Annotated in this window: 77 protein-coding genes, 3 tRNA genes, 1 rRNA gene and 1 pseudogene; 49 read left to right on the top strand and 33 right to left on the bottom strand. The window is 71.4% G+C overall.

What is annotated here, in order from left to right:
* Positions 1 to 294 (top strand): hypothetical protein (locus EXE50_RS17800; protein ID WP_241982688.1); only part of this gene is annotated, 294 nt, incomplete at its 5' end.
* A 141-nt stretch (positions 295 to 435) separates the two neighbouring features.
* Positions 436 to 1,152: a hypothetical protein gene (locus EXE50_RS15520; protein ID WP_137705500.1), complete on the top strand. Its 717-nt coding sequence runs from the start codon at positions 436 to 438 to the stop codon at positions 1,150 to 1,152.
* Positions 1,153 to 1,166: 14 nt separating this feature from the next.
* Here EXE50_RS15520 and azf read toward each other — a convergent pair whose 3' ends face one another.
* From azf to mutS, 3 genes are all read right to left on the bottom strand, one after another.
* Positions 1,167 to 2,069: an NAD-dependent glucose-6-phosphate dehydrogenase Azf gene (azf, locus tag EXE50_RS15515; RefSeq protein ID WP_137705499.1), complete on the bottom strand. Its 903-nt coding sequence runs from the start codon at positions 2,067 to 2,069 to the stop codon at positions 1,167 to 1,169.
* A 121-nt stretch (positions 2,070 to 2,190) separates the two neighbouring features.
* Positions 2,191 to 2,541: a cell division protein SepF gene (gene sepF / locus EXE50_RS15510; RefSeq protein WP_053770178.1), complete on the bottom strand. Its 351-nt coding sequence runs from the start codon at positions 2,539 to 2,541 to the stop codon at positions 2,191 to 2,193.
* Between the two features lie 49 nt (positions 2,542 to 2,590).
* Positions 2,591 to 5,386 (bottom strand): DNA mismatch repair protein MutS, encoded by a 2,796-nt coding sequence (gene mutS / locus EXE50_RS15505; RefSeq protein WP_137705498.1) that lies wholly within the window; start codon positions 5,384 to 5,386, stop codon positions 2,591 to 2,593.
* Positions 5,387 to 5,528: 142 nt separating this feature from the next.
* Here mutS and EXE50_RS15500 point away from each other — a divergent pair, with 142 nt between their 5' ends.
* Positions 5,529 to 6,422, top strand: coding sequence for a hypothetical protein (locus EXE50_RS15500; protein ID WP_137705497.1), 894 nt, complete (start codon positions 5,529 to 5,531; stop codon positions 6,420 to 6,422).
* Positions 6,423 to 6,450: 28 nt separating this feature from the next.
* Here EXE50_RS15500 and EXE50_RS15495 read toward each other — a convergent pair whose 3' ends face one another.
* Positions 6,451 to 7,026, bottom strand: coding sequence for a hypothetical protein (locus EXE50_RS15495; protein WP_053770181.1), 576 nt, complete (start codon positions 7,024 to 7,026; stop codon positions 6,451 to 6,453).
* A gap of 273 nt (positions 7,027 to 7,299) precedes the next feature.
* On the opposite strand from EXE50_RS15495, the gene EXE50_RS15490 reads away from it, so the two are divergent.
* A complete protein-coding gene (locus EXE50_RS15490; protein ID WP_137705496.1) occupies positions 7,300 to 8,169 on the top strand; it encodes a hypothetical protein in 870 nt (289 codons plus the stop codon).
* 120 nt (positions 8,170 to 8,289) lie between these two features.
* Here EXE50_RS15490 and EXE50_RS15485 read toward each other — a convergent pair whose 3' ends face one another.
* Positions 8,290 to 8,820 (bottom strand): hypothetical protein, encoded by a 531-nt coding sequence (locus tag EXE50_RS15485; RefSeq protein ID WP_137705495.1) that lies wholly within the window; start codon positions 8,818 to 8,820, stop codon positions 8,290 to 8,292.
* Positions 8,821 to 9,211: 391 nt separating this feature from the next.
* On the opposite strand from EXE50_RS15485, the gene EXE50_RS15480 reads away from it, so the two are divergent.
* From EXE50_RS15480 to EXE50_RS15440, 10 genes and pseudogenes are all read left to right on the top strand, one after another.
* Positions 9,212 to 10,714, top strand: coding sequence for a VWA domain-containing protein (locus tag EXE50_RS15480; RefSeq protein ID WP_137705494.1), 1,503 nt, complete (start codon positions 9,212 to 9,214; stop codon positions 10,712 to 10,714).
* A 123-nt stretch (positions 10,715 to 10,837) separates the two neighbouring features.
* The gene (locus EXE50_RS15475; RefSeq protein WP_137705493.1) at positions 10,838 to 12,166 is read left to right on the top strand and encodes a choice-of-anchor W domain-containing protein; all 1,329 of its coding nucleotides are present in this window, start codon (positions 10,838 to 10,840) and stop codon (positions 12,164 to 12,166) included.
* 97 nt (positions 12,167 to 12,263) lie between these two features.
* Positions 12,264 to 13,718: a SipW-dependent-type signal peptide-containing protein gene (locus tag EXE50_RS15470; protein ID WP_137705492.1), complete on the top strand. Its 1,455-nt coding sequence runs from the start codon at positions 12,264 to 12,266 to the stop codon at positions 13,716 to 13,718.
* A gap of 126 nt (positions 13,719 to 13,844) precedes the next feature.
* Entirely contained in the window at positions 13,845 to 15,551 is a 1,707-nt protein-coding gene (locus EXE50_RS15465; protein ID WP_137705491.1) for a vWA domain-containing protein, read from the top strand.
* A 202-nt stretch (positions 15,552 to 15,753) separates the two neighbouring features.
* Positions 15,754 to 16,536, top strand: coding sequence for a hypothetical protein (locus tag EXE50_RS15460; protein ID WP_053770186.1), 783 nt, complete (start codon positions 15,754 to 15,756; stop codon positions 16,534 to 16,536).
* Positions 16,533 to 17,594: pseudogene (locus tag EXE50_RS15455) on the top strand (hypothetical protein); the annotation flags it as partial. The gene EXE50_RS15460 and the pseudogene EXE50_RS15455, both read left to right, overlap by 4 nt.
* Before the next feature lie 368 nt (positions 17,595 to 17,962).
* Complete coding sequence (locus EXE50_RS15450) at positions 17,963 to 18,997, top strand: signal peptidase I (protein ID WP_137705489.1); 1,035 nt, start codon at positions 17,963 to 17,965, stop codon at positions 18,995 to 18,997.
* Entirely contained in the window at positions 18,994 to 19,659 is a 666-nt protein-coding gene (locus tag EXE50_RS15445; protein WP_137705488.1) for a hypothetical protein, read from the top strand. The genes EXE50_RS15450 and EXE50_RS15445 overlap by 4 nt, the downstream gene beginning before the upstream one ends.
* Before the next feature lie 2 nt (positions 19,660 to 19,661).
* Positions 19,662 to 19,820 carry a hypothetical protein gene (locus EXE50_RS17220; protein ID WP_158293557.1) on the top strand — a complete coding sequence of 53 codons (159 nt, stop codon included), beginning with the start codon at positions 19,662 to 19,664 and terminating at the stop codon, positions 19,818 to 19,820.
* Between the two features lie 88 nt (positions 19,821 to 19,908).
* A complete protein-coding gene (locus EXE50_RS15440; protein WP_053770190.1) occupies positions 19,909 to 20,706 on the top strand; it encodes a ZIP family metal transporter in 798 nt (265 codons plus the stop codon).
* 25 nt (positions 20,707 to 20,731) lie between these two features.
* Here the strand turns inward: EXE50_RS15440 and thiD are convergent, their stop codons facing one another.
* A complete protein-coding gene (gene thiD, locus EXE50_RS15435) occupies positions 20,732 to 21,574 on the bottom strand; it encodes a bifunctional hydroxymethylpyrimidine kinase/phosphomethylpyrimidine kinase (RefSeq protein ID WP_053770191.1) in 843 nt (280 codons plus the stop codon).
* Positions 21,575 to 21,684: 110 nt separating this feature from the next.
* Between thiD and EXE50_RS15430 the strand changes: the two genes are divergently transcribed.
* Positions 21,685 to 22,344, top strand: coding sequence for a DsbA family protein (locus EXE50_RS15430; protein ID WP_053770192.1), 660 nt, complete (start codon positions 21,685 to 21,687; stop codon positions 22,342 to 22,344).
* A gap of 43 nt (positions 22,345 to 22,387) precedes the next feature.
* On the opposite strand, the gene EXE50_RS15425 is transcribed toward EXE50_RS15430, so the two are convergent.
* From EXE50_RS15425 to EXE50_RS15410, 4 genes are all read right to left on the bottom strand, one after another.
* Positions 22,388 to 23,248 (bottom strand): phosphatase PAP2 family protein, encoded by an 861-nt coding sequence (locus tag EXE50_RS15425; protein WP_121600395.1) that lies wholly within the window; start codon positions 23,246 to 23,248, stop codon positions 22,388 to 22,390.
* Positions 23,245 to 25,113, bottom strand: a complete 1,869-nt coding sequence (locus tag EXE50_RS15420; protein WP_121600396.1) for an ABC transporter substrate-binding protein — start codon at positions 25,111 to 25,113, stop codon at positions 23,245 to 23,247. The genes EXE50_RS15425 and EXE50_RS15420 overlap by 4 nt, the downstream gene beginning before the upstream one ends.
* 108 nt (positions 25,114 to 25,221) lie before the next feature.
* Entirely contained in the window at positions 25,222 to 26,415 is a 1,194-nt protein-coding gene (locus EXE50_RS15415; protein ID WP_137705487.1) for a hypothetical protein, read from the bottom strand.
* An 82-nt stretch (positions 26,416 to 26,497) separates the two neighbouring features.
* Positions 26,498 to 26,800 (bottom strand): hypothetical protein, encoded by a 303-nt coding sequence (locus EXE50_RS15410; RefSeq protein ID WP_053770196.1) that lies wholly within the window; start codon positions 26,798 to 26,800, stop codon positions 26,498 to 26,500.
* Positions 26,801 to 26,914: 114 nt separating this feature from the next.
* On the opposite strand from EXE50_RS15410, the gene EXE50_RS15405 reads away from it, so the two are divergent.
* Together EXE50_RS15405 and EXE50_RS15400 are read left to right on the top strand one after the other, a co-directional pair.
* The gene (locus EXE50_RS15405) at positions 26,915 to 27,346 is read left to right on the top strand and encodes an HIT family protein (protein WP_121600398.1); all 432 of its coding nucleotides are present in this window, start codon (positions 26,915 to 26,917) and stop codon (positions 27,344 to 27,346) included.
* Between the two features lie 80 nt (positions 27,347 to 27,426).
* A complete protein-coding gene (locus EXE50_RS15400; protein ID WP_137705486.1) occupies positions 27,427 to 28,245 on the top strand; it encodes a CpsD/CapB family tyrosine-protein kinase in 819 nt (272 codons plus the stop codon).
* Between the two features lie 24 nt (positions 28,246 to 28,269).
* On the opposite strand, the gene EXE50_RS15395 is transcribed toward EXE50_RS15400, so the two are convergent.
* Entirely contained in the window at positions 28,270 to 28,791 is a 522-nt protein-coding gene (locus EXE50_RS15395) for a hypothetical protein (RefSeq protein WP_121600400.1), read from the bottom strand.
* Between the two features lie 163 nt (positions 28,792 to 28,954).
* Between EXE50_RS15395 and EXE50_RS15390 the strand changes: the two genes are divergently transcribed.
* Entirely contained in the window at positions 28,955 to 29,959 is a 1,005-nt protein-coding gene (locus EXE50_RS15390) for a transcription initiation factor IIB family protein (protein ID WP_137705485.1), read from the top strand.
* Positions 29,960 to 30,299: 340 nt separating this feature from the next.
* Here the strand turns inward: EXE50_RS15390 and EXE50_RS15385 are convergent, their stop codons facing one another.
* On the bottom strand, positions 30,300 to 31,145 hold the full coding sequence (locus EXE50_RS15385) for a DUF6293 family protein (RefSeq protein ID WP_053770201.1): 846 nt from the start codon (positions 31,143 to 31,145) through the stop codon (positions 30,300 to 30,302).
* 128 nt (positions 31,146 to 31,273) lie between these two features.
* Between EXE50_RS15385 and EXE50_RS15380 the strand changes: the two genes are divergently transcribed.
* The 6 genes from EXE50_RS15380 (at position 31,274) to EXE50_RS15355 (ending at position 39,471) form a co-directional block, all read left to right on the top strand.
* Entirely contained in the window at positions 31,274 to 32,923 is a 1,650-nt protein-coding gene (locus EXE50_RS15380) for a GTPBP1 family GTP-binding protein (RefSeq protein WP_137705484.1), read from the top strand.
* Positions 32,924 to 33,143: 220 nt separating this feature from the next.
* Positions 33,144 to 34,799, top strand: a complete 1,656-nt coding sequence (locus tag EXE50_RS15375; protein WP_137705483.1) for an ABC transporter substrate-binding protein — start codon at positions 33,144 to 33,146, stop codon at positions 34,797 to 34,799.
* A 206-nt stretch (positions 34,800 to 35,005) separates the two neighbouring features.
* Positions 35,006 to 36,001, top strand: coding sequence for an ABC transporter permease (locus EXE50_RS15370; RefSeq protein WP_255410388.1), 996 nt, complete (start codon positions 35,006 to 35,008; stop codon positions 35,999 to 36,001).
* The gene (locus EXE50_RS15365; protein WP_137705482.1) at positions 36,001 to 36,987 is read left to right on the top strand and encodes an ABC transporter permease; all 987 of its coding nucleotides are present in this window, start codon (positions 36,001 to 36,003) and stop codon (positions 36,985 to 36,987) included. Before EXE50_RS15370 ends, EXE50_RS15365 begins: the two co-directional genes overlap by 1 nt.
* 1 nt (position 36,988) lies before the next feature.
* Positions 36,989 to 38,110, top strand: a complete 1,122-nt coding sequence (locus EXE50_RS15360) for an ABC transporter ATP-binding protein (RefSeq protein WP_137705481.1) — start codon at positions 36,989 to 36,991, stop codon at positions 38,108 to 38,110.
* Positions 38,107 to 39,471 (top strand): ABC transporter ATP-binding protein, encoded by a 1,365-nt coding sequence (locus EXE50_RS15355; RefSeq protein WP_137705480.1) that lies wholly within the window; start codon positions 38,107 to 38,109, stop codon positions 39,469 to 39,471. Before EXE50_RS15360 ends, EXE50_RS15355 begins: the two co-directional genes overlap by 4 nt.
* A gap of 64 nt (positions 39,472 to 39,535) precedes the next feature.
* Here EXE50_RS15355 and EXE50_RS15350 read toward each other — a convergent pair whose 3' ends face one another.
* From EXE50_RS15350 to EXE50_RS15340, 3 genes are all read right to left on the bottom strand, one after another.
* Complete coding sequence (locus EXE50_RS15350; RefSeq protein ID WP_137705479.1) at positions 39,536 to 40,033, bottom strand: hypothetical protein; 498 nt, start codon at positions 40,031 to 40,033, stop codon at positions 39,536 to 39,538.
* Positions 40,034 to 40,101: 68 nt separating this feature from the next.
* The gene (locus tag EXE50_RS15345; protein WP_137705478.1) at positions 40,102 to 40,479 is read right to left on the bottom strand and encodes a dihydroneopterin aldolase family protein; all 378 of its coding nucleotides are present in this window, start codon (positions 40,477 to 40,479) and stop codon (positions 40,102 to 40,104) included.
* 65 nt (positions 40,480 to 40,544) lie between these two features.
* Positions 40,545 to 41,777, bottom strand: coding sequence for an LEA type 2 family protein (locus EXE50_RS15340; protein WP_137705477.1), 1,233 nt, complete (start codon positions 41,775 to 41,777; stop codon positions 40,545 to 40,547).
* Positions 41,778 to 41,885: 108 nt separating this feature from the next.
* Here EXE50_RS15340 and EXE50_RS15335 point away from each other — a divergent pair, with 108 nt between their 5' ends.
* From EXE50_RS15335 to EXE50_RS15300, 9 genes are all read left to right on the top strand, one after another.
* Positions 41,886 to 43,205 (top strand): amidohydrolase, encoded by a 1,320-nt coding sequence (locus EXE50_RS15335; protein WP_121601007.1) that lies wholly within the window; start codon positions 41,886 to 41,888, stop codon positions 43,203 to 43,205.
* A gap of 567 nt (positions 43,206 to 43,772) precedes the next feature.
* On the top strand, positions 43,773 to 44,981 hold the full coding sequence (locus EXE50_RS15330; RefSeq protein ID WP_137705476.1) for a hypothetical protein: 1,209 nt from the start codon (positions 43,773 to 43,775) through the stop codon (positions 44,979 to 44,981).
* 123 nt (positions 44,982 to 45,104) lie between these two features.
* Positions 45,105 to 46,394 carry an adenosylhomocysteinase gene (locus tag EXE50_RS15325; protein WP_053770212.1) on the top strand — a complete coding sequence of 430 codons (1,290 nt, stop codon included), beginning with the start codon at positions 45,105 to 45,107 and terminating at the stop codon, positions 46,392 to 46,394.
* Positions 46,395 to 46,467: 73 nt separating this feature from the next.
* On the top strand, positions 46,468 to 46,617 hold the full coding sequence (locus EXE50_RS17535; protein WP_017341828.1) for a hypothetical protein: 150 nt from the start codon (positions 46,468 to 46,470) through the stop codon (positions 46,615 to 46,617).
* An 89-nt stretch (positions 46,618 to 46,706) separates the two neighbouring features.
* The gene (gene nucS, locus EXE50_RS15320; RefSeq protein ID WP_053770213.1) at positions 46,707 to 47,459 is read left to right on the top strand and encodes an endonuclease NucS; all 753 of its coding nucleotides are present in this window, start codon (positions 46,707 to 46,709) and stop codon (positions 47,457 to 47,459) included.
* 128 nt (positions 47,460 to 47,587) lie between these two features.
* Positions 47,588 to 48,118, top strand: a complete 531-nt coding sequence (locus EXE50_RS15315; protein ID WP_053770214.1) for a 50S ribosomal protein L16 — start codon at positions 47,588 to 47,590, stop codon at positions 48,116 to 48,118.
* A gap of 138 nt (positions 48,119 to 48,256) precedes the next feature.
* Positions 48,257 to 50,311 carry a DEAD/DEAH box helicase gene (locus EXE50_RS15310; protein WP_121601011.1) on the top strand — a complete coding sequence of 685 codons (2,055 nt, stop codon included), beginning with the start codon at positions 48,257 to 48,259 and terminating at the stop codon, positions 50,309 to 50,311.
* A gap of 73 nt (positions 50,312 to 50,384) precedes the next feature.
* A tRNA-Pro gene (locus EXE50_RS15305) sits at positions 50,385 to 50,455 on the top strand.
* A gap of 76 nt (positions 50,456 to 50,531) precedes the next feature.
* Positions 50,532 to 50,605 (top strand) — tRNA-Phe (locus tag EXE50_RS15300).
* A gap of 207 nt (positions 50,606 to 50,812) precedes the next feature.
* Here the strand turns inward: EXE50_RS15300 and EXE50_RS15295 are convergent.
* The 4 genes from EXE50_RS15295 to EXE50_RS17530 form a co-directional block, all read right to left on the bottom strand.
* Positions 50,813 to 56,428 (bottom strand): PGF-pre-PGF domain-containing protein, encoded by a 5,616-nt coding sequence (locus EXE50_RS15295; RefSeq protein ID WP_137705475.1) that lies wholly within the window; start codon positions 56,426 to 56,428, stop codon positions 50,813 to 50,815.
* Between the two features lie 180 nt (positions 56,429 to 56,608).
* Positions 56,609 to 57,187, bottom strand: coding sequence for a hypothetical protein (locus tag EXE50_RS15290; RefSeq protein WP_137705474.1), 579 nt, complete (start codon positions 57,185 to 57,187; stop codon positions 56,609 to 56,611).
* A 167-nt stretch (positions 57,188 to 57,354) separates the two neighbouring features.
* Positions 57,355 to 57,648: a zinc-ribbon domain-containing protein gene (locus EXE50_RS15285; RefSeq protein ID WP_137705473.1), complete on the bottom strand. Its 294-nt coding sequence runs from the start codon at positions 57,646 to 57,648 to the stop codon at positions 57,355 to 57,357.
* An 87-nt stretch (positions 57,649 to 57,735) separates the two neighbouring features.
* Positions 57,736 to 57,906: a hypothetical protein gene (locus EXE50_RS17530; RefSeq protein ID WP_199241373.1), complete on the bottom strand. Its 171-nt coding sequence runs from the start codon at positions 57,904 to 57,906 to the stop codon at positions 57,736 to 57,738.
* Between the two features lie 59 nt (positions 57,907 to 57,965).
* On the opposite strand from EXE50_RS17530, the gene EXE50_RS15280 reads away from it, so the two are divergent.
* A complete protein-coding gene (locus EXE50_RS15280; protein WP_053770218.1) occupies positions 57,966 to 58,685 on the top strand; it encodes an HAD family hydrolase in 720 nt (239 codons plus the stop codon).
* Positions 58,682 to 59,677 (top strand): phosphotransferase family protein, encoded by a 996-nt coding sequence (locus tag EXE50_RS15275; protein WP_137705472.1) that lies wholly within the window; start codon positions 58,682 to 58,684, stop codon positions 59,675 to 59,677. Before EXE50_RS15280 ends, EXE50_RS15275 begins: the two co-directional genes overlap by 4 nt.
* Positions 59,678 to 59,709: 32 nt before the next feature.
* On the opposite strand, the gene EXE50_RS15270 is transcribed toward EXE50_RS15275, so the two are convergent.
* Positions 59,710 to 60,300 (bottom strand): hypothetical protein, encoded by a 591-nt coding sequence (locus tag EXE50_RS15270; RefSeq protein WP_121601022.1) that lies wholly within the window; start codon positions 60,298 to 60,300, stop codon positions 59,710 to 59,712.
* A gap of 185 nt (positions 60,301 to 60,485) precedes the next feature.
* Between EXE50_RS15270 and EXE50_RS15265 the strand changes: the two genes are divergently transcribed.
* Positions 60,486 to 60,680, top strand: a complete 195-nt coding sequence (locus EXE50_RS15265; RefSeq protein ID WP_004599158.1) for a cold-shock protein — start codon at positions 60,486 to 60,488, stop codon at positions 60,678 to 60,680.
* 183 nt (positions 60,681 to 60,863) lie between these two features.
* On the opposite strand, the gene EXE50_RS15260 is transcribed toward EXE50_RS15265, so the two are convergent.
* The gene (locus EXE50_RS15260) at positions 60,864 to 61,178 is read right to left on the bottom strand and encodes a 2Fe-2S iron-sulfur cluster-binding protein (RefSeq protein ID WP_053770221.1); all 315 of its coding nucleotides are present in this window, start codon (positions 61,176 to 61,178) and stop codon (positions 60,864 to 60,866) included.
* Between the two features lie 160 nt (positions 61,179 to 61,338).
* On the opposite strand from EXE50_RS15260, the gene EXE50_RS15255 reads away from it, so the two are divergent.
* From EXE50_RS15255 to EXE50_RS15240, 4 genes are all read left to right on the top strand, one after another.
* Entirely contained in the window at positions 61,339 to 62,406 is a 1,068-nt protein-coding gene (locus tag EXE50_RS15255) for a hypothetical protein (RefSeq protein WP_137705471.1), read from the top strand.
* A 90-nt stretch (positions 62,407 to 62,496) separates the two neighbouring features.
* The gene (locus tag EXE50_RS15250) at positions 62,497 to 62,880 is read left to right on the top strand and encodes a DUF5611 family protein (protein WP_053770223.1); all 384 of its coding nucleotides are present in this window, start codon (positions 62,497 to 62,499) and stop codon (positions 62,878 to 62,880) included.
* 182 nt (positions 62,881 to 63,062) lie between these two features.
* The gene (locus tag EXE50_RS15245; RefSeq protein WP_053770224.1) at positions 63,063 to 63,521 is read left to right on the top strand and encodes a universal stress protein; all 459 of its coding nucleotides are present in this window, start codon (positions 63,063 to 63,065) and stop codon (positions 63,519 to 63,521) included.
* Between the two features lie 87 nt (positions 63,522 to 63,608).
* Positions 63,609 to 64,586: an ROK family protein gene (locus EXE50_RS15240; protein ID WP_053770225.1), complete on the top strand. Its 978-nt coding sequence runs from the start codon at positions 63,609 to 63,611 to the stop codon at positions 64,584 to 64,586.
* A gap of 27 nt (positions 64,587 to 64,613) precedes the next feature.
* Here EXE50_RS15240 and EXE50_RS15235 read toward each other — a convergent pair whose 3' ends face one another.
* Positions 64,614 to 65,624: a PrsW family intramembrane metalloprotease gene (locus tag EXE50_RS15235; protein WP_053770226.1), complete on the bottom strand. Its 1,011-nt coding sequence runs from the start codon at positions 65,622 to 65,624 to the stop codon at positions 64,614 to 64,616.
* Between the two features lie 165 nt (positions 65,625 to 65,789).
* On the opposite strand from EXE50_RS15235, the gene EXE50_RS15230 reads away from it, so the two are divergent.
* The 3 genes from EXE50_RS15230 to EXE50_RS15220 all read left to right on the top strand — a co-directional run bounded on the left by EXE50_RS15230 (position 65,790) and on the right by EXE50_RS15220 (position 71,736).
* Positions 65,790 to 66,182, top strand: a complete 393-nt coding sequence (locus tag EXE50_RS15230; RefSeq protein WP_053770227.1) for a hypothetical protein — start codon at positions 65,790 to 65,792, stop codon at positions 66,180 to 66,182.
* Between the two features lie 2 nt (positions 66,183 to 66,184).
* Positions 66,185 to 67,669, top strand: a complete 1,485-nt coding sequence (locus EXE50_RS15225; protein WP_053770228.1) for a DUF402 domain-containing protein — start codon at positions 66,185 to 66,187, stop codon at positions 67,667 to 67,669.
* Positions 67,670 to 67,851: 182 nt separating this feature from the next.
* The gene (locus EXE50_RS15220) at positions 67,852 to 71,736 is read left to right on the top strand and encodes a glycoside hydrolase family 97 catalytic domain-containing protein (RefSeq protein ID WP_137705502.1); all 3,885 of its coding nucleotides are present in this window, start codon (positions 67,852 to 67,854) and stop codon (positions 71,734 to 71,736) included.
* Positions 71,737 to 71,772: 36 nt separating this feature from the next.
* On the opposite strand, the gene EXE50_RS15215 is transcribed toward EXE50_RS15220, so the two are convergent.
* From EXE50_RS15215 to EXE50_RS15205, 3 genes are all read right to left on the bottom strand, one after another.
* Positions 71,773 to 72,108 (bottom strand): NifU family protein, encoded by a 336-nt coding sequence (locus tag EXE50_RS15215; RefSeq protein ID WP_053770229.1) that lies wholly within the window; start codon positions 72,106 to 72,108, stop codon positions 71,773 to 71,775.
* Between the two features lie 136 nt (positions 72,109 to 72,244).
* A complete protein-coding gene (locus EXE50_RS15210) occupies positions 72,245 to 72,583 on the bottom strand; it encodes a hypothetical protein (protein WP_121601027.1) in 339 nt (112 codons plus the stop codon).
* Positions 72,584 to 72,667: 84 nt separating this feature from the next.
* Positions 72,668 to 73,282 carry a 2Fe-2S iron-sulfur cluster-binding protein gene (locus EXE50_RS15205; protein WP_137705470.1) on the bottom strand — a complete coding sequence of 205 codons (615 nt, stop codon included), beginning with the start codon at positions 73,280 to 73,282 and terminating at the stop codon, positions 72,668 to 72,670.
* A gap of 146 nt (positions 73,283 to 73,428) precedes the next feature.
* Here EXE50_RS15205 and EXE50_RS15200 point away from each other — a divergent pair, with 146 nt between their 5' ends.
* Entirely contained in the window at positions 73,429 to 73,911 is a 483-nt protein-coding gene (locus tag EXE50_RS15200; RefSeq protein ID WP_053770232.1) for an RNA-binding protein, read from the top strand.
* A 28-nt stretch (positions 73,912 to 73,939) separates the two neighbouring features.
* Here the strand turns inward: EXE50_RS15200 and EXE50_RS15195 are convergent, their stop codons facing one another.
* Positions 73,940 to 74,158: a YgaP-like transmembrane domain gene (locus EXE50_RS15195; protein WP_121601029.1), complete on the bottom strand. Its 219-nt coding sequence runs from the start codon at positions 74,156 to 74,158 to the stop codon at positions 73,940 to 73,942.
* A 108-nt stretch (positions 74,159 to 74,266) separates the two neighbouring features.
* Here EXE50_RS15195 and EXE50_RS15190 point away from each other — a divergent pair, with 108 nt between their 5' ends.
* Positions 74,267 to 75,103, top strand: coding sequence for an endonuclease/exonuclease/phosphatase family protein (locus EXE50_RS15190; protein WP_137705469.1), 837 nt, complete (start codon positions 74,267 to 74,269; stop codon positions 75,101 to 75,103).
* A 10-nt stretch (positions 75,104 to 75,113) separates the two neighbouring features.
* Here EXE50_RS15190 and EXE50_RS15185 read toward each other — a convergent pair whose 3' ends face one another.
* Entirely contained in the window at positions 75,114 to 75,854 is a 741-nt protein-coding gene (locus EXE50_RS15185; RefSeq protein WP_053770235.1) for a DUF1028 domain-containing protein, read from the bottom strand.
* Between the two features lie 463 nt (positions 75,855 to 76,317).
* Here EXE50_RS15185 and EXE50_RS15180 point away from each other — a divergent pair, with 463 nt between their 5' ends.
* Genes EXE50_RS15180 through EXE50_RS15165 form a run of 4 tightly spaced genes read left to right on the top strand, consistent with a single transcriptional unit; the run spans position 76,318 to position 84,222 of the window.
* Complete coding sequence (locus tag EXE50_RS15180; protein WP_121601031.1) at positions 76,318 to 78,393, top strand: PrkA family serine protein kinase; 2,076 nt, start codon at positions 76,318 to 76,320, stop codon at positions 78,391 to 78,393.
* Positions 78,394 to 78,395: 2 nt separating this feature from the next.
* Positions 78,396 to 80,801 (top strand): kinase anchor protein, encoded by a 2,406-nt coding sequence (locus EXE50_RS15175; RefSeq protein ID WP_137705468.1) that lies wholly within the window; start codon positions 78,396 to 78,398, stop codon positions 80,799 to 80,801.
* A complete protein-coding gene (locus EXE50_RS15170) occupies positions 80,792 to 82,180 on the top strand; it encodes a DUF444 family protein (RefSeq protein WP_137705467.1) in 1,389 nt (462 codons plus the stop codon). The genes EXE50_RS15175 and EXE50_RS15170 overlap by 10 nt, the downstream gene beginning before the upstream one ends.
* Complete coding sequence (locus EXE50_RS15165) at positions 82,177 to 84,222, top strand: SpoVR family protein (RefSeq protein WP_137705466.1); 2,046 nt, start codon at positions 82,177 to 82,179, stop codon at positions 84,220 to 84,222. Before EXE50_RS15170 ends, EXE50_RS15165 begins: the two co-directional genes overlap by 4 nt.
* 114 nt (positions 84,223 to 84,336) lie before the next feature.
* Here the strand turns inward: EXE50_RS15165 and EXE50_RS15160 are convergent, their stop codons facing one another.
* The 6 genes from EXE50_RS15160 to rrf form a co-directional block, all read right to left on the bottom strand.
* Positions 84,337 to 85,017 (bottom strand): alpha/beta hydrolase, encoded by a 681-nt coding sequence (locus EXE50_RS15160; RefSeq protein ID WP_137705465.1) that lies wholly within the window; start codon positions 85,015 to 85,017, stop codon positions 84,337 to 84,339.
* A gap of 1 nt (position 85,018) precedes the next feature.
* Positions 85,019 to 85,633, bottom strand: a complete 615-nt coding sequence (locus EXE50_RS15155) for a VOC family protein (RefSeq protein ID WP_137705464.1) — start codon at positions 85,631 to 85,633, stop codon at positions 85,019 to 85,021.
* Positions 85,634 to 85,779: 146 nt separating this feature from the next.
* On the bottom strand, positions 85,780 to 85,986 hold the full coding sequence (locus EXE50_RS15150; RefSeq protein WP_137705463.1) for a hypothetical protein: 207 nt from the start codon (positions 85,984 to 85,986) through the stop codon (positions 85,780 to 85,782).
* A gap of 90 nt (positions 85,987 to 86,076) precedes the next feature.
* Positions 86,077 to 86,901 carry a hypothetical protein gene (locus EXE50_RS15145; protein WP_137705501.1) on the bottom strand — a complete coding sequence of 275 codons (825 nt, stop codon included), beginning with the start codon at positions 86,899 to 86,901 and terminating at the stop codon, positions 86,077 to 86,079.
* Between the two features lie 94 nt (positions 86,902 to 86,995).
* A tRNA-Cys gene (locus EXE50_RS15140) sits at positions 86,996 to 87,071 on the bottom strand.
* A gap of 130 nt (positions 87,072 to 87,201) precedes the next feature.
* Positions 87,202 to 87,314 (bottom strand): 5S ribosomal RNA (gene rrf, locus EXE50_RS15135); the annotation flags it as partial.

The raw sequence follows: 87,314 nt of genomic DNA, 5'->3' as shown, positions 1-87,314 counted from the left end.
GCCACCTGCGGCCGCGCCGTCGCGAGCGCCGGCGCCGCGACCCCGGCCGCGGCGAGCGACAGGCCGTCGACCGTCGGCGCCTCGCCGCCGACCCGGATCCGCGGCGCGATGGTCGCCTTCGCGGCGCTGCCGGTCGCGACGGTGGCGGCCCTGTCGTTCCCGACCGCGGCCGCCGTCGCGCTGGCGGCCCTCTGCGGCGCCGTCGCCGGCGCGGCGGCCCACCGGCGCTACCCCGCCACGGTCGACCGAACGGTCCGCCTGCCGGACGACGACGGCGCCGTCCGGGAGGCCTGATCCGGCGGCCGGTCCCGATTCCGCCGCTGACGCGCCGCCCTCCACTTCCCCGCTGACGCGCCGCCTTCCACTCCCCCCTGACGCGCCGCCCTGCCGGCGCGGAACTCGACATTTATCATGCGCCGTCGCCGACCGTGAGGCGTGACCGACCGCCACCGCGGTCCGGATCGAGGCCCACGCGACGCGCCCGGCCCGTCAGCCGCGCTCGGGGCCGGCGCCGCGCTGTTCAACGAGCGGCGCTTCCTCGCGGCGCGCGTCGCTTGGGACCGGGGCCGACGACCCGCCCCCGACGAGCGCGACGGAGACGCCGATTCGGCCGGCGAGACCGGTCCGGGCGACGGCGAGCGCGACCGCGCCGACGAGCGATTGCTCCGGGCGCTCGCCGCGACCGCGGCGGCGTCGCACCGGGCGGCCGACGGCGACCGCGCCGGCGCGGCGGCGGAGGCGGACGACGCCGCGGCGGCGCTGAGGGGCGTCGCTGACGTGCGGGGCGTCGCGCTGGCTCCCGCCCGGGAGTGGGCCGAACGGCTCGCGGCCGATCCGGGGGGAGCGGACCCCGCGAGCGCGCCGCGGATCCGGGTCGGCGGCGAGGCGCCGACGGTCGACGGCCTGTCGCTCGCCGCGGCCGGGGTCGCGGCGCCGGCGCTCGCGACGGCGGGCGAGCCGGGCGACCCGGAGACGCTCGCGACCGCGGCGGCCTTCGCCCGGGAGGAGCGCGGGACGGGTCGGACCGAGTTCGCCGAGTTGCTGTTCGCGTACCTCCGGACGCCCGACGCCCGGCCGCAGGTGGCCGCGCGGCTCGGCGATCACGTCGACCGGGAGGAGCGGAAGCGCCGCGACGTCGACGGGCTGTTCTGAGCGCGGCGGGTCGGTCAGGCGTCGTCCGGGTCGGCCGGGAAGTTCGGGTCGGCCGGCGACTCGTTGGCGGGGCAGTCGGCGTCCGGCGCGAAGGACTCGGGCGCGTAGCGGTCGCCGTCCGCCTCGGCGTCGCGGTCGGGCTTCGGCTCGCCCTCGAAGGTGTAGTCGGCGGAGTTGTCGGCGGGGTCGTACCCGAGCGCCTCGCGGGCGCGCTCGATGGAGTAGTAGCGGCGGTCGTTGTCCGAGATGCCGTACACGATCTCGTAGCCGTACGCCGCGCGGAGACAGCGGTCGAACAGGTGCGCGCAGTCGCGGTGCGAGAGCCACATCGCCTGCCCGCGCTCGTACTCGCGGGGCGGGTGGTCCTTGGTGAGGTTCCCGACGCGGACGCAGACGACGCTCATGTCGAACTCGTCGTGGTAGAAGCGGCCGAGCGACTCGCCGGCCGCCTTCGAGACGCCGTAGAGGTTGCCGGGGCGGGGCAGCTCGCTCCCGTCGAGCCGGTAGTCGTCCTCGGCGCGGTACAGGTCCGGGGTCCGCTCGGCCGTCTCGTAGCCGCCGACGGCGTGGTTCGAGGAGGCGAACGCGAACTTCTCGACGCCGGCCTCGGCGGCGGCGCGCATCACGACCTGCGTCCCGTCGATGTTGTTCCGGAGGACCGAGTCCCACGGCGCCGTCTTCCGCGGGTCGCCGGCGAGGTGGATCACCGCGCCGACGTCGGCGACGGCCTCGCGGACGGCGCGCTCGTCGGTGATGTCGGCGACGTACCGGTCGGCGTCGGTGACCCCGTCGGGCACCTTCGCGGCCGGGAGCGGCTCGCGGTCGAGGAGCCGCCAGTCGTACTCGTCGCCGAGACCGCGGAGGATGGCCTGTCCCACCCGTCCGCCGGCGCCCGTCAGGAGGACCGGCTCGTCCATTCGACTCTACGTGGGCGGGAGAACGGCATATATGACACGGTTCGACCGATACGGGCGAACGCGGGCTACAGAGGGGTGCCTGCGAGAGAATCGGAGAGAGAAGATCGCCGGAACGCGGCGCTTACAGCTTCTGCCGCGAGACCTTGACGCCGGTCGGGGTGACGATGATCTGGTCGTCGCCCTTCTGGACGATGTCGCCGTCGACCTCCTGGACCACCTGGCGGAGCTCGTCGTAGACGTGTTCTATCGTCCGGTCCGACGTGGAGTGGCGGGTGATGTCCGCGATGACGAAGTCGCCGTCGTAGACGGCGTCTTTGATCGGGATGACGTCGCTCTGGTCGCCGATCTCGGCGAAGTGTACCTGCGTCCCCGTCTCCGCGTGCGCGTCGGCGAAGTCGTCCGAGTCGAGCTCGACGTAATCGTCGACGGAGCGGCTCCCGCTGCCGCCGAGGATCTTGCTCATGATGCCCATACACACCACACGACGAGGTCAGACATTAGTTCTTACGTCAGACGCGCCCTCACTCCAGCCGCTCCTGCCACTCCTGGACGCGGGAGAGCAGGTCCACCGGCGCCGTCGCCGCGACGTCGACGTCGCTCAGCTCCTCGATCACGGCGCGGGTCTCGGGGTCGAGGCCGTCGGCGGGCCCGGAACTCTCGGGCTCGCCGCCGCCGGTCGCCGTCGACTCGGCGGCTTCCGCCGGTTGGGATCCGGGGGCCGCGCCGTTGCGACCCGCCTCGGAGACCGAAGCGTCCGCGGTCGCCCCCTCGGCGTCGCCGCCGCCCGAGAACGACCCCGACGAGAGGTCGAACACGACCTGCTGGGTCCCGCCGTCGCCGGGGGACCCGTCGGTGGCGTCTCCCCCGTTCCGCGAGCCGCGGGCCTCGATGGCCTTCTCCTCGCGGAGCCGGTCCAAGACCTCGTCAGCGCGGGAGACGACGGGGTCCGGCACGCCGGCGAGGTCGGCGACGTGGACCCCGTACGACCGGTTCGTCGGGCCGTCGCGGACGGTGCGGAGGAAGGTCACCTCGCCGTCGCGCTCGTCGACGGCGACGTGGACGTTTGCGACGCGCGGGAGGTGGTCCGCGAGCGTCGTCAGCTCGTGGTAGTGGGTGGCGAAGAGGGTCCGCGCGCGCACCTCGTTGTGGAGGTACTCGGTCGCGGCCCACGCGATGGAGATGCCGTCGTAGGTGGCGGTACCGCGGCCGACCTCGTCGAGGATGACGAGCGACTCGTCGGTCGCGGAGTGGAGGATGTTCGACAGCTCCTGCATCTCGACCATGAACGTCGACCGCCCCTGCGCCAGCTCGTCGAGCGCGCCGACGCGGGTGTAGATGCCGTCGACGAGCCCCACCTCGGCCGCGCGGGCGGGGACGAACGAGCCCGCCTGCGCGAGCAGCTGGATCAGCGCGGCCTGGCGCATGTACGTCGACTTCCCGCTCATGTTCGGGCCGGTGACGATGAGGAAGCCGCGCTCGGCGTCGAGCCGGAGGTCGTTCGGAACGAAGTCGGTCGTCCCCTCGACGACGGGGTGACGCCCGGCCTCGACGTCGAGGCGGCGCTCGTCGGTCAGCTCCGGGCGCGTCCAGTCGTTGCGGGCGGCGTGGGTCGCGAGCGAGGCGAGCGCGTCGAGCTCCGCGACCGCCCGGCCGGCGTCCTGGAGCAGCTCTGCGCGCTCGGCGACGCGCTCGCGCAGCTCCTCGAACAGCTCGTACTCCAGGTCGCCGCGGGCCTCCTCCAGGCGGAGGACCTCCCGCTCCTTCTCCGCCAGCTCGTCGGTGACGAACCGCTTCGAGTTCTTCAGCGTCTTGATCTCGCGGTAGCCCTCGGGGACCCGATCCGCCACCGATTTCCCGACTTGGATGTAGTAGCCGTCCGTCTTGTTGCGGTCGACGGTGACGTGACTGAGCCCGTGCCGGCGCTTCTCGCGCTCCGCGAGTTCGTCGAGCCACGACTTCACCGACTCGTGGCGCTCGATCAGCTCGTCGAGCTCGTCGTCGTAGCCGCGCTTGAGGAGCCCGCCGCCCGTCTTCGCCTTCGGCGGGTCCTCGGCGAGCGCCTCGGCGAGCTCCTCCCGGAGGGCGGCCGCGCGGTCGCGGTCGACGCGTTCGAGGACGGCGGCCGCGGGCGAGTCGGCGAGGGGAGTGTCGGCGACCGCGTCGGCGAGGTCCGGCAGCAGCGCGAGCGTGTCCCGCACCGAGAGGAGTTCGCGTGCGCCCGCGCTTCCGCTCGTCGTCCGCGCCGCGAGCCGTTCGAGGTCGTAGGCGTCGCCGAGCACCTCGCGGATCCGGTCGCGGGCGAGCGCCGCGGACGCCAGCGCCTCCACGGCGTCGAGGCGGTCGGCGAGCGTCTCGCGGTCGCGCCGGGGGCGAGTGAGCCACTCCCGGAGCAGCCGCCCGCCGGCGGCGGTGACGGTGTGGTCGACGGTGTCGAACAGCGAGCCGTCGGCGTCGCCCCGCATCGTCTCCGTGATCTCGAGGTTGCGCTGGGTGGTCGCGTCCACGTCGACGCGGTCGTCGGCGCCGTAGGCGGTGAGGCGGGTCATCGACGCCAGCACGCCCGCGCCCGTCTCCTCGACGTACGAGAGGACCGCGCCCGCCGCGCGGACCGCGAGGTCCGCGTCCAGCCCGACGCTGTCGGTCGTCTCGCGGCCGAACTGCTCGCGCACGGCGTGTCTCGCGCGGCCCGCCGCGAACGCCTCCGCGTCGAAGGCGGTCACGCGCCCGGAGAGGTCCTCCCGGACCGCGCCGAGCAGGCCGTCGTCGTTGCGGACGTGCGGGCCGGGCAGCACCTCCGCGGGGTCGAACCGGTAGAGCTCGGCGCGCAGGTCGCCGCCGTCCTCGACCGTCGTCGCGAGGAACCGCCCCGTCGTCACGTCGGCGAAGGCGAGCCCGTAGGGGCCGTCGGCGGCGTCGACCGCGCCCGTCGCGCCGCCGGCGTCCCCCTCCCGGACGACGGCCGCGAGGTAGCGCGCGTCGTCGTCGCTCGTCTCCAGGACCGTGCCGGGCGTGACGACGCGGACGACCTCGCGGGCGTGGCCGCCGTCGTCGGTCTCGTACTGGTCCGCGACCGCGACCCGGTATCCCCGCTCGACCAGGGCGTTCACGTACGGCGTCAGCTCCGAGAGGGGGACGCCCGCCATCGGGTACGACGAGCCGTGGGAGGACTTCTGCGAGATGGAGAGGTCCAGCTCGTCGGCGACCAGCTCCGCGTCGTCCGCGAAGAACTCGTAGAAGTCGCCGCACTGCATCGCGAGGACGTCCGCGTCCGTCTCCGCCTTGAGATCGAGGAACTCCCCGACGATCCCCGTTGCCATATGTCCGTACACCCGCCGTGCGCGGCTAAAACCCTGCGGGTGTTAGACGGGCGGTAGTGAGCGGCCGGACCGCGACGGGCGGCGAGACTGGTCTGACCCAGCGCGTCCGTAATTACAAGCACCCGCCCCGCGTAGGCGCGGTATGGACGCGTCGGGCAGCGGGGTCGTTGATCGCCTCCGCCAACCGGAGTACACCGGCGAGAATCGCTGTACCCCCTGTACCGCTGTCAACGTCACGATCGGCGTCGCGCTCGGCGCGGCGGTCGCCGTCGCCGTCGATCCCGTTGTCGGCGCGGCCGCGACGGGACTCTCGCTCGCGGCGATCTGGCTGCGCGGCTACCTCGTGCCCGGCACGCCCGAGCTCACGAAGCGCTACCTCCCGGGGTCGGTGCTCCGGCTGTTCGGCAAGGCGCCGCCGGCGGCTGGGGTGGAATCGGGGGCTTCGGCCGCGATCGGGACGCCGACGGACGAGGCCGACCCGTCGGGCGAGTCGGCCGAGGGCGTCGCCGTCGACCCGCAGTCGTACCTGCTCGCCGCGGACGCGCTCGTCGAGACCGACGACGGGAGCGACCTGACGTACGCGCCGTGGTTCGCGTCCGCGTGGCGGAGCGAACTCGAGACCGCCCGGGAGACGGCCGACGGTCCGGCGGTGGCGCGGCTCGCCGACGTGCCGCCCGACGACGAGCCGAGGCTGTCGGTCGAGGAGCGCGGAAACGCGGTGGTCGCGGCCGTCGACGGCGAGCGGGTCGGCCACTGGGTGTCGCGGCCGGCGTTCCTCGCGGACGCCGCCGCCGACCGCGTGCTTCGCGCGAGCGACGACGAATGGACCGACCTCCCGCAGGCGGCGCGCAGCGGGGTGCTCGGCGGGCTCCGACTGTTCGTCGAGGAGTGTCCGGCTTGCGGGGCCGAGGTGACGCTTAGCGAGGAGGTCGTCGCCTCCTGCTGTACCGCTCGGGACGTGGTCGTCGGGCGCTGTGACGGGTGCGAAGCGCGGGTCTTCGAGCTGGAGCCCGCCGCGCTCGACGGGGTCGAGTGACGGGAGGCTGCGGACGCTCAGCCGCCGCCTACCCCAGTCGGTTCCGCTTCGTCGACAGCCGATGGAACAGTCCGGACACGCCGAATATCCCGGCGAAAAGCACCGCGTACGCGTATCCGGAGACGGCGTCGAACGGGGCGGTGCCGGTCCACGCCGCGGCCGCCAGCAGCCCGCACACGGCCGCGAGCCCGACGTAGTACTCGCTCCAGAGGATCTCGTTTTCCGAGACGACCTCCAGATACACCTCAAGCTGCCGGCTCTCCTCGGTGAGCGACACCAGCCCGCGGTCGCGCTCGTAGTCGATGAACCCGCTTTCGGCCAGCTTCGGGAGGTGCGACTGGTGGAGGGCGGTGTACACGCGCTTGCGCTGTTTGTACGTGACCTCGTTGATCTCGACGTCGTTCTCCCAGGCCGCCAGCTGCTCGGCGATGTCGCGGACTCGCGCCTCCGAACCGTTCGTTTTCAGGTACTTGATGACGTTCCGCCGCCGCGCGTTACTCAGCGCGGTGAACACCTCGTCGCGCGAGGGACCGGCGGCGTCCCGCGAGGAGCCGTCCTCGCCGTCGGCGAGCGATGCTTCCGACCCAGTGAGTTGTGGTGTCATGGCTCATCCATTCAAGTTGAAGCTAGATTATCAGGAGAGGTCTTATCAGTTGCGGTTAACAATAATTTGAGATGTCGCGATCCAATAGTGCGGTAGAATCACGCCGTTCAGGACTTCAAAACGGCGCTGACACCGATCAAAAGAACGCTATTACAGTCTACTTCTGCTATACTCTCTATATAGTATATTTTGTGACTTTTCGAGACGGCGAATCGGGCACGACTGGGTGGTAGGCGGCCCATACATAGGTCGGTTCGCCGCCGTTCCGTGTGTATGAACGCGTCACGCGCCACGCTGTCGGCCAGACTCGGACGACCCGCCCGGACCGCCGTCGACCGCCTCCGGCAGCCCGAGTACACCGGCGAGAACCGTTGTCTGCCGTGTACGGTCGTCAACGTCGGGATCGCCGCGGTCGGGGCGGCGGCGGTGACCGCGGTCGGCGCGCCGCTCTTCGGCGCGGCCGGGTTCGGGGCCTCGCTCGCGGCGATCTGGCTGCGCGGCTACCTCGTGCCCGGCACGCCCGAGCTCACGAAGCGCTACCTCCCCGAGCGCGTCCTCGCGCTGTTCGGCAAGGCGCCCGGCGAGACGAAACGCGGGACGCGTCCGGCGGGCGACGTCGACCCGGAGGCGTACCTCCTCGACGCCGGCGTCCTCGTCGAGACGCCGGGGGGCGACGACTTCGCGTTCGCGCCCGACTTCGCCGCGGCGTGGCGGGCGGCGGTCGACGCCGACGCGCCGACCGACGGCGACCTCGACGCGCTCGCGTCGCTCACCGGGGTCGACCGCGACGAGCTGGCGATCGACTGGTACGAGGGCGTCGGGTTCGCGTACGCGGGCGACGAGAAGATCGGCCACTGGGAGTCGCGCGCGGCGTTCCGGGCGGACGCCGCGGCCGACCGCGTGCTGACGGCGACCCGCGACGACTGGACCGACCTGCCGCTCGCGGACCAGAGCACCGTCCTCGGGGCCCTCCGGCTGTTCGTCGAGGAATGCCCCGCTTGCGCCGGGGACGTGGCGCTCGAAGAGCGGGTCGTCGAGTCCTGCTGTGCCAGCTACGACGTCGTCGCCGGACGGTGCGCGGGCTGCGACGCCCGACTGTTCGAGCTTCGGCTACCGCCGTCGCTCGCGGCCGCGAGCGAGTAGGAAAGCCAGGAAATCGAAGTGACGGAGAAGAACTGAACCGACGGAAGAGAACTGAAGCGACGGAGGGGAATCGAAGGGAAGTGGTCGAAAATCGAGTAGGAGCTGTTTTTTCGAGCCGAGTCACCGCGGCCGTAGCTGTCGCAGCACCGAGAAGCGGTTGACCCACAGCTGGACGGCGCTCGCGGCGGCGAAGGCGCCGAGCGCGAGGCTGGTCCAGAGGACCGGGTCGACGGCCGACACGAGCGGGGCGTCGAGGAGCGCGGCGAGCACGACGAGCAGCGACGCCACCGCGAGCGCGCGGTAGATCTCCGACCACGTCGCGCCGCCGGGCGCGAGGATCTCCGTGTAGAGCCGGACGTCCTGCGCGCGTCGCGAGAGCTCGATGGTCTGTGAGTCCCGGTCGTACGTGATGACGCCCGCGTCCGCCAGCTTCGGGAGGTGCGTCTGGACGAGCGACGTGTACACGCTCTCGCGACAGCGCTTCGGCGGCGGGCTCTCGCCGGTCTCGCGGCCCGCGACGAGCGTCGACAGTTCGTTGACCGAGACGGGCCCGCCGACGGAGCTGAGCTGTTCGATCGCGCGCCGTCGGCGCTCGTTCGCGAGGATGGTGTACACCTGCTCGGCCGGAAGCACGTCGGTTCGGAGTTTCATGGGTGGGGATCCGGAGACCGCGCTCGGCGGCGTCCGAGGTCTGTCGCCTACTGCGTCAGACAGGGGTATATGTATGAACTCGCTACCCGGTGAGATCCCCCTTCGAGCGGCGGGAGTACGAGGTCCCTGTCGGATTCGGCCCGACGAGTACGGTCTCCGTGCCGCGTTCCGAGGCGGCGGTACGGGGGCCATACCGGCAATATCGGCCGGAGTAGGGGCGCCGGACCGCCGGTCGAACGCTCCGTTCGACTCGGCGACTGAGACGTTCTATCACGTGGAATCGGTCGTGCGACGGTGACATGGGAGCGCGTAACTACGTCGGTATCCCTCGGAGGGGGAAGTAACCGATTCGGCTGTCCAGCGCGGACGGGGGCGGGTCGGGGGAGAAAGCATGAGCCAAGACACAAACGACACAATCGGACTCTCGCGGCGCAAAGTCCTCGCCGGCCTCGGGGCCGTCGGCGTGGCCTCCGCGGGCGCGGGACTCGGTACCACGGCGTACTTCAACGACACGGAGGCGTTCGAGGGCAACACGCTCACCGCGGGCGAGCTGGACCTGAAGCTGGACTACAAGTCGACGTACCTCGGCGGCCCCGGCCGCCTGGAGCACGTCCAGTCCATGGGCTACCCGGACGCCGAGGACCTCGGCGACGGGCGCTACCTGCTCGACCAGGCGCCCAGCCCCGCGGACATGCAGGCGTGGGAGGACCTCGTCCAGGGCGAGGAGTTCGACTTCTGTTCGCCCGAGGCCGACGAATTCCTTGTCAACGGCGACGGAATCCCGGTGTTCACGCTCGACGACGTGAAGCCCGGCGACTCCGGCGAAGTCACCATCAGCGTCCACATCTGTGACAACCCCGCGTTCCTCTACCTCGCGGGCGAGCTGACCGAGAACGCGGAGAACGGGCAGAGCGAACCCGAGATGGAACAGGAAGGCGAGGACACCGACGGCATCGGCGAGCTCGCCGACGCCATCGAGGTCTGCGTCTGGTACGACGAGGACTGCGACAACGTGTACGAGCCCACGGGCACGGGCCAGCAGAACGAACTGGAAGTCGCCCTCGTCAGCGACGTCTCCGGTTCGATGGGCGGCGGCAAGATCGCGGCGTTGAAGACGTCCGCGACGAGCTTCGTCGACAACCTCTCCTCGCCCGACGAGGCCGCCGCGATCTCGTTCGCCTCGTCCGCGAACGTCGACCAGGAACTGACGACCGACTACCAGGCGGTCAAGGACGCGATCGACGCATACAACGCGAGCGGCGGCACCTCGATCGCGGCCGGCGTCAGCGCCGGTGAGAACGAGCTGCTCAACGGGACCAACGCCACGATGGGCGCCTCGAAGGTGATGATCGTCCTGAGCGACGGGCAGTCCAACGCCAGCGCGGCCATCGCGGCGGCCGACGCGGCCAAGGCGAACGGCATCCGCATCTTCACCATCGCGCTCGGCGCCGGCGCGGCGACGGGGCTGCTCGAGGACATCGCCACCTCGCCCGACGACGCCTTCGTCGCTCCCGACGCGGCCGACCTCGACACCGTCTACGCGGAGATCGCGCAGGTCGTCCTCGCGGGCGAACAGAAGATCTTCGAGGGGTCGATGGCCGACTTCTTCGGGACCTTCCTCGCCGACGGGCACGCGCTCGACGGCGACCGGCAGGAGGAGGGTCGCCAGCCGTACCCCGGCGCGACCACCCAGTGTATCGGCTTCGAGTGGACGCTCCCGGCGGAGGTCGAAAACGAGGTCCAGACCGATTCGGTGGAATTCGACATCGGCCTCTACGCCGAGCAGTCGCGCCACAACGACAACCCCCAGGTGACGTTCAACGGCACGGAGGCGAACAGCACCAGCCCCGGTCCCGCACCCAACGGGACCGGCAACGTGAGCGGGCAGAACTAGCTCCTCGGAGCAACGCGGCCCTCCGGACGACGAGACACGTCCGGGTCCCGGTTCGGCGCCTTCGGGCGGCCGACGCGGCGGTTCGCGACCGCCGCCGGGGGTTCCCTTCGGGGATGATACACAATGAACGACGACACAATCGGACTATCGCGGCGGAAGATGCTGGTCGGCCTCGGAGCGGTGGGCGTCGCCTCCGCCGGCGCCGGGATCGGCACCACGGCGTACTTCAACGACACGGAGACGTTCGAGGACAACACGCTGACGGCGGGCTCGCTCGACCTGTTCGTCCACGTCGACTACTCCGAGGACCAGGGCAGCTACGCGCAGTACTCGACGCCCCCGGGGAGCTTCATCAACGGCAACGTCGTCGGGCAGCTCGTCGACGGCGAAATCGTCACGCAGGAGGGCGAGGGCCTGAGCATCCAGGTCTCCGACCTGAAGCCCGGCGACTCCGGCGAGGGCGAGTTCTGCTTCTCAATCGTCGACAACCCCGCGTACATGTGGATGTGCGGCGAGTTGACCGCGAACGACGAGAACGGGATGACCGAGCCCGAGGCGGACGACGACGAGACTTCCGGTGGAGACCTCGCCGACGCGATGGAGGTCACCGTCTCGTACTGTACGCCCGACGGCGAGAAGGGCGAGGAGATCCTCTCCGGATCGCTCGCCGATGTCATGGACGCGCTCATCGAGGGCGTGCCCCTGTCCGGTGACGGCGACGCGAGCGCGGCGGTCGCAGACCGCCCCGCGTTCGAGGGCGTCACCGAACCGTTCGTCGACGGAGTACCGAACGTCGCGGAGCAGTGCGTCTGCTTCGAGTGGGTCGTCCCCACCAGCGTCGAAAACGAGATCCAGACGGACTCGGTCATGTTCGACTTCGAGTTCTACGCCGTCCAGTCGCGGCACAACGACGGGACCCACAACCCCTGCGTCGAGAGCGTCGAGGGCGAGGGCTTCCCCGAACTTGAGGACAGCGTCTGGCACGCCCGCGGTATCTACGGTGACGGCGGCGGCGCGGCGAACCGCGAGCTCGACATCCGACTCCCCGACGACACGCCCGTCCACAGCGGGAACGAGAACGTCGCGTGGCCGAACGGCCAGCCCGTTCCCTTCGAGCTCACCATCGACGGCGGCGACGCGAAGTGGACCGTCGACGGCTCCGAGGTTACCGTCTCGCCCGCGCCGATGCCGACCAGCGACACGGTCGTGGTGATGGCGAAGGCGTCGAGCGCCGACTCGACCATCGAGGTCAACGACATCGCGTTCAACGGCAGTTCGCCGACGGGCGCCAACTCCGTCTCCGCCGACGGTAACGTCGGCGAGCAGCAGAAGGTGAGCCTGAGTACGGTCGCCTTCGGCGAGGGCGACGCCATCACCGGCACGGTGACGATGTCGTGGCCCGCCGGGTCGCCCCCGAACCGCGAGGGGCTGGGCTTCCGTATCGACGTGTAACGCCGCGACAGCGGCACCCTCCCATTCCGGACCCGCGCGGGCGGCCGGGACGGCGGTTCGACTCCGTCGGTGGGACTCCCCTCGGGGAATAACAATCATGGCAGACAACGACAACGGCAGGACAATCGGACTCTCGCGACGCAAGATGCTGGTCGGCCTCGGAGCGGTCGGGGTCGCCTCCGCCGGTGCCGGACTCGGCACCACGGCGTACTTCAACGACACCGAGACGTTCGAGAACAACGAGCTGACGGCGGGTGAGCTGGACCTGTTCGTCCACGTCGACTACTCCGAGGACCAGGGGAGCTTCGCGCAGTACGCCACCCCCGAGGGGACGTTCATCAACGGGAACGTCGTCGGCGGCGGCGAGGGCGAGCCCCTCAGCATCGACGTGGAGGACTTAAAGCCCGGCGACTCCGGCGAGGGCGAGTTCTGCTTCTCGATCGTCGACAACCCCGCGTATCTGTGGATGTGCGGCGAGCTCACGGCGAACGACGAGAACGGCCAGACCGAGCCCGAGGCGGACGACGACTCGACCGGCGGCGACCCCGGCCCGGGGATGGGCGAGATCGCCGACGCGATGGAAGTCAGCGTCTCGTACTGCACCCCCGACGGCGAGGTCGGGAACGAGATCGTCTCCGGGTCCCTCCGCGACGTGATGCTGGCGCTCCGCGCCGGCGTCCCGCTGTACGGCGACGGCGACCCGAGCGCGCCGGTGGCGAACCGCCCCGCGTTCGAGGGCGTCGAGGCGCCGTTCGACGAGAGCGACGAGCCGGTCGTCGCCGAGCAGTGCGTCTGCTTCGAGTGGGTCGTCCCCACCAGCGTCGAAAACGAGATCCAGACGGACTCGGTCACCTTCGACTTCGAGTTCTACGCGGAACAGGCCCGCCACAACGACGGGGCGAACAACCCCTGCGTCGAGTTCGACACCGTTCTGACCACGGACGCCGGCACGGGCGTCGACCGCAACGGCGACGGCCAAGGCGACGCGGAGGGTAACTGGATCACCGCGCGAGTGAGCAGCGGCCCCACCACGGTCGTGCAGGTGGAGCTCGACGGCGACATGTACGGCGGCGGCAGTTCCGGCCTCGGCGAGTGGCCGAGCAACCCGAACTCCTACGTCGTCGAGGCCAACTTCGACGTCGACACCGACGGGCTCAGTGAGAGCCCGAACGACGACTTCCGGTTCGGCTTCGGCAGCGCGAGCTCCGGGGCCCGGTCCGCGGGCATCGCGAACAGCACGAGCGGCGCGAGCGGCGACGGCGGCTACATCCGGCGCAACACCGGCACGGGCGGGACCAACAACCGCACCGACACCGCCGCGGAGGACGCGCCCGGCTTCCTTGCGGTCGAGAGCGCCGACCGGCTGACCTACACGTTCGTCATCGACTGGACGAGCGGCCTGCCGGCGCTGTCGAGCGTCCCGACGCAGTTCGTGGTCAACGAGGTCTTCGCCAGCGACGGCGGCGAGGGGGTCGCGTCGTCGAACAGCTCGAACGACGGGCGCGCGGCAATCGACAACGTCACCGACGCGTCGGGGACCATCACCGTCTGATCGGCGCGTGACGCGGCGGGCGCGACGGCGCCCGTCCGACCGACCACCACCCATTCCGGACCCGCGCGGGCGGCCGGGACGACGGTTCGACTCCGTCGGTGGGACTCCCTTCGGGGAATCACAATCATGAACGACAAGGAAAACATCGACACGATCGGACTGTCGCGGCGAACCGTGCTGGCCGGCCTCGGCGCGGTCGGCGTCGCCTCGGCCGGTGCGGGCCTCGGCACCACGGCGTACTTCAACGACACCGAGTCGTTCGAGGGCAACCAGCTGACCGCCGGGCAGCTCGACCTGCTCGTCGACTGGCAACAGACCTACGACTTCGGCGACGGCCGCCAGTTCGTCAGCGCGCACCCCGACCACGACGGCGACGGCGAGCAGTCGATCGAGATCGACGGCGAAGTGTCCAAGTACAGCGACTTCCCGGACGAGGAGGACGAGGACAGCAACGGCGCGAACATCCCGACCCTGGACTGTGAGACCATCCCGCCGCTCTCGGAGGCGAACTTCAACGTCGACCCCGTCACGGGCGAGGAGATGGAGACGCTGGTCCAGCTCACCGACGTGAAACCCGGCGACTCCGGCGAGATCACCTTCTCGCTGCACCTCTGTGACAACCCCGGCTACATCTGGATGCAGGCGGCCAACGTCAACGACGATGGCGGCACCGAAACCGAGCCGGAGCTCATCGTCGACCCGGACAACATGGGCGACCTCGGCGACGCGATCAACGCGAAGCTCTGGTACGACGAGGACTGCGACAACGTCTACGACGCGGCGCGGCCGGTCGACATCATGCTGACGCTCGACTTCTCGGGCTCGATGCTGTACGACCGGTTCGGCGGCGTGGTCAGCAGCGACCCGATCGCGATCAACGGGAGCAACTACACCGAGACGACGAAGATCGACCTCGTCGAGCTCGGCACTCGGCAGTTCATCGACTTCCTACAGAGCGCGGGCGCGGACGTGCAAGTGGGCGTGGCGTACTTCGACGGCGAGAAGCAGGGCGATAACGAACCCCGGACCGGCATCCTGCAGACGCTGACCAGCGACCTGTCCGTGGTCGACGGCGCGCTGTCGGGCCTGCGGCAGAAGCTCGCGAACGTTGTGAGCGGCAGCGCTGGTTCGACCCCGTTCGACGGCGACGGGGACCCGAACCCGTTCGCTGGCAGCGGCATCGCGACGGGCACCTACATCGGTGAGGGCGTCGACGACGCGCAGGGCGAGCTCGACGCGAACGGCCGCGCGAGCGCCGACAAGCGCAACATCGTCCTCTCGGACGGCGAGTCGTTCAACGGGACCGGCAGCACCCAGTTCTCCTCGCCCATCGGCGCGGCCGACGACGCCCGCGCGGCGTCGCCGAGCCCGGCGACCGACGTGTTCACGATCAACGTGAACGGCAGCGCCAGCACGCTGCTCGCGATGGCCGGCCCGGCCGGCGGCTCGGGCGGTGACTCGACGTTCTTCAACGACCTCGACGACCCGCTGAACATCCCGACGGTGTTCGGGAACCTCGCGGCGCAGGCGACGCAGGAGAAGATCATCATGGAGGATTCGCTCGCGAACGTCCTCGCCGAGCTGGCGGACGGGAACGGCATCCCGCTCGACGGCAACCGCTCGACGCTGTACGACGAGCTCTCGGACCCGGCGGACGACCCGGACCGCGACGCCTTCCGCGGCGACGGCGTGATGCACTGCGTCGCGCTCGAATGGGAGCTCCCGCTCGACGTGGGCAACGAGGTCCAGGGCGACACGCTCGGCTTCGATCTGAGCTTCTACACCGAGCAGGCGCGGCACAACGACGGCGCGGGTCCGTCCCAGACGGCCTGATCCGGCGGTTCGGTCCCGCCGCGGCGCCGTCGAGCGAGACCGACCGACGGTCGAGCGGATCGAGCGACCGCGGACGGGTACGGTACCCGTACCGTCGGGGTACGGAGCCCCGGCCGCACGGGTAGGACGCGCATACATACGAGCACGGTGGGAGTAGGGAGGGTATCGACGACACGGCCGTTCGGAGCCGCGACGACAGATAATGACACAGAAGGAATCAGGACTGACGCGGCGGGAGGCACTCGCGGGCGCCGGAGCCGTCGGCTTCGCCGCCCTCGGGGCCGCCTCCGGTCGACCGACGGGCACGGACAGCTGGGGTGAGTACACGGATTACACGTACGCGCAGACGGACCGGCCGTGGGACCTGCTCGTCGGCTGGCGGCGCACGGAGAACGGGACGGTCGTCGATTCGAGCCCGACCGACGCCGAAGACGACGTCGAGGCGGCCGGAATCCGCCTCGTCGACGTCGACAACGCCCTCCCCCACGACGCCGGGACCGCGAGCGTGGGCCTCCGCTTAGAGGACCCCGCCGGCGCGGCGCCCGACGGCGTCCGGGTGTGGCTGAAGATAGGCTCGGCCCTCGACGACGCGGACGCCGCGAGCCGCGCGCTCGCCGACCGCATCCGGCTGGAGGTCCGGTACGACACCGGCCTCCTCGGCGTCGGCGCGTGCGCGGGCGCCGAGAGCGACTTCGCCGGCTACGGCGAGCTGATCGCCGCCGGCACGCTCGCGGAACTCAGCGCCGCCCCGGTGGCGACGGGGATCGAACTCGATCCAACGCTGCTCGGGAACGGCTGTCTCACGACCGAGGAGCGCCGCTGCCTGACCTTCACCTGGGAGTTCGACGGCGAGGGCGGCAACGCCGGACAGGGCGGCGCCGTCGACTTCGACGTGCGGTTCGCCGCCGACGACTGCTCGGCCGAGGGGAACCCCTTCGCGATGAGCGACGCGACCGGCGGCGACGCCGCCGAGGTGGGGCAATGACCCCCGGAGACGGCGCCGGACGGCGCGCGAGCGGGCTCAGCCGCCGCCGGCTGCTCGCCGGGATCGGCGGCGTCGGCGCCGTCGGGATGGCGAGCGGCATCGGCACGGGCGCGTACCTCGCGGACCGCGAGACGTTCGCGAACAACGTCTTCGGCGCCGGCGAGGTCGGGCTGACGGTCGACGGCACGCCGACGAACGGCGTCGTCACCGTCGGGCCGCTCGCGGTCGACCGGACGACGTTTGCCGACCGGCCCGAGCCCGAGACGTTCGAGGTAGAGGCGTCGGCGAACCCCGTGCGGGTGTGGCTCGCGACGGACTGCCCGGACGGCGACTCGCTCGGGAACGCCCTCGAAGTCGAGGTCGTCGTCGACGGCGAGTCGGTGACAGGCGGCTACCGCCCCCTCGCCGAGGTCGAGCGCGACCTCGCGACCGGAGTGCGGATCGACGCCGGCTGCCTCGACCCGGACGGCGACCCGATCGTCGTCGAGGTCGCGCCGTACCTCCCGGTGGATTCGCCCGACGTGGGCGGGCAGGCGACGGACCTGACCGTCCGACTGTACGCCGAGCAGTGCCGCCACGTCTCTGAGGAGCAGGCGAACGCGCCGGGGGGGAACCCCTTCGCGGACGTCGTCTGCGAGGAGACGGACTGCCCCGAGTGCGTCCCGTTCGGCAAGGCGGACTTCGGCGCGTCGACCGCGGTGGGCGACGTGCTCCCGCTGGAGATGCTGCTCGACGGCGCGAGGCCCCACCAGATCGAGATCACGGGAGTCGAGACGAAGGACGACGGCGAGGTCGTCGGCGTCGCGTTCCGGCTCCGAGACGCCGACGGCGACTCGGGACCGGACATGTGTACGGTGGCGGTCAAGGGCGGCCCGGACCGCGACCCGGACCCCGTCGCGGTCGACCCGGTCGACCCGGAGACGGACGGGATCGTGTTCGCGCCAGTGAATCCCAAAAACGGCACGCGGTACGGAGTCAGCAACGTCACGATCGGCGTCTGTATCGACACCGTCGAGACGGGCGGCGGGGGCGACTGCGTCGTCTGCGACGACGAAGCAGTCTCGCTCGCGTCGCTCGACATCGGCTACCGTGGCAGCGACGAGCAGTCGATCGCGGTCGTCTCGACGAAGGGCGGCACGAGCGGGACGCTCTTCGCGGGCAGGGTCACCGACGGAGACGCGTTCACGCTCGACGGGAGCGATGTGACTCGGAAGGGTAAGAACGGCAACACCAACGGCGGCGGCCCGGCGGACAGACTCGGGCCGGAGATCGAAATCGCGGTCGACGGCGGAGCGACGATACCCATCCACGTGAGCTGTTCGGAGCCGCTCGCGGTCGGGATGCGGTTCGGCCCCGCCGACGAGTTCGAGATCGTGGGTGGAACGACCACGGACGGCGAGCCGCTGTGCGGCACGGAGGCGAACTGATGACACAACTACTCACATCACGGCGGGCGAAGCGCGCGGCGAACGTACTCGGGATCGTCCTGCTGATCGCGGCCGTCGCGCCGTTCGCGGTGTTCGCGGTCCCCGAGGTCGTCGGCGCCGACGAGAGCTTCGTGGTGCTCACGGCGAGCATGACGCCCGCCATCGCGCCGGGCGACGTGGTCATCGTCGCTGAGCGCGACCCAACCGCGATCGCCGAGGGCGACGTGATCACGTTCGTCCGCGGCACGAGCGACGTGCCGGTGACGCATCGGGTGATCGGCGTGAGCGGCGAGGGAGCGGCGCTCGCGTTCGAGACGATGGGCGACGCCAACGAGGGGCCGGATCCGGGGCTCGTCCCGGCCGGGAACATCGTCGGCGTCGTGGCGCTGACGATCCCGTGGATCGGCTACGTCATCCAGTTCGCGGGCACGCGCGTCGGGTTCGTCGCGCTGGTCATGCTCCCCTTCGGCCTGCTCGCGGCCACCGAGGTCTGGTCGATCGTCCGCGGCCGCAGCGAGTCCGAGGGACGGACCCCGACGACCGCCGAGCCGGTCGGAGAGTCGGACGACGACACGGGCGCCGAGTCGGTCGGGCCCGAGCCCGCGACCGAGTCCGACGCCGCCCCGACGGCGGACGCCGCGGGCGGTTCCGGCGGCGTCTCGGTCGACGCGGTCGGGGGCGCGGCGGCGGTGCTGGCCGCGGTCACCCCGTACGCGATTTACGTCGCGTTCGAGCTGCGCACCGCCGTCGCCATCGCGGTGGCGGTCGCGGCCGCGACGCTCCTGCTGGGCGCGCTCGCGGCGTGGATCCCGGCGAGCGGCGTCCTCGACCGGAGCGGCTCGGGCGCGGCGGCGGCGGAGACCGACGCGCCGGCCCCGGCCGCCGACGGCGGCGTGTCCGAGACCGACGGCGGCGCTGACGCGGCGGCGACCGACGCCGGGGAGGCCGACGTCGACGCGATCGACGACCCGGATCGGGGGATTCCCGCGACGACGCCGGCGCCGGCGGACGGCACCGCGGAGGCGGACAGATGACCGCGAACCGCGGACTGGTCGCGCTCGTCGCCCTCGCCGTGTTGGTGTGGGGCGTCGCGTTCGCCGGGGGGGCCACGATCGCGGTCCTCACCGCGAACGCCACCGTGACGACGACGTTCGAGACGCCGGACGAACTCCGGCAGATAGACGAGTCCGCCGGCGAGGGGTTCGCCGTCGCGGCCGTCGCGAACGGAACGGCCGAGGTGAACGGAACCGCGCCGACGGCGACCGCCGCCGGCCCGGGCGAGAACGTCTCGGCGCCTCCCGACGGCAACACGTCAAGCCCGACCGACGGCAACACGTCAAGCCCGACCGACGGCAACACGTCAAGCCCGACCGACGGCAACACGTCAAGCCCGAGCGAAACGGCACCGTCCACAGACGGTAACGCCTCTGCGCCCGACGGTGACGGCGCTTCGGTGCCGGGGGACGGGAACGCATCGAGCCCGCCAGAGACGGCATCGACCGCGGGCGGTAACGCCTCGTCGCCCGCGGACGGCGGCGAGTCGAGCCCGAACGAAACGGGCACGGAACCGTCGGAGACCGGCGAGCGGTCGACGGACGAGTCGAGCGGCGCGGAGAACTCGACGGCGGTCTCGGCCCCGGTGAACGCGTTCGACGCCGATCCGCGGCCCGCGTCCGACCGGTCGAACGGGACGTGATCATGGACGCGCCGAACCGCTCGCAGCGGACCGGAGAGGAGCGTGGGAGGAGACCGTGCGCGCTGCGACCGGCGATCGGGATCAAGCTCACCGCGCTGCTGCTCTTCGTCGCGCTGCTGCTGCTCGCGTTCCTCGCCGCCACGATCCGCGGGCTCGGGTGATCGGACCGGGCCCGGCGGGCGACCGATTCCCGGATCGTGGGGGCGTCCCGCGGAATTATCACCCGGAGCGTCGTAGTCTCGACACGGAATGGCCGCTATCGACGCCTACGCGTTCGTGTTCGTCGCCGGGCTGATCACGGCGCTGGCGACCGGGATCGGCGCGCTCCCGTTCTTCTTCTTCGAGACGATCAGCGACCGCGGGAACGTGGCGCTGTGGGGCTTCGCGTCGGGGATCATGCTCGCGGCGTCGCTGTTCGGCCTCGTTCAGGAGGGGCTCGCGGAGGGGACCGCCGTCGAGATCGGCGTCGGGATGCTCGCGGGGGTCGTCCTCGTCGTCCTCGCCCACGAGGTGCTGCTGGACGCCGACATCGATCCGCGGGAGTACGCGGAGGCGGACTTCAAGAAGCTGATCCTGATCCTCGGCGTGCTGACGGTCCACAGCTTCCCCGAGGGGATCGCGGTCGGCGTCTCCTTCGCGGACCTCGGACTCGAGGGCGGAACGGAGCTGTTCGGCTTCACCGTCCCGCTGTTGGCCGTGTTCATGACCGTCGCCATCTCGATCCACAACGTCCCCGAGGGGACGGCCATCTCGATCCCGCTGCGGTCGATGGGCGTCTCGAAGTGGAAGATGGTGTGGTGGTCGGTGTTCTCCAGCCTCCCGCAGCCGATCGGGGCGGTGATCGCGTTCGCGTTCGTGCGGTACGCCCGCGAGTTCCTGCCGTACGGCTTCGGCTTCGCGGCGGGCGCGATGATCTACCTCGTGCTCACCGAGTTCGTCCCCGAGGCGCTCGAAACGGGCGCCGACCTCCCGCGGGGCGGCAAACCGGTCCTCGTCGGCGGGATCGCGCTCGGCGTCGCGCTGATGGTCCCGCTGGCGTACCTGTGATCGCCCGGGTCCGAGCGGGCGGCCCTCACTCAGCGCCCAGCACGGTCGGGTTGACCGCGCCGGGCCCCTCGCCCACGTCGTAGCCGCGCCGGACCGCCTCGGTCATCCCCTCGACCGCGGCCTCGACCGCCTCGCGAACCGATTCGCCCCGCGCCAGCCGCGCCGCGATCGCGCTCGACAGCGCGCAGCCGGAGCCGTGCGTCGCCGCGGTGTCGACCCGCGGCGTCTCGAAGCGGTCGACCGCGACCCCGGACTCGCCCTCCTCCTCGGCGCGGACGAGGGTGTCGACGACGGTGTCGTCGCCGCCGTCTCCGCCCGTCAGGTGTCCGCCCTTCACCAGCGCCGCGTCCGCGCCGAGCGCGACCAGCTCGCGCCCGGCCGCCGCGGCGTCGGCCGGCGTCTCGACCGGGTCGCCGGTCAGCACCGCGGCCTCGTCCGCGTTCGGCGTGACGAGCGTCGCGGCCGCGACCAGGTCCTCGTAGGCCGCCTCGGCCGCGGGCGAGAGCAGGCGGTCGCCGGTGGCCGCGACCATCACGGGGTCGACGACGAGGGGAACGTCGGCGTCCGCGACCGCCTCGGTCACCGTCTCGACGATCCCTGCGGTCGCGAGCATCCCCGTCTTGACCGCGCGCACGTCGAAGTCGTCGGCGACCGCCGCGTACTGGCTCGCGACGTGGTCGGCCGGGAGCGGGTTCACGTCCGCGACGCCGCGGGTGTTCTGGGCGGTCGTCGCCGTCACGACCGAGGCGCCGAAGACGCCGTGGGCGGTCATCGCGGTCAGGTCGGCCTGGATCCCCGCGCCGCCGCCGCTGTCGCTGCCGGCGACCGTCAGCGCGACCGGCGGGTCGACCGGGTCGTACTCGGGCATACGCGGTGATACAACGTAGTTGTATTAATTGGTGGTGATCTGGTCGCGCGCGCTCGTCGGCGCCTGCCGTCGCCGAACGGCCTTTTCGGCTCCGCGGCGTACCGGCGGGCATGGCAACCGACTCCGACGCCGCGGCCGGCGCCGACGAGCGCGAGGCGATCACCGTCTACTCCGACTACGTCTGTCCGTTCTGCTACCTCGGTCGGCGGTCGCTCTCGCGGTATCAGGAGACGCGCGAGGAGCCGCTCGGGATCGACTGGCACCCGTTCGACCTCCGCGCGGGACAGCGCGGGCCGGACGGCGAGATCGACCACGACGCCGACACCGGGAAAGGCGACGAGTACTACGAGCAGGCCCGCGAGAACGTCCGGCGCCTCCAAGCGGAGTACGGCGCCGACGAGATGGAGCTCGAACTCGCGACCGAGGTCGACTCGCTGCCCGCGCAGGTCGTCTCGGTCCGCGTGCGCGAGACCGCGCCGGACGCGTGGCTCGCGTTCGACGAGGCCGTCTTCGACGCGCTGTGGCTTGAGGGCCGGGACATCGGCGACCGCGACGTGCTGGCCGACATCGCGGCGGAGGTCGAGGGGCTCGGCGCGGGCGTCGTCGACGAGGCGCTCGGCGACGACGACCTCCGCGAGCGCGTGACCGACATGTTCGACGCCGCGCGGCGCCGGGGGGTCTCCGGCGTCCCGACGTTCGCGTACGACGGCCACGCCGCCCGGGGCGCGGTCCCGCCCGAACAGCTCGAACGGCTCGTCGAGGGCGTCTGATCGGGACGAGATCGCCGCGCCGACGGGACGCCGGAACGGGCGGTCAGTCGCCCGCGCCGGCCTCGGACCGGTCCTCGCTCGCGTCGCTCCGCGACTCGACGGGGTCGCTCCGCGGGTCCACGAGGCGGAACGCGAGCGCGACGCAGCCGAACGCGAGCGCGAACCCGGCGACGACGTCGGTGAGCCAGTGGATCCCGAGGTACATGGTCGCGACGACGACCGACAGCGAGAGCGGGACGGCCAGCGGCGTCCACCGCGGGAACGCCTCGCGGGTCAGGACCGCGAACGTCCCCACGGTGACCGCCAGCGACGTGTGGAGCGACGGGAAGACGTTCGTGTTCACGTTCACCTCGCTCGCGAGGCGCATCACGTCGGGCTGGTTGGTGAACAGGAGCGGCGTCACCATGTCGGGTATCACGTTCCGCGGACCGTAGGCGAACACGAGGGTGTACAGCGCCAACCCGATCCCGTAGTTGAGCGCGTAGGCGACGAGGAGCCGCCTGAGCGCCGTCGTCCGCGGGAGCGCGAGGTACGCGATCACCGGGAACGAGAGGAGGAAGGCGTAGCCGTACACGTACACCCACGAGAAGTACGCGGTCAGCGCGGGGGTCGCGAACGTCGCCTGGACCCACGCGACGAACCCGCCCTCCAGCGCGTAGATGAGCGCCGTCGCCTGAACGCCGAACAGCCTGGAGACGGTCTGGAGCGAGCCCCGGCCGACGGCGCTGGCGAGCAGCACCACGCAGACGAGCGCGATCGCCCGACGGGCGTCCCAGATCCGGTCGCGGAGCCCGCGCCACGCCGCCCGGAGCCGGGCGGGACCGACCACCGCGAGCGACGCGGCGGCGAGCATCGCCCCGACCCACGCGACGACCGACGCGACGACCGAGAGGAACGGCGTCATTGGCCCCGCGAGAGCAGCCGCCCCTCGTCGTCGAAGCGATACCCGATCTCGCGGAACGCCTCGCGGGCGGCCGCGACGTCCAGCGACCCGTCGTCGTCGAAGAACGGGTGGACGGGGTCGGTCCCGTCGGTCCACGCGAGCGACTGCGGCACCGCGTCGGGCGACGCCGCCAGCGGCGACGCGGCCGCCTTCGCGTACCCGTCGAACGCCCCGTCGACGAGCGCGGCCTTGTCGATCAGCCGGGCGACGACCGCCCGGAATCGGGGGTTCGACAGCGGGCTCCGCCGCGCGTTGTAGCCGACGTGGTAGAACGCCGCCGACCGGCCGCTCACGAGCCTGGCGGCGTCCGAGCGGCCGATCCGCGGGACGGACGCCGGGCCGAGGTTCGCGGCGGTCGCGTCCGCGAGCCCCTCGGCGACCGCCTCCACGGCCGAGATGTCCGACGGGAGCACCTCGACGCGGAGCCGGTCGAAGGCCGGCTTCCCGTGGTACCGCGACGGGATCCCCGCGCGGGGGGCCGCCGTCTCGTCGTCGGCGTCCGGCGCCGGGCGGACGAGGAAGTGGTCGGGGTTCCGTTCGAAGACGACCGACTCCTCCGCGGTCGCCTCGACGAAGCGGAGCGGGCCGCTCCCGACCGGGTCGGGGTTGTTCGAGACCACCGCCTCCGTCGTCTCGAAGTCGAACTCGAAGCCGGCGATCGTCGCCGCCTCGGTCCGGTCGGCCCAGACGTGTTCCGGGAGGACCGGCACCTGAAGCGCCCGGGCGGCGACCCGGTCGTTGACTTCGGGCAGCGTGAGCCGGACGGTCGCGTCGTCGAGGGCGCGCTCGTCCTCGACGAGGGAGCTCCGCCCGCGGAACCGCGGCGTCGGCACCGAGGTCTCGACGCTCCCCAGCGAGGTGTCGCGGAGGAACCGGTAGGTGAACGCGACGTCGTCCGCCGTCACGGGCTCGCCGTCGTGCCACCGGGCGTCGCGGAGCGTGACGTCGACGGCGGTCGCGTCGACCCGCTCCCAGTCGGCCGCCAGCCACGGGAGGATCGACTCCCCGTCCGCGCGGACGAGCGGGTCGTACAGCAGCCCGGTGAACGTGCCGTGCCGCCGGAACTCGGCCGCGATCGGGTTCCAGTTCTGCGTGATCCGGTCGTCGGTCGTCACGAGCCGGAGCACGCGCTCGGACTCGTCGTCGGCGTCCGCGGCCGTCGCGTTGCCGCCGGTCGCGTCGCCGTCGCCGGCCGATCCGTCCTCCGGGGGCGCGGGGTCCAGGCCGAGCAGTCCGGAGACCGACACCGGCTGGCGGTCCTCCGTCCAGCCCTCGAAGCGGTCCCCTTGGACTGCGGTGAGGGCGTCGGGGAACGCGACGACGGAGAAGGGCTGGAGGTCGCACACCGTCTCCTGGAGCGCGGCGACGGCGTCGCTCCGTTCGTCGGCGGTCGCTCGGCGCTGTCGCTCCAGCAGGTCGTCGACCGCGATCTCCGTGAGCCCGAACGGGTTCTGCCACCCCGGCTCCGCGACGAACCGCGAGTGGGTCAGCCCGTACAGCGCGTCCGGGTCGAAGGGGTCCGTCTCCACGAACTGCCCGACGTAGACGTCGAAGTTCTGGTTTATCAGCACCTTCCGCCAGAGGTCGGTCTGTCCGACGGTGTTGAGTCGGACGTCGACGCCGACGGCGGTCAGGTGCTCCTCGAGCTGCCTCGCGATGCGGATGCCGTTCGGGTCCGCGTCCGCGGGCGTGGTGTTGATCTCCAGGGTCAGCTGCGAGTGGGGGTCCCGTCCGGCGATGTTCTCCGTGCGACCGAGACAGCCGGCGCTGGCGGCCGCGAGGCCGAGTCCGGTGAGCGCGGCTCGTCGGCTGATCGGTCGCGCCATCGGTTCGTCTCCCCCTGTTTTCCGCCACCGGATATATCTCTTCTGTGCTGTCGGCGCGCCGAGAGGTCGCGTCGAGGGCGCTGGGCGCCGCGATCGTCCGTGACGCCCTCAGATCAGGTCCGCCAGCGGGAGCGCCAGGCCGACGGCCCACGCCGACAGCCCGGCGACGGCGACGGGTCGGTCGGCCGTCGCCCGCCCGATCGCGACCACGGCGAGCGCGGCCAGCAGCGCCACCCGGTGGACGATGAGGTCGGGGGGAACGGTCACCCCGAGCGCCGCGAAGTCGGCGAGGAAGCCGGCGCCGAGGCCGACGACGACGGCCGCGGCGGCGGCCGCCGGGTCGGACCGCGGCGCGCGCCGGGCGACCAGGGCGGGCAGCCCGGCCGCGAGGACGAGGTACAGCGGGGCCGCGATGGCCTTCGGCGACACGGCCGGGAACGTCGTCTCCAGCGCCACGCCCGCGACGCGGACGCCGACGAGGACGGCACCGAGCGCGACCCCGAGTGTCGCGGCCGCGGCGTGTCGCCGCGCGTCGGTCCGCAGCCGGCCGAGGAGGTCGACGGCCGCCTCGCGGGTGCGCCGGCGGAGCAGCGCCCCGGCGAGGGCCGCGGTCGCCGCCAGCTCGATCACGGAGAGCCAGCCGTCGCTGCGCCCGCCGTCGATGCCGCGGTACTCGCGGCGCACGTCAGTCGCGCGGCCCGACTCGACGAAGTCGTCCTCCAGCCGCGTCGCGGGCGCGTCGATGTCGGGGACCGTGTGGCGGAGCCGGAGCCAGTCGTAGTACTCCTCGTGGGCCTGGATCGCGGTGTAGGCGCCGTCGGGCGACTCGTACGCGCGGAGGTGGTCGCGGACGCCGAGGTACCGCCCGTCGTGGAGCTCGAACGTCTCGGCGAGCCACGCGCCGCCGTCCGGGCCCTCGACGTAGGAGTAGCGGAGCGAGCCGCGGGCGTCCCGCCAGTCGCGGCCGACGACCTCGCGGAGCTGGTCGTCGTCGCCGGCGGTCGCCGCGGCCTCGTCCGGGGGCGTCTCCTCCCAGTCGGTGCCCGGGTCGCCCTCGATGGCGGCCCGGGTCGCCTCGGCGTCGGCGTGGAAGACGACGTTGATCGCGAGGGTCCGCCCCTCGACCGTCCGGCTCCGGCTCGTGTACGGCCAGAGCCGGTAGTCGCCGTCGACCTCGATGAGCCGGTCGTCTGCGACATCGTCCACCCGCGGCTCATCGGCGACGCCCGCGAAGGCCCCGGAGAGGGCGAGCCCGACCCCGACGACGGCGAGGAGCGCGACGACCGCGCCGACCCGGTTCATGCGCCGCACCACGGCGCCGGGGAACAAACCCCTTCGGGCGGGACGCGGCGCGACCGCCCGGGCGTCCCGCCGGTCCCGGCGCTCACCACGTCTCGACGAACCCGTCGCGGACGTCCTCCGCGCAGCCCTCGCAGTCGGGGTGTCCAGACTCGAAGCAGGCGGGACGCCCCTCGTCGTCGACCGGCACGGTCCGGCGCTCGGCGTGGCGGCGGCAGACGATTCGGGCGCGCCCGGCGTCGTCCGTCGGCAGGCCGAACCGCGCCGCGGCGGCCGCGCTGCCCTCCGGGTCGTCGCGCCCCTCGGCGTAGGCGCGTCTGGCCTCCTCGAACTGCTTGCCCGCCTTCCGGAGCTGCTGGCGGATGACGCGTTCGAGCCGGTCGTCCATACCGCCCGTTTCGGCGCGGCGGATATAGGTCCGTTGGCGGCGGGGAGTGGGCGGACCGCCCCACGCCCGCCGCCGCGGGAAACCTTGATGAGAGCGCCGAGCGATCGGTCGGCCATGTCCGACGACTGTATCTTCTGTTCGATCGTCGCCGGCGACATCCCGGCGCGGACCGTCCACGAGACCGACGCCGTGCTGGCGTTCCTCGACGCCAACCCCCTCGCGCGCGGCCACACGCTGGTGATCCCCAAGTCGCACGCCCGGCACGTCGGCGACCTCGACGCCGACCTCGCGAGCGACCTGTTCGACGCGGTCGCGGCGCTCACGCCCCGGATCGAGGCGGCGGTCGACGCGGACGGCGCCAACGTCGGCGTCAACGACGGCGAGGCGGCCGGCCAGGAGGTCCCGCACGTCCACGTCCATATCGTCCCGCGGTTCGAGGGCGACGGCGGCACGGCGATCCACGCGGTGGCGGGCGCCCGCCCCGACCTCTCGGACGACGAGCTCGACGCCGTCGCCGACGAGGTCGCGACCGCGATGGCGGAGTAAGGGGACGAGCCGCGCCGCGGTCCGGCGAACCGCGGCCCGGCTTCGCGATTTTTACAAGCGACCTCCGGCGAGGGCGGCGTATGAACGCGACGACGCTCGCGCTGGTCGGGGCGACCGGCGGCGCGGGGACGACGCGGACGGCTGTCGAGCTGGCGGCGATGGGCGCGCGCGACGGGGCCGAGGTCGCGGTCGTCGACGCCGCGTTCACGACCCAGGGACTCTCGGAGTACGTGACCGGGCGGATCGACCCCGACCTCACCGCGCTCCTCACCGACGACCCGGACGCGGCGCTGTCGGCGGCGGCGTACCCGATCGCCGGCGCCGGTGCGGCCGCCGAGCGTCCCGGGGTCGGCGACTCCGGCGACGACGGGGGGAACGCGACGGACCTCCCCGGGCGCGTCGACGCGGTGCCGGCGCGGGCCCCCTTCAAGCGGGTCGCGCGGGCGAAGACGGCGGAGGCGGCCCGGAAGCTGGAGCGCCGGATCGACGAGGCGGCGGCGACGTACGACGCGGTGGTCGTCGACGCCGCGCCGGTCGGGTCGAACGAGGCGGTCGCGGCCGCGACGACCGCCGACCGCGCGGTCGCGGTCAGGCCGGCGACGGCCCACGGGCGCGACGCGGCCCAGCGGCTCCGCGGGCGCGTCGCCGACGTTGGCGGGGGCCTCGACGCGACGCTCGCCGTCGAACGGGCGGGGTCCGGAGACGACGAGGACGACGGGAGCGAGTCCGGCGTCGTTCGCGTGCCGGCGACCGATCCGGACGTGGCGGCCGCACCGACGGCGGCGACGGGGGACGGCGCGTACGCGCGGGCGGTCGCGACCGCCTACGAGGCGGCGTTCGACGCGTCGCTCGGCGTGGAGTTCCCGGAGCCGGGGCTCGTCGAGCGGTTCACGCCCTGAGACGAGTTGAGGAAGAGCCGCGGTTCAGCGGAGCCCGTCGGTCGAGCCGAGCGCGTCGCCGAGTGGGTCGTCGGCGCCGAGGCCGTCGCCGAGCGGCGCCGACCCGGCGACCTGCGCGTCGACCGCCTCCGCGAGGGGCTCGACGGGGTCGTGGGTCTCGACGTACGTCGCCAGCGCGAAGTCCGCCTCGTCGCCGCCGGCGAGTTCGACGGCCTCGCTGCGCGAGGTCCGGCCGGCGAGCCAGTCGCGGACCACGTCGCGGCCGGTCGGCGAGAGCGGGCAGACGCCGGCGACGCCGCACCGGTGGAGCGCCTTCGCGGCGGTCATCGGGGAGACGCCCGCCTCGCGGGCCGCGTCGCCGACGCTCCGGCCGGCGGTGTAGGCGTCGACGAGCGTGGCGGTCGCCTCGGGCGTACACGGGAGCGCGTCGGCGTGGGCCGACAGGCGGTCGACGAGCGGCGTCTCCGTGTCGTCCGCGAGGGCCACGCCCCGATCGCGCTGGCGGGAGGTGACCTCGACCCCCGCCGCGATCTCCGACAGCGTCATGCGAGGCGATGGCGCGGGCGGCGGGTTAAAACCACCGTACTGCGGCGCCGTCGGCCGCGCGATCACCGACCGATAACCGGTCGGTTCGGCGGCGCCGATCCGGCCGATCGATCGCCGATTCGCCCGGGTTTAAGTAAGGCATCGGGCCGGAGTTCGACGTGTGATGAGTGACGCACGCTCCACCCGCGTTCGTTCGCCCCGGACCGAGACCGACGACGCCGCGACGACGGACCGCGCGGCAACCGCCGACCGCGCCGCCGTCGCGGAGCGGAGCCCGACCGGCGACGGGAGTCGGACGGCCAACGAGACCGGCGACCGCGAGACGTGTCCGGAGTGCGACGGCCGCACGCGCGTCGAGGACGCGGAGCGCGTCTGCGCCGACTGCGGGCTGGTCGTCGAGGCGGACCGGATCGACCACGGCCCCGAGTGGCGGTCGTTCGACGACGAGGACACGGACCCGAAGCGCACCGGCGCGCCGCTGACGCGGTCGCGGCACGACCGCGGCCTCTCGACGGAGATCGGTCGGTCGACGAAGGTGAAGGGGCGCAAACGCCGGCGGCTCGCCCGGATGCGGACTCAGCACAACCGCGCGCAGATCTCGACGAAGCGCGACCGCAACAAGGTGTACGCCTACACCGAGATCCGTCGGCTCACCGGCGTCTTGGAGCTGCCCGACAGCGTCCGCGACAGCGCCTGCGCGCTGTTCGACTCCGCGCAGGAGGAGAGCCTGCTCCGCGGGCGCTCGCTCGAAGGGTTCGCCGCGGCCTGCGTCTACGTCGCCTGCCGCACCGCCGACGTGGCCCGCACCGTCGGCGAGGTGTGCGCCGAGGCGAAGGCGACGGAGGACGAGCACCGGGCGGCCTTCGACGCGATGAACCGCGAGCTCGGCCTCCCCATCGCGCCGAGCGGCCCGGCGGAGTACCTCCCGCGGTTCGCCAGCGACCTCGGCTGCGACCCGGCCGTCGAGCGCCGCGCCGGCGAGCTGGCCGAGCGCGCCGTCGAGGAGGGGATCGCGAACGGCCGCAACCCGGTCGGCGTCGCGGCCGCCTGCCTCTACACCGCGGCCCGCGAGCTCGACGCCGAGTGTACCCAGCAGGAGGCCGCCGACGCCGCCGGCGTGACGCCGGTGACCGTCCGGCGGACGTACGTCGACCTAACGGAGGAGTGAGGACGCGGCGGAGAACGGCGACGGCGGCGCCGTCGCCTCGTGACGATCCGTCGGACGGCCGCGGCGGCGTCAGCGGGGACCGTCGCCGGCCGGAAGCCGGCGGCGACCGACCGCCGCCGGTTGGGGGCGGCGACCGACCGCTGATAGCGGACAGGCGGTGTGGAGGGCAGGGAGGGCGCCCCGACCGCCCGGCGGGCGTCACGCATCTGTATCGAAGGGCGGGGCACAATTCTACGTTAGCCGTCGATAGTACGGACGGACCGAACAACACGTTTGAATCGGACCGGTCACGCCGTGCGTGTCGGAGCCACCGTTCGGCGAGCGAGCGAGCGCGGCCCCGCTACCCGTCGATCTTGTGTTTGAACGCGAAGAAGACGCGGCGACCGACCTCGGTGAGCCGGACGGTGTCGGACCGACCGATGTCCTCCAACTCGACGTAGCCGCGCTCGCGCAGCGGCGAGAGCACGTGCGTCTCCAGCGCGCGGTACTTCGCCGTCCGGCTCTCGCCGGCCTCGCGGAGGAACGTGAGGCCGCGCTCGCGCGCCCACTCGATCAGGTTCCACTTGTCGGTGGTCAGACTCTCCTCCGCGCGCTCGTGGAGCCGACCGAGGACGGCCACCTGGTCGGTGGTGGGCGCGTCCATCGGGTAGATCGGGAGGTCGACGGTGCGGGCGACGCCCTCGGTGAGCGGCTCCTGGCGCCGGTCGTGCCGGTGGCGCTCGGGCTCGACGCTGTACGGGCGCGCGCCGACGATCATACAGGCCAGCGCGACGCCGACAGCGGCGATCCGCGGCCCGGTCGAGACGTTCCCGAAGAGCCGGTCGCCGTCCTCGGCGCCGGCCCGGTGGCGGGCGGCGACCGTCGTCGTCACGCCGAGCACGTCGTACACGTCCGCGAGTGCGACGGGGATCGGCCTGACCTCGGCGAACTCGGCGACGGCCGTCCACGCGTCGCGCTGGTAGTCGGTGAGCCCGTCGGGGTCGACGCGCGTGTCCGCGGGGTCGGCGGCGCCGGCCGCGTCGAAGTCCACGTCGCCGCGGTCCCCGTCGCGGTCGGGGGCGTCGACGAGGAGGTAGGCGACGTCGGCGCCGTGGCGCCGGAGGGGTTCGACAATCCGGTCGCGCTCGTAGCCGAGCGGGACCACGTGGACGCGGCGTTCGGCGACGCTGGGGACCGAGGTGTCCATACAGTCGTTGTCCGCGGCGGTCGGTTAAATAGCTCGCCGGAGCGCTCCGGAGGAGCAGCGAGCAATCACGTGTCGTGGGGGCACGTACCACGAAAACCGTTAAGCCCGGCCCTCGCCTACGATCGGACATGAGCGCTGACCGGTCCGCCCTCAGGCGGGCCATCGAGCGCGGCGAGCGGGATGGCGGCGCGATCGAGTTCAAAGAGCGGCTGACGCGGGAGGTCCACCTCGCGGACGGGCGCATGGAGTCGCTGGTCGCGCAGCTCCGGCACCGGGTGCTCTCCGGCGACGGCGAGGCGACGTACGTCCTCGGAGTCACCGACGACGGCGGGCTCGCCGGGATCTCCCCGGAGGCCTTCTCCGAGACGATGGACGTGCTCTCCCTCCTGGCCGACGAGGCGGACGCCCACATCGCCGACGCCGAGACGTGGAGCGCCGGCGACGGCGGCGACGGCGACGAGGCGGGGCTCGTCGGCCTCGCGACCCTCCGCGACGGCGGCGTGTTCGAGGCCGACGAGGACCACCTCGTGGTCGGCACCGCGGGCCACGTCGACCACGGGAAGTCGACGCTGGTCGGCACGCTGGTCACCGGGCGCGCCGACGACGGCGAGGGCGGCACGCGTGGCTTCCTCGACGTCCAGCCCCACGAGGTCGAGCGGGGCCTCTCAGCTGACCTCTCGTACGCCGTGTACGGGTTCGCCGACGACGCCGACGAGCCGGTGCGGATGGACAACCCGCACCGGAAGGCCGACCGCGCGGGCGTCGTCGAGGCGGCCGACCGGCTCGTCTCCTTCGTCGACACCGTCGGGCACGAGCCGTGGCTGCGGACGACGATCCGCGGGCTGGTGGGACAGAAGCTCGACTACGGACTCTTGGTCGTCGCCGCCGACGACGGGCCGACGAAGACGACCCGCGAGCACCTCGGGATCCTCCTCGCCACCGAGCTGCCGACCGTCGTCGCGGTCACGAAGGCGGACGCCGTGAGCGACGAGCGGCTCGCCGCGGTGGAACGCGAGGTCGAGTCGATGCTGCGCGACGCCGGGCAGACGCCGCTGCTCGTCGGCCGCCACGGGGTCGACACCGCGGTGGCGGAGGTGGGCGACGGCGTCGTCCCCCTGCTGCGGACCAGCGCGGTGACGAAGGACGGGATCGAGACGCTCGACCGGCTGTTCGAGCGGCTCCCGAAGCGGGCGACGCCCGACCGCGAGACGTTCCGGATGTACGTCGACCGCAGCTACAAGGTGACCGGCGTGGGCGCGGTGGCGTCGGGCACGGTGAACTCGGGGACCGTCGAGACCGGCGACGAGCTCCTGCTCGGCCCCATGCCCGACGGCTCGTTCCGCGAGGTCGAGACGCGGTCGATCGAGATGCACTACCACCGGGTCGACAAGGCGACCGCCGGGCGGATCGTGGGCATCGCGCTGAAGGGCGTCGACGAGGACGAGATCGAGCGCGGGATGGCCCTGGTCCCCCGCGACGCGGAGCCGGACCCGGTCCGCGAGTTCGACGCCGAGGTGATGGTACTCAACCACCCGACCCGGATCCAGGAGGGGTACGAGCCCGTGGTCCACCTCGAGACCCTCTCCGAGGCGGCGGCGTTCTTCCCGGAGCAGGGGCGACTGCTCCCGGGCGACACGGGCGAGGCGCGCGTCCGCTTCAAGTTCCGCCCGTACCTGGTCGAGGAGGGACAGCGGTTCGTGTTCCGCGAGGGGTCGAGCAAGGGGGTCGGGACCGTGACGGACACCGACAGCGACGGGGCGTCGTCGGACGGGCGCTGAGCGGTCGCCCGGCGCGGCGCGCGCGAGGGTCGAACGCTCCGGCCGACGCGTCCGACCGCGGACCGACCGGCGTATTTCGGATCCCGGCAGTCGTTTCTTCCTGATTCGGACGGCGTTCGTGGAAAAGAATACGCACAAAATGATGATAAATCAACCGGAGATGACCGTATGGGCAGGGCCTCCCAAAATACTTATTAGAGTGAAACAAGAGGACGGTTGTATGCGTCGACAACACACACAACGCATTTCGCGACGAAAGGTCCTCGCCGGCGGCGCGGCCGGCACCTCGCTCCTGCTCGCCGGGTGTGCCGGCGGGGGGGACGGCGGCGACGGGTCCGACGGCGGCGACGGCGGCGACGGGTCCGACGGCGGCGACGGCGGCGACGGGTCCGACGACGGCGACGGCGGCAGCGCCCCGACCCTGTACTTCGCGCAGGCGAAGGGCCCGCTCGACATGGACCCCGTGGTCATGAACGACGTGCCGTCCGCGCAGATCGCCGGGCGGATATTCGACGGCCTCTACGAGTACGGCGACGGCGTCAGCCTGGAGCCGAAGATCGCCGCGGACATGCCCACCGTCGAGCGCGACGGTACGCGGTTCATCGTCCCGATCCGCGAGGACGCCCAGTTCCAGAACGGCGACCCGGTCACCGCGGAGGACGTCGTTCACACGATGATGGCGCCCGTCGAGGAACAGACCGAGAATGCCTCCGAGGTGGACATGATCGACACCGGGGAGGTCGTCGACGAGACCACCGCGCAGTTCGACCTCAAGTACCCGTACGGCGCGTTCACGATCGCCATGGCGCGGAACGTCGTCAACGCCTCCGTGCGGCAGGAGGACACCGAGGCGTACAACATGGACCCGGTCACCTCCGGGCCGTTCAAGCTCAGCGAGTGGGAGCCGGAGAGCTACGCGACGCTTGAGCGGTGGGACGACTACTGGGACAGCGACAACCTCCCGGAGATTGGCGCCGTCGAGTTCGAGCCGATCGTCGAGCAGACGACGCGCGTCACCGAGCTGGAGACCGGGAACGTCGACATCATCGAGTCGATCCCGCCGCAGCTGTACGAGACGGTCGAGGCGAACCAGAGCGCGACGCTGACCGAGGAACCGGGCATCGGGTACTTCTACCTCGCGTTCAACTGCGGCGAGGGACCGACGAGCGACCCGCTCGTCCGCGAGGCGGTCGACTACTGCGTCTCGATGGACCAGGCGGTCGAGAACTTCGTCGAGCCGGCCGGCGTCCGGCAGACCAGCCCGTTCCCGTCCTCGATCTCCGAGGAGTGGGACTTCCCGACCGACGAGTGGTCCGACATCCAGCACGATCAGGACCTCGAGGAGGCGCAGGCGCTGTTCGAGGAGGCCGGCGTCCCGATGGACTACAACTGGCGGATCATCGTGCCGCCGGACGACAAGCGCGAACAGATCGGCATCTCGATCGGCGACGGGCTCCAGAACGCTGGCTTCCAGAACGTCGAAGTCCAGCGCCTCGACTGGGGCACCTTCCTCGACGCGTACGTCACCGGCAGCGAGGACGACTACAACATGTACACCCTCGGTTGGTCCGGCTCGCCGGATCCGGACACGTTCGCGTACAACCTGCTGAGCCAGGAGACGGAGGGCGTGACGAACGGGACGTTCCACGACTACGAGGAGGCCTCGCAGAAGCTGACGCAGGCCCGCGAGTCGGCGGACCGCGAGGAGCGGCGGCAGCTCTACATCGAGGCGACGACCTCGCTGCTCGAGGGGCGCGTCCACCTCCCGGCGTACAACCTGAACAACTCCTACGGCGTGCGCAACGTCGTGGAGGGCTTCAGCTCGCACCCGATCTCGACGGAGATCCAGCTGGGCGGCGTCACGGTGACCCGGTAATCGGACGCGCCGACCGAGAGATCGGATCCGCGGAGCGGACCCGGGCGGTCCGCGCCCGGGTCGGAATCGAGACGTAAACGCGGCCCTTCGGGGCGGTCGGCGACGGGGCCGGCCGCCCGCTCGCGGCGCCGAATTGGTGCCTCGGCGGGAGCGAAACGGATAAGCGACAGCAAAAACCGAATCGAAGCAACGAGGAATCCACGACAGTGAGTTTACTTCGGTACACACTCCGGCGGTTCGCACAGGCGATACCCGTACTGATAGGTATCGTGACGATAACCTTCTTCCTGGCAAACCAGATCCCCGGCGACCCGGTCGACATCATGCTCGGGCCGACGCCGGCCCAGGAGCAGGTCGAGGCGATCCGCGCCCGGTACGGCCTGGACCGACCGATACACGTGCGGTACTTCGCGTACCTGAGCAGCGTCGCGACGGGCGATCTCGGCCTCAGTATCTACTACGACCGCCCCGTCCTCGAGATGATCATCCTCCGGCTCCCGGTCACGCTGCTGCTCATGCTGTCCGCGTTCGCGTTCGCCATCGTCACGGCCATCCCGCTCGGCGTGATCTCGGCGAAGCGGCGGAACGAGCCGGCCGACCACGTCTCCCGCATCATCTCGCTGATCGGCGTCTCGACCCCGTCGTTCTGGATCGGGCTGGTGTTGATCATCGTCTTCGCGTTCCACCTCGGGTGGTTCCCCGCGCGGGGGCTCGTCCTCCCGTGGGAGAGCCCGGCGAACGTCCGCGGGGCGGCGACGCAGGTGGAGGTGATACGCCAGTCGGCGCATCACCTCTTCCTGCCGATGATCGGGCTCGGAACGCTTCAGATGGCGCAGATCACCAGGATCGAGCGTTCGTCGATGGTCGACTCGCTCCAGGGCGAGTACGTGAAGCTCGCCCGCGCGTACGGCGTGCCCGAGTCGACGATCGTCCGCAAGCACGCGTTCCAGGTGGCGCAGCTGCCGGTGATCACCATCATCGGGCTCGGGCTCTCGACCGCGCTCGGCGGCGCCGTCCTCACGGAGACCGTCTTCGGGATCCAGGGGATGGGGAGACTGATCATCACGGCGATCCAGAACCAGGACTACCAGCTGATCATGGGGACGACGCTCGTGTTCGGGTTCGTCTACGTGATCGGCGTGATCGTCACGGACATCACGTACAGCTACCTCGACCCGCGGGTCACTTACGGTGACGAGTAATGTCTGTTAACAGCGCGACTTCGGACGACGACACGCCGGACGACGGGGACGAGAGCGGCGGGCCCGAGGAGGTCGAGGCCCGCGTCGGCCTGCGGTACACGCTCAAGCAGGTCAGACAGGACACGACGGCGCGGATCGGGACCTACATCGTCGGGTTCATGACCTTCGTCGCGATCTTCGCCGCGTTCGACTACTACGTCCTCGATTACGCGATCGCGGAGGCGGTGCTGTACAACCCCGAGGCCGACCCGGAGAACGTCCAGCGGCTCCTCCCGCCGGTCGGTATGGAGAACCAGTTCGGGCAGGGGATTATCGAACACCCGCTCGGCACCGACCACCGCGGTCGCGACCTGCTCTCCCGGACCATCTACGGGACGCGGATCGCGATGACGGTCGGGTTCCTCGCGACCGCCATCGGCCTCGGCGGCGGCACCGTCATCGGCGCCGTCTCCGGCTACTACGGCGGCTGGGTCGACGACGTGCTCCAGCGCGTCACCGAGACCATCTACGCGATCCCGTTCCTCGTGCTGGTCATCGCGTTCATGACCGCGTTCGGGCGGGACCTCACGTTCGCGATGATCGGCGTCGGGATCACGGCGGTCCCGGTGTTCAACCGGCTCATCCGGTCTCGCGTCGTCTCCATCCGCGAGGAGGACTACGTCGAGGCCGCCCGGGCCGCGGGGGTCAAAGACCGGAACATCATCTTCCGGCACATCATCCCCAACAGCTTCGCGCCGGTGCTGGTCCAGGCGACGCTCCAGGTCGGCGTGAGCATCCTCATCGTCGCCGGCCTCTCGTTCCTCGGCTTCGGCGCGCAGCCGCCGACGCCGTCGTGGGGGCAGATGCTGTCCGCCTCGCGCGGCTACATGCTCCCCGCGCCGACGTTCAGCATCTTCCCCGGCATCGCCATTCTGATCACCGTCATCGGCTTCAACATTCTCGGCGACGGCCTCCAGGACGCCCTCGATCCGCGGATCAACAACTGATATGAGCGAACCACTACTCAGCGTACGCGATCTCAAGACACAGTTCTTCACCGAAGACGGGACGGTCCGCGCCGTCGACGGCATCTCCTTCGACGTCAACGAGGGGGAGATCGTCGGGCTCGTCGGCGAGTCGGGCGCGGGCAAGTCAGTCGCGACCTCCAGTATCCTCCGGCTCGTGGACAGCCCCGGCGAGATCGTCGGCGGCGAGATCGAGTTCAAAGGCGAGACGATCTTCGGCCTCGAAGAGGGCGACGGCGGCGAGTTGCGCCCGCGCGACGAGATGCTCACCGAAGAGGAGATGCGGAAGCGGATCCGCGGCCGCGAGATCGCGATCATCTTCCAGGACCCGATGGAGTCGCTGAACCCCGTGTTCACCGTCGGGGGACAGCTCCGGGAGTTCATCGAGATCAACCGCGACCTCGGGGCACAGGAGGCGAAAGCGGAGGCGATCGACATGCTCAGAGAGGTGGGGATCCCGGCGCCGGAGTCCCGGTACGACGAGTACCCCCACCAGTTCTCCGGCGGGATGCGACAGCGCGTGCTGATCGCGATGGCGCTGGCCTGCCAGCCCGACCTGATCATCGCCGACGAGCCGACGACCGCGCTCGACGTGACGGTCGAAGGCGAGATCCTGGAGATGGTCAAGGAGCTTCAGGAGAAGTACGACACCTCGTTCATCTGGGTCACCCACGACATGAGCGTCGTCGCGGAGATCTGCGACCGGGTGAACGTGATGTACCTCGGCGAGATCATCGAGCAGGCGGAGGTGGACGACCTGTTCTACGACACGAAACACCCGTACACCTCGGCGCTGCTCAACTCGATGCCGCGGCCCGACCGGACGGTCGACGAGCTCAGGCCGATCCAGGGGGTGATGCCGGAGGCGATCGATCCGCCCTCGGGCTGTCGGTTCCACTCGCGGTGTCCCGAGGCCAGGGAGGTGTGCCGCGAGGTCCACCCCGAGCCGCGGGACCTGAGCGAGGCGGGCGAGCCGCCCCACACCGCGGCGTGCGTGAAACACGACGCGTTCGAGGTCGGCTACGACGAGAGCCCGGCGATCGAGACGGAGGCCACCGGCGGGTTCTCCGCCGGCCTCACCGAGACCGGGGGTGAGGCGGAATGAGCCGAGTCGGCCCGCCGGAGTCCGACCCCGAGGCGCTATTACAGGTCCGCGACCTCTGCAAGTACTTCGACAACGAGAGCGGCCTGCTGGCCGGCGTCGAGCTCGACGACGAGTTCCCGTACGTCTCGCGGTCGACCTCCGACGTGCGCGCCGTCGACGGCGTGAGCTTCGACATCAAGGAGGGGGAGACCCTCGGGCTCGTCGGCGAGTCCGGCTGCGGGAAGTCGACGCTGGCGCGCACCGTCCTCCGGCTGCTCGAACCGACGAGCGGGAGCGTCTACTTCCAGGGCGAGGACCTCGCCGAGCTGTCCGGCGAGCCGCTGCGGCGGATGCGGAAGGACATGCAGATGATCTTCCAGGACCCGCAGTCGTCGCTCGACCCCCGGATGAAGGTCGGCCCCATCGTCGAGGAGCCGATGAAGGCCCACGACATGCTCGACGAGGAGGGGCGGGAGGCCCGCGCCAAGGAGCTGTTAGAGAAGGTCGGGCTCGACCCGCAACACTACAACCGGTACCCGCACGCGTTCTCCGGCGGGCAGCGCCAGCGCGTGAACCTCGCGCGGGCGCTGTCGGTGAATCCGGACTTCATCGTCTGCGACGAGCCAGTGTCGGCGCTCGACGTGTCGATCCAGGCGCAGGTGCTCAACACGATGGAGGAGCTCCAAGCGGAGTTCGACCTCACGTACCTGTTCATCGCGCACGACCTGAGCGTCATCCGCCACATTTCCGACCGCGTGGCGGTGATGTACCTCGGAAACATCGTCGAGCTGGCCGACAAAGAGGAGCTGTTCGAGAACCCGAAGCACCCGTACACCCGGGCGCTGCTGGACGCCATCCCCGTCCCGGACCCCCGGAGCGGCGGGCGGACGGCGCTGCTGTCCGGCGACGTGCCGTCGCCGATCGACCCGCCCTCCGGCTGCCGGTTCCGGACGCGGTGCCCGGAGGTGATCCAGCCGGACGAGTACGACATGAGCGACGACGCCTGGCGGAACGTCATAGCGTTCCAGCGGGCGGTCGACCGCCGGGAGTTCGAGGAGACCGACCCCGACGCGCTCCGGTCGCGGTACTTCGCCGACGCGGCACCGAGCGGCGAGGCCGGCACCCTGCTCGACGAGGCGCTCGGGCACATCGAGCGCGACGAGTTCGACGAGGCCGAGCGGCTCCTCGTCGAACGGTTCGCGGACCGGAGCGTCTGCGCGACGACGACGCCGGCCTACGAGGTGCCGTCCGACCTCACCGACGGCCGTCACTACGCGGCGTGTCACCTGCGTCGCGACGAGGCGCTCGCGAGCGCCGTGGACGAGGCCGCGGCGGACGCCGCGGCTCCCCGCGGCGCGGAAGCGCCCGAAGCGGACGACTGAGCGCCGGCGGTCTTCGCCGGCCGCTCCGGGAGGGAACCTTCTTTCGGGAGCGCGAGTCGCCGGGCTATCGGATCCGGATCTGCGTGGCGTCCTCGTGGCGCTCGTCGGCGCCCGGGACCGGTACGAACACGGAGACCGTGTGGTCCCCGCGCTCGGCCCGGACGGACCGGTCGAGCCCGTCGTCGTCGGTGCGGCGGAACCGGCCGTTCCACGTGGCCGTCGCGCGCTTCGTCTCGCCGGCCCGGAGCGACAGCGACGAGCCCTCGCCGCGGACGTAGCGCCGCTCGTCGGTGGCCTCGACGACGCCGTCGACCGCCCACCCCCACAGGCGGCCGGTCGACGTGGGGACCTCGACCGGGACCGGGAGGCGGTTGCGGATCGCGACGGTGATCGCGACCGGCTCGTCGGGCGCGTACTCGGCGGCGTCGGTGCTGACCGTCACCTCGATCGCTCGCTGCGCCACCGACCGCGGCACGACGCGGCCGATGGCCTCGGAGAGGTAGTTCTTCGTCTCGTCGAAGCCGGTCCGGTCCGACTGGCTGTCGTGTCGTCTGTCGACCATGTGCGTCTCTGAAGGCGGGAACCCGGCGATGCCGGCGGCGTTCGGGTCGCGGTAGGCGCGTCGCGGTACTAAGCGTTCGGGTCCGCGGACTCCGACGACTCGCCGCCGTCGACCACGTCGACCAGTTTCATCAGGGGGTAGCCGTCCTCCATTTCCATCCGGGTGCGGACGGTGACGCCCGCGTACTCGATCCGCATCTCCACGTCCATCAGCGAGCCGGTGAGTTCGGTGTAGCCGTTCTCGTGGTCGACGGCGTCGGCGACGCGGTCGTCGTGGACCGTCACGTCGACCGCCTCGCAGTGCGGCTGGTTCTCGATGGCCTCCGCCATCGCCGCCTCCAGGCTCCGCGTGCTCGACGTGCTGACGGGCGTCCCGGCGAACTGGTGGTACAGCGAGCCGAACTTGATCCCCGCCTCGAAACACGCCTGCTGGGCGTCGGTTGCCATGGCGGAACGCGGCCGCGAGCGGGCAAGAAGGTTCGGACGGCGGCCGACGCGGGTCGGGCGCGCGGCTATCCGTCGGCGCTCAGCGGGAGCAGGCCGTCGTCGTCCCCGGACCCGTCGTCGCTGGTGTTGTCCCCGCTCGTGCCGTCGCCGGAACCGCCGTCGGTCGTGTCGTCGCCGCTCGTGTCTCCGCTCCCGTCGGTAGTGTTGTCGCCGTCATCGGTCGTCCCGTCGTCGCTCGCCGTCTCGTCGCCATCGGTCGCGGTTCCCCCGTCGTCGGAGCCGTCGTCACCGGACGAGCGGTCGGCGCTCGTTCCGTCTCCGCGATGGAGCCCCTCGTCGAAGATGTCCGTCTCGATCGTCTCCTCGTACGTCAGCGCGTCCAGCGGGACGGTGAACTCCTCGCCGGTCGGGAGCTCGACCACCGCGTAGAACTCGATCCGGAGGTCGCTCACCTGGTGGCCGTTGACGGACTCGTCGAGGTGGGTCACCCACCACTCGTCGAGGCGCTCGTTGCGGAGCGCGGCCGTGAGTTCGACCGTCTCGGAGCCGTGCGAGGGGATGACGTACTCCTCCTCGGTCGACCCGGAGCCCATCGCGACGCCGTTCATCGTCACGTCGTAGCCGATCTCGGTGACGACGTACGGTTCGAGGTTGGGGTTGTAGACGTCGAACTCCATCTCGATCGGCGTCTCGGCCTCGCTTACCGTTCCCCAGCGGCCGCGCGTCTCGTTGACGTAGAGGACCGGGTCGTCCACGAGCGGCGCGTCGGCGTTCAACGGGCGCGTCTCCTCGGACGCGAACGCGCCGATGAGGTCAGTCTCGATCTCGCGGGTGCGGGTGAGGTCCGCGCTCCGGCCGAGGAGGTCGGAGGTGACCGTCGCGTCGATCGCGACCGTCGTCCGCTCGCCGTTCCGGACGTGGCTGGTCCACCACGGCGGGATCGCGTCGTTCGCGAGGGCCGTCTCGAAGGCGATCGAGGAGTTGCCGGACGCGACGCCGATCCCCTCGCGGCCGCCGCGCGCCATCTCGACGTCGTTCATCGAGACGGTGTAGTTGACCGAGACGCCGTCGAGGCCGACGCCGACCGGGTTCGGGTTCGAGACGACGAGGTCGGTCTCGACGACCGTCGTCTCGGTCGTCACGTCGCCGAAGGAGTTGTTCACGGCGGCGACGCTGGGGACGCCGAGGACGCCGAGCGCGAACGCCCCGCCGACGGCGGCGGCGACGACGAGCAGTCCGACGAGCGCGACCCGCAGCTTGCCAGCGGTGAGCGCCGAGACGAGGCCGTTCAGAGCCATACGAGTGCGTTTCGATCGGCCGATAAAGGCGTGTCGCTCGGGGGGCGGGAGTCGGCGGGCGGGGAGGCGAACCGAAGGCGTTTGGTGCGGCGGGCGGAACGGGCGGACATGAACTACCTCCGCGTCACCGGCGGACGAGTGCTCCGGCCGGACGGCCGAGTCGAGCGGGCGGACGTCGCGGTCGACCGCGACGAGGGAACGGTCCGGGCCGTGGGGCCGCCGGACGAGGTGGACGAGGCGCTCGGCGGGGCGGCCGCCGAGACGCTCGACGCGTCGGGGTCGCTGGTGATGCCGGGGCTCGTCAACGCGCACACGCACGTCGCGATGACGCTGCTCCGCGGGTACGCGGACGACAAGCCGCTCGACCCGTGGCTCCGCGAGGACATCTGGCCGGCGGAGGCCGAACTGACGCCCGACGACATCGAGGCGGGCGCCGAGCTGGGCGTCCTAGAGATGATCCGGTCGGGCACGACCGCGTTCGCGGACATGTACTTCGCGATGGACCGCGTCGCCGACGTCGTCGACCGCGCGGGGCTGCGCGCGCGGCTCGGCCACGGCGTCGTGACCGTTGGGAAAGACGGCGCGGACGCACGCGCGGACGTCGCGGAGAGCCTCGCGGTCGCCCGTGACCTCGACGGCGCCGCGGACGGGCGGATCCGCACCGCGTTCATGCCGCACTCGCTGACGACGGTCGGCGAGGAGTTCCTCCGCGAGGGGGTCGCCGAGGCCAGGGCGGCGGGGGTCCCCGTCCACCTCCACGCGAACGAGACGACGGACGAGGTGGACCCCATCGTCGACGAGCGCGGGCAGCGACCGATCGCGTACGCCGACGACCTCGACGCGCTCGGCCCGGACGACTTCTTCGCGCACGGCGTCCACGTCGACGGCTCGGAGATCGACCGGCTCGCCGAGGCGGGGACCGCGGTGGTCCACTGCCCGGCCTCGAACATGAAGCTCGCGAGCGGGATGGCGCCGGTCCGGCGCCTGCGCGAGGCGGGCGTGACGGTCGCGCTCGGCACGGACGGGGCGGCCTCGAACAACGACCTGGACGTGTTCGACGAGATGCGCGACGCCGCGATGCTCGGGAAGCTGGCCGCGGACGACGCGAGCGCGGTCCCCGCGGCGGCGGTCGTGGAGATGGCGACGGCCGGCGGCGCGGACGCCTTGGGCCTCCCGGGCGGTCGGATCGAGGCGGGCGCCGCGGCCGACCTCGCGGTGGTCGACCTCGACGCCCCGCACCTGACGCCGGTCCACGACCCCGTCTCGCACCTCGCGTACGCGGCCCGCGGGAGCGACGTGCGCCACACGGTCTGCGACGGCGAGGTCCTCATGCGCGACCGCGAGGTGCTGACGCTGGACGCCGACGCGGTACAAGAGCGCGCCGCGGCCGCCGCGAACGGCCTCGTCGACCGGGTCGAGGGGAACTGAAACGGGCGAACACCCGCGCGAGAACGACACGGAGACGGTGGCGCGTGCCTTCGAGCGGCCGCCGACGGCGGCCGCGAGACAGCACGCGCGAGGGAGTCGCGAACGAAGTGAGCGACGAGGCTGGGGAGGCGTGAGGCGCGGGTGCGATGCTGTCGGGTGGGGCTCAAAGGGGCAGCCGTGAGGGCGGCGCAGGCGACGTAAGCACCGCAGCGAGTGAGCGGAGCGAACGAGCGAGGAGCGCAACGAGCGTGCGCCGCCCTCACGGCTGGGGCTTTGGAGGTTTTCGCTGCCGACCGATTATGCGTTGTTTATAAGAGAACAGCTAGGGATTCGGTCGTGGTTATCGTGACACTCCCTCTGGACGCGACTGCGTAATCGTATCGCGCACGAGCGGCGACCGACGCGCGTCCGGGCCCGAAACGGTCCGATCGCGCCCGAAACCGGCTCCCGACTCCCCGATCACCCGAAACAAACGGTACAGCGCCGTTAAGCCGAATACAAACCGAATTAAACCGCGTTAAGGGAGTTCGCTCTTTATGTGTGAACAGGGGATGGACCCGAGTGGACATGAGCGAACGCACGACAGCCATCCTACTGATCGCGGTCGTCGCGCTCGGCGCGATGACCGGCGTCGCGGCCGCCGACGGCCACCTCGAAGTGGCGGTCGACGACGCGGACGGCGAACCGACGGCCACGGTGACGGAGAACGGCACCGCGGTCGAGAACGCGACGGTCCTCGTCGAGGTGGTCGACGAGGAGAACGAGTCGTACGCGGGAGCGGGCGAGTACGAGACGGACGCGAACGGCACCGTCGAACTCCCCGCCGCCGAGGAGGACGTGACCGTCGAGGTGACGGCCGGCTCGGGTAACGACACCGCCTCGGCGACGGTCGACCTCGAGGCGCCCGACGGCCTCGAACTGGAGGTCGACAACACCGACGGCGAGCCCGTCGTCACGGTGACGAACGACGACGAGCCGGTCGCGAACGCTTCGGTCGTCGTCGCGCTCGCAGACGACGCGGACGAGAACGCCTCGTACGCGGGGACGGGCGAGTACGAGACCGACGAGAACGGCACCGTCGGACTCCCTGCCGCCGAGGAGGACGTGACGGTGAACGTCACGGCCGAGTACGAGAACGAGAGCGTCTCCGGGACGGTCGATCTGACCGTCGAAGAGGAGGACGACGAGTCCGAAGCGGGAACGCCGTTCGGCCAGCTCGTCCGGGAGTTCATCGAGGGGCTCGAAGACCGGGAGGGCGGCATCGGCGGCGCCGTCTCGGACTTCGTGACGGAGAACAACCCCGGTAACGCGCCGGACCACGCCGGCGGCCCCGGCGGCCCCGACGAGGCGGACGACGATGACGACGAGGCCGACAACGAGACCGACGCGCCCGGCAACGGCAACGCGCCCGAGGGCGTCGGCAACGGTCAGGGCGGCCCGCCGGACCACGCCGGGAACGGCGACGACGATGACGACGACGCGGACGAGACTGAGGAAGACGACGCGGACGAGGACGAGACCGAAGAAGACGACGCAGAGGAAAATGAGACCGAGGAAGACGACGCAGAGGAAAATGAGGCCGAGGAAGACGACGCAGAGGAAAATGAGGCCGAGGAAGACGACGCAGAGGAAAATGAGGCCGAGGAAGACGACGCAGAGGAAAATGAGGCCGAGGAAGACGACGAGGACGAGGAGGACGACGAAGAGGAAGCGGATGACGACGAAGGCGACGACGGCGGTCCGCCGGACCACGCCGGCGGCCCCGGTGGTAACTGACGGCTCGAACCGAGCGGCGAACTGACGGCCCGAACCGGTCGCCCTTCAGACGACGCGGGATTCTTTTCGCGGTCTCGGTCCGGTGTCGGCAGGGTTTAGTGCGCCGTGAGCGAAGCGATCGGTATGAGCGAGACCGCGTATCCGCCGGTGTCACAGCACCTCTCGGACGTCGATACGGCCCGAGAGGAGGGGCGCCGGAAGATGGACTGGGCGCTCCAGCACATGCCGATATTGAACGCCCTCCGCGAGGAGTTCGTCGACGAGCAGCCGCTCGCGGGCGAGACGATCGCGATGGCGATGCACGTAGAGGCGAAGACGGCGAACCTCGTCGAACTGCTCGCAGAGGGCGGCGCCGAGGTCGCGATCACCGGCTGTAACCCCCTCTCGACGCACGACGACGTGTCGGCCGCGCTCGACGCCCACGAGTCGATCACCTCCTACGCCGTGCGCGGCGTGGACGACGACGAGTACTACGACGCGATGCACGCCTGCATCGCCCACGAGCCGACCATCACCGTCGACGACGGGATGGACATGGTGAAGCTCGTCCACGAGGAGTACCCCGACCTGATCGACTCCATCGTCGGCGGCGCCGAGGAGACGACCACGGGCGTCGACCGCCTGCGCGCGATGGACGCCGACGGCGAGCTCCACTACCCCGTCTTCGCCGTGAACGACACGCCGATGAAACAGCTGTTCGACAACGTCCACGGCACGGGCGAGTCGTCGCTCGCGACCATCGCGATGACGACGAACCTCTCGTGGGCCGGGAAGGACGTCGTCGTCGGCGGCTACGGCCAGTGCGGCAAGGGCGTCGCCAAGAAGGCCGCCGGACAGAACGCGAACGTCATCGTCTGCGAGGTCGACCCCCGGAAGGCGCTCGAAGCGCACATGGAGGGGTACGAGGTGCTCCCCATGGCGGAGGCCGCGAAGAAGGGCGACGTGTTCATCACGACGACGGGCAACCGCGACGTGATCACCCGCGAGCACTTCGAAGAGATGAGCGACGGCGTCCTCCTCGCGAACGCCGGCCACTTCGACGTCGAGGTGAACCTCGGCGACCTCGCCGACCTCGCCGTCGACCGTTACGAGGTCCGCGACGGCGTCGAGGGGTTCGAGATGGAGGACGGCCGCGTCCTGAACGTCATCGCGGAGGGGCGGCTGGTCAACCTCGCCGCGCCCATCGCCCTCGGCCACCCGGTCGAGGTGATGGACCAGAGCTTCGGCGTTCAGGCGGTCGTCGTGCGCGAGCTGGCCGCGAACGGCGACGCGTACGACGCCGGCGTCCACGACGTGCCCGACGAGCTCGACCGCGAGGTCGCGGACATCAAGCTGGCCGCCGAGGGGGTCGAGTACGACGACCTCACCGACGAGCAGCGCGAGTACATGGGCAGCTGGGAACACGGGACCTGAGACGGCGCGGGACGCCCGGCGGCCGCCCAGCCGCCTTCGACCCGTTTTTGTGCCGCCCGACCGTACCGATCCCATGAACCTCACCGCGGTGTTACACGCCGGATTCGGCGTCTCGGTGCTGGCCGGAATCCTCGTCTCGGACACGACGCTTCGGATCGCCGCCTTCGCGCTCGGCGTCGTCCTCTTCGTCGCCGGTATCGTCGTCTCGCGGCGCGGCGACTGAGAGGGAGCGGACGCGCTGACGGTCCCGACCGAGCGGCTACGGCCCCCGGCGCGCGCCCTTTTTCACTCGGAACCGCCTACGACGCACCAGTGACAGTCACGAGCGTCCACGACCCGAGCCACCGCGAGGCCCTCTGGGAGCTGGAGGACGCCTTCGGACGCGGGGACCTCGTCAGCCTGTTCGGCCGCTGTACGGTCTCCTACGAGGGACGCGCGGCCTCTGACCTCGGCGCCGGCGACCGGCTGCTCGTGTTGAAGCCCGACGGCGCCGCCCTCGTCCACACCGACGAGGGGCGCCAGCCGGTCAACTGGCAGCCGCCGGGGTCGGAACACCACGCCGCGGTCCGAGAGGGGCGGCTCCGGGTGCGCTCGACCAGGAGCAACCCCGACGAGACCCTGACGGTCCGCTTTTCGGACGTTCACCAGCTCTCGGCGATGGCCGTCACGGGCGGGCGCGACCTCACCCTCCACGGCAGCGAGGAGGACCTCCGAACCCGGATCGTAGAGCGCCCCGAGCTCGTCGAACCCGGGTTCGAGCCCCGCGAGACCGAGCGCCCCTCCAGCGCCGGGCCGATGGACGTCTTCGGCGTCGACGCCGACGGGACGCCGGTCGTCGTCGAGCTGAAGCGCCGCCGGGTCGGCCCGGACGCCGTGGGACAGCTGGCGCGGTACGTGCGGGCGCTCCGCGAGGAACTGGGCGTCGGCGACGCGGGCGAGGCCGACGACGACTCCCCCGCGGTCCGCGGCATCCTGGTCGCGCCGTCGGTCACCGACCGGGCCGCGGAGCGGCTCGCGGACCGCGGGTTCGACCACGTCGCGCTCGAACCGACGCCCGAGGAGTGAGCCGAGCGGCGTGCCAACGCGGGACGCGATCGGGCCGAACGGCGGCGCTGACGCCCGCGGAGCCGACGAGGACGCCTCGCTATCGAAGGGTTTATCGCCGCAGCGAGGGCTACTTCGGACAAGTAGCCATGTCTGACAAACCCGCCTCCATGTATCGGACGATCGACAAGCCGTCGTACACCCGCCGCGAGTACATCACGGGCATCCCCGGCTCGAAGATCGCCCAGCACAACATGGGCGACCTCTCCGCGGAGCCGGACGACTACCCCGTCCAGATCAGCCTCCGCGTCGAGGAGGAGCTCCAGGTCCGACACGGCTCGCTCGAGAGCGCGCGCCTGTCGGCGAACCGCCACCTGATCAAGGAGCTCGGCGAGGGCAACTACAAGATGACCCTCCGCAAGTTCCCCCACCAGGTCATCCGGGAGAACAAGCAGGCGACCGGCGCCGGCGCGGACCGCGTCTCCGACGGCATGCGCCAGGCGTTCGGGAAGCCGGTCGGCACCGCCGCGCGGCTCGACAAGGACGACGTGATCTTCACCGCGTACTGCGACGTCGACCAGGCGCCCGTCGTGAAGGAGGCGTTCCGCCGCGCGTACAACAAGCTCTCGCCGCCGTGCCGGATCACGGTCGACCGCGGCGAGAAGCTCCTCGTCTCGTAACGACCCCCGACCGCCCCGTCCGTGAGGCGGGTTCTTCTCCGCGCGTTCGCGTGACGTAGCCGCGGGACTGCGCAGCCGTCCGGGGCGCCGCGCGGCGAGCCGAACTCCTGAAATACCTCGCTCGCGTACCGCACGGCAGTGTCACAGCAGCTGGCCGAGGTCGAGACGCTGTTCCTCCACGAGTCGCGGAGCGACTACACCGTGGTCGCGAACCGCGACGGCAAGCGCGTGCTCCGGGGGCGGCTCGAACTCAAGGAGACCTCCGCGGGCCCCCGCCCGGGGAAGTTCCGAGTGATCCGCGACGGCGAGGACCACCCCCGCCAGCCGGACGAGTTCGTCGACCTCGCGCGGGCGGCCGGCCGGATCCGCATCTCCGAGCAGACCACGCCCGAGAACCGGGCGCGGCTGAAGGAGATGCTGGACGGCTACCAGCTGGAGGCGACGGCGGTCCGGACCTGCCGGCGCTGCGCGAGCGACGGGCGGTACGGACCGATCACGAGCGAGGACGCGATCGAACACAACGGCGAGCTGATCTGCCGGGACTGTGCCCGCCGAGAGCTAGAGCGGGAGCTGTCGTACAAAGGCGAGTTCACGGGTGCGGCCGAGGAGCGCTTAGAGGAGCTGCTGTACGAGTCGGGCGACTTAGACCGGATCGTGAGCCTGCTTCAGGGCGGGCTCGACCCCGACCTCACGAAGTACGACGAGGTCTCGGCGAACGTCGACGACGTCTCGCCGGTGCGGACCGAGGACTTAGACCTCCATCCGGACCTCTCCGCGCACCTCCAGGGCCGGTTCGAGGAGCTGCTTCCGGTCCAGAGCCTCTCGGTGCGGAACGGGCTCTTGGACGGCGACGACCAGCTGGTCGTGAGCGCGACCGCGACGGGGAAGACCCTCGTCGGCGAGCTGACCGGGGTCGACCGCGCGCTGAAGGGCGACGGGAAGCTGCTCTTCCTGGTGCCGCTCGTCGCGCTCGCGAACCAGAAGCACGAGGACTTCGAGGACCGCTACGGCGACCTGCTCGACGTGTCGATCCGCGTCGGCTCCTCGCGGGTGAACGACGACGGCAACCGCTTCGACCCGAGCGCCGACGTGATCGTCGGCACCTACGAGGGAATCGACCACGCGCTCCGAACGGGGAAGGACCTCGGCGACGTGGGCACGGTCGTCATCGACGAGGTCCACACGCTGAAGGAGGGCGAGCGCGGCCACCGGCTCGACGGGCTCATCTCGCGGCTGAAGTACTACAGCGAAGAGCGGATGCGGACGCGTTCGGGATACGACGGCACGCAGTTCGTCTACCTCTCGGCGACCGTCGGGAACCCCGAGTGGCTCGCGGAGAAACTGCGGGCGACACTGATCGAGTACGAGGAGCGGCCCGTCCCCATCGAGCGCCACGTCACGTTCGCGGACGGCCGCGAGAAGGCGCAGATCGCCGACAAACTCGTGAAACGCGAGTTCGACACGAAGTCCTCGAAGGGGTACCGCGGGCAGACGATCATCTTCACGAACTCGCGGCGGCGCTGCCACGAGATCAGCCGGAAGCTGCGGTACGACTCCGCGCCGTACCACGCCGGCCTCGACTACGGGCGTCGGAAGAAGGTAGAACGCCAGTTCGGGAACCAGGACCTCTCCGCGGTCGTCACCACCGCGGCGCTGGCGGCCGGCGTCGACTTCCCGGCCTCGCAGGTGATCTTCGACTCGCTGGCGATGGGGATCGAGTGGCTCTCCGTGCAGGAGTTCTCGCAGATGCTCGGGCGCGCCGGGCGCCCCGACTACCACGACCGCGGCCGCGTCTACCTCCTCGTCGAGCCCGACGGCGTCTACCACGGCTCGATGGACCGCACCGAGGACGAGGTGGCGTTCACCCTCCTGAAAGGCGAGATGGAGGACGTGGCGACCCACTACGACGAGACCGCCGCGGCCGAGGAGACGCTCGCGAACGTCGTCGTCGCCGGCAAGAAGGCCAAGCGCCTCAACGACCGCATGATCGGCGAAGTCCCCACCAAGCACGCGCTCGGAAAGCTGTTGGAGTGGGAGTTCATCGACGGCTTCGAGCCGACGCCGCTCGGTCGGGGCGTCACCAGGCACTTCCTCGCGCCCGACGAGGCGTTCTTCATCCTCGACGCGGTCCGGAAGGGGACCGACCCCTACGACATCGTCGCCGACCTCGAACTGCGCGACGACGAGGAGTGAGGGCGGCCGCGGTCGACCGCGGCGCGGAGCGCAACGAAACCCTTTAGCGGCCGATGCGGGTAGATATAGGCGCGGGACCGTGGGTTAGTGGTATACTCCGGGCCTTGGGTGCCCGTGACCCCGGTTCGAATCCGGGCGGTCCCACTCCTGCGGCGCGCGATCGACCGACTGCGGTCTTTCGAAATCCTTTTGTTGGGAATCGGCGTTAGTCCGAGTGCGAGCCGCCTTAGCTCAGACTGGGAGAGCACTCGACTGAAGATCGAGCTGTCCCCCGTTCAAATCGGGGAGGCGGCATATTTCGAGACGGTGAGCGGAGCGAACCGTCGAGAAAACGACGCCGGGACGATTTGAGCACGGAAGTCGCGCGCAGCGAGGCGAGCACGTCTTCCGGAGTTCAAATCGGGGAGGCGGCATGGCTTTTCGGCGCAATTCACATTCGTCAGTCGTGACTGAAAATCGGATCGACTCCGTCCCTGCAGGTGAAGACCGGTAAGCCCGGGGTCACGCCGACCGACGGCGGGCGAGCGCGGCGGCCCCGGCGAGCGCGGCGAGGGTCGCCGGCAGCCCGAAGCCCGGCACGCTCTCGTCCGACGAGCCGGTGGCGTTCGCGGGTGCGGAACCGTCGGCGGTGCTACCCTCCGAGGCGGACGCGTCGCCGGAGTCGGCCGTCGACTCCGCATCCGTCCCGTCGTCGGCGGCGCCCTCGCCGTCGTCCTCCGAACCGTCGTCTCCCGCCTCGCCGCTGGCCGCGTCGCCGGCGGAGACCGCGAGCGTGCCGGCAGTGGTGTTCCCGACGGTGAGCCGGTAGTCGCCGGGCTCGTCGAAGGCGACCGTGACGCCGGTCGTCACCGTCGACCCGGGGGGCACCGAGACGCTCCGGGTGGCGACGACCTCGTCGCCCGCGACGACGGAGAACGCGCCGTCGACGCGCCAGCCGGCGTCGTTCACGAGCGTCGCGGAGACGGTCACCGGTTCGCCGACCGCAGCGGTCGAGGACTCGGCGGTCGCGCCCGCGATCCGGAGGGCGTCGGCGCTCGCCGTGCCGACGGCGAACGTCGAGAAGCCCGGGGTCTCCGCCCGCAGGAGGTACGAGCCGTCATCGCGGGCCGCGACCGCGGTTTCGAGCCGGCGCCACGCGCCGTCGTGGTAGCGGTAGACGGCCGCCGTCTGCGGGTCGACGGCCGCGTCGGCGAAGCGGTCTGCGTCGACGCGGACGCGGACGGTCGCGCCGGCCACCGCGTCGTCAGGCATCGAGTGTTCGACGGTGAGGTACCCGACCGCGCGGCCGTCGAAGGCGGGCGCGTCGGGGGCGGCCGTCGGCGACGACGAGACGGACAGCGAGTAGTCGGTCGGCCGGTCGACCGAGACCGAGAGGTCAGCGACGGCGACGGGGCCGTCCGTGGCGTTCCGGAGGTCGATCCCGACCGGAGCGCCGACGCCGGCGTCCTCGACGGTCACCGCGGCCGCCGTCGGTCCGGTCGGCGCGACGGAGACCGTCGGCTCGCGGTCGCCGCCGGCCCCGCGGTCGCCCCCGCTCGCCGCGCCGCCGGCCGTCCCGCTCGGGCCGCCTCCGCCCCCGGCTACCGGCCGCGCGCTCGCGGCCACCGCGACCGAGGCGGACTGGCCGTCGGCGCCGTTCGCCCCGGCGCCGGCCGCAGCCTCGAACAGCGTCGCGGTGTAGTCGCCGGCCGCGTCGACGGCGACCGTCGCCGTGTACGTCCCGTTCGCCTCGGTAAACGCCTCGCGGGTGAGCGTCGTCGCGTCCGGGCCGGAGACGGCGACGCCGACGTCGGCGAGCGGGGTGTCGCTCCGGAAGGAGACGCGGAGCCGCCGGTCCGCGGGGCTCGTCGCCGAGAAGTCGGAGACGGCCGGGCCGGCGGGCGCCGCGTCGGTCGGACCGACGGTGACGCTGTTGGTCTGGCCGCTCGCGCCGTCGTCGCCGTCGGCGTCCGCCGCGGTTCGGAGGACGGCGGTGTAGGTGCCGTTCGAGGAGCCCTCGTAGGTCGCCGTGTAGGTGTTCCCGTTGGTGGCGAACGCCGCCTCGGTCAGCGTCGCCGACTCCGCGCCGGAGATGTCGACGGTGACGTTCGCCAGCGGTTCGTCGCTGCCGAACGCGACGGTGACGTTCTGGCCGCTCGGGTTCGAGGCCGCAAACCCGGAGATGATCGGGGTCGCCGTCGTGACGTTCACCGTTCCCGAGCGGTCTGGCGCGTCGTTGCCGAAGGCGTCGACGGCGCCGGTCACCGTCGCGGTGTACTCGCCGTCGGTGTTGCCGGTGTAGCCGACGACGTACGACCCGTCGACGACGGTCGGGTTGTCCGTGCTGACGCTCGCGGTCTCCGGCCCGGAGAACTCCACGGCGACCGTGTCGATCGGCTCGTCGGCGTCGAAGTGGACTCGGACCTGTCGGCCCGAGGGGTTCGTCACCGAGAGGTTCGACAGCGTCGGCGGGGTCGTGTCGACCTCGACCGCCGCGGTCTGTCCGTCCGCACCGTCGTTTCCGAGCCCGTCGTCCGCGGTGACGAGCGTCGCGTTGTAGACGCCGTCGGCGCCCTCGTCGTACGTCGCGGTGTAGGTGTACGGTCCTGACCCGGTCTCCGAGAGCGAAGAGAGGGTCTCCGTCGTGGAGGGCGTCTCCAGCTCGACGGCGGTCGCCGACAGCCGCTCGCTGGCGTCGAAGCTCACGTTCACCGTCTGGCCGCTCGGGTTCGACGCCGAGAAGTCGGAGATCGTCGGCGTCACGGTGTCGACCTCGACGGAGTCCGACTCGCCGCCGGCGCCGTCGTTACCGGCGGCGTCCGCGGCGGTGTTGAGGGTCGCGTCGTAGGTGCCCTCGGTGCCGTCGTTGAACGTCGCCTCGTACGTGTACGGGCCGGTGCCGGTCTCGGTGAAGTTCGACAGCGAGAGGGCCCTCGTGGAGGCACCCGAGACGTCGACCGACAGCGCGCCGAGCGCCTCGTCGGTCTCGACGGCCACCGTGACGGCCTGCCCGCTCGGGTTCGACACCGAGAACGACTCGACGGTCGGCGGAGTCGAGTCCACTTCGAAGGCCCCGTCACTCACGTCCGACCCTGTGTTGCTGCTGTTGTCGCTCGCACTCACTCGAACGAGCGCGTCGGTCGTGTCGTCGTCGGGAACCGTCCAGTCGTAGGCGCCGTCGTTCGCGCGGCCGGACGCCACCGGCTGCCACGACCCCCCGCCGTCGGACGAGTACTCCACGACCACGTCGTCCGTGACAGTGACGTTGTCCGTCGCGGCCCACTCGACCGTCACCGTCTCGCCGCCGCGGTAGAGGCCGCCGCCGTTCGGCGCGTCGACGGTCACGTCCGGGACCGCCTCGTCGACGAGGACGGACGCGGTCTGCCCGGCGGCGCCGTCGGTCACGCCGTCGTCGGCGGTGTCGAGCGTGAAGTCATACGTCCCGTCGGTGCGTCCCTCGTAGGTCGCGTCGTAGTCGAAGCCGTCGCCGTTCGGCGTGACAGAGAAGTCCGCGAGCGAGAGGGTCGCCGTCTCGGCGCCGGAGACGGAGACGGACACGGCGTCGAGCTCGTCGGAGGAGGAGAACGAGACGCTGACGTTGCGCTCGGAGGTGCCGGTGTCGCTCGCGGAGAAGCCCGAGACGACCGGCGGGGTGTCGAGCGCGAACGAGAAGGCGGTCTGGTCGGCGTTGCCGGCGGCGTCGGCGGCGTCGACGGTCACGTCGATGCTGCCGTTCGGGAGCGTCGGCACGCCCGATCCGGCGGGGTCGACGGTCAGCGTTGCCCCGTCGAAGGCGACGCCGTCGGTGTTCGTGCCGGCCCCGGCGAGGATCGTGTCGGTGTCGTTCGACAGCGTGACTTCGATCGTCGACGCGTCGACGCCCGCGGTCGCGTCGGCGACGTCCACGGAGACGACCGACCGGTCGTCGGTCACCGTCTCGTCGGCGGGCGCGGCGTTCGAGAACTGCGGCGGCGTCGTGTCGACGGTGAAGGAGAACGCGGTCTGGTCGCCGTTGCCGGCGTCGTCGGCCGCCGAGACGGTCACGTCGACGGCGCCGTCGACGAGCGAGACGCCCGCCTCGGTCGTGTTCACCGTGAGGGTCGCGCCGTCGACGGAGATCCCGGTCGTCGCGTTCGTTGCGGCGTCGAACTCGGCGCCGTCGCCGCCGTCGGCGTCCGCGACCGTCACCGCGACGCTGGAAGCGTTCACCCCACGGGTGGCGTCGGTCACCTCGATGGAGATCTCCGGCCGGTCGGTCGTGACGGTCGCGCCCGCCGGCGACGCCGCCGAGAACGTCGGCGGGGTCGTGTCCACGGTCGCGGTGTCGCTGTCCCCGGCGGCGCCGTCGTTTCCGGCGGCGTCCGCGGCCGCATCGAGCGTCGCGGTGTAGTCGCCGTCCGCGCCGTCGTACGTCGCCGTGTACGCGTAGGGCGCGCTCCCGTCAGCCGTCGTCGGGGTAAGCGTCGTCGACCCGGTCGGCGTGTCGAGCGACACCGACGTCGACGCCAGCGACTCGTCGGACTCGAAGGACACCTCGACGGTGCCGGTGCCGTCGTGTGTGGCCGTGAAGCCGGTGACATTCGGCGTCCGGGTGTCGACACCGACCGACCCGGAGGTATCCGGATCCGGCGTCTGGGGGTTCCCGACGGGGTCCTCGACGCCGGAGACCTCGACGGTCACGGTCGCTTCCTCGTCGTTGTCGGTCACCGCGACGGTGCCCGTCCAGGTTTGCGCATCGGCGAAGCTTCCCGAGACTACGGTGTCGCCCTGCGCGAGTCCGGTCAGGGCCACCGCCGGCGCGACGCTCGTGTCGACGTCCTCGTCGAACGTGATGGTGACCGACTGGGTCGTCCCGGCGTCGGAGTCGTTCACGGTGCCGTCACCGACCGACACCGACGCCACGCCCGGCCGGACCGTGTCCTTCGTCACGGTCACGGGCTGGACGAACCCCTCGGCGTTCTCGAAGCCGCCGTCGAGCGCGCGCGAGGTCACCGTGAGTGGCCCGTCCGCGAGCGACGAGGCGTCGATCCCCGAGACGGTGACCGAGTCGCTGCCGCCCGTCGGGACCCTCTTGCTCACCGTCGTCGCGCCGTCGTCGACGCGGACCTCGACCTCGTCGGCGTTCGAGCCGCTCACGAGGTCGACGGTCGCCGCGTAGGTCGTGGCGTTGCTCGCCGTGACGTTCCCGGCGACGGTGTCGACGGGCGCGATCGGCCCGCGGGTGTCAACCTGAAAGGTGTTCGAGTCGTCGGGGTCCGGCGACTGGACGTTCCCCGCGAGGTCGGTCGCGTTCGTCACCCGGATCGTGGCGGTGGCCGCCTCGTTGTCGTCGACGATGGTGACGGTCCCCGTCCACGTTCGGGCGTCGTCGAAGCTCCCCGTCACGTCGTAGGTCCGGTTCAGGTTCGACCCGAGGACCGTCACGTTCGGCGCGGCGCCCTGGTCGACGTCCTCGTCGAAGTCGACGGTCACCGTCTGTGCGACGCCGGCGTCCTCGGTGCCGATCGTCGCGTTCGTGATCGTCGCGTCCGCGACGCCCGGGAGGTCGGTGTCCTTCGTCGGCGACGCGAGGCCCGCGCCCGTCGCGTCGTTGCCGCCGTCGTCGGTCAGCGTCGCGTCGACGGTCACCGCGCCGTCGGCGAGCGACGAGACGTCCAGTCCGGTGAACGCGATAGTGTCGGGGTCCGCGTCGCCGTCGTCCTCGCTGGCGACGGCCTTGCTCTCGGTGACCATCCCGCCGTTCGACAGCGACACCGCGACCGTCCCGGCCTCGTGATCGTCGGGCAGGTCGACGGTGAGGTCGTAGCCCCCCGCGTTGCTCGCGTTGATCACGCCGGCCGTCGCGTCGACCGGCGCGCTCGGGTCGAGGGTGTCGGCGAGCGCGAGGTCGGCGGTCGGCGCGTCGTTCCCCGCGCCGTCCGCGATCGCGCCGGCGGCCGCCGCGACCGTGTCGTTGCCGAGATCCGTGGCGGTCACATTCGCGTCGAGCGTCAGCGTGGCCGTATCGGCTCCTACCGTGTGAGACACCACGTCCACGCCGGTCGCCCCGCCAGATTCCACGTTCCCGTAGGTGAAGTTCGACGCCGAGAGCGCGCCGCCGTCGCTGGCGTTCACGCTCTCGTTGAACGACACGTTCACGGTGTCGCTCCCGACTTCGGCTTCGACGCCGGCGATCCCCGGCGGGACCGTGTCGACGGAGGCGGAGTCGTCGAGTTCGGCGCTCGTCTGGTTGGTCCCGGCGTCGTTGCCGACGGCGTCGACCGCGGACGTGACCTCGACGGTGTACTCGCCGTCCGAGCTCCCGTCGTACGTCAGATGTTACGTGTACGTGCCGCTGGCGTTGGTCTCGGTGAAGTCGCCGAGTCCGAACGTCGCGGTTTCGGCACCGGTGAGTTCGACGGTCGTCGCGTTCAACCGCTCGTTCGTGGTGAACGAGACGTTGAGGTCCTGTCCGGAGGGGTTCGTGAGGGTGACGTCGGAGACGTACGGTGTGACCCCATCGATCATGACTTGATCCTCGTTTGCGTACGTATCGGAGGATAAGTTCTGCCCGGGTGAGAGCGAGTCAGTTTCAACTGAAAAAAGCGTGTAAGTCCCGTTTAGTCCGGAGGTTTCAGCACCAGGAAACGTCCCAGTTTGACTACGATCGTCGAGACTCGGAATAGAAATATTCCTCTCACCAAGGTCGAACTCTTCATCATCGTCTTCGTCGATTACGACGAATATTTTATTTCCGTCATCAGAAGTATTGTTGTCGTCATAAACATCGAATGCTAGGTCCTCTCCGGGCTGTATCGAATCCTCAGCACCTTCAAGCGTATATATACTACCGACGGCCACGCCCGCGAACACTGTTACTGACACCAGTACGACCGCAACGAGCGAGACCGCGAGCACGGTCCGTGCCCGCTGTGAAGGTATCATGGAGTGTGATTCGGCGCGTGCGCCGCAGTCGGCCGGCCGTGGTCCGTTCCTCGGAACGAACGCCGATCAGGTAATAAACAGTTCGCCCCTGATTCCGAGAGTTGATAACTTTGAGAACGGTCAGTCGGGAATCGTCAACGTCACGGGTCAGGCCCGAGCGGCGCCGCGCACTCGCGACAGAACGTGAACTCGGCGTCGTTGTCCGCGCCGCACTGGGGGCAGGTCGAGGGCGTCTCCGCGACGCCGTCCGAATCGGGCGGCTCGCGGTCGTACACCGGGTCCTTCGTGTAGCGTTCGAGCTCGCCCTCCCGGCGCTTCCGGCTGCGCTCGCGGCCTTCGCGGAAGACGCCGACGAGAGCGCGGAGGCCGACCGCGAGCGCGGCGAGCAGCAGCGCGCCGGCGGCGACGAGGTAGACCGTCCCGATGTCGAGCATGGGGTGGCTACGAACCGGAGACGTAGGTATTGTGGGGTGTCACCATGAGACGTGACGAGTATCGACCCGGGGGGCTTCGGCCGAGGCTCACTCGTCGCCGACGAGGACGGTCGCGAGCCGGTCCCCGCAGTGCGGGCAGTTCAGCGTCTGCCACGTCTCGGGGTCGAGGTCGCCGAACGGTTCGGAGCGGCGGGCGTCCGCGACGGCGACGCGCGCGCCGCACGTCTCGCAGTCGTAGGTGTCCTCGGGGTCGACCATCGTCGGGGGTACGGGCCGGTCGCCGAAACCGACTTCGCCGCGCGGCGCCACCTCCTCCCATGAGCCGGTTCGCGGCGGTCGCGTTCGACCTCGACGACACGCTGTGCCGCCACGACCACGACGTGGACGCCCTCTACCGACGGGCGTTCGAGCGGGCGGGCGTCGAGCCGTTCGGGGAGCCGTCAGAGCTGTGGCCCCTCCTCGACGGGCCGCCGGACCCCGACGACCGGGTCGGGTACCTCGGCGCGGGGTTCGCGCGGCTGGCGGCCCAGCACGGCCGGGACGTGGACCCCGTCGCGCTCGCGGCGGCGTTCGAGGCGGTCGCGGACGAGTCGCGGGTGGCGTACCTGCCGGGCGCCGCCGACGCGCTGGCGGCCGCGGCGGACGCGGGCCCCGTGGGCGTGCTCACGAACGGTCCCGAGGCGCGCCAGCGGGCGAAGGTGGAGGCGCTCGGGTTGGCCGACCGCGTCGACGCGATCGTGTACGCCGGGGACCTCCCGCGCCGGAAGCCCCACGCGGAACCGTTCGAGCGGCTGGCGGCGACGCTGTCGGTCGAGCGGCGAGAGATGCTGTACGTCGGGAACTCGCTGGCGTACGACGTCGCCGGCGCGCACAACGCCGGCCTCCGGTCCGCGTGGCTCCGGCGGGACCCCGACGACGCGGCGGCCCCGTACCGCCCGGACTACGTCGTCGACTCGCTGGACGAGGTGGCCGCGCTGCTGACGGCGGACGGCGGGACGGGAGGCGAGGCGGCGACCCGGACGGAGGAGAACGGGTGAGCGACGCCGTCCGCGAGCGGGCCCTCACGGCCACGCGCCCGAGGGCGACGCCCGTGAGCGTCGAGTCGTTGGAGCGGGGGAACCGCAAGCGGACGGAGGTGGTGCGGTTCGCGGCCGAGCAGCCGGTCGTCGTCCAGTGCTCGGAGGCGCCGGGGGCGACGAGGACCGAGGCGGCGCTGCTGGCGGCGATCGACGCGCGGACCGACGTGCCCGTCCCCCGACCGCTCGGCGACGGCGTCGTCGACGGCACCGGGTGGCTGGTCACGCCGCTGATCGAGGGGCGCGACCTCCACGGGGCGTTCGTCGACCTCGACCCGACCGACCGGCGCGGGGTCGCGCGCTCCTTCGGTCGGTTCCTCGCGACGCTCCACGAGGCGTTCCGGTTCTCCGGGTGCGGGGGGCTGACGGCCGACGAGTCCCCGGCCGACGAAGCGACGGGAGCGGAGTCGGCCCCCGAGCACGGCCCGTCGCTGTCCGTCGGCGACCCCGCCGACGCCGCGGAGTGGGTGCGGCGGTTCGGCGAGCGGCACGCGGCGCGGCTGCCGGCCGACTTCGACGACCTCCGGGAGCGGGTCCGCGACGCGCTCCGGGGGCCGATCGGGGCCGACGGCGACCCGCGCCTCTTCCCGTGGGACTTCCGCCCCGGGAACGCCCTCGTCGCGGACGGCGCAGTGACGGCCGTCCTGGACTGGGAGGCGCCGCTCGCGGCCCCGCCCGGAGTGTCGGTCGCCAAGGCGGAACACCTCGTCGTCGACTGGTACGTGCCCGCGGGCGAGACCGGACCGCTCCGCCGGGCCTTCCGCGAGGGGTACGAGTCGGTCGCCCCGCTGCCGGCGGTCGAGCGCGCGCACCGCGCGGCCGCCGTCGCGAGCGCGGTCGTCGACGGCGGGGGCGCGGTGACGAACCCGCGGTACCCGCCGGTCGACCGCGACGCGGCCGTCGAGTTCCACCGCACGGCGCTCCGCCGGGCGCTCGACGGGCCAAGCGGCTGAGCAGGGACGAGTGCGGGCGGCGCGGCGGCCGGTCAGTACAGCGCCGTCGCCGTCAGGATGCCGGCGGTCTGCCCGAGGCCGACGAGCGCGATTCCGGCGACGACGCCGGTCTGGGAGCCCGCGAGCGCGGCGACGGCGGCGCCCGCGACCGAACAGGCGGCGGCGACGCCGTGGACCGCCGACCGCCGGCCGTCGGGGTCGCGCAGGGCCGTGTAGCCGAACGCGGGCGCCGGCAGCAGCATCCAGCCGTAGAAGGCGACGGCGAGGAGCGCGTCGGCCGGCACCGCGGCCGCGAGCACCGGCGCGGCGCCGTCGCGCGCGAGGAACCCGGCGACGCCGGCGACCGTGACCGGCGTGCCGGCGAGGATCACCAGCTTCCACGCGCGGAGGACCCCCGTCGCCATGTCGCGCCACGAGGCGGCGACGAAGGCGACGAGCAGGACGCTCATGACGACGTGCGCGACGAACAGCGCGTGCGCGGAGACGAGGCCGACGACCGCTCCCGCGGCGACTCCCCACGCCGCCGGGACCAGCAGGGCGGGGCCGTTCTCGCGGAGGAGCAGGCCGGGGCCGTCCGCTCGGTGCGCGTGAGACACACGCGCCGTTTTCGCGGCCGGACGCATAAACGTCCGCGTCGGAGGGCCCGTCGGAGAACTCGACGGATCGACCGGCGTCGGAGCGAGAATCCGTCGTTCGGTCAAGATTCGCCCCGGAAAGCGGGGTTTTTCGAGAACGAACGTTCAGCGAGCGTCGTGGTAACTGTACACTCGCAATTCTTATCCCGGGTCGGGGCCTCTCTACAGTCGCAATGGCGACCGGAAAGGTTGATTTCTTCAACGACACTGGCGGCTACGGATTTATTGAGACTGACGACGCGGACGACGACGTGTTCTTCCACATGGAAGACGTCGGCGGCCCGGACCTCGAAGAGGGCCAGGAGCTCGAGTTCGACATCGAGTCCTCCGAGAAGGGCCCCCGCGCGACCAACGTCGTTCGGCAGTAAGCCGATCCGAAAGGTGGGTCGGTCCGGCTGGCGCCGAACGCGACTCTGACACACGGTACCAAACGTTTTCGTCCGCGTCGCGGGCTCACGTCCGCTGCGGCCGTATTTCAGCCTCGACCAGCGCGCCGCTCGTCGCGCGCCGTCGAGCCTCGAAGAGAGTCCGCGAGAGCGGCGCGTCCGCGCTCAGATGTGCTGTCCGAAGAGCCCGCGGCCCTTCGTGACGGTCACGTCGCCCTCGACTTTCGTCTGACAGGCGAGGCGGACGTCGTGGTTCGGGTGGTGCGGCGGGAGCCAGAGGCGGGCGCGCTCCTTCTTGCTCGGCTCGCTGACCTCTCCCTCGACCTGGACCGCACAGGAGCCGCACGACCCGGCGCCGCGGCAGTTGAGCTGTTCCATCTTGCCGTTGTAGACGGAGAGACCGGCCTCTTTGAGCACGTCGCGTAGGTTGGCGCCCTCCTCGCACTCGATTTCCTCGCCCTTGTAGGATACAGTAGGCATGTCGAGCGAGGGTACGCGAGCGATCCACAAAGAGTCTGTGTCCGCGGGGCGCGAGGCCGGACCCGGACGGGACGCCGGCGTCGGGCGGCGATACCGGTCGTGTGCCGAGCGTCGGACGCCGACGGGGCGTTTTTTACCCTCGGCACCGCAGGGTGGCACAATGGGACTCAGGTGTCTGCTCGGACACGACTTCGGCGAACCCGAACTCCGGCGCGAGCGCGAGGAGGAGGGCGACGAGGTCGTCACGACCGTCAAGGAGGTGAAGACCTGCGCTCGCTGCGGCGAGACGCAGATCGTCAGCGAAAACACCGAGGTGACGACGATGGAGCAACTGGCGGACGAGGCCGCCGCGGACGCGGACGCCGGGAGCGACGCGGGCGCGACCGCGACGCCGGGGGGCGGTCCCGCGCCGGACGTCGGCGACGGGGCGGCGCCGGGGACCGTCGACGGGGACGGCGCCGCGGCCGGCGCCGAGGGACTGACGCTCGACGAGGAGCCCGGCGCCGGGAGCGACGACGCCGTGATCCTCGACGACGGCGCGGCGGGCGACGACGAGGCCGAGCCGCCGCGGGGCGACGACGGCCCGGCCGACCCGAGCGCAGCGGGTGCGTCGGACGCCGCGGCGGAGTCGGACCCGGCGGACGAGGACGCGGAGCTGTTGGACGCCGGCGGGGAGTCGGCGGCCGCGTCGTCGCCCGCGGCCGACGCCGAGCCGGAGGACCGGCCGACCGACGAGGCGGACGCCGAGACCGACGACGGCGTGATCCTCGACGAGGGGACGGCGGACGCCGACGACGACAGGGAGCGGGGCGCGTGGCCGTCCGTCGACGAGGCGGACGCCGAGGCGGGCGGGTCGACCGCCTGGCCCGACCACGGCGGCGAGGACGAGGGGTTCAGCGCGGAGGTCGGCGAGGGCGGCGACGCCGAGGTGGAGTTCGGCGACGGGCTCACCCCGGAGGCCGCGGATCGGCCGGAAGACGGGGAGCAGACGGAGTACGTCGAGGCGCCGGACGACGGCGAGGCGGTCTCGTTCGACGCCGGCGACCCGGGAGAGACCGGCATCACCCGCGGCGAGAGCCCCGACCTGGAGACGATGGGGGACGACGAGCCGACGGAGTACTACTGCCCCGAGTGCGGGATGGTCCGGGCCGCCGGCGGGAGCTCGATGCGCGCGGGCGACATCTGCCCGGAGTGCAAGCGCGGGTACGTCGACGAGCGGCCGCGGTAGTCGGGCGGTAAAAGGCGTCGCGTTGCCGGCCGAACCCGCCGAGCGGCCGTGACGAAACTGGTTTACGCCGGCCTGTCGAACGGTCGCGGCATGAAGGAGTACAAGATGCGACGCGGCGAGCATCTGGACGACCGCATGCCGGACCTGAAGGGCTCCATCGAGGAGTACTTCGGCGAGGTCACGGGCACCGAGGAGTGGGAGGGCCACGAACTGTACGTCGTCTCGGACCCCGACAACCCGGTGTTCGACCGGATCGTCGCGGGCGCCGCCGAGTACGGGAGCAAGAAGGACAAGCTGGCGGTCCACTTCGAGGAGCGGCCCGCCGAGGACGTCATCGCCGAGGGCAACGCCGACGCCGCCGCCGACGCCGTCGACGCGAAAAACGAGTTCCTCCTGGAGGCGACCGGCCGCGACGCGAAGTCCCGCCGCGACTCGCTGAAGCGCGAAGTCGAGGACGACGCCCCCGATTACTGACCGGACCCCGCCGCCGTTTCTCGTCGACGCCCCGTTCCAGGAGCCGTCAGCTTCGCGTTCGATCGGCCGTTAGTCGCGACGCCGCGCGCCGGCGGGAGTGTCAGGATCGATCGGGCGAATGTTTATTCAGATTCGAGTTAAAACTCCACCAATCTTAACTCGGTCGGGGACGAAAGGCCTGTATGAGCATCGAGACGGTCGTGCTGGCGGTCGGGAGCGCAGACGAGAAACGGACCGAGCGGCTCGCGAACGAGCTCATCGCGCTCGCGGGGCCGGCGGACGCCGAGGTCGTGTTGACCCACGTGTTCGACGAGGAGGAGTTCGACGAGACGCGCGCGCGGCTCGGCTTCGACGCGGACGCGGAGAACGCGACGCCCGACGCGGTCGCGGGGCGACACAGGACCACCCGGGAGCTCTCGAACCTCCTCTCGGCGGCCGGCGTGCGACACTCGATCCGCGGCGCGGTCGGCGACCTCGCGACCGAGGTCGTCGAGACCGCAGAGGGGGTCGAGGCCGACCGCGTCGTCGTCGGCGGGCGGCAGCGCTCGCCGACCGGGAAGGCCGTCTTCGGCAGCGCGGCCCAGGAGGTCATGCTCTCTGCGCCGTGTCCGGTGACGTTCGTCCGCGAGACCGCCTCGTAACGCGGTTTCGCGCCGCCGCGCTTCTTTACCCCCGCTCGACCGCCCGAAGCGTCCCGCTTAAGTGAGACGGGGTCGCGCTTACACCCGATGTACTACGTGGGCGTCGATCTCGGGGCGACGAACGTCCGAGCGGTCGTCGGCGACGAGACCGCGGCCGTCCTCGGCGCCGCGTCGCGAGGCACCCCGCGAGGACCGAACGGCATCGCCGTCACCGAGGCCGTCTTGGAGGTGGTCCGGGGAGCCTGTACCGACGCGGGGATCGCGCCGAACGAGGCGGTCGCGGCCGGGATCGGATCGATCGGCCCGCTCGACCTGGCGGAGGGGGTCGTCCAGGGCCCCGCGAACCTCCCGGACACCGTCGAGCGCATCCCGCTCGTCGGCCCGGTCGGGCGGCTGCTCGACACCGACGAGGTGTACCTCCACAACGACACCATCGCGGGCGTCATCGGCGAGCGGTTCCACTCCGAGCGCAACCCCGACGACATGGTGTACCTCACCATCTCTTCGGGGATCGGCGCCGGGGTGGCCGTCGACGGCAACGTGCTCTCCGGATGGGACGGCAACGCCGGCGAGGTCGGCCACATGACCGTCGACCCGCACGGGTTCATGACCTGCGGCTGCGGGCTCGACGGCCACTGGGAGGGGTACTGCTCGGGGAACAACATCCCGAACTACGCCCGCGAGCTGCACGAGGAGGACCCGATCGAGACGAGCCTCCCCATCGAGGACCCCGACTTCTCCGCGGTCGACGTGTTCGAGGCCGCGGGCGAGGACACCTTCGCCGACCACGTGATCGACCAGGTCGCCCACTGGAACGCCATGGGGATCGCCAACGTCATCCACGCGTACGCCCCGCTCGTCGTGAGCGTCGGCGGCGCGGTCGCGCTCAACAACCCCGACCGCGTCCTCGACCCCATCCGCGAGAAGCTCCCGGAGATGGTGTTCATCAACGTCCCGGAGGTGCGGCTCACGGACCTCGGCGACGACGTCGTGGTGAAGGGAGCGCTCGCGAGCGCGCTGACGGACGGCACCGGCGACCGCTCGCGGGTCGAGGCGCGGCCCTGACGGCGGCGAGGGGTCCCGGTCCGCTGACTACTGCTCGAACTCGTCGAGCTCCGGCGCCACGTCCTCGCCCACCGCGTCGCGCGTGTCGAGGTACGCGTCGCGGTACCGCCGGATCTTCCGGAGGAGGACGTACCCGAACGTGCCCTGGAACACGAGGACGAAGCCGAACAGCGCGACGACCTGCGGGAGGCCGAGCAGGCCGGAGGCGACGCCGGTGACCGGACCGACGAGCGTGTTGTACAGCGCGTGGATCGCCGCCGCGAGGACGAGCCCCTTGACGATGATGGGGCCGCGGTTCTCCGGGTTGAACTTCGCGAGCCCGAGGTAGTAGCCGGCGAACGCCGAGTAGACGACGTGGCCCGGGCCCGCGAGCGCCCGGAGGGCGGCGATGCCGTCGCCCGCGCCGAGCGTCGCGATGCCCACCGACAGCTCCCCCATGTCGACGTTCTGGGCGATGTAGACGAAGTTCTCGATGACGACGAAGCCGAGGCCCGCGAGGGCGCCGTAGACGGCCCCGTCGATGACGGCGTCGAAGCGGTCGTCGGTGTACGCGTACAGCCGCACCGCGAGCAGCTTGACCGTCTCCTCTATCGGGCCGACGACGACGAAGAAGAACACGACGAGCCCGAGGAAGCCGAACGGCCGGAAGTACGGCTGGAGCACGCTGTTCAGTATCGCCGCGAAGGTGGCGGTGAGGATGGAGAGCAGGAACGTCGCGACGAGCAGCGACAGCGGCTCGGCGGTCGTCACGTCGGACCGGTACACGTACGCGGCCAGGCCGAGGGCGGGAACGGCGGAGAGCCCGAGGAGGATGGCGATGGCCGGATCGAAGATGAGCCCCAGCCCGAACGAGCCGAGGATCGCCAACAGACCGACGAAGGCGACGAAGACGACCCCCGCCTTCGCCGACCGCGTCAGCAGCCAGTACAGGGCGACCGACAGCCCGTCGAGGGAGGTCCGCTCCTCCCACGTCGCGACGTCGTAGAGGTCGCGGTCGTCGTCGGCCCGGGACGCGATCGGGTCCTGCTCGGATGGCATGCGAGCGGATTACCCCCGCGGTGACTTAACCGTCGGTGTCGGCGGAAGACTCGCGGGGAGCCGAAGGCGGCGCCGGCCCGGACCGCGCGGCGGCGGTGGATCGGAACCGGGGGCGCGGGGCGACGCGGCCGACAGGATTGAAACGGCGGCGCCCGAATGCGGGGTATGCACTTCGATCCTCGGGTCCAGCGCGCCCTCCGGGAGGCCGGGCTGGACGCGGACGCGGTCGCGGACGCCTCGGACCGCGTCGCCGAACTCGTCGCGCGGGACGCCGACCGCCTCCGGTCGTTCTTCGGCGCGGAGGGCCCCTACCACTCGGACATGGAGATGGCCCACAGCGCGGACGCGATCCAGGAGCACCCGACCGCCGAGGTCGACCTGTTCACTCACGGGAGCGACCTCCGCGGCTACCTCTCGCTCGACGGCTGGGGCGTCCCGGTCGAGGGCGGGCGGATCCTCCGGGAGGACGACGGCGGCGAGCCGGTCGTCGTCGAGCTCTCGCTCGGCGACACGGTGAACGACCGGGTGCGGTTCGCGCGCGAGCGCGGAGAGCTGTGACGATGGCACGGGCCCGCGTGCGCGGCATCTACGCGACGGCGCTCACCGCGCGCCTGCTCGACGCCGGTCACGAGGTGGTCGACGCCTCGCCGCCGATCCGCCGGCGGTTCGACGCCCCGTTCGGGACCGACCCGCCGGACGTCCGGGTCGAGACGAGCGACGACCGGCAGGGCGTCGGCGCGCACGGCGACCCGGACGCGCTCGATGCGGTCCGCGACCTCTTGGTCGACGCCGGCCGCGACGCGCTCGCGTGGGCGGACCCGACGCCGCCCGGCGCGGTCCTCGACGGCGAGGTGACGGAAACGCTCGGCGGCGGCGCCGTCGTCGACCTCCGGGTCGGCGGCGAGGGCGGGGAGGCCGCCAGCGCGCCCGCTACCGCCGCCGAGGGGTACCTCCCGTACGGCGCGGTCGACGCCCGGGTGGAGACGGGGGACGCGGTCCGCGTCCAGGTGCGCGAGTCCGCGGCGCCGTGGACCGACCGGCGCCCGGAGCTCGCCGGGGAGCTGCGGGTCGGCGGCGACCTCGTCGCGCTCGAACCGGGCTCCGGGACGCGGGTCGACGTCCGGGACGACGAGGCCGCCCGCGAGCTGTCGGGGATGCTCGACCTGCTCGACCTCGACCCGCCGGACGGGTGGCGCGCGGTGTGGCGACCCCCCGCGGTCGACGCCGACACCGAGGCGCTGAGCGCGGGCCTCGACGCGGCGGTCGACGCCGCCGAGGATCTGCGCGACGCGGCCGCGTCGGCAGACGGGACGGGGTCCGGGGTCGGCGTCCTCGACGACCGGGGGCGGCTCCGCGACGCGCCGGTCGCCGCGCCGGACGCCGGCGTCTGGGTCTGGTTCGGCCGCGAGAGTCGGTTCGGGCTCGACGACGCGCGCCGGGGCGCGACCGCGACGATGCCGGGCCACCACCGCGTGAAGGCGGGCTCGGCGGACGCCTCGGCCGGCGTCGACCTCGCGGAGGCGCTCTGTGACCCCGACCCCGACGCCGAGTTCCCGTTCGCGGTCGTGAGCGACGCGTTCGGGCCCCGGGAGGGCGACGCGCTCCGGATCGACCACGGCAAGCCCGACGGGCGGCTGATCACCCTCGGCGAGGCGACCGTCACGGGGGTCGACCCCGACGGGACCGTCACCGTCGAGCGGGAGATGAGCGGCGGCGGCACCTACGACGGGCTCGGGGTCGACCGCGTGGCCGGCGACGTCGCCGAGACGAGCCTGAAGGAGGGGCGCTGGTGGTACCCGACGACGTATCGCGGCCGCGACGGGAGCGTCCGCGGGACGTACGTCAACGTCTGTACGCCCGTCGAGGTGTTCCCCGACGCGGCCCGCTACGTCGACCTCCACGTCGACGTGGTGAAGCGGCCGGACGGGACGGTCGAGCGCGTCGACGACGACGAACTCGACGAGTCGGTCGCCGCGGGGCGCACGCCGGAGCCGCTGGCCGAGAAGGCGCGGCGCGTCGCGTCGGCGCTGGAGAACGCGCTGTAGCGACCGATCCGCGGACGGCACGGCGATCGACGGGGGCGTCGACTCGGTCGTTTCGAAATCCAATCACTTCGATTGGTTACAATAGCATTATTATTCATCGTATACACGGTGTTGACGGAATGCGTGAGAAACGATCACAGCAAACGTCGAGCGGGACGACGCGCCGCGGCTTCCTCGGGAGCGTGGGGGCGCTTGTGGCGGCGGCCGCCTACTCGCGGGACGTGTCGGCCGACGACGCCGCGCCGGTGGCCAACGACGCCGACGACCCGGTTCAGACGATCGAATCGCCGGACGGGTCGATCGCGGTGACGGTCGACGTCTCGGACGGCGTCCCGACCTACGAGGTCGCGCGGAACGGAACGACCTACGTCGGCCCGTCGCGGCTCGGGTTCGACTTCCGGAACCAGTCGGCGTTCGGCGCGAGCGCCGAGGGGGCGGACGGGGCGGTCGCGGTCACCGGGACGATCCGGGCGGTCTCGACCGAGGAGTGGGAGCCGGTGTGGGGCGCCTACGACGAGGTCGAGGCCGAGTACAACGCCCTCAGCGTCGGGCTCGCGGACGCGGCCGCCGACGGCTCCCCCGCCGAGGACGGCCGCACCGCCACCCTCCAGGTCCGCGTGTTCGACGACGGGATCGGGTTCCGGACGGTGCTGCGCGAGGAGTTCGCGAGCAACTCGGAGAAGGCGGTGATCGACGCGGAGAACACCGGAGTCGACTTCGCGGACGACTACGACGCCTGGTGGATCGCGAACGCGGTGACGAACCCCCGGTTCGAGCAGGAGTACGTCGAGACGCCGCTGTCTGAGATCCCGGGCGGGGTCGAGAACCGGCGACCGAACGGCACGCCGATGCGAGAGGGCGCGCACACCCCGCTCACGGTGGACGCGGGCGACGCGTACCTCAGCGTCCACGAGGCGAACCTCGACGACTACGCGGCCGCGACGCTCGCGCCCCGGAGCGACGGCGGCGGGACGGCGTTCGCGACCGAGCTCACCCCGCTGCCCAACGGGTCGCGGGCCTCGCTCGATCTCCCGGCGGCGACGCCGTGGCGGACGATCCAAGTCGTCGACCGGCCGGGCGAGCTGATCGAGTCGCAGCTCGTCCCGCTGCTCGCGGACTCGCTCGACGAGTCGGCGCTGCCGACCGCGGGGAACGGCCCCGACACCGACTGGATCGAGCCCCGCAAGTACGTCGGCATCTGGTGGACGATGATCGCGGGGCAGGCGAACTGGGAGTACAAGACGGACGACGAGGTCGCGAACGACGGCGGGAACCCGGCCGCGTACGTCCACGGCGCGCGCACCGAGCGGATGAAGCGGTACATGCGCTTCGCCAGCGAGAACGGCATCGACAGCGTGCTCGTCGAGGGGTGGAACCAGGGCTGGGACACCTACCCCGGCGACGGCACCGGGTTCGGCTTCGGCGTCGACGACTCCTATCCCGACTTCGACGTGCCGGAGGTGACCGGCTACGGCGCGGACCTCCCCGACCTGGTCGAGATGACGATTCACAACGAGACGGCGGGGAACATTCCGCAGTACGAGGCCGCGATCCTCGACGAGGACGTGTTCGCGGGCTACGAGGCCGAGGGGATCAACTCGATCAAGAACGGGTACGTCTCCGACCCCGGGCTCGGCATCGACGGGGACGGCGCCGACCCGACCCACAACCAGCACAACCAGCTCGCGGTGAACCACCACCGGCTCGTGATCCGCGAGGCGGCCGCGAACCGCCAGCTGTTAGAGATCCACGAGGGGATCAAGCCGACCGGCGAGATCCGCACCTACCCGAACGTGGCGAACCGCGAGGTCGTGAAGGCCCAGGAGTACGACGGGTTCGGCCAGCTCGGCTCGAACGTCGGCCGCGACCACCACGTCACGCTCCCGTTCACGCGGAACCTCGCCGGCCCGGTGAGCTACCAGCCGGGCATCTTCGACATCACGTTCGGCGACGACCGCGGCGACCAGATCCAGACGACGCGGGCGAAGCAGCTCGCGATGTACCCGACGTACCTCAGCGGGCTCCAGATGGCCGCCGACCGGATCGAGGGGTACGTCGACGAGACGTTCGGGGTCGGGGAGGCGCTCCAGGCCGCCGCCGGCGACCTCGACGGCCTCGTCACCGACGACTCCTGGCGGGACGCGTTCGGCACCAACTTCGTCGCCGTCGACCCCAACCGCGCGCCCAGCGGGTCGTCGGTCTCGTTCGCGGTCGAGGACGTGCCGAGCGCCGGGACGTACGACCTCCACCTGCGCTACGCGAGCGACGCCGAGGAGAACGCGGGCCGCGTGATCGACGCCGGCACGCCGCGCGCGACGCTGCGCGTCAACGACGCGCGGGAGACCATCGAGCCCGACTTCACCGACTACTGGGACGACTGGCAGGTGTTCACGACCGAGGTCGAGCTCGACGCGGGCGACAACGAGGTCGCGATCGAGCTCGACTACGAGAGCGGCGACGACGGCTTCAGCGGCGACGTGGGCGGGTTCAACCTCAACGCCGTCGCCGTCACCGAGTCCGGCGAGCCGTCGCCGGTCCCGGCCGAGTACGAGGGGTACGTCCCCGAGAACGAGAACTTCGAGGCCGAGCCCGAGTTCGGCTTCATCGAGTCCGTCCCGGCCGCCGGCTGGGACGAGACGCGCGTCGTCGGCTCCGCGATCGGCGACTACCTCGCGATCGCCCGGCGGCGCGGCGACGAGTGGTACGTCGGCGCCATGACCGACGGCGACGGCCGCGCGGTCGACGTGCCGCTCGACTTCCTCGCGCCGGGGAACTCCGGCGACGCCCCCGGCAACGCCGGCGACGCGCCGGGGCGCGGCAAGGGGAAGGGCAAGCGCAACGGCAAGGGGAAAGGCAAGGGCCGCGGCAAGGAGAATGGCAAGCGAAACGGAAACGGCCGCGGGAAGGGCCGGAACGGCCCGAAGTACGTCGCGGAGATATACTCCGACGCGGTCGGGACCGGCGTCGATCGCGACCCGACCGAGGTCCGCATCGACGAGGCGGTCGTCACGCCCGACGCGACCCTGCTCGCGTCGCTCGCGCCGAGCGGCGGGACGGCGGTGAAACTGCGCCCGGCGCGGGGCCGCGAGGTCAAGCGGCTCCCCGAGTACGAGCGGCCGGAGCAGACGTTTTCGGTGTCGATCGCCGACGAGGCCGACCTCGGCGAATCGTTCGTCACCGCGACGGGGTCGAACGACGCCGCCTTCGTGGGCGGAACGACCGTCGAGGTCACCGTCGACGGGGATGTCGCCGCGCTCGACAACGTCCGACTGCCTCCGAATTCGACTGACGCGACGGTGGACCTCGGATTCAGCATATCTCGGATCGGGACGTTCGACGTCGCCGTCCGGGAGGCCGACGGCGGCACCGAGTTGGCGTCGGAGACCGTCACGGTCGCGCCCGGCGACCTCGTCGCCGAGTTCACCGACCCGCAGGGCGACGACGACGGCCCCGGCGAGTACGTCTACCCGACCGACGGCGCGTTCCAGGACGGCGCGTTCGACCTGCGCTCGTTCCGGGTCCTGGAGACCGACGAGGAGTACCGGTTCGCCTTCGAGGTGGAGAACCTGTACGACACGTTCGGCGGGACGTTCTCGCCGCATTACTTCGTCGTGTACCTGCGCGATCCGTCGGCCGAGGGCGGACGGACGACGGAGCTCGGGGGGCTCGGGATCACCGCCGAGTTCGCCGAGCCGTGGCAGTACCGGGTCGACGCGAGCGGCTTCAGCGCCGGGATCGTCGACGCGGAAGGGAACGGGCTCGGCTCGCCGACCACGTTCGCCAGCTTCGGCGCGAACGTGGCGATCGTCTCGATTCCGAAGGCGGCCCTCGGCGGAGTAGACATCTCCGACTGGGAAGTCCTCCCGGTCGTCGGCTCGGAGGACTTCGGTTCGTTCCGCGACGTCCAGGAGGACGCCGGCGGGTTCGTCTTCGGCGGCGCGAAGCAGGGCGCGGCGGGCAACGCGCCCCGCGTGATCGACATGATCACGCCGGAGGGCGTCTCGCAGTCCGACGCGCTCGCCTACGACGCCGACACGCTCGCGTCGCTGCCGTTCACGCCGCTGTAGGGGAGAAGAGAGAGGCGACGGGAGCGCCCGTCGCGTTCAGAAGTGGTTCGCGGACTCGGTCTCATGTTTGAGTTCGCCGCCGCGGCCGCCCTCGACGGTGGACGCGCCGTTGTCGCCGGAGGAGGCGGTCCGGACGGTCACGTCGTCGACCTCCTCGAAGTCCATGATGAGGTCGCGACGGATGTTGTCGGCGGTGATGTTCGAGATGCCGCACCCGGAGCAGGTGCCGCCGAGCTCGACGACGACCTCGCCGGTCTCGGGGTCCGCCTCGCGCACGACGCTCGTGCCGCCGTGCATCTGGATGATCGGCATCTGTCCGACCATCCACTGCTCTACCCGGTCCGCGAGGCTCTCGTCGCTCTCGTCGCTCATTATCCCTCGTACATCGCCGACGGTATGGAAAGTTGCGGTTTAGGAGCCGGCGGCCGCGCCGAAAGGAACTGTGTCATCGTCGATGAGACGGAACGGCGCCGAGAGGGACCGCGACGGGGCGCGTCCGCGTCGGCCGCTATCGCTCCGGGTCGTCGCCCGGGTCCGCCGACTCCCCGGACTGGCTGGGGAGTTGGGTGGGGTCGGCGGCGGCGTCGCCGTTCATCGAGTCGTCGCGTTCGAGCAGGTAGAGGAGCGGGCCGAGCACGGTCAACACGAGGACGCCGGGGAGCGGGGCGTCGGGCACGAGGACGAACGTGACGAGGCTCGCGCCGCCGGTGAGGACGACGAGCGCGGCCCAGGTCGCCGGCGAGCCGAGGTCGACGCCGACGCGGGCGGCGTCGCGGTAGACGGCCGCGGCGATCAGCGCGACGGCGACGGCCCCGCCGCCGCCGACGAGCGCCGTGGTGACGGTCATGCGATCGGTTGGAGCGAGACGCGAAAAAGGGTGTCGCGAGCGGACGCGGTGAGAGGAGACGGAAGAGAGAGTGCGAGCGCGGTGCTACGGCGCCTCGCCCGTCTCGATGCTGAAGGAGTCGCGGGGGTAAGCGACGCAGGTGAGCGTGTAGCCGTCGTCGATCTCGGCCGCTTCGAGCATCTGCTGGTTGTCGTGCTCGACGAAGTCCTCGGAGGGGCCGTCGGCGATCCGGCCGGCGCAGGAGACGCACTGCCCCTGCCGGCAGGCGTACGGGAGGTCCCAGCCCTCGTCTTCGCCCTGGTCGAGGATGGGCTTGTCGTTGGAGAGTTCGACCGTCTCCCCCTGCTTGACGAACTCGACCTCGAAGTACTCCACCTCGTCTTCGGGGATGTCGCCGGGGCCGGAGCTGACGGTGTCGCCCTCTTCGAGCTCGCCCTCCTCGCCCTCGGCGCCGCCGGCCGGGATGGCTCCGCCGCCGCCACCGCCGCCGACGGCGCGGTTACCCGGCTCCGGGAACTCCGTCTCGGGGACCGCGGACGCGCGGTGTTCGAGGACTTCTTCCGAGATGTCGGTCGTGGGTTCCCACCCCGTCCCCTTCACCGAGGTGACGAGGACCACGAGCAGCGTCGCGACCGCCGCGAGCACGATCGCTGGGGGGTTCACGATCGCCACGAGCACGATCGCCAGTGGGTTGAGCATACGAAGGGATATGGAGAGGTGGTTTAAGGCCGTTTTGATCGGTCCAACGAGTCGAGACCGGCCTCAGGGGCGACAGCGCGAAGCGATCGCCGACCGCCACGGCGGGGAGCGGTCCATTTATCGGCCGAGCGGTCGACGGGACGCGCATGGAAGTGAAATCCCGGCACCACCTCCGAAGCGACGAGATCACGGCGATCCGCGAGGCGGTCGCCGACCACCTCGGGGTCGACATCGAGGGGGACACCTTCGAGTTCGTGGAGTTCGTCGACGCCGGCTACGAACTCGTCTTGGTGGACGGCGACCCCGCCGTCTTCTACGTCGACGACGACGAGCCGTTCCTCACCGTTCGGGGCGCGAACGACTTCGACCCGGAGACCGGCGTCGTCACCGTCGACGCCGGCGCGATCTCCTTCGTCTCCGACGGCGCCGACGTGATGCGCCCGGGCATCGTCGAGGCCGACGAGACGATCCGGGAGGGAGACCTGGTCGTGATCGCCGAGGAGACCCACGGGAAGGTGCTGGCCGTAGGCCGCGCGCTGGCCGACGGCGACGACATGGTCGGCGACAGCGGGAAGGTGGTCCGGTCGATCCACCACGTCGGCGACGACCTCTACGAGTTCTCGGTCTGACCGGCCCGCCCCGCGGGCGGTCGGAGCGTCAGTCGACCGGACAGCGGTCGATCCCGAGCGCCCGGTACAGCAGACACCGGCGGGTGGCACCTTCGACGACCAAGACGACGCCGATCACCCCGAGGCCGACCGCGGAGAAGACCGGGACGCTGACCGCCCCGACGGCGACGGCGACCGCGAGGACCGCGACGGCGACCCCCGCGACGACCCGGACGAGGGCGTCGATCCGACCGACGTTGCGTTCCATACCCGTCCACCGGGCCTCGGCGGCGATAAATGCCCTGTGCTGGTGGGGGCGCCCGCCGGGCGGGACGCTCCCCGCCTTTTAATCGCCCCGCCCGCGAGACCCGAGGTAATGACCGCGATCCGGGTGTTAAGCTACAACGTCCGCTACGCCAACCGGGGCGACCACCACGACGCCTGGCACGACCGCCGGGACGCGGTGGGGCGGCTCGTTCGGTTTCACCGGCCCGACGTCGCCGCCTTCCAGGAGCCGCTGCCCGAGCAGCGGCGCGACCTGCGCGAGCGGCTCCCGGAGTACGAGTTCGTCGGCCGCGGGCGCGAGGCGGACGGCGAGGGCGAGGGGTGCCCCGTCGCGGTGCGGAGCGACCGCTGGGAGGTCGTCGACGACGGGACGTTCTGGCTCTCCGAGACCCCCGACGAGCCGTCGACCGGGTGGGGCGCCTCGCACCCGCGGATCGCGACGTGGGCCCGGGTGCGCGCCGTCGGCGGAGACGCGGCGCTCCGCGTCGTCAACACGCACTTCGACCACGTGAGCGCCCGCGCGCGGCGCGAGTCTGCGCGCCTGCTCCGCGAGCGGCTACCGACGGTAGCGACGGCGGACGAGGGCGGGGCCGACGCGAGGGCGCCGCTCCTCCTCGTCGGCGACCTCAACTGCACGCCGGGCTCCGACCCGCACGGGATCCTCCTCGATGACGAGTCCGGCGTTGAAGACGGCGCTCCGTCGGGCGACGCCCCCTCGCTCCGGGACGCCGCGGCCGAGGCGGACCTCCGACACGGGCCGGAGACGAGCCTCACCGACTTCGCGCGCCTCATCGACGGCCGTCGGATCGACCACGCGCTCGTCTCGCCCGCGGTGTCGGTCGAGGCGTTCGCGACCCTCGCGGACCGGGACGACCGCGGCCGGTACCCCTCCGACCACCTGCCGATCCTCGCGCGGCTGTCGGTGTAGCGAGGGCCCGCTACTCGTCGGCCGCGTCGTCGGCCGCGCCCCCGTCGTCGTCGCTCTCGTCGTCCGCCGCTTCCTCCTCGGCGTACTTCTCTAAGATGGTCTCGTAGCCGCGCTTGGCGGTCTCGTACGTCTCGCGGAGGTCCGCGACCGGCGTCTCGCTCGCGTCGACCCGGAGGTCGTTGTAGTAGGGATCGTCGGCCTCCTCCTCGGTGTTCCGCACGAGCAGCGCCGCGGACTGGACCTCGAGGTCCTCGCGCTTGTCGCCGCCGGCGGCGTGGCCCGCCGCGAGGGCGTCGATCAGGCGCTCGGCGAGCGGCGCGTCGCCGTGCGCGTCGGACTCGTAGGCGGCCGCGGTGTCCGCGATCACGTCCTCGCCCGTCAGGAGGTTGCCCGCGACGGTGTAGTTCTCGCCCTCGCGGTGGCCGTACCAGTCGTTACACTCGTCGCCGGAGAACGCGAACGTCCCGTCGGCGTCGACGCCGTGGAGCTGGCGCTGGGCGCTCCCCTCGTCGGCGTTCAGGAGCGCCTGGAGGGCGTCGTCGACGGCGAGCCCGTCCCCGAGGTACTCGACCCCCTTCCGCCCCAGTTCGACGTTGACGAGCGACTGGGTCGCCACCGCGCCGTCGGACGACGCGAAGGGGCACAGCGTGCCGACGCCCGGCAGCCGAGTGGTCACCGCCACGCCGAACCGGATCTGGTCGTCGCCGCCCTCGTCGGTGTACCGCTCGCGAGCGCAGATGCTGAACGTCACACCGGGTCTGCGGCGGCGACTCGCAAAAGGGTGCCCTCCGGGGCCGATGGTTCCGGTTCTCGGCCGGCGCTCGCGAGCGGCGACCGCGACTGCGACGCGCCCCGCCGCGTCCGGACCGCGCGCGAGGGCTTCGCGGGGGGTCGCGACGCGCCCCCGCCGTCGATCTCACGAGCCGCTGATAAGACCGACTGACGGACCGTCGGCGAACCGGCCGGATCCGACGAGGGCGAGGGCCCCGAACGGATCGCGGCGGGTGTCAACTGGCGACATACTTATCCGTGCCAATCCCTCCCACATATATAGCCTCGGATACGGGCGAGGCGTCCACCGGCACCGACGCGCACTCCGACGACGCGCCGCTCGCGGCTCGACGAGTTGCCGACACGCGCACGGAGAGCCGCTGCTCCGGCCGTCGCGTCGCACGCCGGCGACACCGCCTCGCGGTCCGAGCGAACGTGATACGATGGCAGACCGACACACGCTCGAACGGCTCAGCGAGGAGTACCGGACGGAGGTCCCCGACGACCTCAGAGCGGCGCGCTCGTTCGACTGGTACCTCGACGCGCTGTACGACGACCCCGAGATCGCACGGAACGCACACCAGCGCGTCGCGGACATGTTCGACCACTACGGGACGCACTACGACGAGGAACACGGCGTCGTCGAGTACGCGCTCGCCGCCGAGGACCCGCTCCACGACGGCGAGAACGTCTTCTACGGCCGCGAGGTCCACGAGGCGATCCACGAGTTCGTCAACAAGGTGAAGTCCGGCGCCCGCGGGCTCGGCCCCGAGAAGCGGATCAAACTCCTCTTGGGCCCGGTCGGCTCCGGCAAGTCGCACTTCGACTGGCTGGTGCGCCGCTACTTCGAGGCGTACACCCGCGAGGACGCCGGCCGGATGTACACCTTCCGCTGGGTCGACCTCTGTTCGGTGATCGACGACCAGGACCCGGACGACGACGTGGTCCGCTCGCCGATGAGCCAGGACCCGCTCGTCCTCCTCCCGAAGCCGCAGCGCCAGGCGGTGATCGACGACCTCAACGAGCGGCTCGACGCGCCCTACACGCTGCGGAACGAGCAGCACCCCGACCCGGCCTCGGAGTTCTACCTGAACGAGCTGCTCGCCCACTACGACGACGACCTCCAGCGCGTCCTCGACGAACACGTCGAGGTCGTCCGGCTCGTCGCCGACGAGAACCGCCGGCAGTCCATCGAGACGTTCGAGCCGAAGGACAAGAAGAACCAGGACGAGACCGAGCTCACCGGCGACGTCAACTACGCGAAGCTCGCCGTCTACGGCGAGTCCGACCCGCGCGCGTTCGACTACGCCGGCGCGTTCTGTAACGCGAACCGCGGGCTCTTCTCCGGCGAGGAGCTGTTGAAGCTCCAGCGGGAGTTCCTCTACGACTTCCTCCACGCCTCGCAGGAGTCGACGATCAAGCCGAAGAACAACCCGCGGATCGACATCGACCAGGTGATCGTCGGTCGGACGAACATGCCGGAGTACCGCGAGAAGACCGGCGACGAGAAGATGGAGGCGTTCAACGACCGCACCAAGCGGATCGACTACCCGTACGTGTTAGAGTACGAGAGCGAGGCGAAGATCTACGAGAAGATGCTCGCCAACGCCGACGTGCCCAACGTCAACGTCGAGCCGCACGCCTTGGAGATGGCCGGGCTCTTCGGCGTGCTCACCCGCTTAGAGGAGCCGACCGACGAGACGGTGACCCTCGTCGAGAAGGCGAAGGCGTACAACGGCGAACTGGAAGACGAGGAGATCGACCGGCGGAAGCTCCGCGAGGACGCCGCCGAGTCCGCCGACATCGGCGAGGGGATGGACGGCATCTCCGCGCGGTTCGTCGGCGACGAGATCGCCGAGGCGATCATGGACGCCACCCACCGCGACCGCAGCCACCTCTCGCCGCTGTCCGTCTTCGACCACTTCGAGGCGAACCTCGGCGGCCACGGGTCGATCGCGGCCGAGGACCTCGACCGCTACGAGCGCCTGCTCGACCTGGTCCGCGAGGAGTACCGCGAGCGCGCCATCGAGGACGTGCGCCACGCGCTGGCGTACGACGTCGACGAGCTCCGCCGGCAGGGCGAGAAGTACATGGACCACGTGATGGCGTACATCGACGACGACACCGTCGACGACGAGCTGACGGGCCGGGAGACGGAGCCGGACGAGACGTTCCTGCGCGCCGTCGAAGAGCAGCTCGACGTCCCCTCCGACCGGAAGGACGACTTCCGGCAGGAGGTGTCGAACTGGGTGTCCCGACGCGCCCGCGAGGGCCGCGGGTTCGACCCGCAGGAGAATGACCGGCTCCGCCGGGCCCTCGAACGGAAGCTGTGGGAGGACAAGAAGCACAACATCAACTTCTCGGCGCTGGTGTCCGCGACCGACCTCGACGACGAGGACCGGAGCGCGTGGGTCGACGCCTTGGTTGACCGGGGCTACTCCGAGGACGGCGCCGCGGAGGTGCTGGAGTACGCGGGCGCGGCGGTCGCGCGCTCGGAGATGGCGGACGACGGGGACTGAAAATGAGCGACCGCACCAGATCCGGCGGCGAGCGGTTCCGGAGCGCGGCCGACGAGGCCCTCCGGGGAGCGTACGACCCGCCGATGGACCTCGCGTCCTACGTCGACCGCGTGTTGGAGCACCCGACCGCGGCCGCGTCCGGTGCGGGGTACGTCCTCGCGGCCGTCGAGTCGTACGGGACCCGCGAGGTCCGCGAGCGCGGCGAGACGCTCGACCGATACCGGTTCTTCGACGACCCGGCGAACGACGGCGAACACGCCGTCCTCGGCAACACCCGCGCGCTCAACGGGTTCGTCGACGACCTGCGCGCGGCCGCGACCGGGCGGGGCAACGACGAGACGATAGTCTGGATCGACGGCCCCACCGCGACGGGGAAGTCGGAGTTCAAGCGGTGCCTGGTCAACGGGCTCCGCGCGTTCTCGAAGACGGACGCCGGCCGGCGGTACACCGTCGAGTGGAACGTCTCGGGCGCCGGCGGGGTCGGCGGCGGCGGCGCCGCGTCGCTCTCGTACGGCGACGGCGGCGACGCCGGGGAGTGGTACCGCAGCCCGGTCCAGTCGCACCCGCTGTCGGTGTTCCCCGAGACGGTCCGGGAGTCGATCGCCGACGCGGTCGACGACGACGCCTACCCCGTCGCGGCCGACGTGGAGCTCGACCCGTTCAGCCGCGAGGCGTACGACCACCTGGAGTCGGCCTACCGCGAGCGCGGGCGCCGTGACCTCTTCTCGGCGATCACCGACCGCGACCACCTCCGCGTGACCAGTTACGTGGTCGACGTGGGGCGCGGGATCGGCGTCCTCCACGCCGAGGACGACGGGACGGCGAAAGAGCGGCTCGTCGGTTCGTGGATGGGCGGCATGCTCCGCGAGCTCGACTCCCGCGGGCGGAAGAACCCGCAGGCGTTCAGCTACGACGGCGTCCTCTCGCAGGGGAACGGCGTCGCCACCGTCGTCGAGGACGCGAGCCAGCACGCCGACCTGCTCCGGCGGCTGCTCAACGTCCCCGACGAGCGGCGCGTGAAGCTCGACAAGGGGATCGGGATGGACTTGGACACCCAGCTCGTCGTCATCTCGAACCCCGACCTCGACGCGGAGCTGGACCGCCACGCCGAACGCGGCGACGCCGACCCGCTGAAGGCCCTGAAGCGCCGGCTCTCGAAACACGAGTTCCGGTACCTCACGAACCGCCGGCTGGAGGCGCGGCTGCTCCGCCGCGAGATCGCCGGGGCGACCGCGGTCGAGGAGGCGACCGGCGGCGCCGCCGACCCGTCCGGCGTCGGCCGCGGGGGCGCTCCCGACGAGGGGGCCCGGGACCCGGGGGCGGCGCCGCTGTCGATCGAGGTCCGGGAGGCCGACGGGAGGGCGGTCGAGCGCGAGGTCGCGCCGCACGCGATCGGGGCCGCGGCGCTGTACGCGGTCGTCACGCGCCTCGACGGCGACGACCTCCCCGGCGACCTCGACCTGATCGAGACCGCGACGCTGTACGAGACCGGCGAGGTCCGGCGCGGCGACGACGCGGTGACCGTCGACGACGTCGACCTCGCCGCGGGCGACGGCCGGAACGGGATCCCGGTCACCTACGCCCGCGACGCGGTCGCCGACCTGCTCGCGACGACCGCCGACCGGAGCCACCCCGACCTGCCGGTCGAGCGCGTCGTCACCCCGACGGACGTGCTCGACGCGATGGCGGACGGGCTCGCCGACGCCCCCGTCTTCTCGCGGGCCGAGGCCGCGGAGTTCGAGGGGCGCCGCGGGCCGGTCGCGGCGCGGATCCGCGAGCGGCAGCGCGAGGACGTGATCGACGCGATGCTCGCCGAGGAGACCGTCCCGACCGAGACCGTTGCGGAGTACGTCGAGCATGTGTACGCGTGGGACGAGGCGGACCCGACGGCGCGCGACCGCGAGGACGCGGCGCCGGACCCGCTCGCGATGAAGGTGTTCGAGACGGAGACGCTCGGGCGGTTCGACGAGGGCGATTACCGCGGGACCGAGCCCGGCCGCGACGTCGAGCGCTTCCGGCGCGAGCGGGTGATCCGCGGACTCACGCGGTACGCGTGGCGCAACCGCGGCGAGGAGTTCAGCGTCGACGAGGTCGACCTCGGGGAGGTGCCCGAGCTGAAGGCGGTGATCGACGCGAACGACCTCGCGGACGTGAAGCGGCGGTTCCCGGACCTCGACCCCGCGGCGTGGTCCGACCCGCCCGCCGACACCGAGACCGAGCGGGTGAAGGCCGAGACGATCGACCGCCTGTGCGAGCGCGGGTACAGCCGCGCGTCCGCGGAGCTGGCGAGCCGCGCCGTGATGGCGGACGTGCGCGACGAGTGGCCCGACGTCGACGGCGGGGACGCCGACGGCGAGGCGCCGGACGGCGGCGCCGGCTCCAACGGGGGTGACGACCCGTGGGACTGACCGAGGACCGCGAGCGGTTCCGCGAGGTCGGCGAGACGCGCCGGGAGGACCTCGCGGAGTTCATCGGCCACGGCGACCTCGGCGGCTCCGACGCCGACCGGATCCGGATCCCGATCAAGGTGGTCGACCTCCCGTCGTTCGAGTACGACCAGCGCTCCGCCGGCGGGGTCGGGCAGGGCGGCGACGGCCAGCCGCAGCCCGGCCAGCCGGTCGACCTCGAGCCGGGCGACGGCGACGAGGAGGGCGACCCGGGGGAGGAGGGCGGCGACCACGAGTACTACGAGATGGACCCCGAGGAGTTCGCCCGCGAGCTGGACGAGGCGCTCGGGCTCGACCTCGAACCGAAGGGGAAGCGGGTGGTCGAGGAGGTGGAGGGCGACTTCACCGACACCGCGCGCTCCGGGCCGCGCGGCACCCTCGACGTCGACGAGTTCTTCAAGCGCGGGCTGAAGCGGCACCTCGCGACCGACTTCGACGGCGACTACGTCCGCGAGGGACTGTTCGTCGACGGCGCCGACGTGGACGACGTGTTCGCGTGGGCGCGCGGCGAGGGGATCCCCGTCTCCCGGGCGTGGATCGCCGACGCGGCCGCGACGCTCGCCGAGGAGCGGGGCGAGCCGGTCGCGGCGCTCGACCGCTGGGAGAGCTTCGACGCGCTCGACGAGGCGGTCGACCGCGAGCCGGTCACCCAGCGGATCCGGCGCGAGGGGCTCGACAGCGTCCCGTTCCGCCGAGAGGACGAGCGGTTCCGTCACCCGGAGGTGATCGAGAAGCGCGAGCGCAACGTCGTCGTGATCAACGTCCGCGACGCGTCCGGCTCGATGCGCGAGACGAAACGCGAGCTCGTCGAGCGGGTGTTCACCCCGATGGACTGGTACCTGACCGGGAAGTACGACGCCGCGGAGTTCCGCTACGTCGTCCACGACGCGGAGGCGTGGGAGGTCGACCGCGAGGAGTTCTTCGGGATCCAGTCCGGGGGCGGCACCCGCATCTCCAGCGCGTACGACCTCGTCGAGGAGCTCCTCGAAGAGTACCCGTACAGCGAGTGGAACCGGTACGTGTTCGCCGCGGGCGACTCGGAGAACGCCGGCAGCGACACGACGGAGAACGTGATCCCGGCGATGGAGTCGATCGACGCCAACCTACAGGCGTACGTCGAGACCCAGCCCGGCGACGGCGCCGCGAACGCCCGCCACGCCGACGAGGTCGAGGCCGCGTTCGCCGACGCCGACGACGTGGCCGTCGCGCGCGTCTCGGAGCCGGACGACGTGACGGACGCCATCTACGAGATCCTCAGCACCGAGTCGTCGAGCGACGGCGGCGCGGGCCGCGGCGGGCCCGCCGCCCGCGGGCGGACCGACGGGGGTGACCGGCGATGAGGGACGACCGCGTCGAGGCGAAACGCGAGGCCGCGGCCCTCGACGAGCCCGCCCGGGAGGCCCGCGAGCTGGCGGAGCGGCTCGGACTGGAGCCGTACCCGGTTCGGTACTGGATCGTCGACCACGATCAGATGAACGAGCTGATCGCCTACGGCGGGTTCCAGCGGCGCTACCCGCACTGGCGGTGGGGGATGAACTACGAGCGCCAGCGGAAGAAGGACCGCCACGGCTTGGGGAAGGCGTTCGAGATCGTCAACAACGACGACCCGGCGCACGCCTTCCTCCAGGAGTCGAACTCGGCGGCCGACCAGAAGGCCGTCATCACCCACGTCGAGGCGCACGCCGACTTCTTCGCGAACAACGAGTGGTTCGGGCTCTACGCCGACCGCGGCGACGACGGCCCGAACGCGGCGGCGCGGCTGGAGCGCAACGCGGACCGGATCGCGGCGATCGCGAGGCGGACGGACGTCGACCGCGACGAGGTCGAGCGGCTGATCGACGCCGTGAGCGCCCTGGAAGACACGATCGACCAGCACAGCCCGGTCGACGCCGCCCGCTCCGTGGCGGACCCGGGGATCGCCGCGGACGTGAGCGACGGCGACGAGGACCCGCTCGCGGCGATCGAGGCGCGGATCGACGACCTCGACCTCTCCGAGGAGGTGCGGCGCGACGTGTTCGACGACGAGTGGCTCGAAGCGCGCGGGGAGGGAGTCGAGCCGGAGGCGCCGCGCCCGGACGTGCTCGCGTTCCTGCGCGACCACGGCAAGCGGTACGACCCCGAGAGCGGGAAGGCGGTCGACCGGGAGCCGTGGGAGACGACCGTCATCGACGCGATCCGCGAGGAGGCGTACTACTTCGCCGGACAGAAGCAGACGAAGGTGATGAACGAGGGGTGGGCGACGTACTGGGAGTCGGTGATGATGGGCGGCGAGGGGTTCGCCGGGCCCGACGAGTTCCTGACGTACGCCGACCACATGGCCCGCGTGCTCGGCTCGCCCGGCCTCAACCCCTACAAGCTCGGGTTCGAGCTGTGGACGCACGTCGAGCTGCGGGCCGCGCGTCGCGAGGTGCTCGACAAGCTGCTCCGCGTCGAGGGCGTGACCCCGGAGAACTTCCACTCCCGGATCGACCTCGACGAGGTCGCCGACCTGCTCGAACCCCACCCGGCGATCGCGGGCGCCGGCCCGGCGACGCTGAACGAGTTGGCCGAGATGGCCGCCGACGGCGACCCGCGAGTCGACGGCGAAGCGGTGGACCGGGCGCTGTCCGCCGGCGACGGGCCCGAGGGGATCGACGTCGAGCGGTACCCGTGGAAGCTGCTCACGCGCGAGGGGCTCGCGGAGCGTCACTACGTCCTCTCGCGGCCGGAACACCGGGGCGCGCTCCGCGACGTCTCCCGAGAGGTGCTCGAAGAGCAGGCCCGGTACCTGTTCGACGTCGACCGGTACGAGACGGTGGCCGCCGCGATCGACGACGTCGACCGCGGGGCGGGCTGGGAGCGCATGTTCGAGGTGCGCGAGAGCCACAACGACGTGACGTTCATCGACGCGTTCCTCACCGACGAGTTCGTCCGCGAGGGGAACTACTTCACCTACGAGTACAGCCGGGCCGCCGGGGAGCACCGCGTCGCCAGCGTCGACGCCGACGACGTGCGCAAGAAGCTGCTCCTCCGGTTCACCAACTTCGGGAAGCCGACGATCGTCGTGTTGGACGGGAACTTCCGGAACCGGGGCGAACTGCTCTTGGGGCACCGGTACAACGGCGTCGCGCTCGACGAGGAGCGCGCGAGGGCGACGCTGAAGCGCGTCTTCGAGCTGTGGGGGCGCCCGGTGAACCTCGCGACGATCCGCGTCGAGTACGACGACGGCGAGGTCCGACGCGCCAAGCGGCGCGGCGAGGAGCCCGAGGGCACCGAGGTCGGCGTCCGCTTCCAGTACGACGGCGGCGAGGTGACCGAACACGACCTCGACGGCGAGATCGAGGCGCGGATCGCCGCCGACGAGGCGGACTACGACACGAAGCCCGACGACTGGCTGGCGTGAGCGGGAGAGCCGCCGCGAGCCCCCGCGGATCGGGACCTGTCGGCGGGCCGTTCGCGGCGGCGCTGCCGGCGCTGCGGCCGTCGGTCGCGACGTTTCGTGACGAACGGGGGCGAGCTACGCCAGCGACGCGACCAGCTCCGACACCGCCGCGACCTCGTCGTCGTTGATCCCGTGGCCCATCCCCTCGTAGATCCGCTCGTCGACGTCGGCGCCGAGCGCCTCCAGCACGTCGGTCGTCTCGTGGACCCGCTCCTCGGGGATGTGCGGGTCGACGTCGCTACACCCGACGAACGTCGGGGTGCCGGCGAGGGGGTCGTCGCCCGCCGCGAGGTAGCCGTCGACCGCGACCGTCTCGCCGATCAGCCCGCCGCTGAAGACCGCGAGCCCGCCGTAGCGGGTCGGGTTGCGGGCGACGAACTCGCTCGCGAGGCAGGCGCCCTGCGAGAAGCCGCCGACGAGGACGCGGTCCCGGGCGATCCCGGCGTCGACCGCGCGGTCGACCGCGGCGCCGACCGCTCGCAGCCCGGAGCTCCGCCCGGGCTCGTTGTCGGCGACCGGCGCGAGGAAGGAGTTCGGGTACCAGGTGTTGCCGGCGGCCGCGGGCGCGAGAATCGCCACCTCTCGGTCCCCCGCCAGCCGCTCGCCCAAGTCGACGACGCTGCGGGCGGTCGCGCCGCGGCCGTGGACGAGCACGAGCGCCGCGGCCGCGTCGTCGAGCGACGCGCCGGCCGTGACCAGCGGCTCGTCGCCGTGCGGGTCGTCGCCCGCGTGCGGACCCGGGTCGCGCCCGGTCATCTCAGACCCCCACGCCGGCGTCGGCGTCCGGTAGGTCGTGCTTGTTCACCGGGAGGCCGAGCTCTTCCAGGGCCCCCTCCATGTGACGGTCCTGCGCGAAGTCGGCGTCGTCCTCCTCGCGGAGGCGCTGCGCGGTCGCGAACACCTCTCCCTTCCGGTCGGCCGGGATCTCGTACTTGTCGGCCGACAGCTCGACGACGAGCCCGTTGTTGTCCTGCGTGTAAATCGAGTGGAAGATGCCGCGGTCGAACACGTTGTACCCCTTGCCCGCCTCCTCGAGCGCCGCCATGATGTCCTCGTACTTGTCGGGTTCGACGCTGAAACACAGGTGGTGGACGGCGCCCGTGCTGACGCGCCGGCCGCGCGCGGACGCGCGCTCGTCGCTCACGAACACCGTGAGGATCCGCCCGTCGCCGGTGTCGAAGAACAGGTGCGTCTGCGAGGGGTCGTCGAGGTTCGGCTGCCGCAACACGAGCGGCATCCCGAGCAGGTCGCGGTAGAAGGCGAGGGTGTCCTCCTGGTTGCTCCCCCAGACCGTGATGTGGTCGGTGCCGCTGGTGTGGAACGGTGCGTCCGGGAGTTCCGGCGTGACGGCCGCCGGGTTCTCGTCGCTCATACCGATTAGAAGGCGGCCGAGCCGTATAAAAACGAACGGGACGGGACGGTGACCGGCTGACACCGGTGTTATCCGTCGACCGCCGCGGCGTCAGTCGGCGGACGCACACCCGGCGGGGCGGGACCGTCGACCGCGGCGGCCCGCCGTCACCGCCGCCAGACGGGCGGCGCGACGCCGAGCGCCCGGACCGCGACGGGATACGCGACGGCGATGACGAAGACGACCACCAGCGACGCCGCGAGCCCGACCTCGCCGGCGAGGCGCTCGACGCCGGCCAGCGCGACGAACATGACGATGAACATCACCGCCCAGTGGGGCGCGAGCTGTCGTACCTTCTCCGCTGTCGAAGTCATAGGCCCCGTAGCGGTCCCGCCGAGTAGTGGTTGTCGGTGAAAATGCGGTCGGTAGAACGCGGCCGGAGAAAATCGCCCGTTCGGCGTCGATCAGTACCGCGACGGGATGAAGGCCATCCCGGCGAGCATGATCGACGAGAGCACGGAGAGAACGAGGACGCGCGTGAGACCGCTGTTGTACTGGTTGAACCGTTCTATCTCGGTGACCTGCGCCTGGTACGACTCGACGTCGGTCGTCATCCGAAGCGTCGCGGCGTCGGGGAAGTGCGCGGCGTAGTCGGTGTCGCCGATGGTCACCGTCGACTCCTGGGCGATCTCGACCGTCTCCGTCTCGGTGGTCTCCCACACGAGGACGGCGCCGCCGGCCGTCACCTCGTCGACCGTAACCGTCTGTCCGTCGTATTCGAGCGTATCGCCCGACGCGTGCGTCCGCTCCTCGGGCGCGGGGAAGTACTCGTCGGCGGGCACGAGCGTCCGCTCGCCGCTCTCGTCGGTCACCGCGACGTACTCGCCGTCGTCGAGCGTGACCGTCTCGTTTTCGGCGTCGTCGTCGGCCTCAAGGATCGCCTGTCGGTCGAGCACCTCGACGAGCGTGAACTCTGTGGCGTTCTCTCCGCCGATCTCGACGCGCCACTCGCGGTCGTCGACCGAAACCGTCGACCCGTTCGCCCAGGTTTCGGAGGTCTGCGTCGTGAACTCGCGTTCGAGTGTCCCCGAGATGACCATCTGTCCCGCGTCGTTCTCGCTTTCCGAGATGTCGGCCACCACGTACGACTGGCCGCCGACCTCGATCGACTCATTTTGCGAGGCGTCAATCTCCGGGTTCTCGAAGGCGATTTCGGGACTCTCAGCCGTCGCAGTCAGCGCGCCCGCCACGCCCGCGACACCGAGGAAGAGCGCGACGAACACGGCCACAGCGCGTCGTTGCATAGTTGACGCATGGGTCACCCGGTGTTTAACGGTTACTAAGCGGGGCAGTTTGCGGGCACGACGGAGGCGAAGAAACGGAAGCCAAGGGCCGGATTTGAACCGGCGTTGGGCGGCTCTGCAGGCCGCTGCGTCTGACCGGACTCTGCCACCTTGGCGCCGTCCGAACGTACCGCTGTCGAGCCTTTAACTTTAGCGGTCGGCCACGGGCCTGCGGCTCGTTGGATATGAAGAAAGCCCACGGACGCGTTGTCCGTGGGCTGTGGTGGGAATGTTCCCGTATGAGTGGGCAGGCGGCGACTCGTGGTTCCCAGAGGATCGCTCACTCCAGTACTTCACGATACGCTGGTAGGCTTAACTTCCGTGTTCGGAATGGGTACGGGTGTTTCCCTACCGCTCTG

Origin of the sequence: Halorubrum sp. ARQ200, from assembly GCF_005435115.1 — an archaeon.
Classification (GTDB): domain Archaea; phylum Halobacteriota; class Halobacteria; order Halobacteriales; family Haloferacaceae; genus Halorubrum; species Halorubrum tropicale.
The sequence above is the reverse complement of the archived record's forward strand: the minus strand, read 5'-3'. Positions and strand labels throughout refer to the sequence as shown.

Bases quoted from the DNA above. Each gene is read 5' to 3' on its own strand.
- azf (WP_137705499.1), bottom strand. From the start codon at position 2,069: ATGGACGAGCCGGTCCTCCTGACGGGCGCCGGCGGACGGGTGGGACAG.
- sepF (WP_053770178.1), bottom strand. From the start codon at position 2,541: ATGGGCATCATGAGCAAGATCCTCGGCGGCAGCGGGAGCCGCTCCGTC.
- mutS (WP_137705498.1), bottom strand. From the start codon at position 5,386: ATGGCAACGGGGATCGTCGGGGAGTTCCTCGATCTCAAGGCGGAGACG.
- EXE50_RS15500 (WP_137705497.1), top strand. From the start codon at position 5,529: ATGGACGCGTCGGGCAGCGGGGTCGTTGATCGCCTCCGCCAACCGGAG.
- EXE50_RS15495 (WP_053770181.1), bottom strand. From the start codon at position 7,026: ATGACACCACAACTCACTGGGTCGGAAGCATCGCTCGCCGACGGCGAG.
- EXE50_RS15490 (WP_137705496.1), top strand. From the start codon at position 7,300: ATGAACGCGTCACGCGCCACGCTGTCGGCCAGACTCGGACGACCCGCC.
- EXE50_RS15485 (WP_137705495.1), bottom strand. From the start codon at position 8,820: ATGAAACTCCGAACCGACGTGCTTCCGGCCGAGCAGGTGTACACCATC.
- EXE50_RS15480 (WP_137705494.1), top strand. From the start codon at position 9,212: ATGAGCCAAGACACAAACGACACAATCGGACTCTCGCGGCGCAAAGTC.
- EXE50_RS15475 (WP_137705493.1), top strand. From the start codon at position 10,838: ATGAACGACGACACAATCGGACTATCGCGGCGGAAGATGCTGGTCGGC.
- EXE50_RS15470 (WP_137705492.1), top strand. From the start codon at position 12,264: ATGGCAGACAACGACAACGGCAGGACAATCGGACTCTCGCGACGCAAG.
- EXE50_RS15465 (WP_137705491.1), top strand. From the start codon at position 13,845: ATGAACGACAAGGAAAACATCGACACGATCGGACTGTCGCGGCGAACC.
- EXE50_RS15460 (WP_053770186.1), top strand. From the start codon at position 15,754: ATGACACAGAAGGAATCAGGACTGACGCGGCGGGAGGCACTCGCGGGC.
- EXE50_RS15450 (WP_137705489.1), top strand. From the start codon at position 17,963: ATGACACAACTACTCACATCACGGCGGGCGAAGCGCGCGGCGAACGTA.
- EXE50_RS15445 (WP_137705488.1), top strand. From the start codon at position 18,994: ATGACCGCGAACCGCGGACTGGTCGCGCTCGTCGCCCTCGCCGTGTTG.
- EXE50_RS17220 (WP_158293557.1), top strand. From the start codon at position 19,662: ATGGACGCGCCGAACCGCTCGCAGCGGACCGGAGAGGAGCGTGGGAGG.
- EXE50_RS15440 (WP_053770190.1), top strand. From the start codon at position 19,909: ATGGCCGCTATCGACGCCTACGCGTTCGTGTTCGTCGCCGGGCTGATC.
- thiD (WP_053770191.1), bottom strand. From the start codon at position 21,574: ATGCCCGAGTACGACCCGGTCGACCCGCCGGTCGCGCTGACGGTCGCC.
- EXE50_RS15430 (WP_053770192.1), top strand. From the start codon at position 21,685: ATGGCAACCGACTCCGACGCCGCGGCCGGCGCCGACGAGCGCGAGGCG.
- EXE50_RS15425 (WP_121600395.1), bottom strand. From the start codon at position 23,248: ATGACGCCGTTCCTCTCGGTCGTCGCGTCGGTCGTCGCGTGGGTCGGG.
- EXE50_RS15420 (WP_121600396.1), bottom strand. From the start codon at position 25,113: ATGGCGCGACCGATCAGCCGACGAGCCGCGCTCACCGGACTCGGCCTC.
- EXE50_RS15415 (WP_137705487.1), bottom strand. From the start codon at position 26,415: ATGAACCGGGTCGGCGCGGTCGTCGCGCTCCTCGCCGTCGTCGGGGTC.
- EXE50_RS15410 (WP_053770196.1), bottom strand. From the start codon at position 26,800: ATGGACGACCGGCTCGAACGCGTCATCCGCCAGCAGCTCCGGAAGGCG.
- EXE50_RS15405 (WP_121600398.1), top strand. From the start codon at position 26,915: ATGTCCGACGACTGTATCTTCTGTTCGATCGTCGCCGGCGACATCCCG.
- EXE50_RS15400 (WP_137705486.1), top strand. From the start codon at position 27,427: ATGAACGCGACGACGCTCGCGCTGGTCGGGGCGACCGGCGGCGCGGGG.
- EXE50_RS15395 (WP_121600400.1), bottom strand. From the start codon at position 28,791: ATGACGCTGTCGGAGATCGCGGCGGGGGTCGAGGTCACCTCCCGCCAG.
- EXE50_RS15390 (WP_137705485.1), top strand. From the start codon at position 28,955: ATGAGTGACGCACGCTCCACCCGCGTTCGTTCGCCCCGGACCGAGACC.
- EXE50_RS15385 (WP_053770201.1), bottom strand. From the start codon at position 31,145: ATGGACACCTCGGTCCCCAGCGTCGCCGAACGCCGCGTCCACGTGGTC.
- EXE50_RS15380 (WP_137705484.1), top strand. From the start codon at position 31,274: ATGAGCGCTGACCGGTCCGCCCTCAGGCGGGCCATCGAGCGCGGCGAG.
- EXE50_RS15375 (WP_137705483.1), top strand. From the start codon at position 33,144: ATGCGTCGACAACACACACAACGCATTTCGCGACGAAAGGTCCTCGCC.
- EXE50_RS15365 (WP_137705482.1), top strand. From the start codon at position 36,001: ATGTCTGTTAACAGCGCGACTTCGGACGACGACACGCCGGACGACGGG.
- EXE50_RS15360 (WP_137705481.1), top strand. From the start codon at position 36,989: ATGAGCGAACCACTACTCAGCGTACGCGATCTCAAGACACAGTTCTTC.
- EXE50_RS15355 (WP_137705480.1), top strand. From the start codon at position 38,107: ATGAGCCGAGTCGGCCCGCCGGAGTCCGACCCCGAGGCGCTATTACAG.
- EXE50_RS15350 (WP_137705479.1), bottom strand. From the start codon at position 40,033: ATGGTCGACAGACGACACGACAGCCAGTCGGACCGGACCGGCTTCGAC.
- EXE50_RS15345 (WP_137705478.1), bottom strand. From the start codon at position 40,479: ATGGCAACCGACGCCCAGCAGGCGTGTTTCGAGGCGGGGATCAAGTTC.
- EXE50_RS15340 (WP_137705477.1), bottom strand. From the start codon at position 41,777: ATGGCTCTGAACGGCCTCGTCTCGGCGCTCACCGCTGGCAAGCTGCGG.
- EXE50_RS15335 (WP_121601007.1), top strand. From the start codon at position 41,886: ATGAACTACCTCCGCGTCACCGGCGGACGAGTGCTCCGGCCGGACGGC.
- EXE50_RS15330 (WP_137705476.1), top strand. From the start codon at position 43,773: ATGAGCGAACGCACGACAGCCATCCTACTGATCGCGGTCGTCGCGCTC.
- EXE50_RS15325 (WP_053770212.1), top strand. From the start codon at position 45,105: ATGAGCGAGACCGCGTATCCGCCGGTGTCACAGCACCTCTCGGACGTC.
- EXE50_RS17535 (WP_017341828.1), top strand. From the start codon at position 46,468: ATGAACCTCACCGCGGTGTTACACGCCGGATTCGGCGTCTCGGTGCTG.
- EXE50_RS15315 (WP_053770214.1), top strand. From the start codon at position 47,588: ATGTCTGACAAACCCGCCTCCATGTATCGGACGATCGACAAGCCGTCG.
- EXE50_RS15285 (WP_137705473.1), bottom strand. From the start codon at position 57,648: ATGCTCGACATCGGGACGGTCTACCTCGTCGCCGCCGGCGCGCTGCTG.
- EXE50_RS17530 (WP_199241373.1), bottom strand. From the start codon at position 57,906: ATGGTCGACCCCGAGGACACCTACGACTGCGAGACGTGCGGCGCGCGC.
- EXE50_RS15280 (WP_053770218.1), top strand. From the start codon at position 57,966: ATGAGCCGGTTCGCGGCGGTCGCGTTCGACCTCGACGACACGCTGTGC.
- EXE50_RS15270 (WP_121601022.1), bottom strand. From the start codon at position 60,300: ATGCGTCCGGCCGCGAAAACGGCGCGTGTGTCTCACGCGCACCGAGCG.
- EXE50_RS15265 (WP_004599158.1), top strand. From the start codon at position 60,486: ATGGCGACCGGAAAGGTTGATTTCTTCAACGACACTGGCGGCTACGGA.
- EXE50_RS15260 (WP_053770221.1), bottom strand. From the start codon at position 61,178: ATGCCTACTGTATCCTACAAGGGCGAGGAAATCGAGTGCGAGGAGGGC.
- EXE50_RS15255 (WP_137705471.1), top strand. From the start codon at position 61,339: ATGGGACTCAGGTGTCTGCTCGGACACGACTTCGGCGAACCCGAACTC.
- EXE50_RS15250 (WP_053770223.1), top strand. From the start codon at position 62,497: ATGAAGGAGTACAAGATGCGACGCGGCGAGCATCTGGACGACCGCATG.
- EXE50_RS15245 (WP_053770224.1), top strand. From the start codon at position 63,063: ATGAGCATCGAGACGGTCGTGCTGGCGGTCGGGAGCGCAGACGAGAAA.
- EXE50_RS15240 (WP_053770225.1), top strand. From the start codon at position 63,609: ATGTACTACGTGGGCGTCGATCTCGGGGCGACGAACGTCCGAGCGGTC.
- EXE50_RS15235 (WP_053770226.1), bottom strand. From the start codon at position 65,624: ATGCCATCCGAGCAGGACCCGATCGCGTCCCGGGCCGACGACGACCGC.
- EXE50_RS15230 (WP_053770227.1), top strand. From the start codon at position 65,790: ATGCACTTCGATCCTCGGGTCCAGCGCGCCCTCCGGGAGGCCGGGCTG.
- EXE50_RS15225 (WP_053770228.1), top strand. From the start codon at position 66,185: ATGGCACGGGCCCGCGTGCGCGGCATCTACGCGACGGCGCTCACCGCG.
- EXE50_RS15215 (WP_053770229.1), bottom strand. From the start codon at position 72,108: ATGAGCGACGAGAGCGACGAGAGCCTCGCGGACCGGGTAGAGCAGTGG.
- EXE50_RS15210 (WP_121601027.1), bottom strand. From the start codon at position 72,583: ATGACCGTCACCACGGCGCTCGTCGGCGGCGGCGGGGCCGTCGCCGTC.
- EXE50_RS15205 (WP_137705470.1), bottom strand. From the start codon at position 73,282: ATGCTCAACCCACTGGCGATCGTGCTCGTGGCGATCGTGAACCCCCCA.
- EXE50_RS15200 (WP_053770232.1), top strand. From the start codon at position 73,429: ATGGAAGTGAAATCCCGGCACCACCTCCGAAGCGACGAGATCACGGCG.
- EXE50_RS15195 (WP_121601029.1), bottom strand. From the start codon at position 74,158: ATGGAACGCAACGTCGGTCGGATCGACGCCCTCGTCCGGGTCGTCGCG.
- EXE50_RS15190 (WP_137705469.1), top strand. From the start codon at position 74,267: ATGACCGCGATCCGGGTGTTAAGCTACAACGTCCGCTACGCCAACCGG.
- EXE50_RS15180 (WP_121601031.1), top strand. From the start codon at position 76,318: ATGGCAGACCGACACACGCTCGAACGGCTCAGCGAGGAGTACCGGACG.
- EXE50_RS15175 (WP_137705468.1), top strand. From the start codon at position 78,396: ATGAGCGACCGCACCAGATCCGGCGGCGAGCGGTTCCGGAGCGCGGCC.
- EXE50_RS15165 (WP_137705466.1), top strand. From the start codon at position 82,177: ATGAGGGACGACCGCGTCGAGGCGAAACGCGAGGCCGCGGCCCTCGAC.
- EXE50_RS15160 (WP_137705465.1), bottom strand. From the start codon at position 85,017: ATGACCGGGCGCGACCCGGGTCCGCACGCGGGCGACGACCCGCACGGC.
- EXE50_RS15155 (WP_137705464.1), bottom strand. From the start codon at position 85,633: ATGAGCGACGAGAACCCGGCGGCCGTCACGCCGGAACTCCCGGACGCA.
- EXE50_RS15150 (WP_137705463.1), bottom strand. From the start codon at position 85,986: ATGACTTCGACAGCGGAGAAGGTACGACAGCTCGCGCCCCACTGGGCG.